Below are 112,981 nucleotides of genomic sequence, written 5' to 3'. Positions count from 1 at the left end.
TTCTGGCGGGCAGCGGCGTTGATGCGCTGGATCCACAGCTGACGGAAGTCGCCCTTGCGCTTCTTGCGGTCGTTGAAGTTGTAGACCAGCGAGTGGGTGACCTGCTCCTTGGCCTTGCGGTACAGGCGCGAACGCTGACCGCGGTAGCCAGAGGCCGCCTCGAGGATCGCCCGGCGCTTCTTGTGGGCGTTTACTGCCCGCTTGACGCGTGCCACTTTTTAACTCCTTGTAGCGGGGCCGTGGGTGTCTTCACACGGCCCGAATTCGATGGGGTCCCGGTCTTGACGCCGTCCGCTCCCGGGAGGGGGAGCGGCGAACGTCACTTGCCGAGAAGCTTCTTGATCTTCGCGGCGTCGCCGGGGGCCATCTCCGCGGTGCCGGTGAGGCGGCGGGTCAGACGGGACGACTTGTGCTCGAGCAGGTGGCGCTTACCGGCACGCTCACGGAGCACCTTGCCGGAGCCGGTGATCTTGAAGCGCTTCTTGGTACCGCTGTGCGTCTTGTTCTTCGGCATAGCGCCGTTATCTCCTCGTCGGTGGCGCCCCCGCCGGTCCGATGGGGGACCGGCGCCCGGGAGCGTCATGTTGTGTCGGTGATCCGAGACAGGCTGCCTCGGAATCAGGCCTCGGCCGGTGCCTCGGGAGAGGCATCCTCGGTGACCTCGGCAGAGGCGACCTCGGTGCCTTCCTCGACGGGGGCTTCCTCGGAAGGAGCCTCGTCGGCGGCGACACCCTGGCGCTCGGCCTTACGGGCGGCCTGCGCCTCGCGGGCTTCGGCCATCGCCTCGGTCTTCTTCTTGTGCGGACCGAGGACCATGATCATGTTGCGGCCGTCCTGCTTCGGGTTCGACTCGATGAACCCGAGGTCCTCGACGTCCGAAGCGAGGCGCTGCAGCAGTCGGTAGCCGAGTTCCGGCCGGGACTGCTCGCGACCACGGAACATGATCGTGATCTTGACCTTGTCGCCCTGCTTGAGGAACCGAACGACGTGACCCTTCTTGGTGTCATAGTCGTGCGGGTCGATCTTCGGCCGGAGCTTCATTTCCTTGATGACCGTGTGCGCCTGGTTCTTGCGCGCCTCACGGGCCTTCATGGCCGACTCGTACTTGAACTTGCCGTAGTCCATGAGCTTGCAGACCGGCGGGCGTGCAGACGCCGCGACCTCGACCAGGTCCAGGTCGTACTCCTGCGCGAGCTCAAGCGCCTTCGCAAGCGGGACGATGCCCACCTGTTCGCCGCTGGGACCGACGAGTCGCACCTCAGGGACACGAATCCGATCGTTGATGCGGGGCTCGGTGCTGATGGATCCTCCTCGGTAGCACCACACGGCTGCCTGGCAGACAGCCGCTGACGTCTAATGTCGTCAGACCAACCGCGGCGGAGAACAAAAAATGCCCCGCCGGGCACAGGCAGGGGCTCCAATACAACCGGAGCACCGCCGCGTGCGATCGCGGGGCGCAGACTCGGGCAGCTTTCCATCGTCCGTACGGAACGATGGATGCCGCCTGACCGGTGACCCGCCGCCCCGGAGGGTGGTCGGGTGGGAGAGCGGAGCCTCCACTTGTGGGCCGGGGACATGTGTCTCCGGCCGGTCGTCAGCTCAATATAGCATTCCGCGCCGGGTCCGCTCACCCGGAGGCCGCCCGCGCGGTGTCCCCCGGGTGTCCGCCCGGGGCCAGGTCGGCGGGCCGCGCGTCCCGGCTTATCGTGTAAGGCATGACTGACGCGACCCCCGCCCCCGCCACCGAGGCCGGCAACACGCCGGACGCTCCCGACTACGACGCCATGACCCGCGACATCGCGGACGTGCCCGCGGTCGAGGTGATCACCACGGTGGCCGTGCACCTGCTGAGCGCCGCGGCGGTCAACCTGGGCCTGGACAAGCCGGACTCCGAGCACAAGGACCTCGACGAGGCCCGCAAGCTGATCACCGCCCTGGCCGGCCTGGTCACGGCGAGCGCCACCGAGATCAGCTCCTTCCACGCGGCTCCGCTGCGCGACGGCCTGAAGTCGCTGCAGCTCGCCTTCCGCGAGGCCTCGATCGTGCCGGACGAGCCGGGCCAGGGTCCGGGCGAGAAGTTCACGGGCCCGGTCTTCGGCTGAGCCGCCCGGATGTGTGGGAAGGGCCGGGGCGATGCCCCGGCCCTTCTCGTATTCGGTCTCTTTTACTGCGGTGCTCAGCGGGTGAAGAGCGGCTCGCCGGGCGGGGCCGGGGCCTCCTGCGGGAGCAGGGCCAGGTCCAGCCCGCGCACCAGGCGGGCCCGCAGGGTCTCGTCGGCGGCCAGGGCCTCGGCGACCCGGCGGGCCGCGGCGTGGGCCTGCGCACCGGGGGCCAGGACGATCGCCAGGGTCCCGTCCGTGTCCGGCCCGCCCGGACCCAGGTGAGCGCGGAGTACCGCCTGCTCGGCGGCGACGGCGGCCCGTACGGCCTCCCGCACCGCGGGGTCGGCCAGCGGGCCGGCGTCGGTGCGGCCCTCGGCCAGCGCGAGCAGCGCGGAACCGGTGAGCTGGTAGGTGACGGGGCCGGCCAGGTCCAGGACCACGGTGTCGGCCTTCTCGTGCGCGGCGGCCGCCAGCGCCTGGTGCAGCGGGACGGCCACCGGCCGGGCCGCCGGGTCCCAGAGCGCCAGCGAGGCGGTCGAGGTGAACGCGGGCAGCGCCCGCCGGTCCCCCGCCCGCAGGGTCGGGACGGCCATGTCGCTGGTCTTCTCGCGCTTGAGCCCGCTCTCCGGGTCGGTCTCCACCTCGCCGAGCACGGCGACGACCGGGACCAGCAGACGGGCGCCCTTGAGGGCGGCCAGCACCTCCGGCTCCTTCGCCCGGTCCGCGGCCCAGGCGGCCAGGGCCGCTCTCAGCCGGGGGTCGGCGGAGCCGTCGTCGTCGGAGAAGCCGGGGTCGGGAATGCTTTTGTTCGCCACAGTTACCCGACCCTATCCCGATCCCGCCGCGGGCCCCGCGGGCGCCGGGCCAGTACGGCGGCCAGGACGAGCAGCGCCAGCCCGGCGGCCGCAGCGGCCCGGGCACCGACGCCGGCACCGCGCTCGGGCGCGCGGGCCGGCCCGGGGCCGGAACCGAAGTACGGCTGCCCGGCCGCGACGGGCGCCGGGACCGGCGGCTCGCCGCGCACGGTGTCGGCGAGCTGGAGGGCGGCGACCGGGTCGGCCAGCCCGTGGCCGCGGGAGTCGTCCCGGCCGCCGGGCGGGGCGTCGGAGGCGGTGTCCTCGAGGAGCTTCTTGATCTGGGCCGGGGACAGGTCCGGGTGCGCGGCCCTGACGAGGGCCACGACGCCGGAGACGAAGGCAGCGGCGGCGCTGGTGCCCCAGCCCTCGTAGTAGGAGCGGTCGGGGTCGGCGATGACGACGTCGACGCCGGGCGCGCTGACGGTGGCGTACCAGTTGCGGGTGGAGAAGGCGGCCTTCTTCCCGCCGCGGTCGACGGCGGTGACGGCGATGACCCCGGGGTACGCGGCCGGGTAGGAGACGTGGTCGCCCTGGCGGCCGGCGTTGCCCGCCGAGGCGACGACGACCACGCCCTTGGCGAGGGCGTACTGGACGGCCTCGTCCTCGGCGGCCTCGTGGTGGGCGGAGTCGCTGTCGTCGCCGAGGGAGAGGTTGATCACGTGCGCGCCGTGGTCGGCGGCCCAGCGGATGCCCTCGGCGAGGGCGCCGCCCTTGTTCTCGCGGGCCTTGGCCCGGCCGGGGTCGCCCTCTTCGAGGATCACGCGGATCGGGAGGATCTTCGCCTGCGGGGCGATGCCGAGGACGCCCTGGCGGCGGTTGGCTCCGTGGCCGTGCCCGGCGATGATCCCGGCCATGGCGGTGCCGTGCCGGGCCCATGCGCGCTCGCCGCGGCCGGCGCCCATGCCGACCAGGTCGGCGCCGTCGAGGACCTGGCCGGCCAGGTCGGGATGGGTGGCGTCGACCCCGGTGTCGAGGACGGCGACGGTGACCCCGTTGCCCCGGGTGGTGCCCCAGGCCTCCTCGGCGCGCAGGGCCGTGAGGCCCCACTGGCGGTCGCGGATGGCATCGGCGGCCGCCGGGGGCGCGGTGGCGCCGACGAGGAGGGCGCCGAGCACGAGGGCGGCGGTGGCCCTCGGCCGGCTCATCGGCCGGTCCCGGGCGGGGCGGGCGGCGCGGCGAGGGTGCGAACGGCCCGCTCCATCCGGTCGGCGACGGCCTTGGCCTCGTGGCCGAGGCCGGCCTGGGCGACGGCTCCGGTGGCGTCCTTGCGCATCGCGTCCTCGGCGGGGCGGGGGGCGTCCAGGGTACGGCCGTCGGTGAACGCGGAGACGGTGTAGACGACGACGGGGGCCTCCGACGGCACGGACGCGGTCCATGCGGCCCGCTGGCTGTCGGCGAAGCCGTAGCCGGGCGGGGCGGGAAGGCGTCCCCGAAGGGCCGCCATGGCCGGGGCGTCGGCGGGGGTGAAGACCATGCCGACGGTGACGAGGGAACTGCGGGTGGCGTCGGTGTAGGTGGCCCGAAGGACCCGGGTGCAGCCGGTGGCGGCGAGGGCCGCCTGCCAGTCGGGGGCGAGCGCGGGCCCGCAGTCGGCGTCGGGTGCGAGCGCCACCCGGGTCCACGTACGGTCGGCTCCGCCGGGGCCGCTCTCCGCTCCGTCGAGGACGGGCGGGAACAGGGTGTCCACGGGGGTTGCGCGCCAGAGCGAGGCGGCGTTGCGGTAGGCGGCGTCGGCGGCCAAGGGCCGGTGGGCGGCGCGCTGTTCGACCCAGCCGCTGATGCCGGCCCCGCCGACGAGCCCCACGCCCACCAGGGCGCACACCACGGCGGCGACGCCCCGCGCGGACCGGCGGCGGCCGGGGCCGGTTTCGGCCGCGGGCTCGGACAGGACCGCGGTCTGCGGTGTGGACGCACTCATCCGACGGCTCCGCCCCCCGTTCCGTACGGCTGCCTCCGCGTACTCTACGCGGCCCCGCCCCTCCGACCCCCGGTCCCCGTCCCGAGGGCGCCCCGCCCCAGCCCCGGGGCCCCAGCCCGGCTGCACCCTCACCGCGCCGACCGATTCCGGCTCCGCCGGCCGGGTACGGCCCCGCCGGCGTTCGGGGTGCGGGTCCGGGCGGCGCCGCTGCGGGGCCGCCCGTTCCCGAACCCGGCGCCCCGAACGCCGGCGCGGTCAGGCAGGGACCGCCGGAGCGAGGGTGGCGGCTTCGATCAGGGCGGACATCACGCGGGTGTCCTTGTCGCGTTCCGGGTGCCACTGGACGCCGAGGACCCAGTGCCCGGGGCCGGGGAGTTCGATGGCCTCCACCGTGCCGTCGACCGCGTGCGCCGAGGCGATCAGGCCGCGGCCCAGGCGGTCGACGGCCTGGTGGTGGTAGGTCGGGACCTCCGCCTCCTCCGGGACCAGCGCCGCGTACCGCGTGTCGGGGACCGGGCGGACCGGGTGCCAGGACATGACGCCCGGAGCCTCCGCATGGCCGTCGATGTGCTGGACCAGCGTGCCGCCCAGGGCCACGTTCAGCGCCTGCATGCCCCGGCAGATGCCCAGCACCGGCAGGCCCGCCGCCAAGGCCGCCTCGATCAGGGCGAGTTCCCACTCGTCCCGCTGCGTCGCGGGCGCCCCCGTACGCGGGTGGCGTTCGGCCCCGTAGCGGACCGGGTCCACATCGGGGCCGCCCGCGACGACCAGGCCGTCCAGCCGGCTCAGCACCTCCGCCGCCGATCCGGGCTCGTCCGGCGGGAGCAGCACGGCCGCGCCGCCCGCCGCCTGGACGAGTTCGTAGTACCCGGTGGGTACGAGGGACGTCGGGACGTCCCACACCCCGTAGCGGGTGGATTCCTCCACGTAGGTCGTGATGCCGATGAGAGGCCTGGGCACTGTTGCTCCCTCCAAGGGACGGTGGACGAAGGTCAGTCTCGGGTGAGTTCGGCCTCGGCCTCCGCCAGCGCCGCGAACTCCTCCTCCGGCGCGGAGGCCACCAGGTGGTGGCGACTGTAGAGGGCGAAGTAGGCGAGGGCGACGGCGTACACACCCAGGGCGATGAACGCCGCGTCCTTGTCCACCAGGAAGGTGGCGACGAGCGCCGACAGGGCGAGGACGAAGGCCACCGAGGAGGTCGCGATGCCGCCCGGCGTGCGGTAGGGGCGCTCAAGGCCCGGCTCCCGCTTGCGGAGCACGATGTGGGAGAGGGCCATCAGCGCGTACGAGATGGTCGCGCCGAACACCGCGATGTTGAGCATGCGCGGGCCGTTCCCGGTGGCCGCGGCGAGCGCGAAGCCGATCGCGCCGGGGATGAGCAGGCCCAGGTACGGGGCCTTGCGCTTCGAGGTGAGGGATAGGAAGCGCGGCAGGTAGCCGGCGCGGGAGAGGGCGAACAGCTGGCGCGAGCCGGCGTAGATGAGGGAGAAGAACGAGGCGACGAGCCCGGCCAGGCCCGCGTAGTTGACGAAGGTCTTCAGCCAGGACAGGCCCGGGTTGCCTTCGAGGGCGACGACCAGGGGGTTCCCGGCGTCCTTGATGGCGTCGGCGCCGCGCGCTCCGGTCGAGGCGAGGAAGGTGACCAGCGCGAGCAGGACGAGGATGCCCATGGAGATCGACAGGGCCCGCGGCATGGAGCGGACCGGGTCCTTGGCCTCCTCGGCGGCCAGCGGTACGCCCTCGACGCCGAGGAAGAACCACATGCCGAAGGGGAACGCGGCCCAGATGCCGAGGACGCCCAGCGGCAGCCACGAGCCGGAGCCGGCGGCGGTGGTGTCCACGGCGATGTTGTCGAGGTTCGAGGGGTCGAACTCGGTGAAGGCGCCCAGCGCGAAGACGATCAGGGCGAGGACGGCGATCGCGGTGACGACGAGGGAGAAGCGCAGCGCCTCGCCGACGCCCCACAGGTGGATGCCGATGAAGATCGCGAAGCAGGCGAGGTAGACCGGCCAGCCCGAGGTGAGGCCGAAGAGGTTGAGGGATTCGACGTAGTCGCCGATGAAGATCGCGATGGCGGCAGGGGCCAGGATGTACTCGATGAGGATCGCGGTGCCGGTGAGGAAGCCGCCCCAGGTGCCGAGCGCCCGGCGGGCGAAGCCGTAGCCGCCGCCGGCCGTCGGCAGGATCGCGGACAGTTCCGCGAGCGAGAAGACGAGGCAGGCGTACATCGCGCCCATCAGGGCGGTGGCGATGGCGAGCCCGCCGAAGCCGCCCTGGGCGAGGCCGACGTTCCAGCCGGAGAAGTCGCCGGAGACGACGTACGCGACGCCGAGGCCGGTCAGCAGCAGCCAGCCGGCACTTCCGCGGCGCAGCGTACGGCGTTCCAGGTAACCGTCGCCGCCCTCGGGGGACGTGGTGGGTTCGGGTACGGCTGCGAGCCGTGCCTCGGTGTCGTCGGCCATGTGCGCTCCTGCCTAGGGCAATGGTTGTGGGGCGTACCTTTGCCGCAGCGGAGTGGAGAGCGCAAGACCCCTGCGTTAAACAAGGGTTACGAAAGCCTCACGAGCCACGCCCGCACCTGACTTCGACGACACCCCCTAGGCCAGAAACCCCCGCAGCAGCGCGGCCGTTCCGCAGCAGTGCTCGCGCATCACCTCGCGCGCCGCGTCCGCGTTGCGCTCCAGCACCGCCTCAACGAGCGCGGAGTGCTGCTGCTGCGAGTGCTCCAGGTTGCGCACCAGCAGCGGGATGCAGTCGAGCAGGTCGTTCACGGTGGCCCGGACGGCGGCGTACTGGGCCGTGAGGGTGGCGGATCCGGCGAGCTCGCAGAGGGTGAGGTGGAAGAGGGTGTCCTGGCGGCGGTAGTCGGGCAGCGGTGCGTCGTGGGTGGCGGTCAGCGCGCCGAGCAGCCGCTCGGCGTCCTCGTCGGCCAGCCCCTGGGAGGCGCACAGCCCGGCCGCGCCCACCTCCAGGACCTCGCGGAACCGCAGGACGTCCTCGATGTCCACGCCCACCACGCGCCGGCGCAGCTCGTCCTCGGTGCCGCCGACGGGGGTGTCGGGGCGCGGGAGCACAAACGTTCCGCCGTACCGCCCGCGCCGGGCCTCCACCAGGCCCTGGTCCTGGAGCACCTTCAGCACCTCGCGCAGGGTGACCCGGCTGATCCCCATGCGCTCGGCCAGCTCCCGCTCGGGGGGAAGCCGTTCCCCGCCAGGCACCAGCCCCAGGCGGACCACCTGGAGGATCTGCTCCAGCGCCTCCTCGAAACCGTTGCCCGCCCGCACCTGCCGCAGCACCGGATTCAGCCGCGCGATCGCGCCGCCTTCGCTCGCCGTGTCGGTCATCTCGGCTCCTCCCCTTCCCAAGCAATGGTTCTGTTCAATACCTTAGGCCTCCTCGGCTCACCGAAGGAGAGATTCCAGTGGTAGACCGCAAGCCGCCGCTCGCGCCCGAGGAGCTCCGCGCCCTCGTGGCGAGCGGCGAGATCGACACCGTGGTCCTGGCCTTCCCCGACATGCAGGGGCGGCTCCAGGGCAAGCGGTTCGCCGCACAGTTCTTCCTCGACGAGGTCCTCGCGCACGGCACCGAGGGGTGCAACTACCTCCTCGCCGTCGACACGGACATGAACACCGTCGACGGATACGAGATGTCCTCCTGGGACCGGGGCTACGGCGACTTCGCCATGCACCCCGACCTCGCGACCCTGCGCCGGATCCCCTGGAACCCGGGCAGCGCCTTCCTCCTCGCCGACCTCGCCTGGAACGACGGCTCGCCCGTGGTCGCCGCGCCCCGGCAGATCCTGCGCCGCCAGCTCGAGCGCCTCGCCGGGCACGGGTACACGGCCATGGTCGGCACCGAGCTGGAGTTCATGGTCTTCCAGGACACCTACGAGCAGGCCTGGAACGCCAATTACCGCGGCCTGACCCCCGCCAACCAGTACAACATCGACTACTCCGTCCTCGGGACCGGCCGTATCGAGCCCCTGCTGCGCCGCATCCGCAACGAGATGCAGGCCGCGGGCCTGACCGTCGAGTCCGCGAAGGGCGAGTGCAACCTCGGCCAGCACGAGATCGCCTTCCGCTACGACGAGGCGCTGACCACCTGCGACCAGCACGCCGTCTACAAGACCGGGGCGAAGGAGATCGCCTCCCAGGAGGGTGTCTCGCTCACCTTCATGGCCAAGTTCGACGAGCGCGAGGGCAACTCCTGCCATATCCACCTCTCGCTGGGCGATGCCGACGGGCACAACGCGATGGCCGGTGACGGCCCGGGCGGAATGTCACCGGTGATGCGGCACTTCCTGGCCGGACAGCTGGCCGCGCTGCGCGACTTCTCCCTTCTCTACGCCCCGAACGTCAATTCGTACAAGCGTTTCCGGCCGGGATCCTTCGCGCCGACCGCCGTCGCCTGGGGCGTGGACAACCGGACCTGCGCGCTCCGGGTCGTCGGCCACGGCCGCTCCATGCGCTTCGAGAACCGCCTCCCCGGCGGGGACGTCAACCCGTACCTCGCCGTCGCCGGCCTGGTCGCGGCCGGGCTCTACGGTGTCGAGAACCGCCTCGAGCTGCCGGAGGCCTGCGCGGGCAACGCGTACACCGCCGACTTCGCGCACGTTCCCACCACCCTGCGCGAGGCCGCGGAACTCTGGGAGAACAGCGAGATCGCCAAGGCCGCCTTCGGCCCCGAGGTGGTCGCCCACTACCGCAACATGGCGCGCGTCGAACTGGACGCGTACGACTCCGCGGTCACCGACTGGGAACTGCGCCGCTCCTTCGAGCGCCTGTAGCCACCGCGCGACGCACGCCACGGCGCGCCTCGCACGCCACCGAACCGAGAATCTGTGAGGCACCACGTGTCCGATGTGCTGGCCCCCGACAGTCTGACAGTGTTGAATCCGGCCACCGAGGAAATCGTCGCCATCGTCCCGGCCGCCACACGGGACGATGTCGACACCGCCGTCGCGCGGGCCGCCGCGGCCCAGCGCGGCTGGGCGGCGGCCGCCCCCGCCGACCGGGCCAGGCTGCTGCGCCGCTTCGCCGCTGTCGTCGACGGGCACATCGAGGAACTGGCCCAGCTGGAGGTCCGGGAGGCCGGGCACACCGTCGGCAACGCCCGCTGGGAAGCCGGCAACGTCCGTGACCTGCTCGAATTCGCCGCCGGCGGAGTGGAACGGCTCTCCGGCCGGCAGATCCCCGTCGCCGGCGGCATCGACGTCACCTTCCTCGAACCCCTCGGCGTCATCGGCGTGATCGCCCCGTGGAACTTCCCCATGCCGATCGCCGCCTGGGGCTTGGCCCCGGCCCTGGCGGCGGGCAACGCCGTCCTCCTCAAGCCCGCCGAGACCACCCCGCTCACCGCGCTGCGCCTCGCCGGACTCGCCCTCGAAGCCGGGATCCCCGAACACCTCTTCCAGGTGCTCCCCGGCCGCGGGACGGTCACCGGAGACGCGCTCGTCGAGCACCCGGGCGTCGCGAAGATCGTCTTCACGGGGTCCACCCCGGTCGGCAAGCAGATCATGGCCAAGTGCGCCGGCCGGGTGAAGCGGGTCACCCTCGAACTCGGCGGCAAGAGCCCGAACATCGTCTTCGCCGACGCGGACCTGGAGGCCGCCGCTGCCGCGGCTCCCATGTCCTTCCTCGACAACACCGGCCAGGACTGCTGCGCCCGCACCCGGATCCTGGTCCAGCGCTCCGCCTACGACCGGTTCCTGGAGCTGCTCGCCCCCGGGATCGAGGGCGTCCGCGTCGGTGACCCAGCCGACGAGAAGACCCAGATGGGGCCGCTGATCTCCCGCGTGCAGCTGGACCGCGTACGGTCGTACGTCACCGACGACCTCACCGCGATCCGCGGCACCGCCCCCGAGGGCCCCGGCTTCTGGTACCCGCCGACCCTGGTCACGGACGTCGCTCCCACCGCGCCCGTGGCGGCCGAGGAGGTCTTCGGCCCGGTCGCCGTCGTCCTCCCCTTCGAGGACGAGGAGGACGCCGTACGGCTGGCCAACGCGACCGAGTACGGGCTCTCCGGCTCCCTCTGGACCCGCGACGTCGGCCGCGCGCTGCGCGTCTCGCGCGCCGTCTCCGCCGGCAACCTGTCCGTCAACTCCCACAGCAGTGTCCGCTACTGGACCCCCTTCGGCGGCTACAAGCAGTCCGGACTCGGCCGCGAGCTCGGACCCGACGCCCTCACCGCATTCACCGAGACCAAGAACGTCTTCATCAGCACGGAGGCCTGAGCACACCATGACCACTTCTGACACCGAGATCGTCTGCCGCCGCCTGGTCGGCCGTACCGCCGTCATCACCGGGGCCGGCAGCGGCATCGGCCTCGCCACCGCCCGCCGTCTGGCCTCCGAGGGCGCGCACGTGGTCTGCGCCGACATCGACGAGACGGCCGGCAAGGCCGCCGCCGAGGAGGTGAACGGCCTGTTCGTGAAGGTCGACGTCACCAGCCCGGAGGAGGTCGAGGCCCTCTTCAAGACCGCCTTCGACACCTACGGCTCCGTCGACATCGCCTTCAACAACGCGGGCATCTCGCCCCCGGACGACGACTCGATCCTCACCACCGGTCTCGAGGCCTGGAAGCGGGTCCAGGACGTCAACCTCACCTCCGTGTACCTGTGCTGCAAGGCCGCCCTGCCCTACATGCAGCGCCAGGGCCGCGGCTCGATCATCAACACCGCGTCCTTCGTGGCCATCATGGGCGCCGCGACCTCGCAGATCTCCTACACCGCCTCCAAGGGCGGCGTGCTCGCCATGTCCCGCGAGCTCGGCGTGCAGTTCGCCCGCGAGGGCATCCGCGTCAACGCCCTGTGTCCGGGGCCGGTCAACACCCCTCTGCTGCAGGAGCTGTTCGCCAAGGACCCGGAGCGGGCGGCCCGCCGTCTCGTGCACATCCCGCTGGGCCGGTTCGCCGAGCCCACCGAGATCGCCGCCGCCGTGGCCTTCCTCGCGAGCGACGACTCCTCGTTCATCAACGCCACCGACTTCCTGGTCGACGGCGGCATCTCGGGCGCGTACGTCACGCCGCTGTAGCCGACCCGAGCCGCACCCCCCGGGCAGCCGGGCGTCGCACGACGCCCGGCTGTTCCACGATCCGACGGCCTTCGTACGCCCGCGAGAAAGAGGGAGTGTTCACCTCAGTGACCCCACGTAGCACCGCACGACGGCTCCAGGCCGTCGGCGCCGCCGTCGCGATCGCCGCCGGCACCCTCGTCGCCACCGCCCCCGCCGCCCAGGCGGCCCGCTGCACCACCCCGCAGCTCGCGGCCGGCTGGTACGGGGACAACCAGGCCCGGCTCCAGCAGCTGATCGACGAGTACGGGAAGTGCAACCCGTACCGGCCGAACCGCAACAAGCCCGTCGCCGTCTTCGACTGGGACAACACCGTCGTCAAGAACGACGTCGGCGACGCCACCATGTACTGGCTGCTGCGGAACGGCAAGATCCGGCTGCCGGCCGCCGGGGACTGGACCGCCACCAGCCGCTACCTCACCCCGGCCGCCGCCCGGGCGCTCGGCGACGCGTGCGGCGCCCTCGCCCGCCCCGGCGCCCCGCTGCCCACCGGCACCCCCGAGGGCGCGGACTGCGCCGACGAACTCGCCGCCGTCTACGGCACCGCCGCGACCCGCTCGGGCGCCGCCGCCTTCGCCGGCTGGGACCACCGCACCCTCGAGCCCGCGTACGCCTGGCTGCCGCAGCTGATGCAGGGCTGGACCGCACGTGAGGTCCGCGGCTTCGCGGCCGCCGCGCAGGCCGAGAACCTGGCCGCGCCGGTCGGTGCCGAGCAGCAGGTCGGCACCGGTACCGCCACCGGCTGGGTCCGCTACTACGACCAGCAGAAGGACCTCATGGCCGGCCTGCAGAAGGCCGGCTTCGACGTCTGGATCAGCTCGGCCTCGCCGCAGCCGGTCGTCGAGGTGTGGGCCAAGGGGGTCGGCGTCGACGCGGGCCACGTCATCGGCATCCGCAACACGACCGCGTCCGGCGGGAAGTTCACCGCGCACCTGCAGGGCTGCGGATCGGTGGAGGACGGCGCCGACACGATGATCACGTACATCGACGGCAAGCGCTGCTGGATCAACAAGGAGATCTTCGGTGTGCGCGGCGCGGCCGCCGAGAAGGTCCAGCCGGCCGCCCGCCGCCAGGTGTTCGCCGCGGGCGACTCCGACACCGACATCTCGTTCCTGCGGGACGCGACCGCGCTGCGGCTGGTCGTGAACCGGAACAAGAACGAGCTGATGTGCCGTGCGTACGACAACAGCGACGGCAAGTGGATCGTGAACCCGATGTTCATCGAGCCGAAGAAGCAGAAGAGCGCACCGTACCCCTGCGCGAGCGCCGGCTACGTCGACCATGACGGCACGGCGGGCCCCGTCCGCCGGGCTGACACGAGCATCATCCCGGACCAGACGGACAGCGTGTACTAGGCGTACAAGGCGTACTGCGTACCAGGCGTACTAGAGGAAGGTGCGCCCCTCACCGCGGTAGGTCGGGACGGTGGCCGTCACCCGGTCACCCTCGACGAGGTGCAGCGACTCGAACCGTTCGCACAGCTCCCCGGCCTTCGCGTGCCGGAACCAGACCCGGTCGCCGATCAGCAGATCGTCGGCCGGGCTGCCGAGCAGCGGGGTCTGCACCTCGCCGGCCCCCTCCTGGGGGTCGTAGCGCAGGCCCTGCGGCAGGTACGGCTCCGGGAGCCGGTCCGCGCCGGCGGCGCCGGAGGCGGGGTAGCCGCCGCCGAGTACGGTGACCACGCCGACGCCGGGCCTGCGCACCACCGGCTGGGCGAAGAGCGCGGCGGGGCGGCCGCGGAAGGACGTGTAGTTGTCGAACAGCCGCGGTACGTAGAGCCCCGAGCCGGCGGCGATCTCCGTGACGGCGTCCTCGGCGGCGGTCTGCTGGACGCTGCCGGTGCCGCCGCCGTTGACGAACTCCAGGTCCGGGACGACGGCGCGGACGGCCCGTACGGCTTCGGCGCGGCGGGCCGCGAGCTCCTTGCGGGCGGTGGCCTGCATGAGCCGGATGGCGCGGGAGCGGAAGGGGCGGCCCGCGAGGGCGTCTCCGACGCCGGCGACGTGGCCCTCGTAGCCCATGATCCCGACGACGCGGAAGCCGGGCCGGGCGCAGACCGTACGGGCGAGGTCCGCGAGCGCGGCGGGGTCGCGGAGCGGTGACCGGCGGGCGCCGACGCGGACCCGGCCGCCGAACAGGTGGAGCGCGGTGTCGAGTTCGAGGCAGACGCGGATCTCGTGCGAGCCGGCGCCGTCCCGGGAGTCGTCGATCAGCTCCAGCTGGGCGGGGTCGTCGACCATGACGGTGACGGCCGCGGCCAGCTTGGGGTCGCCGGCCAGCTCGGCGAATCCGGCGCGGTCGGCGGACGGATAGGCCAGCAGCACGTCCTCGAACCCCGACCGGGCCAGCCAGACCGACTCGGCGAGGGTGTACGACATGATCCCGGCGAACCCGGGCCGGGCGAGGACCCGTTCGAGGAGCGCGCGGCAGCGGACGGACTTGCTGGCGACGCGGACCGGCTTGCCGCCGGCCCGGCGGACGAGATCGTCCGCGTTGGCGTCGAACGCGGCGAGATCGACGATGGCCAGGGGCGCGTCGAGATGCGCGGTGGCCCGGTCGTACCGGGCCCTGTCTCCACCGGCGGGAAGATTCATGGCGGCAGCCTGCCAGATGCTTTTACCGGTGGGTAGGGGTATGCGGCCGAGGCTCCCGGCGCACTTCCGCACCCCCGGCCCCCGGCCCCCGGCCCCCGCCGCACCCTCCGCCGCCTCCTGCCCCTCCAGCCCCGCCGGCGTTTGAGGCACGGGGGGCGGGGCAGCGCCCCCCGGCGCCCGGCGTTGAGTCGCGGGGGCCCGGGTCAGCGCCCCCGGCGACGGTGGCGCACGCCCACGCCTGGGCCGCTGCGCGGGACGTGCCGCCTCAAACGCCGGCGGAGCCGGTGGGCACCGGGGTGGCCCGGGTCAGGGACAGGAGGTCGCGGGCCGGACCCGCCGGCCTGGCTCCCACCGGCCAGACCGCCCGCAGCGCCCGCCCCAGCGCCGCCCCCGACACCGGGACCTCGACCAGCCGCCGCGCGGCCAGCTCGTCCCCCAGCGCCAGTTCCGACAGCACGCACGGCCCCGCCCCGCTCACCGCCGCCGCCTTCACCGCCGTCGTCGACGCCAGCTCCAGCAGCGGCTGGGCCAGCCCCCCGCTCCCGGCCAGCGCAGCGTCCAGCACCTGCCGCGTCCCCGACCCCCACTCCCGCAGGATCAGCGGCGTCGCCGCCAGCTCCGCCGCCTCGACCCCCCGCGTCCGCCGCGCCCACGCATGGCCCGGCGCCACCGCCACCACCAGCCGGTCCTGCGCGATCACCGCCGAGTCCAGCCCCTCCGGCACCGACAGCCCCTCCACGAAGCCCAGGTCCGCCTCGTGCGCGAGCACCCGCTCCGCGACCACCGCCGAGTTCCCGGCGTGCAGCGACACCGCGGTCCCCGGCCGCTGCCCCCGCAGCGCGATCAGCCACCCCGGCAGCAGGTACTCCGCGATGGTCATGCTGGCGGCCACCCGCAGCCGCGAGTCGCGCCGCCCGCGCAGCGCCTGCGCGCCGGCGTCGAACGCCTCCGCCGCCTCCACGACCCGCCGCGCCCAGTCCGTGACGAGCGCCCCCTCCGCCGTCAGGGTCGACCCCCGCGGCGAACGGTCCACCAGCGCCACGCCCAGCCGGGTCTCCATCGCCCGGATCCGGCTGCTCGCGGCGGGCTGGGTGATGCCCATGCGTTTGGCCGCGCCGCTCAGGCTGCCGACCCGCGCCACCGCGAGCAGCAGCTCCAGCGCTCCCAGGTCCGGTACCCGGTGTGCCAGCGGAACCCACTCCTCGTTACCCATAAAGTCAGTTTATGACCTCATAGAGAGATGCCCTCTGCCGTACGCCGGGCCCCGCGACGACGCTGGGGTTCATGGCCACCACCCTCGTGCGACCCCACGAACACACTTCCCGGACCCCCCAGGCCCACAAGGCCTTCCCGGCGCTCCGTCACCTCGGCCCCAACTGGTACGCGTCCGTCATGGGCACGGCGATCGTCGCCAACGCCGGCGCGACCCTCCCGTACCAGGTGCCCGGTCAGCGCGTGGCCTGCCAGATCGTCTGGGCGCTGTCCGCCGCGGCCCTCGCCCTCGTGCTCACCGCCCGCGCCGGCCACTGGCTCCACCACCGCGACCAGGCCCGCGCCCATCTCCTCGACCCCGCGGTGGCCCCGTTCTACGGATGCCTGGCGATGGCCCTGCTGGCCGTCGGCGGCGGCACCCTGATCGTCGGCAAGGACCTCGTCGGAGAGCCCGCCGCCGTCGCCGTCGACGCGGTCCTGTTCACCGCCGGCACCGCGATCGGCCTGCTCATGGCGGTGGTGGTGCCGTACCTGATGGTGGTCCACCACAAGGTCGAGGCCGCGCAGGCCACCCCCGTATGGCTGCTGCCCCTGGTCGCCCCGATGGTCTCCGCCGCCCTGGGCCCCCTGCTGATACCCCACCTGCCCGCCGGCCAGCCCCGCGAGGCGCTCCTGCTGGCCTGCTACGCCCTGTTCGGCATCAGCCTGCTGGCCACGCTGCTGATGCTGCCCCTGGTGTTCGGCCGACTGATCATGAGCGGCCCGCTGCCCCTGCTGCTGACCCCCACGCTGTTCCTGGTGCTGGGCCCCCTCGGCCAGTCCACCACCGCGGTCAACCAGCTCGCCGACATGGCCCCCCAGTCGATCGGCGCCCCGTACTCCGGTGCGCTCGGCGCCTTCGCGGTCGTCTACGGCGTGCCCGTGATGGGGTTCGCCCTGCTGTGGCTGGCCCTCGCCACCGCGATGCTGGTCCGGGCCGCCCGGAACGGCATGGGCTTCGCGATGACCTGGTGGGCGCTGACCTTCCCCGTCGGCACCTGCGTCACCGGCGCCGCCGGCCTGGCCCGCCACACCGGCCTGACCGCCTTCGCCTGGCTCGCGGCAGCCCTGTTCCTGGCCCTGCTGACCGCCTGGCTCCTGGCCGCCGGCCACACCCTCCGCGGCCTGTCCACAGGCACTCTGCTCCCCCGCTGACGCCCCCCCGGGCGCCTCGCAGGCGACCGGGACGGCGAACGATCCGGCCGAGCCCTCGATGGTCGGGGTGTGCTTGCCCCCCGGGGACCGACCCCAGCCGTACCCGCGGCCGCAGCCCTCGCCGGTCAGCGTCCCCGCATCAGCGCCCCGCGCGCAGGGCCGCCGTCAGGAGCGCCGGGGCCTCGGTCAGCGAGGGGCCGTACCAGGTGAGGTGGCGGCCGCTGACCAGGGCGGACGGGTGGTCCGGGAAGGCTTCCGGGCCGTCCTCGCGCGTGAAGCGGTACGGCTCGTCGGGGAGCACCACCAGATCGCAGTCGGCGGCAGCCAGCTCCTCCACCGGCACCCGGGGATACCGCTCGCCGTGGCCGGCGTAGATGTTGCGCACGCCGAGGCGCGCCAGCACATCGCCCGCGAAGGTGTCCCGGCCGAGCACCATCCAGGGCCGCCGCCACACCGGCACGAAGGCCCGGAGCGGGCCGGCCGGCTCCACGCGCGCCCATGCGGCCTCGGCCTCGTCCAGCCAGCGCGGCCTCGCCAGCCCCAGGACCCCCACCAGCACCCGGTCCAGCTCGGTCAGCGCCTGCGGCAGGTCCCGTACCTCGGTGACCAGCACCTCCACCCCGGCCGCGCGCAGCGCCGCCACGTCGGGGGCCCGGTTCTCCTCCTCGTTGGCGATCACCAGGTCCGGGCGCAGCGCCGTGATCCGCTCCACGTCGGGGTTCTTCGTCCCCCCGATGCGCACCGCGCCCCGCTCCGCGAGGTCCGCGGGGTGGGTGCACCAGTCGGTCACCCCGACGAGCAGCCCGGGCGCGCTGACCGCGACGGCCTCGGTGAGCGAGGGCACCAGCGAGACGACCCGCATCCGGCTCAGCGCCCGGGCGAGGGCGGCTCGGACGTCGCGTGGATGTGCTCCCCGACCGCCACGACCAGGAGCCGGGTGTCCTCGGAGACGGCCCGCCAGCGGTGCCGTACGCCGCCGGACAGGAACAGCGCGTCCCCGCTCTCCAGCCGGTACGCCCGCCCCTCGGCCTCCACCTGGCAGGCGCCCGAGACCACGTACATCAGCTCGTCGTTGCGGTGCTGGTACTCGCGGCCGGCGTCCTGGTCCCCGGTGAACTCCAGGGCGTGCAGCTGGTGGTGTCCGCGGACGAGGGGGCGCACGCCCGGGACCGGCGTGAGCCCGGATTCGTCGCCGGCCCGTACGAGGTCGACCGTGCGCGCGGTGTCGGACGCGGCCAGCAGCTCGACGGCCGTGGTCTCCAGCGCGTCCGCGACCCGCTCGAGGGACCGCATGCTGGGCCGGGCCCGCTCGTTCTCTATCTGGCTCAGGAAGGGCACCGACAGGCCGCTGCGCGCCGATACGGCGGCGAGGGTGAGGTGCAGCGCCCGGCGCCGCTTGCGCACGGCCACTCCCACCCGGAGCGGTTCCTTGGCGTCCTTGTCCCGTTCCTTGTCGTCCGAGCCGTCCCTGTCGTCCATGGCGGGGCTGCCCTCCCCTTGTCTGGTCCGTCGGCGTACATCGGCGTCCGTCGCACATCGGTGTGCTGTAAGCACCTTACGCAGCAACCGCCCCCGGTTTCGCGCGCAAGAGCCGACCAGGGTACGCCCCGGGTGAAACTCCCGTGCCATCTCCGATCGCTCTTTCGGCCACTTTCCGTGCCCCCGGCCGTAACCGGCCGCCCCGGGCGCACGTGCGGGTTGCGGCATCATCGTCACCGTGACGACGACTCGACGCCTGATGCTGCTGGACACCGCCTCCCTCTACTTCCGCGCGTACTTCGGCGTGCCGGACTCCGTGAAGGCCCCGGACGGCACCCCGGTCAACGCGGTGCGCGGACTGCTCGACTTCATCGGGCGCCTGGTCCAGGACCACCGCCCGGACGATCTCGTGGCGTGCATGGACGCCGACTGGCGCCCGCACTGGCGGGTGGAGCTGATCCCCTCCTACAAGGCCCACCGGGTCGCGCAGGAGACCGAGTCCGGACCGGACGTGGAGGAGACCCCCGACACCCTGGCCCCGCAGGTACCGATCATCGAGGCCGCGCTGGACGCGTTCGGGATCGCCCGGGTGGGCGTCGCCGGGTACGAGGCCGACGACGTGATCGGCACGCTCACCGCGCGCGCCACCGGCCCGGTGGACATCGTCACCGGCGACCGGGACCTGTACCAGCTGGTGGACGACGCCCGGCAGCGGCGCGTGCTGTACCCGCTCAAGGGCGTCGGCACGCTCCAGGTGACGGACGAGGCGTGGCTGCGCGAGAAGTACGGGGTGGACGGCCCGGGCTACGCGGACCTGGCCCTGCTGCGCGGGGACCCGAGCGACGGCCTGCCGGGGGTTCCGGGGATCGGCGAGAAGACGGCGGCGAAGCTGCTCGACGCCTACGGCACGCTGGCCGGGATCATCGCCGCGGTCGACGACCCGAAGTCGAAGCTGACACCGACCCAGCGCAAGCGGCTGGACGAGGCCCGGCCGTATCTGGCGGTCGCTCCGAAGGTGGTCCAGGTGGCCTCGGACGTCCCCCTTCCTGCGTTCGACCCCGCTCTGCCGACGGTGCCCGCTCAGCCGGAACTCGTCGATGCGCTGGCGCGCCGCTGGGGTCTTGGCGGAGCGGTGTCACGCCTCAGCAGCGCGCTGCACGCTTGAGGTGCTAACTTAGGTAATCCTAAGTTTCAGGGGAGCAAGGGGATACGCCGTGGCAGAAGGACGCGCCCGCAAGATCGGCACTGCAGTCGTCGTGCGCACAGAGCGGCTCACGCCGCACATGGTGCGCGTGGTGCTGGGTGGTGCCGGACTGGTCCGGTTCAGTGCGGGCGAGTTCACCGACCATTACATCAAGCTGCTGTTCGCGCCCGAGGGCGTCACCTACCCCTCGCCGTGGGACCTGGACCGGATCCGCGCCGACTACGCGCGTGAGGCGTGGCCGCGCCAGCGTGCGTACACGATCCGGTCCTGGGACCCGGCCCACCTGGAGCTGACGCTCGACTTCGTCGTCCACGGCGACGAGGGCCTGGCCGGCCCCTGGGCGGCGCGCGTCCAACCGGGCGAACTGGTCCGCTTCCTCGGCCCGGGCGGCGCCTACGCCCCCGACCCGGCGGCCGGCTGGCACCTGCTCGTGGGCGACGAGAGCGCGCTGCCGGCGATCGGAGCCGCGATGGAGCGGATGCCGGCCGGCGCGCGGGTGCACGCGTTCGTGGAGGTCGAGAGCCCGGAGGACGAACAGAAGATCGCCACCCCCGACGGCATCGTCCCGGTCTGGCTCCACCGCGGCACCCGTCCGGTCGGCGAGAGCCTGGTCGAGGCGGTCAGGGCACTGGAGTTCCCCTCCCACGACGTCCACGCCTTCGTCCACGGCGAGGCCGGCTTCGTGAAGGACCTGCGCCGCCACCTCCGCCTGGAACGGGGCGTCCCGAAGGAACGCCTGTCGATCTCCGGCTACTGGCGGCTCGGCGAGACGGACGAGGGCTGGCGCGCGATCAAGGGCGACTGGAACGCCCGGGTCCTGGCCGAACAGGAATCCGCGGCGTAACCGCACCGCGGGCCCGGCCCGGGCACCGCCCCCGTCCCCGGGGCACACCCGGCGGGTACCCGGCCCCGCGACACGGCCGGCGCCCGTCCCCCCGCGGTTCCCGACCCGCCGGGCTGCTCTCCCGCCACTCCGAGCGGCGGGGTCACCCGTTCGGCGTGACAATGTGGGCATGCGTACGCTCCGCATGTTCGGCGCAGCCGGAGCCGCCACCGTCCTCACGGCAACGGCGGTAGCCGGCGCGCACGCCGCGCCCAGCCCGCCGCCCGCGCCCAAGCCGCAGATCACCGACGCGGAAGTGGACAAGGCGCTCGCGCGCCTGCCCGGGTTCGTCACCGATGTCATGCACAGCACCGGGGTCCCCGGGGCCGCCGTCGCCGTCGTCCACGACGGCAAGGTCGTCTACCTCAAGGGCTTCGGCGTCCGCCGCACCGACGCCCCCGGAGCCATCGGCCCCGACACCGTCTTCCAGGTCGCGTCCGTCTCCAAACCGATTTCCTCCACGGTGGTGGCCGGCGCCCTCGAGGACCCCGCCGACTGGAACGGCCGCACCGAACTCCCCGGCTTCGCGCTGAAGGACCCCTGGGTCACCGGCCACGTCACCACCGCCGACCTCTTCTCGCACCGCAGCGGCCTCCCCGACCACGCCGGGGACCTCCTCGAAGACCTCGGCTACGACCAGGCGTACATCCTCGACCACCTCCGCCTGGAGCCTCTCACCCCCTTCCGCGCGAGCTACGACTACACCAACTTCGGCCTCACCGCCGCCGCCGAGGCCGTCGCCCGGCAGAAGGGCACGACCTGGGAGAAGCTCAGCCAGGACACCCTGTTCAAGCCCGCCGGGATGACGCACACCAGCACCGAGTTCTCGGCCTTCATCAACGCCCCCGACCACGCGGCCACCCACGTCAAGAACCCGGACGGGACCTGGTCGCCCCGCTTCGTGCGCGACCCCGACGCCCAGGCACCGGCCGGCGGCGTGAGCTCCACCGCCACCGACATGGCCCGCTGGCTGCGCCTCCAGCTCGCCGGCGGCACCCTCGACGGGAAGCGGATCATTCCCGCCGACACCCTGGCGGCCACGCGCCTGCCGCACATCGTGTCGCAGGCGCCGACCCCGCCCCTGGACCACACCGGCTTCTACGGGCTCGGCTGGAACGTCTCGTACGACGATGCGGGCCGGCTGCGCCTGAGCCACTCCGGCGGCTTCGAACTCGGCGCCAACACCAACGTCACGCTGCTCCCGCTGGAGAAGCTCGGCATCGTCGTCCTCACCAACGGCGCCCCGGTCGGCATGGCCGACGCCATCGCGATGGACTTCTTCGACACCGCCGAGCACGGCGCGCCGACCACCGACTGGCTGCCCCTCTTCGCCGAGCTGTACGCCCAGCAACTCGGCCCCGGCCCCTCCGCCACCGACTACGCGCACCCGCCCGCGGGCGCGAAGCCGGCCCGCGCCGACAGCGCGTACACCGGCACCTACGTCAGCCCGTACTACGGGAAGCTGACCGTGACGGCGAACGAGGGCGGCGGCCTCACCCTGTCGCTGGGGCCCAAGCCGATGCGCTTCCCGCTCACCCACTACGACGGGGACACCTTCAGCTACGTGACCGCCGGGGAGAACGCGGTCGGCCGCACCGGGGTGGTCTTCAAGGACGGCACCGTCCGCATCGAGTACCTGGACGCCACCCACCTGGGCACCTTCACGAAGCAATAGGCACATAGCCTGGACCCGATGAGACGCAGAGCCCAGGCACCCCCCTCGCCCCTCCCCCAGGTCGCCGGCATCGACCCGGTCCGGCTGCGGCTGCCCGCCGACCCCGGCGGCCGGTGGCCGGACCTCGGCGGCTACCTCGCCGAGCGCTACGCCGGCACCCGCGGGGCCGAGTCCATCGCGCACCTGCTGCGCGCCGGGCGGGTGTTCGGCCCCGGCGGGCGGGTGCTGCGTCCGCAGGACCCGTACGAGCCCGGTGCCTACGTCTGGTTCCACCGGGACATGGAACCGGAGCCGCCCGTCCCGTTCCCGGTCCGCGTCGTCCACCGGGACGCGCACCTCCTGGTCGTGGACAAGCCGCACTTCCTGGCGACCACCCCCCGCGGCAGCCACATCACGCAGACCGCCCTGGCCCGGCTCCGAGCGGAGCTCGACCTGCCCGAGCTCAGCCCGGCGCACCGGCTGGACCGGCTGACCGCCGGACTGGTGATGTTCAGCATCCGCCCCGAGGACCGCGGCGCGTACCAGCTGCTGTTCCAGGAGCGGCAGGTCCACAAGGAGTACGAGGCGCTCGCCCGCCACGACCCGGCGGTCGTCCTCCCCCGCACGGTCCGCAGCCACATCGAGAAGATCCGCGGGGTCATGGCCGCGGCCGAGGTCCCGGGCGCCGAGCCGAACGCCGAGAGCCTGGTCGAACTCCTCGACACCCAGGGGGAACTGGGCCGCTACCGGCTGACCCCGCACACCGGCCGCACCCACCAGCTGCGGGTGCACATGAACGGCCTGGGCCTGCCGATCCTCGGCGACCCGGTGTACCCGCAGGTCACCGATCCGGCCCCGGACGACTACCGCAGGCCCCTGCAACTCCTGGCCCGCACCGTGTCGTTCACCGACCCCGTGACGGGCACCCCGCGCCGCTTCGAGAGCGGCCTGTCCCTACGGGCCTGGGACGACCTCGCGGGCTGGGAAACCGGAACCTAGCGGCCGGCCCGTTTCGGCCACCGCCCGTGTGGTGGTGGCCGCGCACCCGGACGGTGAACAGCCCGGCCGCCGCGCACAGGAGTTCCTCGCGCGGCGGTCGGCTGCTCGCCGGCCGCACCCGAAGGGCACGCGGCCGGCCGACCCGTTTCGGCCCTTCGGCCGTTCCCCCGGTCATGGGCTGATCGTCGCACGCGGCACCACCGAAGTGATCATGGCAAGAGATGAGATCCGGCCACGACCACCTTCGGAGGAAGCTCCAAAAACGCCTAGCCGACCGAGCTGTACGCCACCACACCCCGCAGCAGTGCGTCCACGGCCTTGCGGGCATTGCGCGCGACCGTGCTCCCGCCCTGCGAGGAGGGGGGAGCGGACGACGCGGGAGCCGCTGCCGCGATCTGCCCCAGCACGTCGATGACCTGCTTGCACCAGCGCACGAAGTCACCAGCCGGCATCTCCGCCTCGCGCAGCACCTCGTCCAGGCTCTTGTCGGAGGCCCACTGGTAGGCCGCCCAGGCGAAGCCCAGGTCCGGCTCGCGCTGGCCGACGCCCTCCGCCTGGTTGATGCGGTGCTCCTCCTCCAGCGCGTCGAGCCGGCCCCAGATCCGGACCATCTCGCCGAGCGCCGCCTTCGCCGCGCCGCCCGGCACCTTCGGCGCCACCGCATCGTCGGACTGCCGCGCCTCGAACACCAACGCCGAGACACAGGCGGCCAGTTCGGCGGGGGTCAGCCCTTCCCAGACCCCGGCGCGCAGGCATTCGGACGCCAGCAGGTCGAGCTCCCCGTACAGCCGGGCGAGGCGCTTGCCGTGCACGGTGACCTCGTCCTCACGCAGGTAGTCCAGGTCGGTGAGCAGCGCATGGATCCGGTCGAAGGTGCGGGCGATCGTGTTCGTCCGGCCCTCGATACGGCGTTCCAGCTGCTGGGTGTCCCGCTTGAGCCGGTGGTAGCGCTCCGCCCAGCGGGCGTGGTCCTCGCGCTCGTCGCAGCCGTGGCAGGGGTGCGCCCGCAGCTCGGCGCGCAGCCGGGTGATCTCGCGGTCGTCGGCCGCGGCGGCCCGGCCGCGGCCCCGGCGCTCCGGCGTGATGTGCCCGGCCTTGGCCCGCAGTTGGGACGCCAGGTCCCGGCGGGACTGCGGTGAGCGCGCGTTGAACGTCTTCGGGATGCGCATCCGCTCGATCGCCTCGACCGGCACCGGGAAGTCGATCGCGGCGAGCCGCTTGACCTGCCGCTCCGCGGTCAAAACCAGCGGCCGCGGGCCCTCCGCGTACTCGTACCCGCGGTGCCCGTTGACCCGCCCGGCCGGCACGCCCGGGTCCAGGACCAGCGCGAGCCCGGCGAACTTGCCGGTCGGCACGTGGATGACGTCGCCCGGCTTGAGCTTCTCCAGCGAACTCGCCGCCTGCACCCGGCGCTGGGCCGCGCCCTGCTTGGCCAGGTCCGTCTCGCGGTCCTTGAGGTCGCGGCGCAGCTGCGCGTACTCCTCGAAGTTCCCGAGGTGGCAGGTCATGCCCTCCCGGTAGCCGTCCAGGCCTTCCTCGTTGCGCTGCACCTGCCGGGAGATCCCGACGACCGAGCGGTCGGCCTGGAACTGCGCGAAGGAGGTCTCCAGCAGCTCGCGCGAGCGGTGCCGCCCGAACTGGCTGACCAGGTTCACGGCCATGTTGTACGAGGGCTTGAAGCTGGAGCGCAGCGGATACGTACGGGTACCGGCGAGCCCGGCGAGCCCCGCCGGGTCCATGCCGCGCTGCCACAGGACCACGGCGTGGCCCTCGACGTCGATGCCGCGCCGCCCGGCCCGGCCGGTGAGCTGCGTGTACTCGCCGGGGGTGATGTCGGCGTGCTGCTCGCCGTTCCACTTGACCAGCTTCTCCAGGATCACCGTGCGCGCGGGCATGTTGATGCCCAGCGCCAGGGTCTCGGTGGCGAAGACGGCCTTGACCAGGCCGCGGACGAACAGCTCCTCCACGACCTCCTTGAAGGTGGGCAGCATGCCGGCGTGGTGCGCGGCGATGCCCCGCTCCAGGCCTTCGAGCCACTCGTAGTACCCCAGGACGTGCAGGTCCTCGGCGGGGATGGACGCGGTCCGCTCCTCGACGAGCTCGCGCACCTTCAGGCGGGCCGTGTCGTCGTTGAGCCGCAGGCCGGCGAACAGGCACTGCTGGACGGCGGCCTCGCAGCCGGCCCGGCTGAAGATGAAGTTGATGGCGGGCAGCAGCCCGTCGCCGTCGAGGCGGGCGATGACCTCGGGGCGGCTCGGGGTCCAGATCCGGCCGCGGGAGCGCCGCTCTCGCTCGCGGTCGGCCTCGCGGACCATCTTGCCGCGCCGCCGGTCCTTCGGGCTGTACGTGCGGGTGTTCTCCTCGCGCGCCATGCGCAGCAGGTCGGGGTTGACCTCGCGGCGCGCGGAGCCGCGGCCTCCGTGGTCGGACTCCTCCTCGAAGAGGTCGTAGATCCGGCGGCCGGCCATGACGTGCTGCCACAGCGGGACGGGCCGCTCCTCGGAGACGATCACCTCGGTGTCGCCGCGCACGGTGTCGAGCCAGTCGCCGAACTCCTCGGCGTTGGAGACGGTGGCCGACAGGGACACCAGCGTCACCGACTCGGGGAGGTGGATGATCACTTCCTCCCAGACGGCTCCGCGGAACCGGTCGGAGAGGTAGTGCACCTCGTCCATCACGACGTACCCGAGGCCGAGCAGCGACTGCGAGCCCGCGTAGAGCATGTTGCGGAGCACCTCGGTGGTCATCACGACCACGGGCGCCTCGGAGTTGACGCTGTTGTCACCGGTCAGCAGGCCCACCTTGGCGGCGCCGTAGCGCTTGACGAGGTCGGCGTACTTCTGGTTCGACAGGGCCTTGATGGGCGTCGTGTAGAAGCACTTGCGGCCCTGCTGCAGGGCCAGGTGCACGGCGAACTCGCCGACGATCGTCTTGCCCGAGCCGGTGGGGGCGGCGACCAGCACGCCCTTGCCGGCCTCCAGTGCCTTGCAGGCGTCGACCTGGTACGGGTCCAGGTCGAATTCGTACATCTCGCGGAAGGGGGCCAGGGCAGAGGCCTCTTCGGCGGCGCGGATCCGGGCAGCGGCGTACCGCTCGGCGGGTGAAAGTTCTTCGGTCATCTTGTTCTCGAGCCTACCCGTCGCCCCTGACAACAGTCCCGATCATTTATGCGGACCGCGCAGCCGCCGCCAGGCCGGCGCGCTACGCCAGCAGCCGCAGGGCACCCGGGACGCAGTCGGCGCTCACCGGCAGCGGCCCGAGCGGCTCGCCGTCCGCGTACGCGGTGATCCCGGCGGCCTCCAGCGTGACCTTCGCGGCCCGGTGGACGGTCACCTTCGGGTGGCCGAGGTGCGTCCCCTTGTAGACCTGCGGGAACACCTTCAGCAGGGTGGCCCGGCTGCAGTCGCCGACGACCACGACGTCGAAGAGCCCGTCGTCCGGGACGGCGTCGGCGCAGATGCGCATGCCGCCCCCGTACGAGGTCCCGTTGCCGACGGCGACCAGCGTGGCCTCGGTCTCGATCACCGGGCCGTCGTCGAGGGTGATCCGGTACGGGAACGGCCGGAAGGCGGCCAGCTCCGCGAGGATCGCCAGGTCGTACTTGAACCGGCCCGCCGGGAGCCGCATCCGGTTGCCGCGGTCGTTGACCCGCGAATCGAAGCCGGAGCACAGCACGGTCCCGTACCAGGTCCCGCCGTCGGCCCCGGCGCCCGCCCGGGACACCCGCCCGAGGTCGGTCTCGCGGATCCGGCCCTCCTTGAGCGCCTCGGCGGCCAGCCGCCCCGCCTGCGCGGGCTCCCCCACGGGCAGTCCCATGGCCCGCGCGAAATCGTTCCCGGTCCCCACGGCGACCACCCCGAGCGGTACCAGCGTCCCGGCCAGGGCCTGCAGGGCCAGCGAGACCACGCCGTCACCGCCGACGGCGATCACCGCCCCGGTGCCCTCGCGCACGGCGGTGCGCAGCCGGGCCAGCGCGTCCGCGGCATCGGCGCCGAGGACCGTCCGTACGGAGAATCCGGCGGCCCGGAGCGCGGAAGCGGCCGGCTGCGCGGCGTGCGCGCCCCGGCCGCGGCCCGCGGTGGGGTTGACGAGGAGGGTGATCTCAGCGCTCACGCACCGGAATGTACCTGTCAGGTCGCGTCGTCGTAACCGTTGATCTGCCTGCGGCCTCCGTCGGCCTGCTCGGGCAGCGCGGTCGGGGCCTGGACGGCCTCCAGCTCACCGATCGGCGCGGGCGTGAGGTCGAGCTCCGCCGCCTGGTCGTCGTCGAGCAGCGCGTCGGGGTTCCCCCGGCGCCGCCTGCGGTCGTTGACCAGGCAGATCCCGAGGGCGACGAAGTAGAGGGCGATGATCGGCGCGGCCAGCGACAGCATGGTCAGCGGGTCGCCGGTGGGCGTGGCGAACGCGGCGAAGATCGTGATGCCCAGCACCATGGCCCGCCACCAGCTCGCCAGCCGCTTCGCGGTGAGGACCCCGGTGAAGTTCAGCAGGATCAGCAGCAGCGGCAGCTCGAAGGCGAGGCCGAAGACGACGACCATGCGCGTGACCAGGTCGAGGTAGTCGTCGACCGGGAGCAGGTTGCGCGCGTTGTCGGGGGTGAATTCGAGGAGGATCTGCGCGGTCTTCGGCAGCAGCTTGTACGCGAGTACCGCACCGGCGCCGAACAGCGGGGCGCCGACGGCGACGAAGGCCGTCGCGTAGCGCTTCTCGTGCTTGTGCAGACCGGGGGCGACGAAGGCCCAGAGCTGGTAGAGCCACACCGGCGCCGAGAGCACCACACCGGCGGTGAGCGAGACCTTGAGGGCGATGGAGAACGGGGCGATGAGGCCGTTCACGGTCATGTCGGCGCAGGGCCGGCCGTTGCGCTGCGAGACGACCCCGCCGGTACAGCCGACGGAGTCCAGCATCGGCTTCAGCATGAAGTCGATGAGGTTCTTGTAGTAGAACGCCGCCACGGCGGTGATCACGAGGATCGCCAGGACCGACTTCAGCAGGCGGTTTCTCAGCTCACGCAGGTGCTCGACAAGAGGCATCCGCCCTTCGGCGTCCTTCTCCTGCTTGCTTTGCTTCTCCTGCTTGCGGGCAGACTTGAGCAACCCACGTCCCTTGTCTCGTTGCAGATGACCGGCGTGATCGCGACCGCGGACCGGCAGCCCGGCGGCCGGACGGTCAGCCCTGGGTGGTGTGGTTCGGCTCGTTGACGGGACGCGAGCCGGTCACGTCGCCGGGAGCGGCCTTGATGGTGCGCGGGGCGGTCGACTGCTGCGGGGTCTGGTCGGCGACCGTCGCGGCGGTGCCGGCGTCGTCGGCCGCGCCGTCGTTCTTCATGGCCTTGGCCTCGCTCTTGAGGATGCGGGCCGACTTGCCGAGGGAGCGGGCCATCTCGGGGAGCTTCTTCGCACCGAACAGCAGCACGATGACAGCGATGATCAGAAGGATCTCGAGGGGCTTCAGATTGCCGATCATGTGTGTCTTCCTTCTCACCGAAACGGCTGGTTGTGGTGTGGGCGGCCCGGACCGGGATCCGTGGCCGCTCAGGAAAGGATCGTAACCCCCGGGGGTTAACGCCCGGCAATCCCCGGGGGTATCCCGCCTTGCGCGCGGCCGCGACCGACGGTACGGGTCCCGCGGCGCACTTTCCATACGCGTGCGGGCCGCAGACCTGCGGGTCACGGCCGGGCGGTGCCGCCCGCGCGCGCCAGGTCCGTGGCCGCGCGCTCCAGGTCCCCCGAGGCGTCCGCGATCCGCCGGCTGGCCAGCTCGACCTGGCCGGACAGCCGCCGCACCTCGACGAAGACCCGTACGGCGAGGACGGCGAGGACGGCGAGCCCGAGGAAACCCAGGGCGATTGCGAGCATCGGCCACAGCATGGGGTCGAGCCTAGGCCACCGGGCGCCTCAGATGCTGCGCAGGGTGCTCACGCCGCCACCGGTCAGCAGTTCCACGATGCGCTCGCCGGCCGGTTTTCTCACGGAGGCCCCGCACTCGGGACAGGTGAAGGAGTAGAACGTGGTCCGCCGGCTCCCGCCGATCACCAGCCGCAGGGACCCCGCGTCCAGCTCGAAGCGGGCGCGGCAGTCGGAACAGGCCGCCTTGAAGGAGACCGGCCCGACCGCGGCCGACCACCCCGGCGATCCTGCGGCAGCTTGCACACCCCGTGGCCCAGACATTGGCGACATCGCCCGGCGCTCCCCTCAGACCATTCGTTCCAGACGGCACAGCTTGCAGCGGCACGGCTTGCGGACGTCACGGCTCCCGTACGGCACGGCCCCGCACCCGCACGGCCCGCCGCTTGCCCCGGCTCAGCCCTGTTCCCCGTACCCGGCGAGGGCCTCCCGGGCCGCCTGCCGCGCGCTGTCCGCCAGCTCCAGGGGCGCCACGATCCGGCCCTCGCGGCCCAGCCGCAGCGCGAGGCGGCGCAGCGAGGCCGGGTCCGGGCTGCGCAGCGTGATCCGCAGACCGCCGTCGGACAGCTCCTCGGCGCTGTCGTGCGGGTAGTACTCGGCGACCCAGCGGCCGCCCGGTCCGACCTCGACCACGACCTCCGGGTCCTCGGCGGCCGGCTGGACGAGCCCTTCGGACAGGTCACGCGGCTCGATGGCGGGCGGCTCGGCCCGCTCGTCCAGCAGCCGGATCTCGGCGACCCGGTCGAGGCGGAAGGTGCGCCGGGCCTCGGAGAGGTGGCACCAGCCCTCCATGTACGTGTGGCCCACCGCGAAGAGCCGGATCGGGTCGACCTTGCGCTCGGTCAGCTCGTCCCGCGCCGGCGAGTAGTAGCGCAGCCACAGCCGGCGGCGCTCCGCGATGGCCCGGTCGACGTCCGCGAAGACCCCGCCCTCCGCCTCGAAGGTCACCGACAGCCGGGAGCTGGCCCCGGCCGCCTCGCCGGCCGCCGCCTCCAGCTTCGCGGTGGCGCGCAGCAGCGCGTCCCGGTCGCTCTCGCGCAGCCCCGGCAGCGTGGCCACGGCGCGGGCGGCAACCAGCAGCGCGGTCGCCTCGTCGGCGGCGAGGCGCAGCGGCTCGGCGGTGGACTCCCCCGACGCGTCGGGGTTGCGCCACCAGATGCGCTCCCCGTCGGTGTCGATGTCGAGCAGGTCGCCGCCGCGGAAGCTGGTCCCGCACATGGGCAGCACGTCGAGGTCCGAGATCAGCTCGTCCTCGGTGATCCCGAAGGCGCGGGCGACGTCGGCGACGTGCGCCCCGGGGCGCTCGCGCAGGTACGTCACCAGGGACAGCATCCGGCGGGTCTGGTCGATGGCGTTGGCAGCCATGCTGGTACGTCTCCCCCTCAGGGCACGTCTTGCGAACGGTGCGGTGGTGCGGTGATGCGATCTGTGCGGTCCGGGCGTGCCGGGACGGGCTCAGCCCTTGGCCACGGCGCGCAGCCGGTCCACGACGTCAGCCCGCAGGTCGGCGGGGTCCACGACCACCACGTCCGGCCCGAACTCGACCAGCCAGGCGTCCAGCCCGTGCCCGTACGGGATCTCCAGCTCGTCCCAGCCGTCCCCGCACTCGCGCACGGCGGTGGCCTTGGCCCGCAGCGGGTACCCGGCGCCGGCCCGCAGCCGGATCAGCGCGGAGCGGTCCGCGCTCTCCCCGGCCCAGCTGGCCACGGTCTCCCGTACGGTGACCACGTCCGGGACCTCGGCGGTGTACTTGGCCGCCCGGGACTTGACCTTGCCGGTGATCCGGGAGAGCCGGAACACCCGCTCCGCCCCGCGGTCGCGGTCGTAGCCGGCCAGATACCAGTGGCCGCGCCAGCATTCCAGCGCCCACGGCTCGACCTGGCGGGTCTCGGGGCGCGCGGCGGTGGACTTGCGGTAGTCGAAGACCACCGGCCGGCGGTCGCGGCAGGCCAGCATCAGCGGTTCGAAGGCCGCCTCGTGGACGGGGATGCGCGGTTCGATGGCGCTGTGCTGGCCCTCGTACGGGTCCCCGGCCTCCGGCATCCCTCCGGCACGCAGCTTCTGCAGGGCGCCGCTGGCGGCTCCGGCGAGGCGGGCCTGCTGCCAGACCTTGGCCGCGAGCCCGAGGGCGGCGGCCTCCTCGGCGTCCAGCGAGACGGGCGGCAGCCGGTTGCTGTCGCGGCGCGCGAGGTATCCGGTCTCGCCCTCCAGGTTCTCCACCGTCTCGATGACCAGGCCGAGTTCACGCAGATCGTCCTTGTCCCGCTCGAACATGCGGTTGAAGGACTCGTCGTTGCCGGCCTCCATGTACGCCTCGATGGAACCGCGCAGCTCACGCTTGCTCAGCGGCCGACGGGTCCCCAGCAGACACAGCGCCAGATTCATCAGCCGCTCGGCCTTGGCAATCGCCATCGACGCCCTTCCGCCCTTCTCCGCTTACAAGTTGCATTGACCGTTGACCGTACCGCCCCGGCGGGCCCCGGCAAAAGCGAGGGCCCCCGCCTCACGGCGGGGGCCCTTCACCGATCACGGGTTGCCGGATCAGACACCCATCAGGTCGCAGACGAAGATCAGCGTCTCGCCCGGCTTGATGGCCGGGGTCGGGCTCTGGTCGCCGTACGCGAGGTGGGCGGGGATCGTCAGCTTGCGACGGCCGCCGACCTTCATGCCCTGGACACCCTTGTCCCAGCCGGCGATGACCTGGCCGATGCCCAGGATGAACTGCAGCGGGGCGCCGCGGTTCCAGGACGCGTCGAACTCCTCACCGGTGGAGAAGGCCACGCCCACGTAGTGGACGGAGACCTTGTTGCCGGCCGTGGCCTCGGCGCCGTCGCCCTCCCAGATGTCCTCGATGACGAGGTCGGCCGGTACGGGGCCCTCGGGGAAGTCGATCTCGGGCTTCTCGAGCTGGTTGCTCACGGAACTGCTCCTCAAAAACGAATCAGGTCAACTGGGACAGTCTTACATCACGGCGAGGATGTCGAGGCTGAAGACCAGCGTCGAGTTCGCCGGGATGGTGCCCTGCTCCTTGTCGCCGAACCCCTGGTCCGGCGGGATGACCAGCAGGATGCGGCTGTTGACCTTCTTGCCGAGCAGGCCGTCCTTGAGGCCCTTGACCGAGAGCTGGTCCATCGGCCACGTCACCGTCTGGTCGGTGGCGTACGTGCTTTCGAAGGTCTTGTCGTCCTTCCACGTCTTGCCGTTGAACTTGACGATGACGCTGTCGGTGTCCTTGACGGCCGGGCCGTCACCCTCCAGCACGTAGTTCGAGACGAGCTTGGCCGGCGGCGTGGAGTCCTTCGGAACGGTCACGGAGACTTCCTTGCCGTCCGTGTTCGTCCCGATCTTCGGCAGGTCCTTGTTGTCCTGCGCGACCTCCTTGCCCGTGGCCGAGGCCGGGACCGAGGTGCCCTTGACGATGTCCACGACGAAGACCAGCGTGGCGTTCGGCTTGATCTTGTCGCCGGAGCCCTTCTCGCCATAGCCGAGCTCCGGCGGGATCACCAGCTCGACGCGGCTGCCGACCTTCTTGCCCTCGAGGCCCTGGTCCCAGCCCTTGATGACCATCCCTGCACCGATGGTCACCTCGAACGGCTTGCCCTTGCCGAAACTCTGGTCGAACGGCTCCTTGCCGTCCCACACCTGGCCGAGGTAGTTGACCTGGGCGACATCGCCCTTCTTCAGCGCCGGGCCCGTGCCCTCGCTGACGGTCACCACCTTCAGCTCCTTCGGCGGGTCACCCTTGCCCTTGGACAGGGTCGGGGTCTCACCGAACTTGGCACCCTTGGTGATCGCGGGCGCCCCGTTCTTCATCTCGGCGGAGTCGGAGCCGCTGTCGCCACAGGCTGCTGTCGACAGCAGCAGAAGGGGTACGACAAGCAGGCCGGCAAGTCGGCGCACGGGTTCCTCAGATCTCAGACGGCTGGCGGTCGTCGCCACTCTAAGGCGTGCAGAGGGCCCCGTACGAGATCCGTACGGGGCCCCGGCAAAGATCAGCGCGATGTCACATCCCGGCGATCAGCTTCTCCACCCGGTCGTCCACCGACCGGAACGGGTCCTTGCACAGCACGGTCCGCTGCGCCTGGTCGTTCAGCTTGAGGTGCACCCAGTCCACCGTGAAGTCCCGCCGCTGCTCCTGTGCCCGGCGGATGAAATCGCCGCGCAGCCGCGCCCGCGTGGTCTGCGGGGGCACCGACTTGCCCTCGAAGATCTTCAGGTCGTTGCAGATCCGCGCCGCCTGCCCCTTGCGCTCCAGCAGGTAGTACAGCCCGCGCCGGCGGTGGATGTCGTGGTACGCGAGGTCTATCTGAGCCACCCGCGGATTCGACATGGTCATGCCGTGCTTGGCCCGGTACCGCTCGATCAGCTGGTACTTCATGACCCAGTCGATCTCGGTCCCGATCCGGTCCAGATCCTCCGCCTCGATCGCGTCGAGGGTACGGCCCCACAGCTCCAGCACCTGGTCCACCGTGCCGGTACGGATCCCCCGGCGCTCGGCGAAGTCCACGGCCTTGTCGTAGTACTCGCGCTGGATCTCCAGCGCCGAGGCCTCCCGCCCGCTCGCCAGCCGCACCTTGCGCTGGCCCGTGATGTCGTGGCTGACCTCGCGGATCGCCCGGATCGGGTTTTCCAGGGTCAGGTCACGCATCACCGTCCCCGCCTCGATCATGCGCAGCACCAGGTCGGTGGCCCCCACCTTGAGCAGCATGGTCGTCTCGGACATGTTCGAGTCCCCGACGATCACGTGCAGGCGGCGGTACCGCTCCGCATCCGCGTGCGGCTCGTCCCGCGTGTTGATGATCGGCCGGGACCGGGTCGTCGCGGAGCTGACGCCCTCCCAGATGTGCTCGGCCCGCTGGCTCACGCAGTAGACCGCACCCCGCGGGGTCTGCAGCACCTTGCCCGCGCCGCAGATCAGCTGCCGCGTGACAAGGAACGGAATGAGGATGTCCGCCAGGCGGGAGAATTCTCCGTGCCGGGCCACGAGATAGTTCTCGTGACAGCCGTACGAGTTGCCGGCCGAGTCGGTGTTGTTCTTGAAGAGATAGACGTCGCCCGCGATTCCCTCCTCGTGCAGGCGGCGTTCGGCATCGACGAGCAGGCCTTCGAGAATGCGCTCGCCCGCCTTGTCGTGCGTGACCAGTTCGGTCACGTTGTCGCATTCGGGAGTTGCATATTCCGGATGCGAACCCACGTCGAGGTACAGACGGGCGCCGTTCCGCAGGAAGACATTGCTGCTGCGGCCCCATGACACAACACGGCGGAAGAGGTAGCGCGCCACTTCGTCAGGAGACAGTCGGCGCTGTCCCCTGAACGTGCACGTGACGCCGTACTCGTTCTCCAGCCCGAAAATGCGGCGGTCCATGACTGAACATTACGCCTTCTGCACTGTTCTGAAACCGGGTTCGTGAACGCCGTTTCGATCAGTTCCCGACGAGCCGCTCCGCCGGACCGCCCACCCGGCCTTCCACACCGCCCCCGCCAGCACGCTCGCCCGCACCCGCGACCGGGCCCGCATCCGTATCCGCCGCGGACCCCGACGGCGAGCCCGCCACCATACGGGTCCGGCCGGGACCGGCCATGACGCGCTGAGTGAGCGTCAGCACCAGCAGCGCCGCCGCACCCGCGACACTCGCCACGCCGAACCCGCTCGCGGTCCCGCCCAGTTCCACCGCCGGCCCGGCCGCAGCCGTGCCGATCGCCGCACCCACCCCGAAGAACGTCACCAGCCACGAGAAGGCCTCCGTCACCGTCCCCACCGGAGCATGCCGGTCCACCACGATGAACGCACAGGCCAGCGCGGGCGCCAGGAACACACCCGCCAGCGCCGACAGGGCCGTCATCGCCACCGGCCCCGGAACCAGCATCAGCGGCAGGTAACACACCGCCAGCAGCGCCACGATCAGCCGCAGCCGCCGCTCCGGCGCACCCGCCCACTGCCGCGCCCCGTACAGCACCCCGCCGGCCAGCGCGCCCAGACCCAGCGCCGCCATCAGCCAGCCGTACACCGACTGGCCCCCGTGGCCGTCGGCATACGCCACGCCCGCCACCGTGATCGAACCCAGCGCCATGCCCACGAAGAAGAACGCACCCAGCAGCGCCCGCAGCCCCGGCGAGCGCAGCGCCCCCAGCCAGTGCGCCTCGCGCGGCTCGGAGCGCCACGTCCGCGAGGGTTCGCTGACCACGACGGACAGCGCCCCCAGCACGCCGAGCGCATGGATCACCAGCAGCGCCCCGGCCGGATCCCACAGCGAGACACACAGCGTCACGAGCAGCGGGCCGACCGTGTACATGATCTCCTGGGCCACCGCGTCCATCGCGTACGCCGCGTGCACCTGCTCTTCCTTGCCGCCGAGCACGGAGGGCCACAGCGCCCGCAGCCCGCCCTCCAGCGGCGGCGCGAAGAACCCGCCGACGACCACGGCCCCGTACGCGGCCGCCGCCGACCCGGTCCCCGCGAACGCGAGCCACGCCATGCCCAGCGCCGAAAGCACCGCGGCAGGCAGCTGCACCCGCGGCTGCCCGAACAGGTCCACGGCACGGCCGAGCAGCGGCTGACCCACCGCGTTGGCCACCCCGTACACCGCGGCGAGGGCGCCCGCGAGGCTGTAGCTGCCCCCTTCGGCCCGCGTGAACAGCACGATCGCGATCGCCGCGGTCGCGTTCGGCAGGCGGCCGACGAGCGTGCCCGTCAGCAGCCTCGCGGCGTGCCGGGTCCTGAGCAGCTCCGCGTATCCCGCGGCCATGTCCGCCCCCTTCTGCCCGGAACCCAGCCGGGAGTCATCCAAGTAATACGTATAACCTTCGACGTCATACGTACCATGGCCCCACCACGGGGGTCCAGCCGGACGACGCCCCCACCCCGCCGACCTCGCACTACAGGAGCACCGTGTGACGAGACCCACCAGCCGCGACGTCGCCACCGCCGCCGGGGTCTCCCAGGCCACCGTCTCCCTCGTCCTCGGCGACAAATGGCGCGGCCGCGTCTCCGAACGCACCGCCACCCACGTCCGCGAAACCGCCACCGAACTCGGCTACCGACCCAACCTCGCCGCCCGCAACCTCCGCCTCGGCAGCACCCGCACCGCCCTCCTCGTCGTCCCCGCCCTCACCAACGAATTCTTCGCCCGCGTCTACACCGGCGCCGCCCGCATCGCCGCCGAACACGGCTTCGGCGTCGTCCTCTACCCCTCCCCCGACGGCACCGGCCCCGCCCGCGACCCCTTCGCCTCCGCCCGCGCCGCCCTCGACGGCGTCATCGCCTCCTCCATGGCCGCCCACGCCCTCGACGCCATCGGCGACGCCGCCCTCCCCCTCGTCATGCTCGACAGCGACCCCACCGCCGGCCGCGCCGCCGCCCACGTCAACCTCGCCATGGCCGACGGCATGCGCCAGGTCACCGAACACCTCCTCACCCTCGGCCACCGCCGCTTCCTCCACCTCGCCTCCGCCGTCGACTCCTGGACCTTCGACATCCGCGCCGACGCCCTGGCCACCCTGCTGAAACCCCACGCCGAGCTGCGCACCGTACGAGCCCCCCTCACCGTCACCGACGCCCGCACCGCCATGGAAGCCGCCCTGGCCGCCCCCGAGAGCCGGCCCACCGCCGTCGTCTGCGACGACGACATCCTCGCCGCCGGCACCTGCAAAGCCGCCCGCCGCCTCGGCCTGCGCATCCCCGACGACCTCTCCGTCACCGGCATCGACGACCTCGCCCTCGCCACCGCCGTCGAACCCGAACTCACCACCGTCCACCTCCCCGCCGAACGCGTCGGCGAACAAGGCATGGCCGCCCTCCTCGCCGTCCTCGAAGGCACCCCCTGGACCGCCCCCGACATCCCCGTCGACCTCGTCGTCCGCGCCTCCACCGGCCCGGCCCCCGCCTGAAACACGAAAACGCCCCCGGCCACAAGGCCGGGGGCGCCATCCGCGCGCGGATCTACTCCTCGGAATCGTCCTCGGGAGCCTCGTCGTTCGACACGGCATCCGCCTGCGCCGCAGCCGGAACATCCGCCTCCAGCAACCGCGACAGCTGCCGTCCCCGGATCCGCTTGAACTTCCGCTGCTGAGCCCGCGTCCGGTCCAGCACCGCAACCTCCAGCCGCTCCGCCGGAATCGCCTTGTCCGCACCGTTCGCCTGACTGGACAGCGCCTGCACCGCCAGCTTCAGCGCCTCGGACAACGTCATCCCGTCCCGGTGACGCTGATCCAGGTAGGTGCTGATCTGCTCGGCGTTGCCACCGACCGCGACCGAGCCGTGCTCGTCCACGATCGAACCATCGTGCGGCAGCCGGTAGATCTGGTCACCCGCGGCCGTCGCACCGACCTCGGCCACCACCAACTCCACCTCGTACGGCTTCTCACCCGCACTCGAGAAGATCGTGCCCAGCGTCTGCGCATAGACGTTGGCCAGCCCACGGGCCGTCACATCATCACGGTCGTACGTGTATCCACGCAGATCCGCGTAGCGCACACCACCGATCCGCAGGTTCTCGTACTCGTTGTACTTGCCGGCGGCCGCGAAGCCGATCCGGTCATAGATCTCGCTGAACTTGTGCAGCGCACGCGACGGGTTCTCGCCGACGAACACGATGCCGTCGGCGTACTGCAGCACGACGAGGCTGCGACCGCGGGCGATGCCCTTCCGGGCGTATTCCGCCCGGTCGGCCATGGCCTGCTGGGGTGAGACGTAGAACGGAGTCGACACCGGTTATCCGTCCCTTTCTTCTGGGCGACGAGGAGGACTGGTCAGAGCAGGGCCGCGCGCGGCCCGTCGGGCTGCTCCAGCCGACGATTGGTGACGGTACGGGCGAGCTCCTGCGACTCGTCGTCCGTCAGCCTGCGGAAGCCCTCGTCGGTGATGACCGTGACGATGGGATAGATGTGGCGGTACAAGTCCGGACCACCCGTCGCCGAGTCGTCGTCGGCGGCGTCGTACAGCGCCTGCACGACCAGCGTGGTCGCCTGCTCCTCCGTCAGATCCGGCCGGAAGAGCTTCTTCATCGACCCGCGGGCGAAGATCGATCCCGATCCGGTGGCGGCGTAACCGTGCTCCTCGGAGCGACCGCCGGTCACGTCGTAGGAGAAGATCCGGCCCTTCTCCTTGGCCTCGTCGTACCCCGCGAACAGCGGCACGACGGCCAGCCCCTGCATCGCCATGCCCAGATTGCTCCGGATCATGGTGGAGAGCCGGTTCGCCTTGCCCTCCAGGGAGAGGGTCGTCCCCTCCACCTTCTCGAAGTGCTCCAGCTCCAGCTGGAACAGCTTCACCATCTCCACGGCCAGGCCGGCCGTACCGGCGATGCCCACCGCGGAGTACTCGTCGGCCGGGAACACCTTCTCGATGTCCCGCTGCGCGATCATGTTCCCCATGGTCGCCCGCCGGTCACCGGCGAGCACGACCCCGCCGGGGAAGGTGGCGGCCACGATGGTCGTCCCGTGCGGCGCCTCGACGACACCCTCGGGGAGCTTGCGGTTCCCCGGCAGCATCTCGGGCGAGTGCGCGCCCAGGAAGTCCATGAAGGACGACGACCCCGGCGTCAGGAAGGCTGCCGGTAGACGCCCTGTGCTACGAGTGTTGGGTTCCACAGGTTTCCTTCCACGTAAGCGGCTGCACGTCGCATGACGTCCGGCCGATCCTTGAGCTGCCCGATTCCTGCGTTGCAGCCGAAGCAGAGTACGCCTCGGACCTTACCCGTCTGATGATCGTGATCCACATGCTCCGCCGGACTCTCTTGGCACAGGAGGCAGACACCGCCTTGGGCCGCGATCATCGCGTCACGCTCAGCCTCGGTGATGCCGTAAGAGCGCTTCAGGTGCCCCGCCCGGCCTTGGACGGCCCGGCAGGCCTTGCAACGGGTGGACAGCCCGTCAGAAGCCGTGGCGTTCTTGTGCCATTCGCTGTGCGGCTTGACCTCGCCGCACTGCCGGCAGAGCTTGTGTCCCACCGGCACTTCTACGTGGTCCTTGACGACCTTGCCTTTGGCGGCCTGGCGGCGCCTGTAGTGCTGAGCGCTGTACGCAGCCACGCACTCGCGGCACCTGGGCTGGAGCCCGTCGCTGCGATTTCGATCCGAGGCGAATCCGCTCAGTGGTACATCGCGTGCGCACCCGCGACACCACTTGGTTCCATTGGACATGGAGCACACACTGGCGGATTCACCTTAGATTCGAAGGCTATTCGCCGCCTTTTTGTACGAAACTCCGAACGAAATCCTCGGCATTCTCTTCGAGTACATCGTCAATCTCGTCAAGTACCGAGTCGACGTCGTCGGAGAGCTTTTCCTGGCGCTCCTTGAGGTCGGTCGATTCTTCGACCGCCGCCTCCTCGACCTCCTCGGTCGAGCGCTGCGCCTTCTGCTGTCCGCCGCCGGTGTCCTTGGTCGCCATGTCTACCTCACCCCGCTCGGTTCGCACGCTCGTGTCGAGAGACCCCGGGATTCGGGATCTCTCAAGATCAGACCCTACGCCGGACCCTACAAGGAGGGTCCGGCATTCGTCCCCGCACTTTCATTAACGTGCGGGCTTTCTCATGATTCCCGGACCGGAGGCCTTTCAGCCCCGTTCACTGCCCCGAAAGCACCCGCACCAGGTCCTCCGCCGTGCGGCAGCGGTCCAGGAGCTCCTTCACGTGCTTGCGGGTACCCCGCAGGGGTTCGAGCGTCGGGACGCGCTGGAGGGAGTCGCGGCCCGGGAGGTCGAAGATCACCGAGTCCCACGAGGCCGCGGCGACGTCGTCCGCGTACTGCTCCAGGCACCGGCCCCGGAAATAGGCCCGGGTGTCCTCCGGCGGCTTGCCCTGGGCGCGCTCCACCGCAGGCTCCTCCACCAGCCGCTTCATCTTGCCGCGGGCCACCAGGCGGTTGTACAGGCCCTTCTCGGGCCGTACGTCCGCGTACTGGAGGTCCACCAGGTGGAGCCGGGCGGCGTCCCAGCCGAGGCCGTCCCGCCTGCGGTAGCCCTCGAGGATCTCGCGCTTCGCGATCCAGTCGAGCTCTCCCGACAGGCTCATCGGGTCGCTCTCGAGCCGGCCGAGCACGTCCTCCCAGCGGACCAGCACGTCCTTGGTCTGCTCGTCGGCGTCGGAGCCGAAACGCTCGTCCACGTACTTCCTGGCCAGCTCGAAGTACTCCATCTGGAGTTGTACGGCGGTCAGGGTGCGGCCGCTGCGCAGCGTGATCAGGTGTTGCAGGTCGGGGTCGTGGGAGACCTGGTGCAGGGTGCGGACGGGCTGGTCCACGGCCAGGTCGACGTTGATGAAGGAGTCCTCGATCATGGAGAGGACGAGGGCGGTGGTGCCGAGTTTGAGGTACGTCGAGATCTCGGAGAGGTTGGCGTCGCCGATGATCACGTGCAGCCGGCGGTATTTCTCGGCGTCCGAGTGGGGCTCGTCGCGGGTGTTGATGATGGGGCGCTTGAGGGTGGTCTCGAGGCCGACCTCGACTTCGAAGTAGTCCGCGCGCTGGCTGATCTGGAAGCCGTGCTCGCGGCCGTCCTGGCCGATGCCGACGCGTCCTGCGCCGGTGACGACCTGGCGGGAGACGAAGAAGGGGGTGAGGTGGCGCACGATCTCCGAGAAGGGGGTTTCCCGCTTCATCAGGTAGTTCTCGTGCGTGCCGTAGGAGGCGCCCTTGTTGTCGGTGTTGTTCTTGTAGAGGTGGATGGGCTGGGCTCCGGGGAGCTGGGCGGCCCGTACGGCTGCCTCGGCCATGATCCGTTCGCCGGCCTTGTCCCAGAGGACGGCGTCGAGCGGGTTGGTGATCTCCGGGGAGCTGTATTCGGGGTGCGCGTGGTCGACGTAGAGCCGTGCGCCGTTGGTGAGGATGACGTTGGCGAGGCCGATGTCCTCGTCGGTGAGCTGGCTGTTGTCGGCGGCCTCGCGGGCGAGGTCGAAGCCGCGGGCGTCCCGCAGCGGATTCTCCTCCTCGAAGTCCCAGCGGGCGCGTCGCGCCCGGTGCATCGCCGCCGCGTAGGCGTTGACGATCTGGGACGAGGTGAGCATGGCATTGGCGTTCGGGTGGCCCGGGACGGAGATCCCGTACTCCGTCTCGATTCCCATTACTCGCCGTACGGTCATGCGGCCCTCCTTGCCCGGCGGCGCTCCCGTTCGGGAGCGGCGCTCAAGTACCGCTGGTGCTCCGGTGCGTGTGCGGTGCCCGTCCCCGCACTGCGCGACCGGCGGTACGGAAGAGCCTAGAACCACTCCGCGCTGGTGGGGAGATCATTTCAGTCATTGACTTCGCCCCGTCACCGGCTGAAAAGAGCAGTCGGTAAAGCAGTCGGCTGCGGGTGCCCGGTGAGGGCATCCGCAGCCGCCCTGTTCGATCAGAGGTACTGACCGGTGTTTGCCACCGTGTCGATGGAGCGTCCGGTGTCCGCGCCCTGCTTTCCGGTGACGAGGGTGCGGATGAAGACGATCCGCTCGCCCTTCTTTCCGGAGATCCGGGCCCAGTCGTCCGGGTTGGTGGTGTTGGGCAGGTCTTCGTTCTCCTTGAACTCGTCCACGCAAGCCTGGAGGAGGTGGGCGACGCGAAGGCCCTTCTGGTTGTGCTCGAGGAAGGCCTTGATGGCCATCTTCTTCGCACGGTCCACGATGTTCTGGATCATGGCGCCGGAGTTGAAGTCCTTGAAGTAGAGGACTTCCTTGTCGCCGTTGGCGTACGTGACCTCGAGGAAGCGGTTCTCCTCGGTTTCGGCGTACATCTGCTCGACGACGGTCTGGATCATGCTGTGGACGGCGACCTCGGGCGAGCCGGAGTGCTCGGAGAGGTCGTCGCTGTGGAGCGGCAGCGAGGCCTTGAGGTACTTGGCGAAGATGTCCCGGGCCGCTTCGGCGTCGGGGCGCTCGATCTTGATCTTCACGTCGAGCCGGCCGGGGCGCAGGATGGCCGGGTCGATCATGTCCTCGCGGTTGGAGGCGCCGATGACGATGACGTTCTCCAGGCCTTCCACGCCGTCGATCTCGGCGAGCAGCTGGGGGACGATGGTGTTCTCGACGTCCGAGCTGACTCCGGATCCGCGGGTGCGGAAGAGGGATTCCATCTCGTCGAAGAAGACGATGACGGGGGTGCCCTCGCTGGCCTTCTCGCGGGCACGCTGGAAGACGAGGCGGATGTGCCGCTCGGTCTCGCCGACGTACTTGTTGAGGAGTTCGGGGCCCTTGATGTTCAGGAAGTAGGACTTCCCGGCGGGCTGGCCGGTCACCTCGGCGACCTTCTTGGCAAGGGAGTTGGCCACGGCCTTGGCGATGAGCGTCTTGCCGCAGCCGGGGGGGCCGTAGAGCAGGATGCCCTTGGGGGGCCGCAGTTCGTGCTCTTTGAACAGGTCGGGGTAGAGGTACGGGAGCTCGACCGCGTCGCGGATCAGCTCGATCTGGTCGCCCAGGCCGCCGATCTTGCTGTAGTCGATGTCGGGGACCTCTTCGAGGACGAGTTCTTCGACCTCGCTCTTGGGGACGACCTCGTAGACGTAGCCGGAGCGGGGTTCGAGCAGGAGGGCGTCGCCGGGGCGGATGGTGATGTCCAGGAGCGGCTCGGCGAGCCTCACCACCCTTTCCTCGTCGGTGTGCCCGACCACCAGGGCGCGCTCGCCGTCCTCGAGGATCTCCTTGAGGGTGACGATGTCCCCGGCCCGTTCGAACTCCATGGCTTCGACCACGTTGAGGGCTTCGTTGAGCATGACCTCCTGGCCGCGCCGGAGGTCTTCCGGTTCGACGCTGGGGCTGACGTTCACGCGGAGCTTTCGGCCGCCGGTGAAGATGTCGACGGTGCCGTCTTCGTTCGCCTGAAGGAAGACACCGAAGCCGGCCGGCGGCTGCGCGAGCCGGTCGACTTCCTCCTTGAGTGCGACGATCTGGTCGCGGGCCTCACGGAGCGTATTTGCCAGTCGCTCGTTTTGTGCGGAGACGCCGGCCAGGTTTGTCTGGAGCTCGACGATCCGCTCTTCGAGAATCCTCGTGTGCCGCGGAGAGTCGGCGAGCTTACGTCGCAGGACGGCGATTTCCTGCTCGAGATAGGCAACCTGGCCGGCGGGGTCCTCAGACCCTCGCCCCGGCCGGATGCCGCGGTTGTTGTCGTCGTCGTGGGCTGCCACGGTCCTCACCTCCTCCAAGGGGAGCTGGACGCTTCCTGACCCTACCTGGGCTGGTGGTGATTGAAACCCCTAGATCACAAAGACGGTAGGGGTGTGTCCGATCTTCACCCTTGCGTACTCCCTCACGCCAAGGAAATACCCACCCATCAACATCGGAAAGCGGCCGGTTGTAAGGTCGAACTGTTCAACACCCGTCAGGGCTCGCGCGACTTGCCGCGGGCTGGTGGCGGAAACGGATCACTGAGCGCAGGGAACGGCAGGAGATATGACCGTGCAGCAGGAGGCTTCCGCGGGCGGCGGCGGGCAGGCCGGCGAGCCGCTGGAGGTCTGGATCGACCAGGACCTCTGCACCGGTGACGGGATCTGCGTCCAGTACGCGCCGGAGGTGTTCGAGCTGGACATCGATGGTCTGGCGTATGTGAAGAGCCCGGAGGACGAGCTGCTGGTGGAGGCGGGGGCGACCACTCCGGTTCCTTTGACGCTGCTGCAGGACGTGGTGGACTCGGCGAAGGAGTGCCCGGGTGACTGCATCCATGTGAGGCGAGTTTCGGACAGGGTCGAGGTGTACGGCCCGGACGCGGAGTGACGGTTCAAACACTCCTGGCGTCTGAGTTCGTCAGCTCCTGGCGGAATTTTCCGCCGCTCCAGCGCCACTTGGCGAGCTGCTTCACGTCTGGGCTGTAGCGCGGTACCTCGGGTGAGGAGTAGCCGAGGAGACTGGCGGTCACGACCCCGTCGCGGATGGTGAGGTCGGTGGCGGTCTGCCGTTTTCCGGCTTCGAGGAGGGTGGCGACCACCCTGGGTGCGGCGCCGGGGGTGTCGTCCTGGGTGAGTACGTAGACCGCGTGGGGCGGGGTGCCGGAGCCGGCGTCGCAGCGGACTGCGGCGACGGTTTCGGGGCGGCCGTCGCCGTCGAGGTCGCCTTGGGCGGTGGCCGTGACGGCCACGGGGAGGCCCTTGCAGTCGAGGGGGTAGCTGACCCGGGCCGGGTCGGGGGCGGCGGCCTGGGAGGCCTGGGGGCCCTTTGCGGGGGCCGTGGAGTGGCCGGTGGCGGCCGCGTCGGGCTGGACGAGTCCCGCGGCGGCCACGACGGCGGCCATGGCGGTGGCCGTGGCGAGCCAGTGGAGGGGCCCGGCGCCGTTGTGCGCGAGGGTTTCCAGTGTCGGCGTCAGCTCGGAGGGGCGGTGCGGCACGCGGGGTGTCTCCTGTGCGAACGGTGACGGGGAGCCAGCATCGTGCCACACCTCACACGGGGGTGGAACGGGCGGGTCCGCGTCGGCTGGGCCGGTGTGGAGACAACGAAAAGGCGCTGTGGTGCAGTTCCCGGATCGTTCGGGGAACTGCACCACAGCGCCTTGGTGTTGGCTGGGAGGCCGGGCGGCCCCGTTCGCCGGTGTCTAGGCGGAGCGGTCGCTGCCGGGGCCGTCGTAGTCCTCGCCGTACGCGCCCTTGGCGGGGCGGCGGCGGCGCATGGGGGGCTCGACGCCGTCTGCGAGGCGGCGGGCGGTGACGAGGAAGCCGGTGTGTCCGATCATCCGGTGGTCCGGGCGGACGGCGAGGCCTTCGACGTGCCAGTTGCGGATCATCGATTCCCAGGGCTGCGGTTCGGCGAAGCAGCCGATCTCGCGGATGGACTCGACGGTCTTGGACAGCTGGGTGGTGGTGGCCACGTAGCAGCAGAGGATGCCGCCAGGGACGAGGGCCTTGGAGACGGCCTCCAGGCATTCCCAGGGGGCGAGCATGTCGAGGATCACGCGGTCGACGTCGGTGTCGGACAGGTTGTCCTGGAGGTCGCCGACGGTCAGCTGCCACGCGGGGTGGGGGCCGCCGAAGTAGCGCTCGACGTTGGCGGTGGCGATCTCGGCGAAGTCCGCGCGGCGCTCGTAGCTGTGGAGCATGCCCTGGTCGCCGATGGCGCGCAGCAGGAAGCTGCTCAGGGAGCCGGAGCCGACGCCTGCTTCCACGACGCGGGCGCCGGGGAAGATGTCGGCGAAGGCCAGGATCTGGCCTGCGTCCTTGGGGTAGACCACGGCGGCACCGCGGGGCATGGACAGGACATAGTCGGGGAGCAGGGGGCGCAGCGCGAGGTACGCGACGTTCCCCGTGGTACGGACAACACTGCCCTCGGGAGCACCGATCAGCTCGTCGTGGGGGAAGGAACCCTTGTGGGTGTGGAAATTCTTCCCTGCTTCGAGCGTGAACGTGTAGTGGCGGCCCTTGGGGTCGGTGAGCTGAACCTGGTCCCCGACCTCGAAGGGCCCGCGTCGGCGGGCGGCACCGGTCGGTTCGGACATGTGACCAGTGTATTGGCTTCAGGACTGGGGCCGCGCCATGGCCTTCACGAAGGCCTTCTCGACGTCGAGGGTGGACAGGACGCCGTAGATCTCGCCGCCGGGTTCGAGGACGAGGTATTCGGTGGCGGGGGTGGCGCGGAGGTGGTCGAGGAGTTCTTCGCCGGCGAGGTCCGCTGAAACCTTCATTCCGTCGGTGAGCTCTTGCGCGAGGGTGCTGACGTCGACCCAGGGGCGGCGGTGTTCGGGGACGGAGGCGATGGCGGTTTCGCGGACGATGGAGAGGGGGTTGCCGTGGCCGTCGACGATGACTATGGCGCGGGCGCCGTGGGTGTTGGCGCGGCGCAGGGCTTCGGAGAGGGGGGTGGTGTTCTCGACGGGGACGGCGCGGCGGGTGAGGGTGCGGGCGCGGAGTTCGGGGAGGTGTTCGCGCAGGCGGGCCATGCGCAGGCTGTTTCCGGCGCCGGTCCAGATGATGGCGGCGAGGATCGCGGCGAGCAGGGCGTCCATGACGGTGTTCATGCCGCCGATGTCGTCGGTGCCGGAGCCGAGGATGCCGGTGTGGGTGATCATCGGGAGGCCGAGGAGGACGGCGACGGCGAGGGCGCGGCCGACCCAGGCGGCGGCGACGGTGCCGGTCATGGGTTTGCCGGTGATGCCCCAGATGACGGCGCGGAGCATGCGGCCGCCGTCGAGGGGGAGGCCGGGGAGCAGGTTGAACGCGGCGACGAGCAGGTTGGAGATCATCAGGCCGGCGAGCAGGACGCCGGGGACGCTGGCGGGGTCGACGCGTTCCATGCCGAGGTAGAAGGCGCCGGCGAGGAGGAGGGAGAGGAGGGGGCCGACGAAGGCGAGGACGAATTCGCGTCCGGGGGTCTCGGATTCCTTCTCGATCTCGGAGACTCCGCCGAAGAACTGGAGCTGGATGCGTCGCACGGGGAGTTTGAAGCGGAGGGCGGCGACGGTGTGGGCGAGTTCGTGGACGAGGACGGAGGCGTAGAAGGCGACGGCGAAGAAGAGGGAGACGAGGTAGCGGGCGGGGCCGAGGTCGGGCAGGACGCGGTCGAGCTGGTCGCCGAAGACCCAGGTGATGAGGGCGGCGACGAGGAACCAGCTGGGCGAGACGTAGACGGGGACGCCGAAGGGGCGGCCCATGAGGATGCCGCCGCCCGGTCCGGGGCGCTTGGTTGCGCGCTCGCCGGTTTCGTCGGTGTCTGCCACGGGTGTCCTTCGTTCGGTGCTGTCCGGCGGGTTGCGGCCGGCGGTGCTTTCAGTGTGGTTCAGGTGCACGGTCGGTGCGGGGCGGGGGGCGTGGTGGCGCGGTGTGATGCTCCGATCATGCAGTGCGAGGGGGCTCGGCGTCGATGGTATGCGCGCGCTGTCGGTGGCGGGTCGTAGGGTTTTGTCCATGACGACGAGCCCCGGTCCGGTTCCTGGCGCAGCCGATGCCGATGCAGCGCCGAGCGCTGTGGCGCCTTCTTCGCTCTCCCCTTCGCGGGCGAGCGATTTCATGCAGTGCCCGCTGCTGTACCGGTTCCGGGTGATCGACAAGCTGCCGGAGAAGCCGAGTGCTGCGGCGACGCGGGGCACGCTGGTGCATGCGGTGCTGGAGCGGTTGTTCGATCATCCGGCGGTGGAGCGGACGGCGCCGCGGGCGAAGGCGCTGGTTCCGGGGCAGTGGGACCGCCTGCTCGAGTCGAAGCCGGAGCTGGTGGAGCTGTTCCCGGAGGGGGACGAGGGGGCGGGGCTGGCGCGCTGGCTGACGGAGGCCGAGGCGCTGGTGGAGCGGTGGTTCACGCTGGAGGACCCGACGCGGCTGGAGCCGGTGGAGCGGGAGTTCTTCGTGGAGACGGAGCTGGAGTCGGGGCTGCGGTTGCGCGGGATCATCGACCGGGTGGATGTGGCTCCGTCGGGCGAGGTGCGGATCGTCGACTACAAGACGGGCAAGGCTCCGCGGCCGGAGTATGCCGAGGGTGCGCTGTTCCAGATGAAGTTCTATGCGCTGGTGGTGTGGCGGCTGAAGCAGGTGGTGCCGCGGCGGCTGCAGCTGGTGTATCTGGGCAGTGGGGACGTGCTGACGTACGACCCGGTGATGGCGGATCTGGAGCGGGTGGAGCGCAAGCTGCTGGCGCTGTGGGAGGCGATCAAGGAGGCGACGGAGACGGGTGACTGGCGGCCGCGGCCGACGAAGCTGTGCGGCTGGTGTGATCACCGGGCGGTCTGCCCGGAGTTCGGGGGGACTCCCCCGGCCTATCCTCTGATGATCATCCCGAGGCCGGGGAGCGGGGCCGGGGCGGGCCGCCCCGAGGAATCCTGACGGGCCGGTCAGGGCAGAATGGGCGGCGTCCGTCGTTGCCGCCGTACGAATACGAGGTACACCCTGTGGCGATCCGCGTCCTACTGGTCGACGACCAGCCGCTGCTGCGCACCGGCTTCCGGATGATCCTGGAGGCCGAACAGGACCTGGCGGTCGTCGGGGAGGCCGGGGACGGTCTGCAGGCGCTGGACCAGGTGCGGGCGCTGCAGCCCGATGTGGTGCTGATGGACATCCGGATGCCCCGGATGGACGGGGTGGAGGCGACGCGGCAGATCACCGGTCCGGGCCGGGACGGTCCGGCGAAGGTGCTCGTGCTGACCACGTTCGATCTGGACGAGTACGTGGTGGAGGCGCTGCGGGCGGGGGCGAGCGGGTTCCTGCTGAAGGATGCGCCGGCCAATGAGCTGGTGCAGGCGATCCGGGTGGTGGCGGGCGGCGAGGCGATGCTGGCGCCGAGCATCACGCGGCGGCTGCTGGACAAGTACGCGGGCCACCTGCCGTCGGGCGAGGACAGCGTGCCGGACACCTTGGGGACGCTGACCGAGCGGGAGGTCGAGGTGCTGAAGCTGGTGGCGCGGGGCCTGTCGAACGCGGAGATCGCGGCGGATCTGTTCGTGAGCGAGACGACGGTGAAGACGCATGTGGGGCACGTGCTGACGAAGCTGGGCCTGCGCGACCGGGTCCAGGCGGCGGTGTACGCGTACGAGAGCGGTCTGGTGCGCCCCGGCGCCGGACAGTAGCGCGCCGGGCGCGGGCCGGAGCCTGCCGGGAGCAGCCGGAGGGGCCGGCAGCCGCATCGTGCGGCTGCCGGCCCCTTCGCCGTACCGGGTACGGGTCAGCCCTTGCTGATCTCCCAGAAGCGGAAGACGGTGGAGGCGTCGAGCGACCACTGAAGGCCCGTCACGTTCTGGCGGGTGACGGCGTACTGCTTGCCCTGCCAGAGCGGGAGGATCGGGATCTCGTCGGCGACGATGTCCTGGAGGCGGTTGTAGTCGACGGTGGCCGCGGTGCGGTCGGACTTCGTGGAGGTCGACGGGATGATGGTCCCGGTGATCTCCTTGTTGTCGTAGTTGTTGTGCAGCACGTTGTCCGGGCCGAAGAACGGCTGCGTGAAGTTGTCGGCGTCCGGGTAGTCGGGGACCCAGCCCTTGACGTACACGCCGTACTTGCCGTCCTGGATGTCCTTCTCGTACTGCCCGAACTCGACGGACTTGACGTCGGCCTCGAAGAGTCCGCTGTCGTTGAGCTGCTTGGCGATGAGCTGGAATTCCTGGTCCGTGGACGGGCCGTAGCGGGTGGGCGTCGAGTACAGGGTGATCTTCACCTTGTCCTTGATGCCGGCGGCGCGCAGGACGGCTTCGGCCTTCTTGGGCTGCGGGCTGCCGCCGTAGCGGTCGAAGAAGGCGGTGTTGTGAGAGCCGATGCCGGCCGGGACGATCGAGTAGAGCGAGGTCGCGGTGCCGTCGTAGACGTCCTTGACGAGCGCTTCGCGGTCGACGAGGTAGGCGATGGCCTTGCGGATGGGGAGCTTTCCGGCGACCGGGTCGTTCATGTTGAAGACGAGGTGCTCGACTTCGGCGCCGGTGCCCTGGACGACCTCGACCTTGTGGTCCCCGGTCTTGGTGGAGGAGAGGCTGGCGATGTCCTTGGCGGCGAGGCCGCGGAAGGCGAAGTCGACCTCGCCGCTTTCCAGGACCCGCTTGAGGGCGGCCTGGTCCTCGTTGAAGAACTTGAGGGTGACGCCGGTGTTCTTGGCCTTGGCCTTGCCGCTGTAGGAGTCGTTGACGGAGAAGCTGGCGCTCTTCTCGTTCATCGAGTCCAGCTTGTAGACGCCGGAGCCGATGGCCTTGCCGTCAGTGCGGAGCTTGTCGGCCGGGTACTCGCTGTGGTCGACGATGGAGCCCGCGCCCGATGCGATCTTGCTGGGGAAGGTCGCGTCGGACGTCTTGAGGCGGAAGACGACGGTCTTCTCGTCGGGGGTGTCGATGCCGGCGATCGACGACAGCATCACGGAGGGGCCGTTGGCGTCGTTGATCTTCAGCGTGCGCTCGAAGGAGAACTTGACGTCCTTCGAGGTGAGGGCGTGGCCGTTGCTGAACTTGAGGCCGGTGCGCAGGGTGCACTTGTAGAGCTTGCTGTCGCCGCCTTCGAAGTTGCAGGCCTGGGCGGCGTCGGGTTCGGGAGTGGTGCCGCCCTTGGGGAAGCTCAGCAGGGACTGGAAGACGTTGTTGAAGAGCAGCCAGGACCCCGGGTCGTAACCGGATGCGGGGTCGGTGGACTTCACCTTGTCGGATATCCCCATGACCACGCCCTTGCCGCCGCCGGCGGTGGGGCTGTCGGTCGAGCCGCAACCGCTGAGCAGCGCGGCGGCGGTGGCTGCGCCGAGCGGGGCCGCCAACCACTGGTTACGTCGATTCACGCGAACGTCCTTCACAGTCTCACTGTTTCGTTGCGCCGGCCTGCGACACCCGCCGCCGGTTGCTGCCGGTTGCTGCCGGTCTCAGCCGCTGACACCGCGGCCGAGTTCCCACAGCTGGAGGTCGGAGATGGCGTTGACCGACCACTCCACTCCGGTGATCCCGTCGCGTGCGGCGACGTACTGCTTGCCCTGCCACAGCGGCAGGACGGGCACGTCCTCGGCGACGATGTCCTGCATCTCCGTGATCGCGGGGACGGCGACGTCGCGGTCGACGGCGCGCCGGGATTCGGGGATGAGCTTGGTGCGCACCGCGGCGTTGGCGTACGGCGTGCCCAGGAAGTTGTCCTGCTCCAGGAAGGGAGCGAGGAAGTTGTCGGCGTCGGGGTAGTCGGGGAACCAGCCGAGCCCGTAGGCGGCGTAGTCGCCCTTCTTCTGCGCGGGGCGGAAGTCGGACCAGTCGGAGCCCTGGACGGTGACGTCGAACAGCTGGGTGGAGTTCAGCTGGTTCTTGAGGGTCTCGAACTCGGTGGCCGTGCCGTCGCCGTAGTGGTCCTTGGTGTAGTTCAGCGTCAGCTTGACCGGGGTCTTGATCCCGGCGTTCTTCAGCAGGTCGGCGGCCTTCGCGGTGTTGGCCTCGCCGTACTTGTTGAAGAAGGAGTTGACGTGGCCCGTCAGGGTGGTGGGGACCAGCGAGTACAGGGGCTGCGCCGACTTGCCGTACACCTTGTCGATGATCGCGTTGCGGTCGACGGCGGCGGCGAGGGCCTGACGCACGGCCTTGTCCTTGACGGCCGGGGCCTCGGTGTTGAAGCCGATGTAGCGGATCTCCAGGCCGGGCATCGGGACCAGCTTGACGCCCTTGGGCGGCTTGGCGGCGAACTCGGCGATCTGGGCGGGCGACAGGGTGCGGGAGACCATGTGGATGGACCCGCCGGTGAGTGCCTTGCCCATGGCCGCGGAGTCGCTGAAGGTGCGCAGTTCGACCTTGTCGTTCTGCAGCTTGAGGCCGCCCTTGTAGTGCGGGTTCTTGCTGAAGACGGCGCGGACGAGGTGGTTGTCCTTGACCTCGGCCTTCATCGTGTACGGGCCGGAGCCGTCGACGGAGAAGCCCTCGCGGAGCTTCTTGGCGTCGTAGTTCTTCTCGCTCACGATGCCGGCGGCGGGGGTGGAGAGCTTTTGCGGGAAGGTCGCGTCGGGGGTCTTCAGGTGGAAGACGACGGTGTCGGCGGCCTTCACCTCGACGGTGTCGACGGTGGAGAGCAGCGAGGAGGGGCCGTTCTCGTCCTTGATGGCGAGGACGCGCTCGATGGAGAACTTGACGTCCTTCGCGGTGAGCGGCTCGCCGCTCGCGAACTTGAGGTCGGGCCGCAGGGTGCAGCGGTAGCTCTCGTTGCCGGTGTCGGTGAAGCGGCAGTCGGAGGCTGCTTCGGGGACGGGCTGGCCGCCGCCGCGGGGGGTGTGCATCAGCGTCTGGACGGTCTGCCGCAGGACGTTCCAGGCGCCGGCGTCGTAGGCGTAGGCCGGGTCGAACGGTGCGGGAGCGTAGTCGGCTGCCTCGAACCGGTCGGTGGTGCCGACGACGATCGCTCCGGATCCTGCTCCGCCTCCGCTCGTGCTGCCGCATGCGGCGAGCGCGGGGGTGAGCAGTCCGGCCGCAGCCGTCAGCACCAGGGTCTTGCGGTTCATGCTGGAAGTACTCCCTTGACCGGCACTTGCTCAAAGCGGCGTAAAGGGCACTTCGCGGCGGTCGCCCGTTCAGGGCGGAACGATCGGGCCGGTGTTGTGACGATCGGTCCACGCGGTCCCGGCACATGGGTGTGCGACCGGGTCAGCAGAGGTGCGGCGTAGTGCCCGCGTCGACATTAGTGGCCTGGGACGGGATGGCTTGAACTGGCAGGACTTGGGGCGTAATCGCACGGTGATGGGTGCGGACTGCCTGTCTATGTGGGAGTCACCGCAGATTCGGTCAGGAGCTGATCAATCCGGACACAAGGGAAGGTTTCCGGGCCCTGGGACAGGTCCGTAGGGACCTTGGCACGTGACAAAGGTCACCCGGCGCAACCGCCAGGGAAAGGATGGAATTTCAGCCTCCGGGCCATGGAACGGAAGATCCTTCCGCGGAGCCTCGATCCGGCGGCCGTTCCCTTCGGCACTGAGCGTGTGTGATCAGTTCATCGGAGTGATGAGGGAGCGCAGGAACGGAAGGTCGACGTCCTCCAGCGAGCGGACGACGGTGCGGCCCGGGGCGGGCGCGATGACGCCGACCGAGGGGACGGCCACGACCCGGCAGCCGGCGGCCTCGGCGGAGGCGACTCCGGTCGCGGTGTCCTCGATGACCGCGCAGCGCGAGGGGTGCGCGCCGAGGGTGCGGGCGGCCAGCAGGTACGGGTCGGGGTGCGGCTTGGTCCGGGCCACCTCGTCGCCGGCCACGCTCAGCGCGAACCGGTCGGGGCCCAGTGAGCGCAGCACCCGGTCGATGACGCGGCGGTGCGAGGCGGAGACGAGGGCGGTGGGCACGTTGTACCGGGCCAGCTCGGCCAGCAGCCGCTCGGCGCCCGGCATGAGCGGCACCTGGTCGGCGATCCGCGCCTCGAAGCGCTCGTTGAGCAGGACGCTCAGCTCCGAAAGGGTGATGGCGGCGCCGGTGGACTCGATGAGGAAGGCGGCGCTGCGGGTCATGGGCCCGCCGACGACGATGTCGCGCCAGGCGTCGTCGAGCCGGTGGCCGAGCTCGCCGAAGACGTCGACCTCGATCTCCCACCAGAAGCCCTCGGTGTCGACGAGGGTGCCGTCCATGTCGAGCAGCACCGCCTGCAGGGCATGCCCGTCGGCCGTACGGGCGACGGGGGCGGGAACGGTGCTGGTCATCCGGCACACCTCTCTCGGGGGACGAGAAGGCCGGCCGCCTCTTCCCCATGGGGCATCCCCCGGGGGAACAGGCGACCGGCCTGTATGGGACCGACAAGTGTACGTCGGTCCGCGTCAGCGTGCGTTGAAATACTTCGCTTCGGGGTGGTGGATGACGATCGCGTCGGTGGACTGCTCCGGGTGGAGCTGGAACTCCTCGGAGAGGTGGACCCCGATCCGCTCCGGCTGGAGGAGGTCGGCGATCTTGGCGCGGTCCTCCAGGTCGGGGCAGGCTCCGTAGCCCAGCGAGAAGCGGGCGCCGCGGTACTTCAGGTCGAACATGTCCTCCACGGCCGCCGGGTCCTCGCCGCCGAAGCCGAGCTCGGCGCGGACGCGGGCGTGCCAGTACTCGGCCATGGCCTCCGCGAGCTGCACCGACAGGCCGTGCAGCTCGAGGTACTCGCGGTAGGAGTCGGACTCGAACAGCTTGGCCGTGGCCTCGCCGATCTTCGACCCGACCGTGACCACCTGGAGGCCCACGACGTCGGTCTCGCCGGACTCCTCCGGGCGGAAGAAGTCGGCGAGGCACAGGCGGCGGCCGCGGCGCTGGCGCGGGAAGGTGAAGCGGGTCCGCTCGTTCCCGTCGTCGTCGAGGATGATCAGGTCCTCGCCCTTGGAGACGCAGGGGAAGTAGCCGTAGACCACCGCCGCCTCGAGCAGGTTCTCGGTGTGCAGTTTGTCGAGGAGCCCGCGCAGCCGCGGCCGGCCCTCGCTCTCGACGAGCTCCTCGTACGTGGCCCCGCCGGCGCGGGCCTGCTTGAGGCCCCACTGGCCCTTGAACAGGGCGCCCTCGTCCAGCCAGGAGGCGTAGTCCTTGAGCGGGATGCCCTTGACCACGCGCGTGCCCCAGAAGGGCGGGGCCGGGACCGGGTTGTCGATCGCGACGTCGGAACGGCCGCCCGGCTCCTCCGGCTCCTCCACCTGGGTGAGAGGAGTGTCCCGCTTGGCCACCCGGCGCTGCTTCAGCTCGGGCAGGGCGGCGCCCGGCACGCCCCGCTTGACGGCGATCAGGGCGTCCATCAGGCGCAGGCCCTCGAAGGCGTCGCGGGCGTAGCGGACCTCGCCCTCGTAGATCTCGTGGAGGTCCTGTTCGACGTAGGCGCGGGTCAGGGCGGCGCCGCCGAGGATGACCGGGTAGTCGGCCGCCAGCTTGCGCTGGTTGAGCTCCTCCAGGTTCTCCTTCATGATCACGGTCGACTTCACGAGCAGGCCGGACATGCCGATGACGTCGGCCTTGTGCTCCTGTGCGGCCTCGAGGATCGCGGAGACCGGCTGCTTGATGCCGATGTTGACGACGTTGTAGCCGTTGTTGGTGAGGATGATGTCGACGAGGTTCTTGCCGATGTCGTGGACGTCGCCGCGGACGGTGGCGAGGACGATGGTGCCCTTGCCCTCGTCGTCGGTCTTCTCCATGTGCGGCTCGAGGTAGGCGACCGCCGTCTTCATGACCTCGGCGGACTGCAGGACGAACGGCAGCTGCATCTGGCCCGAGCCGAACAGCTCGCCGACGACCTTCATGCCCTCCAGCAGGGTGTCGTTGACGATGTCCAGGGCCGGACGGGTCTCGAGCGCCTCGTCGAGGTCGGCCTCCAGGCCGTTCTTCTCGCCGTCGATGATCCGGCGCTGGAGCCTCTCGTCCAGCGGGAGCGCCATGAGTTCCTCGGCACGGCCGGCCTTCAGCGACTTGGTGTTGACGCCCTCGAAGAGGGCCATCAGCTTCTGCAGCGGGTCGTACCCCTCGGCGCGCCGGTCGTAGATCAGGTCGAGGGCGGTGCCGACCTGCTCGTCGTCGAACCGGGCGATGGGCAGGATCTTGCTCGCGTGGACGATCGCCGAGTCCAGGCCCGCCTTGACGCACTCGTCGAGGAAGACCGAGTTCAGCAGCACACGGGCGGCCGGGTTCAGGCCGAAGGAGATGTTCGACAGGCCGAGCGTGGTCTGGACGTCCGGGTGGCGGCGCTTGAGCTCGCGGATCGCCTCGATCGTGGCGATGCCGTCGCCCCGGGACTCCTCCTGACCGGTGCAGATCGTGAAGGTCAGGGTGTCGATGAGGATGTCCGACTCGTTGATGCCCCAGTTGCCGGTCAGGTCCTCGATCAGCCGTTCCGCGATGGCGACCTTGTGCTCGGCGGTGCGGGCCTGGCCCTCCTCGTCGATGGTCAGCGCGATCAGCGCGGCGCCGTGCTCCTGCGCCAGGCGGGTGACCTTGGCGAAACGCGACTCCGGGCCGTCGCCGTCCTCGTAGTTGACGGAGTTGATGACGGCGCGCCCGCCGAGCTTCTCCAGGCCGGCCTGGATGACGGGAACCTCGGTGGAGTCCAGGACGATCGGCAGCGTCGAGGCCGTCGCGAACCGGCCGGCGAGCTCCTTCATGTCGGCGACGCCGTCGCGGCCCACGTAGTCCACGCACAGGTCGAGCATGTGCGCGCCCTCGCGGATCTGGTCGCGTGCCATCTCGACGCAGTCGTCCCAGCGGGCCTCGAGCATGGCCTCGCGGAACTTCTTCGACCCGTTGGCGTTCGTCCGCTCGCCGATCGCCATGTACGAGGTGTCCTGCCGGAACGGCACCGTCTGGTAGAGCGAGGACGCGCCGGGCTCCGGCCGGGGCTCGCGGACGGCCGGGGTCAGGGCGCGGACCCGCTCGACGACCTGGCGCAGGTGCTCCGGGGTCGTACCGCAGCAGCCGCCGACGAGGGAGAGCCCGTACTCGCGGACGAAGGTCTCCTGGGCGTCGGCGAGCTCGGGGGCGGACAGCGGGTAGTGCGCGCCGTTCTTGCCGAGGACGGGCAGGCCCGCGTTGGGCATGCAGGAGAGCGGGATGCGTGCGTTGCGGGCCAGGTAGCGCAGGTGCTCGCTCATCTCGGCGGGGCCGGTGGCGCAGTTCAGGCCGATCATGTCGATGCCGAGCGGCTCCAGCGCGGTGAGCGCGGCGCCGATCTCGGAGCCGAGGAGCATGGTGCCGGTGGTCTCGACGGTGACCGAGCAGATGAGCGGGACGGAGACGCCGAGCGCCTCCATCGCGCGCCGCGCGCCGATGAGGGAGGACTTGGTCTGGAGGAGGTCCTGGGTGGTCTCGACGAGCAGGGCGTCGGCCCCGCCGGAGAGCAGGCCCTCGGCGTTGACCTGGTAGGCGTCGCGGATCGTCGCGTAGTCGATGTGGCCGAGGGTGGGCAGCTTGGTGCCGGGGCCCATGGAGCCGAGGACCCAGCGCTGCCGTCCGCTCTTCGCGGTGTACTCGTCGGCGACCTCGCGGGCGATCCGGGCGCCGGACTCCGACAGCTCGAAGTTGCGTCCGGGGATGTCGTACTCGGCGAGTGCCGCAAAGTTCGCGCCGAAGGTGTTGGTCTCGACGCAGTCCACGCCCACCGCGAAGTACGCGTCGTGCACCGTGCGCACGATGTCGGGGCGGGTGACGTTCAGGACCTCGTTGCAGCCTTCCAGCTGCTGGAAGTCCTCCATCGAGGGGTCCTGCGCCTGGAGCATCGTTCCCATGGCTCCGTCGGCGACGACCACGCGGGTCGCGAGTGCCTCTCGGAGGGCATCGGCCCTGGTCTGGGTGTCAGCGGGCGGGTTCGGCAACGAGGCCATGGTTGAGCTCCCTGGGATGCGACGGCTGTCGGCTTTGCACCCTCGCTGTGTCAAGGGTGCACGCGGTCAGGGTAACCGCGCGGCATCAACCCCGGTGGGGGCGTCCCACGTGGCGGACTGCATTCTGTGCGCGGGGGTCTGTCAGGGGTGTCCTGGCCGACGGAGGCCTGAACAGTTGCCCAACCGTGCACAAGGTCGACATCGGCCGATACTGTTCAGCATTGTCGAACTACGTCAGCAGGAGGCTGCGCGATGGCACGGAACATCCAGTCGCTCGAACGAGCCGCTGCGATGCTGCGACTCCTGGCGGGCGGCGAGCGCCGGCTGGGCCTTTCGGACGTCGCCAGCTCCCTGGGCCTGGCCAAGGGCACGGCGCACGGGATCCTGCGCACGCTGCAGGCCGAGGGCTTCGTGGAGCAGGACCCCGCGTCGGGCCGGTACCAGCTGGGCGCGGAGCTGCTGCGCCTCGGCAACAGCTATCTGGACGTGCACGAGCTGCGGGCGCGTGCGCTGGTCTGGACGGACGATCTGGCCCGGGCGAGCGGCGAGAGCGTCTATGTGGGCGTACTCCACAAGAGCGGCGTGCTGATCATGCACCACGTGTTCCGTCCGGACGACAGCCGTCAGGTGCTGGAGGTGGGGGCCATGCAGCCGCTGCACTCCACGGCCCTGGGCAAGGTGCTGTCGGCGTACGACCCGGTCGCCCATACGGAGGCACTGGAGGCGGAGCGCGAGGCGTTCACCCCCCGGACGGTCACGGACGGCGCGGGCTTCGAGGAGGTCCTCGACCTGACCCGGGCGCGCGGCTGGGCCGCGGACGTCGAGGAGACCTGGGACGGCATCGCCTCGGTGGCGGCGCCGATCCACGACCGGCGCCGGATGCCGGTGGGTGCGGTGGCGGTCGCGGGGGCCGTGGAGCGGGTCTGCGGGGAGTCCGGGGAGCCCCGGGCGAGCCTCGTGGCGTCCGTGCGGGACTGCGCGCGCGCTGTTTCACGCGACCTCGGCGCGGGCCGGTTCTAGGCCCCTTCCGGCGACTTCCGGCCACTACCTGGCCGCTTTCTGCCCTCTTTTCGCCATATTCCGGCCATCCGATGGCCGGGTTTGGCTGATCGCACCTAGTGGTAACGATCCGACACTTTGGCCTGGCCGACCCTTGACGCGTTCTTCACCTGGGCGGAAAACTGCCGTTCATCGGTCGGCATTGTCGAACACCTACCGGCAATACGCGTTAGGGTGTGGCAAGGCCAAGGACCGGTGAAGCACTCACCGCGTGCGCGGACCACCGGACGGGACCCGGTGTCCGCCCACCCCTGCAAGGCAAAGGAGTCGCGGGTGTCCACCTCCGACATCTTCATCGGCGAGACCATCGGTACCGCCCTGCTCACCCTGCTCGGCGGTGGCGTCTGCGCCGCCGTGACGCTCAAGAGCTCCAAGGCCCGGAACGCAGGCTGGCTCGCGATCACGTTCGGCTGGGGTTTCGCCGTCCTGATCGCCGCCTACGTTTCCGCCCCGCTCTCCGGTGCGCACCTCAACCCGGCGGTCACCGTCGGCCTGGCCATCAAGAACGGCGACTGGAGCGACGTTCCGGTCTACTTCGCCGGACAGCTGCTCGGCGCCATGCTCGGCGCGGTCCTGATGTGGGTCACCTACTACGGACAGTTCCGGGTGCACCTCTCGGACCCGGAGCACATCCGTGACGCCAAGCTCGGCCCCGAGGACCCGCACCCTCACGACCAGGCCGGCCCGGTGCTCGGTGTCTTCTCCACCGGCCCCGAGATCCGCAACGTCGTCCAGAACCTCGTGACCGAAATCATCGGTACGGCCGTCCTGGTCCTGGCGATCCTGACCCAGGGCCTCCAGGACGGCGGCAAGGGCCTCGGCGTCATCGGCGTCCTGATCACCTCCTTCGTCGTCGTCGGCATCGGCCTCTCGCTCGGCGGCCCGACCGGCTACGCCATCAACCCGGTCCGCGACCTCGGTCCGCGCATCGTCCACGCCCTGCTGCCGCTGCCCAACAAGGGCGGCTCCGACTGGGGATACTCCTGGATCCCGGTGGTCGGCCCGCTCGTCGGTGCCGCCCTCGCCGGTGGTCTGTACAACATCGCGTTCGCCTGATCAGCATCGGTACGTATCGCAAGATCCGCACTGCCCACCTGATTCCGCCTACCTAGACCTGCCAGGAGCAGCCACATGACCAGCAGCACCGGCCCCTTCATCGCCGCGATCGACCAGGGCACCACCTCCTCCCGCTGCATCGTCTTCGACCGCGACGGCCGCATCGTCGCCGTCGACCAGAAGGAGCACGAGCAGATCTTCCCGAAGCCGGGCTGGGTCGAGCACGACGCCTCCGAGATCTGGACCAACGTCCAGGAGGTCGTCGCCGGGGCCATCGCCAAGGCCGAGATCACCGCCGCCGACGTCAAGGCGATCGGCATCACCAACCAGCGCGAGACCACCGTCCTGTGGGACAAGAACACCGGCGAGCCGGTGCACAACGCGCTGGTGTGGCAGGACACCCGCACCGATACCCTGTGCAAGGAGCTCGGCCGCAACGTCGGCCAGGACCGCTTCCGCCGCGAGACCGGCCTGCCGCTGGCGAGCTACTTCGCCGGTCCCAAGGCCCGCTGGCTGCTCGACAACGTCGAGGGCCTGCGCGAGCGCGCCGAGGCCGGCGACATCCTCTTCGGCACCATGGACTCCTGGGTCATCTGGAACCTCACCGGTGGCGCCCAGGGCGGTGTGCACGTCACGGACGTCACCAACGCCTCGCGCACCATGCTGATGAACCTCCACACCCTGGAGTGGGACGCCAAGATCGCGGAGTCCATGGAGGTTCCGCTCGACATCCTCCCCGAGATCAAGTCCTCCGCCGAGGTCTACGGCCACGTCAAGGACGGCGTCCTCGCCGGTGTCCCGGTCGCCTCGGCGCTCGGTGACCAGCAGGCCGCCCTCTTCGGCCAGACCTGTTTCGCCGAGGGCGAGGCGAAGTCCACGTACGGCACCGGCACGTTCATGCTGATGAACACCGGCGACAAGGTCATCAACTCCTACAGCGGCCTGCTGACCACGGTCGGCTACAAGATCGGCGACCAGAAGCCGGTCTACGCGCTGGAGGGCTCCATCGCCGTCACCGGCTCGCTCGTCCAGTGGATGCGCGACCAGATGGGCATGATCAAGACCGCGGCCGAGATCGAGACCCTCGCGCTCTCGGTCGAGGACAACGGCGGCGCCTACTTCGTGCCGGCCTTCTCCGGCCTGTTCGCCCCGTACTGGCGCTCCGACGCCCGCGGTGTGATCGCCGGCCTCACCCGGTACGTCACCAGGGCGCACATCGCCCGTGCCGTCCTGGAGGCCACCGCCTGGCAGACCCGCGAGATCACCGACGCCATGACCAAGGACTCGGGCGTCGAGCTCGCGGCCCTCAAGGTCGACGGCGGCATGACCTCCAACAACCTGCTGATGCAGACCCTCTCCGACTTCGTGGACGCCCCCGTGGTCCGTCCCATGGTCGCGGAGACCACCTGCCTCGGCGCCGCCTACGCCGCCGGCCTGGCCGTCGGCTTCTGGCCCGACACCGACGCCCTGCGCGCCAACTGGCGCCGCGCGGCGGAGTGGACCCCGCGGATGCCCGCCGAGCAGCGGGACCGCGAGTACAAGAACTGGCTCAAGGCCGTCGAGCGGTCCATGGGCTGGATCGACGACGAAGACGCCAGCTGACGCACCAGCTGAGTCAATCGACGAGGAGCTAAAGATATGAGCAGCCTGCAGAGCGTTCCCACTCTGGGCACGCACCCGACCGCCGGTTCGAACGCGAGCCGCGCCGAGACCCGTGAGCAGCTGGCCAAGGCCACGTACGACCTGCTGGTCATCGGCGGTGGAATCCTGGGCACCTCGGTGGCCTGGCACGCCGCGCAGTCGGGTCTGCGGGTTGCCATGGTGGACGCCGGCGACTTCGCCGGCGCCACCTCCTCGGCCTCCTCCAAGCTCGTCCACGGGGGCTTGCGCTACCTGCAGACCGGCGCGGTCAAGCTGGTCGCCGAGAACCACCACGAGCGCCGGGTGCTGGCCAAGGACGTGGCCCCGCACCTGGTCAATCCGCTCACCTTCTACCTGCCGGTCTACAAGGGCGGACCGGTCGGTGCGGCCAAGCTGGGCGCGGGCGTCTTCGCCTACTCCGCCCTCTCGGCCTTCGGCGACGGCATGGGCAAGGTCATATCCCCGGCCCGTGCCGCCGCCGACAACCCGGGCCTGAAGACGGACAACCTGAAGGCCGTCGCGGTCTACTACGACCACCAGATGAACGACTCCCGCGTCGCCGTGATGACGGTCCGCGCGGCCGTCGAGTCGGGCGCCGTCGTCCTCAACCACGCCGAGGTCACCGGCCTGCGCATGACGCGCGGCCGGGTCACCGGTGCCGAGCTCAAGGACCGCCTCGACGGCACCGAGTTCGGCGTCGACGCGCGCGTCGTGCTCAACGCCACCGGCCCGTGGGTGGACCACCTGCGGCGCATGGAAGACAAGCACTCGATGCCGTCGATCCGCCTCTCCAAGGGCGCGCACATCGTCATGAAGCGCAAGTCGCCGTGGAAGGCCGCCATGGCCACCCCGATCGACAAGTACCGCATCACCTTCGCCCTCCCGTGGGAGGACCAGCTGCTGCTCGGCACCACCGACGAGGTGTACGAGGGCGACCCGGCGGACGTGCGCGCCACCGAGTCCGACATCCAGCAGATCCTGGACGAGGCCGCGTTCTCGGTGAAGGACGCGGACCTCGACCGCTCGCTGATGACGTACGCCTTCGCCGGCCTGCGGGTGCTGCCCGGCGGCCCCGGCGGCGTCGAGAAGGCCAAGCGCGAGACCGTCGTCTCCGAGGGCGCCGGCGGCATGCTGTCGGTGGCCGGCGGCAAGTGGACGACGTACCGGCACATCGGCCGCGTGGTCATGGACAAGCTGGCCAAGCTGCCCGGCAGCCCGCTCACCGACGACATGGAGCCGGTGAAGTCGCTCGTACGCCGGGTGCCGCTGCCCGGCGTCGCCAACCCCAACGCCGTCGCGCACCGCCTGCTGGTGGACCGCGAGCCCGGCACGCGGATGGACCCGCTCACCGCCCGCCACCTGGCCTCGCACTACGGCTCGCTGGCCTTCGACATCGCGCGCCTCGCGAACGAGGACCCGGCGCTGGCCGAGCGGATCCACCCGGACGGCCCGGAGATCTGGGCGCAGGTCGCCTACGCCCGTGACAACGAGTGGGCCGAGACGGTCGACGACGTGCTGCGCCGGCGCACCACGGTGACGGTCCGCGGCCTGGACGACGACTCCGTGCGCGCGCGGGTCGAGGAGATGCTGAGCCGCAAGGCATAGCTGCCACGCAGGTGGGGAAGAGGGGCGGTTCCGAGGGGAACCGCCCCTCTGTCGTGGGCTGTGGCTGGTGTCGTCTCAAGGCTTAGGCTGACCCACGTACGCAAGGGAACTTCGGAAGGAGACCTGGGTGATCGAGCTTGAGGGCGTGCCCGAGCTGATCGACCCGGTCATGGTGGCCGCGTTCGAGGGCTGGAACGACGCGGGTGACGCGGCCTCCGGTGCGGTCGCGCACCTGGACCGGGAGTGGAAGGGCGAGGTCTTCGCGGCGCTGGACGCCGAGGACTACTACGACTTCCAGGTCAACCGGCCGACGGTGTGGCTGGACAACGGGGTACGGAAGATCACGTGGCCGACGACGAGGCTGTCGGTGGTCCGGATCAGCGGCGCGAAGCCGCGTGACCTCGTCCTCGTACGGGGCATCGAACCGTCCATGCGGTGGCGGTCGTTCTGCAACGAGATCCTGGGCTTCGCGCACGAACTGGGCGTGGAGATGGTGGTGATCCTGGGCGCCCTGCTCGGCGACACCCCGCACACGCGGCCGGTGCCGGTCAGCGGGGTCACCTCGGACCCGGACCTGGCGCGCACGATGGACCTGGAGGAGACGAAGTACGAGGGCCCCACGGGGATCGTGGGCATTCTCCAGGAGGCCTGCACGCATGCCGGAGTGCCGGCGGTGTCCCTGTGGGCGGCGGTCCCGCACTACGTCTCCCAGCCGCCGAACCCGAAGGCGACGCTGGCCCTGCTGAACCGGCTGGAGGACCTGATCGACATCCGGATCCCGCTGGGCGAACTCCCGGAGGACGCGCGGGCGTGGCAGCTCGGCGTGGACCAACTGGCCGCGGAGGACAGCGAGGTGGCGGAGTACGTCCAGACGCTGGAGGAGGCGCGGGACACGGCGGACCTGCCGGAGGCGTCGGGCGACGCCATCGCCCGGGAGTTCGAGCGGTACCTGCGGCGCCGTGACCCGGCGGGGCCCCCGGCCGAGGCGGGCGACGGCTCCTACCTCCGCGACACGAGCAGCGGCCTGACCCGCCCCCCGAAGCGCAAGCAGGACCCGGCGGGCGAGGAGCCGCCGGCCCCGGACGAGGACGACACGCCTCCCGAGGCGTAGCCGGCCGGCCCTGAACGCAGCGATGCCCCCTGCCCGGAAGGACAGGGGGCATCGGCGGCTTCGGCTGCGGCGGGTTACAGGGCCACGCCCAGGAGGGCGTCGACCGTGCGCGAGACCAGGCCCGGCGCGGACTCGTCGTCCCCGTCGGAGGCGTTCTGGGCGTCCACCCAGCGGTCCACCGCCGCCAGCGCGGCCGGCGCGTCCAGGTCGTTCGCCAGCGCCTCGCGGACCTCCTCGACGAGCGCGTCCGCCGGCAGGCCGTCCGGCCGGGACACGGCCGCGCGCCAGCGCTCCAGGCGGGCCACCGCCTGCTCGAGGACCTCGTCCGTCCACTCCCAGTCGGCCCGGTAGTGGTGCGAGAGCAGCGCGAGGCGGATCGCAGCCGGGTCCACCCCGGCGCGCCGCAGCGCGGAGACGAAGACCAGGTTGCCCTTCGACTTCGACATCTTCTCGCCGTGCAGCGCGACCATGCCCGCGTGCACATAGGCCTTGGCCATCGGGAACTCGCCCGTCAGCACCTGCGCGTGCGAGGCGCCCATCTCGTGGTGCGGGAACGTCAGGTCGGAGCCTCCGCCCTGGATGTCGAAGCCCATGCCCAGGTGGTCCAGGGCGATGGCGACGCACTCGATGTGCCAGCCGGGCCGGCCCGGGCCCAGGGAGGCGCCGTCCCAGCTCGGCTCGCCCGGGCGCGCCGCCATCCACAGCATCGGGTCCAGCGGGTTCTTCTTCCCCGGGCGCTCCGGGTCGCCACCGCGCTCCGCGGACAGCAGCCGCATCGCCTCGGCGTCCAGGTTGGAGACCTTGCCGAAGTTCGCGTCGGACCCGACCGAGAAGTAGATGTCGCCGTCCAGCTCGTACGCCGCGCCGGCGTCGCGCAGCCGCTCCACCAGCGGCACGATGCCGGGTATGGCCTCGACGGCGCCGATGTACTGCTGCGGGGGCAGCATCCGCAGGGCCGTCATGTCCTCGCGGAAGAGGGCCGTCTCGCGCTCCGCGAGCTCGGTCCAGTCCAGGTTGTCGCGCAGCGCCCGCTCCAGCAGCGGATCGTCCACGTCCGTGACGTTCTGGACGTAGTGGACCTGCCGCTTGGTGTCGAGCCACACGCGTTGCACGAGGTCGAACGCGTTGTAGGTCGCCGCGTGACCGATGTGGGTCGCGTCGTACGGGGTGATGCCGCAGACGTAGATACGGGCGACGGGACCGGGGGCGAGGGTGATCGTCCCCTGGGTCGCGGTGTCGTGGATCTGGAGGTCGCGGCCCTTGCCGGGCAGGGCGGGGACCTCAGAAGCGGGCCAGGCATGCATGTCTCGAGCCTAACCGGACGCCTGTTCCGAAAACGAACCGGACCTGCACTGTTGGCTTGATCAGCACTCTTGCGGTCTGGCCGGTTCTGTGCGTCTCCGGTCCGTCCGGTTCAGACCGGCGGCCAGGGGATCGCGGGCCACTGCCCCGACGGCTGCGGATGCACCCCGGTGCGCAGCAGATGGGCCACCCGGGCCCGTACGGCGGCCAGCTCGACCGGTGTGATCAGTTCGGCCAGCCGGGCGGCGAGCGGCTCCCCGTCGGCCAGCAGGGCCGACAGCGAGGCCAGCACCTCGCGCGCCTCGTCGGTCAGCGGTTCGCCCGCCCAGCCCCACAGCAGGGTCCGCAGCTTGTCCTCGCGGTGGAAGGTGACCCCGTGGTCGATGCCGTAGAGCCGCCCGTCGGGCGCGGGCAGCAGGTGGCCGCCCTTGCGGTCGCCGTTGTTGATCACGGCGTCGAGGACGGCGAGCCGGCGCAGGCGCGGGTCGTCGGCGTGCACGAGCAGCGCGGTGCGCCCCTCCCCGACGTCGGCGAGGGCGACCGGCTTCCAGCCCTCCCCCGCCTCCTCGCCCTCGACGAGGGCCAGCAGGCCGCTCTCGTCCGACTTCTCGGCGTCTTCCGGCCCGTCCCCGGCGGGCGTGGACGCGATCCACAGCTGGACCATGCCCTCGCCGTACGGCCCGTCGCGCAGCACGGTCGGCGGCACCAGGCCCCAGCCCATGGCCTCGGAGACCAGGTAGGCGGCGACCTCCCGCTGCGCGAGGTTCCCGTCCGGGAAGTCCCACAGCGGGCGCTCCCCCTTGACCGGCTTGTACACGCAGTCGGCGCTGGCGTCCCCGTACGTCACCGTGCACAGCAGCACGGCGTTGGACGCCTCGCGGATCCGGCCGACGACCTTCAGCTCGCCCTTGGCGAGCAGCTCCTCAAGTTCCCCCGTGGTGGTCACACCTGGCGCCGGTAGCCGTTCTGGCGCGGGCACACGTGGCCCTCGGGATCCAGCGGCAGGCTGCACAGCGGGCACGGCGGCCGGCCGGCGTTGACCACGTCAAGGGCCCGCTTGGCGAAGGCCCGGGCCTGGGCGCCGGTGAGGCGGACCCGCAGCATCGGCGGGCCGTTCTCCTCGTCCTGGAGCAGCCGCTCCTCCGCCTCGGCGAGATCCTCCTCCGAGTCGGCCTCGAGTTCCACCAGAGCCTGCGCCTCGACGATCATCCGCTGTTCCTCGCCGTCCCAGGCCAGGGCCATGGTGCCGACGCGGAACTCCTCGTCGACCGGGACGTCCAGCGGCGCGGTGTCGGCGGCCTCGGCGGGGGCGACGGCCGGGACCGGGGCATTGCCGCCGGTGCGCCGTACGACCTCGTCCAGCAGCTCGTCCATCCGCTCGGCCAGCGCAGCGACCTGGGTCTTCTCCAGGGAGACGCTGGTGACGCGGGGGCCGGACGATGCCTGCAGGAAGAACGTACGGCGTCCCGGAAGGCCGACCGTGCCGGCCACGAAGCGGTCCGGCGGATCGTAGAGGAACACCTGACGGGGCACGTCCAGTCTCCAAGTCTCGGTGGTAGGGGAAGGGCTGCACGCGTGTGGCTGCTCTTGCGGCGGTGCTTCTGGCTGGGCTTCCGGCGGGCTCGCGGGCCGTGCTCGCCCCGCCGTGCTCGTTTGATCGGGCCAGTCCACCCTACTGCGCCGTTCGATCACGCCGCGCCCGCGCCGCCCCCCACGACGGCGTTCCCGCCGTCTTCGGTCGCGCTTTCGAAGGTTTCCGTTTCCGCCGCGGCCGCGTCCGGTGCACGGGCCGGGCGCGGGGCGAGCGAGCCGAAGTCCCCGGTGTCGCCGAGCCGGAGCAGGAACGGGCGTGTCGGCGTGTAGCGGACGGCCGTGACCGAGCAGGGGTCCACGTGGATGCGCTGGAAGAGGTCCAGGTGCATGCCCAGGGCGTCCGCGACAAGGGACTTGATGACGTCCCCGTGCGAGCACATGAGGAAGACGGCGTCGCTCCCGTGCTCCTCTTCGATCCGCGCGTTCCACTCCCGTACGGCGTCCACGGCGCGCGCCTGCATGGCGCGCATGGACTCCCCGCCCGGGAAGGCGGCGGCCGAGGGGTGCTGTTGGACGATCTTCATCAGCGGTTCATCGCCCAGCTCCGAGAGTTTGCGGTTCGACCAGTCGCCGTAGTGGCATTCGCCGATCCGGTCGTCGGTGTGCAGCGCCAGCTCCGGGCGCGCGGCGAGCAGCGGGGCGAGGGTCTCCCGGCAGCGCTGCAGCGGGCTGCTGACGGCTGCGGCGAGCGGCACCGCGGCGAGCCGCCCGGGCAGCGCCGCCGCCTGTTCGGCGCCGCGCTCGTCGAGGGCCACTCCCGGCGTCCATCCGGCGAGCAGCCCTGCGGTGTTGGCGGTGGACCGCCCGTGTCGTACGAGGATCAGCGTGGCCATGACGCAAAGCCTAGGTGCTGTCGGCCGCGAGCAGGGGGGCGCGGTGCCCGTCGGGTGCGGGCCGGGCGCGGGCAGGGGAGAATGCCCCTCGTGATTGTCGACTGCGCCATGTACCGGGACGGCCGCCGCTCCCCTGCGCCCGAGGACCTCTCGGACGCCCTCGACGAGGCGCGGGCGAGCGGCGACGCCTTCCTCTGGATCGGCATGTACGAGCCGACGGAGGAGGAATTCGAGCACGTCAGCCACGAGTTCCGGCTGCACAAGCTGGCGGTGGAGGACGCGCTGATGGCGCACCAGCGCCCCAAGCTCGAGGTGTACGACGACTCGCTGTTCGTCGTCCTCAAGCCGGTGATGTACGACGAGGACACCGACACGGTGACCGCGGGCGAGCTGATGCTCTTCATCGGCGACTCCTTCGTGGTCACGGTCCGGCACGGCGAGGGGGCCGCGCTGAGCGCCGTGCGCCAACGGCTGGAGCACGAGCCGGAGGTCCTGCGGCACGGCCCGACAGCGGTCCTGTACGCGGTGTCCGATGCGGTGGTCGACCACTACATCGAGGTCGCGGCCGAGCTCCAGGCCGACCTGGAGGAGGTGGAGGCCGAGGTCTTCGCGCCGAACGCCACGGACACGAAGAACACCGCCGCCCGGATCTACGGCTTCAAGCGGCAGGTGCTGGAGTTCCGCCGGGCGACGAACCCGCTGCTCCAGCCGATGGAACGCCTCGCCTTCGGGAACGTGCCGTTCGTGCACGAGCACGCGCAGCCGTTCTTCCGCGACGTCGCCGACCACCTGACCAGGGCGAGCGAGTACATCGAGGGCCTGGACCGGCTGCTGTCGGACGCGCTGGCGGCGCACCTGGCGCAGATGGGCGTCCGGCAGAACGACGACATGCGCAAGATCTCGGCCTGGGCTGCGATGGCGGCCGTCCCGACGATGGTGGCGGGGATCTACGGGATGAACTTCGACCACATGTGGGAGCTGCGGCAGTCCTGGGGCTATCCGGTGGTGGTGCTGGTGATGGTGGGCGTCTGTCTGGGCCTGCACCGCATGTTCAAGTCCCGCGGCTGGCTGTAGCCGGCCCGGGGGCTAGACGAACTCGGGTGCGCCGACCGGTGCGCCGCCCAGCGCGTTGCGCCGCTCCGGCGGGTTCAGGCTGATCATCCGGTGCCAGCCGGCGAAGCGCTCGTACGCGTACATGCCGCGGACCCCGGCGGCCAGCGCGGCCGCCTTGGGCGCGGGCCAGTGCAGCAGCCGGCCCATGTGGTCCATGACGGCGAGGCTCACGTCCCGGTAGATGGAGATCTCGGCGAGGGCGCTTTCGCGCAGCACCTGCTGGATGGTCCGGCCGTACCCCTCGCGTACGAGGTGGAGCAGCTCCTCGTGGCAGTAGGCCAGATGGTTTTCCTCGTCGTGGCTGATCATGCGGATGGCCTTGCCGACCTCGGGGTGGTCCCCGAACTGCCGGACGAGCATGACCATCTGGTCGGCGGCGCGCTGTTCGGTGACCCGGCTGTGCGAGAGGTAGACGACGATGTCCCGCTCGGTCAGCGGCTCCGCCCGGCGCAGCTTCTCGTGCGCGAGGCCGATGCCGCGCCGCTCCAGCAGCATCGTGTAGTCGGTCTCGGGCGGCACGGGGACGGGCGGCAGGCCGCGCTTGCGGAGCAGGGCCTGGAAGATCCGGCCGTGCTTGTCCTCGTCGGCGCCGTGCCGGGTGATCTTGGGCGCCAGCTCGCGCATGCTGTCGGGCACCAGCGCCGCGATCCGGGCGTTCTCCCAGCCGCCCTGGGACTCCCCGCTGGCGGCGATGGAGCAGAACAGCTGGAACGAGTCGTCGTTGTCGACGATCTCCTGGAACAGGCTGCGGGCAGAGAGCATGCATCGAGTCAACGGCCGATCCGGGGACCGGGCAACCGATGGGTCGTGCTGATCGGCCGAATGAACGATGTGAAGGGGGCGGTGCGCGGGCGTAACCCGAAGGGTGCCGCCCGCGTTGTTGCGTGTGTCGGCCGTGGCGGGGAAGACCCCCGAGCCCCCACCACGGCCGCAGGGCGTTCTCCTGGTTCTGCCGGTCCCCTACGCCAGGCCGGCGCGCTCCATGGCTTCCGTGCCCGCCCGCAGGGCGGTGATCCGCTCGTCCAGCGTGAACCCGGCCGGGGCGAGCGTGAGGGTGGTGACCCCGGCCTCGGCGTAGGCCCGCATCCCGTCCGCGATCCGCTCGACGGAGCCGAGCAGGGTGGTGGAGTCGATCAGCGAGTGCGGGACGGCCGCGGCGGCGCCCGTCTTGTCGCCGGCCAGGTACTTGTCCTGGATCTCGGCGGCTTCTTTCTCGTAGCCCATGCGCCGGGCGAGCTGGTTGTAGAAGTTCTGCTTGCGGCTGCCCATGCCGCCGACGTACAGGGCCGTGTACGGGCGGAACATGTCGGCGAGGGCGGTCACGTCGTCACCGACGGCCAGCGGCACGGTCGGGCAGACGTCGAAGCCGTCCATGGTGAGCCCGGCCTTCTCGCGGCCCGCCCGGATGTGGGTGAGTGCGGTGGCCTCCAGGTGCTCGGCGGCGGGGAAGATGAGCAGGGCGCCGTCGGCGATCTCGCCGGTCTGCTCCAGGTTCTTCGGCCCGATGGCGGCGATGTAGAGCGGGATGTGCTCGCGCTCGGGGTGCACGGTGAGCTTGATCGGCTTGCCGGGGCCGCCGGGCAGCGGGAGGGTCCAGTGCTCGCCCTCGTAACTGAGGCGCTCGCGGGTCATCGCCTTGCGGACGATCTCCACGTACTCCCGGGTGCGGGCCAGCGGCTTGTCGAACTTGACGCCGTACCAGCCCTCGGAGACCTGGGGGCCGGAGACGCCGAGGCCGAGCCGGAAGCGGCCCTTGGTGAGGGAGTCGAGGGTGGCGGCGGTCATGGCGGTCATCGCGGGCTGGCGGGCCGGGATCTGCAGGATCGCGGAGCCGACGTCGATGCGCTCGGTCTGGGCGGCGACCCAGGCGAGCACGGTCGGGGCGTCGGAGCCGTAGGCCTCCGCGGCCCAGCAGACGTCGTAGCCGAGACGGTCCGCCTCCTGGGCCACGGCGAGGTTGTCGGCGTCCATGCCAGCGCCCCAGTAGCCGAGATTGATGCCGAGCCGCATGTGTCGTCCCCTTACGGTGTTGCCGGTTTACCGATCAGTAACGTGGGTCTGCGGGGGACTGTAGCGCGCCAGGGCTCCCCGCGTCAGCGCCCCAGTAGTCTCAGCGGTCATGGAGCAGAGGCATCTCGGCCGCACCGGACTGCGCGTGTCCCGGATCGGCCTCGGCACCCTGACCTGGGGCCGTTCCGCGGAGGGGCCGGACGAGTCGGGCGCTGCCGAGCAGTTGAAGACGTTCTGGGAGGCGGGCGGCACGCTCGTCGACACCGCCGACGTGTACGGGGGCGGTGAGGCGGAGTACCTCCTGGGGCAGCTGGTGGGCGGGCTGGTCCCCCGTCAGGACCTGGTGATCGCCACCAAGTCGGGCTCCGTACGGGACCCGGACCGCCGGTTCAACGGCTCGCGCGGCCATCTCCTGTCGGCGCTGGACGACTCGCTGGCCCGCCTGGGCACGGATTACGTGGACCTCTGGCAGGTCCACGCCTTCGACCCGGGGACCCCGCTGGAGGAGACCCTCCAGGCGCTGGACCTGGCGGTGAGCAGCGGCCGGGTCCGGTATGCGGGGGTGTCGGGCTTCAGCGGCTGGCAGCTGGCCAAGGCGGCGACCTGGCAGCTCGCCGCGCCGGGGGTGCGGACGCGACTGGCGTCCACGCAGATGGAGTACTCGCTGCTCCAGCGGGGCGTGGAGCGCGAGGTCCTCCCGGCGGCGCTGGACCTCGGCGTCGGGCTGCTCCCGTCCTCCCCGCTGGGCCGCGGCGTCCTGACCGGCAAGTACCGGGGCGGCACCCCGGCGGACTCGCGGGGCGCCTCGCCGGCCATGGCGGGCTTCGTGGACCCGTACCTGGACGACGCGGCGAGCCGCATCGTGGACGCGGTGGCGACGGCGGCCCAGGGCCTGGCCGTGACCCCGCTGCAGGTGGCCCTGGCATGGATCCGGGACCGGCCCGGAGTGGTCGCGCCGATCGTCGGCGCGCGGACGTCCGCGCAGCTCAGCGAGGCATTGTCGGTGGAGCCCCTTACCCTTCCCGAGGAGATCTGCCGGGCGCTGGACGATGTGTCGGCGCCGGTGCACCGCTACCCCGACCACGACTGGAGCACCCTGTGAGCACGGACCGCCGAGCCGCATCCGCGGAGGACCCGGCCACCCCCGGCCCCCGTCCCGAGGCGACCGCCCCCACGGAGCCCCCGCAGCCCACCGACGGGGCGGCCGCCTCCGGCGGAGCCGGAAGCGGGGTGGGGGCGCCGGGTCCGGCCGACACGGCGGCCGGATCCGGCGAAGCCGGGAGCAACCCCGGCGGCGCGGAAGCGGCCGCCTCCGGCGGAGCCGGGAGCGGGGTCGGGAGTCCGGGGGCGGAGCCCGCGGTTTCGGGAACGGGCGGGGCGGGGGAAACCCCCGCAGGGCCCACCCCCGGCGAACCGCACACCGACCGGCCCCCCGCCGCCGAGCCCGAGCCCGGCGCGGATCAGTCGGGCCAGGACGATCCGGCCGAGCCGGAGCCCGATGCGGATCAGGTGGCTCAAAGCCACTCGGTGGAGCCGGGGGCCGACGGCGGCGCCGCGGAGGCTGGCTCCACCGCCGGGAAGGGCGAGGCGGCGCCCGCGCTCAGCGAGGCGGAGGCCGAGTTGGCCGCCCAGAGGATCGAGCGGGAGCGCATCGCCCGCCGCAAGGCGGAACGGCAGGGACCGGTCGACGCCGGAGCCAAGCTCAGCGGCAAGGCCGCCGACCTGCTGGCCGCCGTACGGGCCGTGGAGAGCGGGGAGAAGCCCTCCCCGGTGTACTTCGACGAAGCCCCGACCGCGCCCCGCAAGCCCGCCGCCCCCGCCGCACAACCGGCTCCCCGTCCCACGCCGCCCCCCGCCCCCACCGCCGCCGGCATCGAAGGCGTGCGCGCCGTACTCGCCCGCGGCGGCGCCCCCGAGACGCTGGCCGGGCCCGCCGCCACCGCCCTCGGCGAAGACGCCGCGGAGCAGCTCGTGCACGACCCCTGGCGGCTCCTCGCCGTGTCCGGCGTCCGTCCCACCCAGGCCGACGGCTTCGCCCGGGCCCTGCTGGGCTCCGAGGCCGGCCCCGGCGACGAACGGCGTGCCGCCGCCCTCCTGGGCTGGCTGCTGGAGCAGGCCGCGGTCAAGGGGCACACCGCCCTGGAGGCCCCCACCCTGGAGGCCGCCCTCGCCCAGTACGGCGTCCCCGACCCCGCCGCTTCCCTGGAGCAGGCCATCGGCGAGGGCGCCGTCCTCGTCTTTCACGAACCGCTCGGCCCGCCCGTCGCCGAAGGCGAGGAGCAGCCCGTACGCGTCCTCGTCGGCCTCGAGGGGTACGCGCTCGCCGAGGAGAGCCTGGCCGACGGCCTGGCCCGGCTGGCCAACACGTTCGACGACCCGGCGGACTGGGAGAAGGCCGCCGGCGGCCCCGGCGCCGACCTGATCCGCGCCGTCTCCGGCCACGGCCTGGTCACCCACACCGGCGGCGAGGCCGCCCGCGCGGAGCCGCAGGCCCTGCTGGCGGCCGCCCGGGACCTGGGCCTGCGCGTCTGCCTGGCCGCGCACACCCCCGTACCGGGCGCCGTCACCGTGGCCGGGCTGCTCGCCGGGACGGAGGGGCCCGGGCGGGACGCGGACGGGCAGTTCGCGCTGGACCTGCTCGTGGTCCTCGACGCCCCGCAGCTGGACGTGGAGACCGCCGCCGCGCTCGTCGAGTCCGTCCCGGACGGGGCCCGGCTGGTGCTGTCCGGGGACCCCGGGGTGCTCGGATCCGCCGGGCCCGGGCGGGTGTTCGGCGATGTCCTGGCGGCCCGGGCCTGCCCGCAGCTGGTCTCCCGCACCCCCGACCCGGGCCCGATCGGCGAGCTGGTCTCCGGGGTCGGGATCGGGGAGCTGAACCAGGTCGACGCCCCCGGCAAGGAGGTCGTCATCGTCCCGGTGCGCGACGCCGGGGAGGCCGTGCACCGCGCGGTGCAGCTGGTGGCCGAGTCGGTGCCGCGCGCCTTCGGGATCCCGGCGGACGCCGTGCAGGTGATCACCCCGGGCCACGGCGGCTCGGCGGGCACCCGGGCGCTGAACGCGGCCCTCAAGGAGCGGCTGAACCCGGGCCCCGGCCGGTTCGGCGGCTTCGACCCCGGCGACCGCGTCGTCCACGTGCCCTCGCCCGGGCGGGCGGCGGCGGCCCGGGTCGTGTCGGCCGACGCGCAGGGGCTGCACCTGGACGCCGCGGGCGCGCAGATCGTCGTACCGAAGGAGCAGGTGGAGTCGCAGGTGCGGCACGGCTGGGCGGTGACGGCGCACCAGGCGGTCGGTGCGCGCTGGCCGGCCGTGGTCGTCGTCCTGCCCGGTGACGCGGCCCAGGCCCTTTCCCGGGACTGGGTGTACACGGCGTTCGGCCGGGCCGAGCGGCACCTGTCCGTGGTGCACGGCGTCGACCAGGCACTGCCGCGCGCCGTCGCGGAGGTCCTGCCGAAGGCGCGTACGACCCGGCTGACCGGCCTCCTGCGCGCCCTCGCGGCCGCGGCCCAGGACCAGCCGGAGTGACCGGCACGCACCGCGGCCCCCGCCCCGCCGGGGTCGGGGGCCGCGGTGTCCTGGGCGCCGGCCGGGATCAGGCGGGGGTCAGGCCGGGCTGCGCCGCCTGGCCGCCCGCTTCCTCCGCATCGTCCTCGTCGTCGAAATCGTCGGATTCCTCGTCGAACACGGAGCTGACGTCGAACCGGTGCAGGACGTCCTGGGGATCGGTGTGCCCGAAGGGCGAGCCCAGCCACTCCCCCGGATCCGCGGCCTCCTCCGAGGCCGCGATCCAGAGCGTGGAGTCCCCCTCCTCCAGGCCGAACTCCTTGTAGCGGGATGCGATCTCGTCGGGCTCGTACTCCCCGAAGAGCACGCCCAGCGCACCGGCGGTACCGCCGTCGAAGGCCAGCTCGGCCTCCCGGTCGTGCGCGGCGACCCGCTCGGCCTGGGCGATCAGCCTCGGCGGTTCGACGACGGCGTAGTCACGGCGGATGAGCACGCTGAAGGCGGCGGGCTCGGCGGGCCCGGTGTACGGGACACCGTCCTCGGGCGTGGGGATCTCGAAGGGGGTGACCTCGTCGTACCGGTCGTAGAGGAGTTCGTCGTACTCCTCCGCGGCGGCGGCGAGTTCGTTGAAAGCGGCGTAGACGGCAGGGTCCTCGTCCCCGATCCTGCTCTCGACCGCGGCGAGGTGACGGTCGAGCGCGGCCTTGACCGCCTCGGCGGCGGCACGTACCTCGGCAACACTGGGCAGAGCGGCATCAGACATAGTGCAGACGCTATCCGTAGCAGGGCTCTGCCCGCACAATAGATGCGATGCCGGAATACGAATTTGTCGACGTGTACGTGCCCCGCGGTGTGCCCCGCAAGGAGGCGACCCGCCTGATCACCGACCATGCCGAGTACGGGAACTGGGAACTCGACCGGCTGGCCCTGTACCGGGACGGCAGCCGTCGTGTGCGGCTGCGCCGGCGGATCATCCGTCAGGTCCGCGCGACCTGGTGACGCGGGCCCCGGCCGGGGCCCGCGTCAGAGGCGCCTGTGCGGGCGCCGGTCAGGCCGCGTTGCGGGCGCGCCGGTAGAGCACGGCACCGGCCAGCAGCGAGCCGGCGGCGAGCGGGAGGGCCAGGCCGAGGACGTCCCCTGCGCCGGTGGCGGCGAGCCCCGCGTGCTGAGCGGGCGCGATCCCGGTCCCCTGGCCGGGGTGGGTCACGGGCGTGACACTGCCCGTACCGGGCCCGGTGGGACCACCGGGCAAGCCGGGCGTACCCGGAGTGCCGGGCTGGCCATGGTTGCCGGGCGTGCCCGGAGTGCCGGGCGTACCCGGAGTGCCAGGCTGGCCATGGTTGCCGGGCGTGCCCGGAGTGCCGGGCTGGCCGGGGTGGCCAGGAGTTCCGGGATTGCCGGGCTGTCCGGGATTGCCGGGCGTACCCGGGTTGCCGGGCTGTCCGGGGTGACCCGGCGTGCCGGGGTTGCCCGGGTGGTTCGGCTCGTCCTCGTCGCACGGCTCGTCAGGCACCTCGGGCCCGCCCGGCTGGCCGGGACTGCCCGGGTGTCCCGGGTGACCGGGGTGGTGGTCCGGTGTGGCCGAGTGGTTCGAACAGCGGTTGCCGAAGGCCGGGTTCAGCAGCCCCACGACCGAGACGGTATTGCCGCAGGCGTTCACCGGGACATCCACGGGTGCCTGGACGGTGTTCCCGGACAGGATGCCCGGAGAGTTCGCGGCATGGCCGGAAGCGCCGGAGTCCGCGTGTGCGTAACCCCCACCCAGCGCGAGCACACCTCCCGCGGCCGCCATGGTGATCAGTACTTTGCGTCGCATGTGTTGTCATCCCCCTGCTGTGTACGAACGGCCGGGCCCTGAAGCCCGGCAGCCCCGGAGCGCTGGAATGCGCTCCGGGGCCCAAGACTTCAGACGCGTCAGGCGTTGACGCAGGCGTTGCCGAAGGCCGGGTTCAGCAGGCCGACGATGTTGACGGTGTTACCGCAGACGTTCACGGGCACGTGGACCGGGACCTGGACGACGTTGCCGGACAGGACACCGGGGGACCCGATGGCCGCGCCCTGGGCAGTCGCGTCGGCGTGGGCCAGGCCCGCACCCGCGAGAACCAGACCACCGGTGGCAGCCGCAGCGGCGACAACCTTCTTGAACATTGTTCCTCCTAGTTGGCAAATGCGGTCCCAGCCGCGGACCGCACCACCTGTAACGAGGAGGCATCACCAGGGCTACGAGCGTATGAGCGCATTCACTCTTCTCAGTGGAAAACGCACACCTTCCCGATTCTCAGCAGTTGTCAATGAATCGGTCGAGCACCCGCACACCGAACTTGAGCCCGTCGACCGGCACCCGCTCGTCGACCCCGTGGAACATCCCGGCGAAGTCCAGCTCCGGCGGCAGCTGCAGCGGGGCGAAGCCGAAGCAGCGGATGCCGAGGTCGTCGAAGGACTTGGCGTCCGTGCCGCCCGACAGCATGTACGGGACCGCCCGCGCGATCGGGTCCTCGGCCTTGAGGGCGCCCTGCATGGCGTCGACGAGCTTCCCGTCGAAGTCCGTCTCGAGGGCCTTGTCCCCGTGCACGTCCTCGCGCTTGACGCGCGGGCCGAGGATGCGGTCGAGGTCGGCGAAGAACTCGTCCTCGTAGCCGGGCAGGAAGCGGCCGTCGACGTGCGCGGTGGCCTGGCCGGGAATGACGTTCACCTTGTAGCCGGCGCCGAGCATGGTCGGGGCGGCCGAGTTCCGCAGCGTCGCGCCGACCATCTTGGCGATGCCGCCGAGCTTGGCCAGGGTCGCGTCCATGTCGTCCGGGTCGAGCGGGGTGCCGAGCGCGTCGGAGAGCTCGTCCAGGAAGGACCGTACGGTCTTGGTGACCCTGACCGGCCACTGGTGGCGGCCGAGCCGGCCCACGGCCTCGCAGAGCTCCGTGATGGCGTTGTCGTTGTTCGTCATCGAGCCGTGCCCCGCGGTGCCGTCCACCGTGAGCCGCATCCAGTGCATGCCCTTCTGGGCGGTCTCCACCAGGTACAGCCGCAGGTTCTCGTTGACGGTGAACGAGAAGCCGCCGACCTCGCCGATCGCCTCGGTGACCCCCTCGAACAGCCCGGGGTGCTTGTCCACGAGGTGCCGGGCGCCGTACACGCCGCCCGCCTCCTCGTCGGCGAGGAAGGCCAGCACGATGTCCCGCGGGGGCTTGCGGCCGCTGCGCAGCCGGTCGCGTACGACGGCGAGCGTCATCGCGTCCATGTCCTTCATGTCGACGGCGCCGCGGCCCCACACGCAGCCGTCGGCGATCTCGCCGGCGAAGGGGTCGTACGTCCAGTCGGCGGCGTTCGCCGGCACGACGTCGGTGTGCCCGTGGATCAGCAGCGCCGGCCTCGACGGGTCCTCCCCCTCGATGCGCGCGACGGTCGAGGCGCGCCCCTTGTGGGATTCGAAGATCTGCGGCTCCAGCCCGACCTCTGCGAGCTTCTCCGCGACCCACTCGGCCGCCTTGCGCTCGCCGGGGCCGGAGTGGTCTCCGTAGTTGCTGGTGTCGATCCGGATGAGGTCCCGGCAGAGGTCGACGACCTCGTCCTCGCCGGAGACGGTCCTGCCCGCGCTCGACTCGCTCACGCTGCTTCCTCCCACTGATCGGTGCCGACTGCCTCCCCATCCTCGCGCGTGGGACGGCTCTCCCCAAGGGCGATCCCCGGCCGTCGGGGGGCGTGATCGAGGGCCCCGGAATGTTTGGTAATGTTTTCCACGTCGGAACGGCCCGCGAGGGACGCGAGACAGACACCTTGTCCGGGTGGCGGAATGGCAGACGCGCTAGCTTGAGGTGCTAGTGCCCTTTATCGGGCGTGGGGGTTCAAGTCCCCCCTCGGACACACAGAGCGAGAACCCCACTTCGGTGGGGTTCTTCGCGTTGGGGGCGTTCTCCGCGTTCCTCCGGCCCGTTCCGGGGCGGGCTACCCTGAAGGCGTGATCGAGAACCTTCCCCCTTGCCCTAAATGCTCCTGTGAGTACACCTATGAGATGAACGCCCTCGTGGTGTGCCCCGAGTGCGGCCACGAATGGGTTCCCGCCGAGGGCGGTGAGCAGGACGGGGCCTCCGGTTCCGGGGAGCGGATCGTGAAGGACGCCGTCGGCAACGTGCTGAGCGACGGCGACAGCGTGACCGTGGTCAAGGCGCTCAAGGTCAAGGGCAGCCCGTCCGGGATCAAGGCGGGCACGAAGGTGCGCAACATCCGGCTCATCGACGGCGTGGACGGCCACGACATCGACTGCCGGATCGAGGGCTTCGGTGCCATGCAGCTGAAGTCCAGCGTGGTCAAGAAGGCCTGAAACGACGAGAAGGACCCCGCCTCGGGCGGGGTCCTTCTGCGTTCACGACGTGGCCGTCAGCGGTTCGCGGCGATCTCCGCCACGCGGCGGCGGACCAGGAACCAGCCGCCGACGAGCGCGGCTCCGATGGCGGGGACGCACAGGACCGTGGTGCGGCCGACGCCGCCGTCGCACCACATCAGGACCAGCACGGTGAGCAGGAACACCAGCGTGACGATCTGCGTGTACGGGGCCCAGGGCAGGCGGTAGGACGGGCGCTGGAGGCTGCCCTCCTGCGCGCGGCGCCAGAAGAACAGCGAGCAGATCATGACCATCCCCCAGGTGCCGAGGATGCCCAGCGAGGCGAAGTTCAGGACGAGCTCGAAGGCGTCCTTCGGCATCCAGGCGTTCAGGCCGACGCCGGCGAGGCCGAAGGCGGCGGTGAACAGGACACCGCCGTAGGGGACCTTGCCCTTGTTCATGAGGCCGGTGAACTTCGGCGCGGAGCCGGACATGGCCATCGAGCGCAGGATGCGGCCGGTGGAGTAGAGGCCGGAGTTCAGGCTGGAGAGCGCCGCGGTCAGCACGACCAGGTTCATGATGCCGGCGGTGCCGGGGATGCCGAGCTTGTCGAAGACGGTGACGAAGGGGCTCTGGTCGCCGGAGTACGCGGTGTACGGCAGCAGCATCGCGAGCAGGACGACGGAGCCGACGTAGAAGAGGCCGACGCGCCACATGATCGAGTTGATCGCCTTCGGCATGATCTTCTCGGGGTTCTCGGTCTCGCCCGCGGCGACGCCGCACAGTTCGACGGAGGCGTACGCGAAGACGACGCCCTGGACCACCAGGAGCATCGGCAGGACCCCGGACGGGAAAATGCCGCCGTTGTCGGTGATGGTGGACAGGCCCGGGGTGTGGCCGCCGATGTCGTGGCTGGTGGCGACGAGGTAGATCGCGACGACCAGGAAGATCGCCAGGGCGGCGACCTTGACGAGGGAGAACCAGAACTCCATCTCGCCGAAGTACTTCACCGAGATCAGGTTCGCGGTGAGGACCACGGCGAGGGCGATCAGGGCGAGGACCCACTGCGGGACGCTCGTGAACATGGACCAGAAGTGCGCGTAGGTCGCGGCGGCCGTGATGTCGGCCACGGTGGTCGTGGACCAGTTCAGGAAGTACAGCCAGCCGGCCGTGTAGGCGCCCTTCTCCCCCATGAACTCGCGCGCGTACGAGACGAAAGCGCCGGAGGAGGGCCGGTAGAGCACGAGCTCGCCCAGGGCCCGGACGACGAAGAAGGCGAAGATGCCGCACACCGCGTAGGCGATCGCGAGGGAGGGGCCCGCGTTGGCGAGCCGGCCGCCGGCGCCGAGGAACAGGCCGGTGCCTATCGCCCCGCCGATCGCGATCATGTTGATGTGGCGGGACTTGAGGTCCTTGCTGTAGCCCTCGTCACCGGCGTCGACGTGGCGGGAGGACGCCGGGGCCGGGGCCTCGGTCAAGGTGCGGTCACTCATGTAGGACTTCGCCTTCGTGGGTGGGACAGGCAGGTCCGGGCCGCCGCGCAGGGGAGCTGGGTGGTGTCACCTGTGCGCCGTCGGATGGTTTTGTCGACACAGGAGACCATGAGCCCGCGCCCTGGCCAAAACCCGCCCTCCTCGCACAGAAGCCCCCGGCGACCATGGAAACAGGTGCCGGGGGCTTCGTACGAGCTCGAAAGCGAGGCGGTGGGGGTCAGTCGTGGGGAGCGGCCTCCGCGGCCTGGTCGAGGCGGAAGGCCTCGTTCCCGAGGCCGATGCGGGCGTGCACCTCGGGGCGGCTGCGCTGCAGGACGACCCCGTACAGCAGCCCTCCCACGACGGCGGCGCCGATGATCCCGGGCAGGAGCCAGTTGAGCGCGGAGCCCTGCTCTGCACCGACCAGGACGCCGAAGTCCTTCACCGTGTACCCGGCGATGCCGAGCAGGGCGACTCCGGCGGCGCCGGCCGCGACGAGCCGCCAGACCTGGGCGCCGGCGGTGCCGCGGCGGACGAAGAAGGCGATGACGGCGAAGGAGGCGGCGGCCATGAGAAGGGTCACGCCCAGGGCGCCGACGCTGCCCATCCAGGTGAACAGGTGCAGAACGGGCGCGGTGGGGTCGCCGGCGGGCTGGTCGTCGGTGAAGGCGAAGGCGAGGACGACGAGGGTGGCGATGACGGTCTGCAGGAGGGAGCCGGTGGCGGGGGCGCCGGTGCCCGCGCTGGTCCGGCCGAAGGCGGCCGGGAGCAGGCCCTCGCGGCCCATGGCGAAGGCGTAGCGGGCGACCACGTTGTGGAAGCTGAGCATGGCGGCGAACATGCCGGTCACGAAGAGGACGTGCAGGACGTCGGTGAAGGTGCTGCCGAGGCGGCCCTCGGTGAGCTGGAAGAGCAGGCCGGGGCCGGCTTCGGCGGAGGTCTTGACGACCTCGGAGGGGCCGGTGGCGACGGTGAGGGCCCAGGCGCTGAACGCGAAGAAGAGAGCGACGAAGCCGACGGCGAGGAACATCACGCGGGAGACGACGATGTGGGGCTTGCTGGTCTCCTCGGCGTAGACCGGGGACTGCTCGAAGCCGACGAAGGCGGCGATGCAGAAGCACAGGGCCGTGCCGAGTCCGGCGCCGCCGAGGGTCTGGGGGTCGAAGGCGTGCAGCGAGAGGCCTTCGGGGCCGGGGTCGCCGAGGGCGGCGATGTCGAAGACGACGACGAGGGCGCACTCGATGAGGAGGAGGACGCCGAGGACGCGGGCGTTGAGGTCGATCTTGAGCCAGCCGAGCGCGCCGGTCACGGCGACGGCGACGAGGGCAGGTATCCACCAGGCCACGTCGGTCTTCAGGTAGGTGGCGAAGAGGCCGGAGACCTCGAAGCCGAGGATGCCGTAGACGCCGACCTGCATCGCGCTGTACGCGACGAGGGCGACGAACGAGGCGCCGGCGCCCGCCGTGGGGCCGAGGCCGCGGGCGATGTACGCGTAGAAGGCGCCGGCGTTGTGGACGTGCCGGCTCATCTCGGCGTAGCCGATGCTGAAGAGCGCGAGGACGATGCCGAGGATCACGAACAGCAGCGGCTGGCCGACGATGCCCATGACGCCGAAGGTGGTGGGCATCACGCCGGCGACCACCATCAGGGGTGCGCTGGCCGCCAGTACGGAGAGCAGCAGGCCGGCGGTGCCGAGGCGGTCGGCGCGCAGGGCGCGGTCCTGGCCCTTGTAGGTGCGGATCTCGGGCGCGGTGCTGAGCGTGGTGGATCTGCCCGTCGCCATGGCGGGGTGTCCTTTCGGGGAAGGTCGAGCGGAGCGGAGTGCTGAGGAGCGGGGTGCCGTGGAGCAGCGTTCGGTCGAGCAGCGATCGGTCGAGCGGGGGTGCGGTCGAGCGGGGTGCGCGTCAGGCCGTGCCGAGTGCGGCGCTGCGGGCGGCGAGGAAGGCCTTGTGCGGGTCGAGGTCCGGATAGGACCAGGGGGCGGGCGTGGCGTGGCTGCCGATGCGGTGGAAGAGGGCGGCGGCCTCGGCCGGGCGGCCCTCGCAGAGCTTGGCGTGGGCCAGGAAGTTGAGGTCGACCCGGTTGCGGGGGTGGTCCTCTCGTTCCCATTCGAGCCACCAGTCGAAGGCGGAGCGCAGCACCTGGCGGGCGCGGCGGTTCGACCAGTGGGCGGCGGCCCCGTCGGGGGTGCCGCCCTCGGCGGCGGCGAGCACCCGGTAGCGCTCGGCATGGGCGATGACGGGCAGGACGGCGAGCGGGGAGTCGGCCGGGGACTCCTCGGCGGCCCAGGCGGCGAAGTCGTAGACCTCGTGGAGCGGGTCGTGGCCGGCGCCGGGGGTGTGCTCGGCCAGCCTGGCGACCATCAGGTGGTGGGCGTGGTGGTGCTCGCGGTGGCGGGCCCGGACCTGGTCGAAGTGGCGGCTGAACTCCTCCTCGGTGCCGAAGGCCCGGGAGAGCATGAGCAGCCCCAGCCAGGGGGTCGGGTCGGCGGGGAGCAGGGCGGCGGCCCGGCGGCAAGCCTGTTCGGCGTCCTCGGGCGTGCCCTTGCGGCGCAGCGCGGTGAAGACGGCGGCGCAGGCGAGCAGGGTGGCGGCGTCGGCGCTGTCGGGTTCGGCGAGCAGCCATTCGCGGGCCCAGGCGGTGGCCGCCGGGGTCTCGGCGAGGACGACGACGCGGTGGCCGCGGCGGTCCCAGTCGTCGCCGGTGGCGACGAGGAGGGAGCGGGCCCTGGCCCAGCGGCCCTGGGTGAACTGGGTGCGCACGTCGACCAGCTCGGTGTCGCAGAGGGCCGGGTCGAAGAGCTGGGCGTCCCGCTTGCGGGCGCGGCCGAGGGGCGGCGGAGGCGGGGACATCCGCGGGATTCCCTCCAGGACACGGGCGCGGGCGGACGGTTGGCTGAATGATCACGCACAGCAAAGCGGTAGGCACAGCTCCGCGTCAAGGTCCAGTCCACTGCGTGGCGCGTTTCAACTGGTATGTACATGACGCTAGTTGGTGTGCAACAACTTGCTCGCAAGCGCCGCGGGCCCTGCCTAGGGTGGGCCCATGACCACGTACGACGATCTCCCGCCGGCCCTGTTCGCCTTCCCGGGGCCGCTGCGCGACAGCCTGGTGGCAGCGGTGCTGAGCGGCGCGAAGACCACGACGACCGGATTGCTGACCGAGTACGAGGTCACGGGCGACCCCCTGCCGCTGGTGGGCGGGCGGATGGCGGTCATGGACTCCGCTGAACGTCCGGTGGCCGTCCTGGAGGTGACGGACGTACGCGTTCTGCCGCTCGCGGAGGTGGACCTCCGGCACGCCCTGGACGAGGGCGAGGGATACGCGTCCGTCGCCGAATGGCGCGTTTCCCACGAGCGGTTCTGGCACGGGCCGGAGATCCGCGAGCTGCTCGGCGACCCGGAGTTCACGGTGGCCGACGACACGATGGTCGTCGCAGAACGCTTCCGGGTCGTCGAACGCCTGGAGACGCCCTGACGCCGTAGCGCCGTAGCGCCGAGACGCCCTAGCGGGCCGCGCGGCAGGCCCCGTCCGCAACGTCCGCGGAGAGGCCTGCTTCCTGAAGGCTCGCGGCGCAGCTGGTCTGGTTGCCGATCGCGCCCTCGTAACAGGCCTGCCCGGCGGCGTCCGTGACCTGCTTGCCGTGCTTCACGATGTACTGCTCGCAGTCCTGGACGCTGGTGGGGGCGGCCGGGGCGGCGACGGGGGCGCCGGCGGCGAGGACCAGACCGGCCAGGATGCTGGGGATACGTGCCGACGGACGCATGCGGATGCACCTGCTCTCTCGGTCGGTCACGCGATCCGCGCGTGCGCCGGACCGCGGGCGGGGGCGGCGCGGAGCGGGCACTCCGGGGGGCCATCGGCTCACGCAACGGTCACCCCCGCCCTTCCGACGCTAGAGCAAGCCACCGGCACCCGCACGTCCGCCCGCCCCCGGCCGATGGGAGGGCCGCTGTCCGCCTCAGTCCACCGCCTCGGCTGCGGCGCGACCCGCCGCGCGGCCCGAGAAGATGCAGCCGCCGAGGAAGGTGCCCTCCAGGGCGCGGTAGCCGTGGACCCCGCCGCCGCCGAAGCCGGCCGCCTCGCCGGCCGCGTACAAGCCCGGCAGCGGGTCGCCGGTTGCGGTGAGGACGCGGGAGGACAGGTCGGTCTCCAGGCCGCCCAGGGACTTGCGGGTCAGGATGGAGAGCCGTACGGCGATCAGCGGGCCCGCACCGGGGTCGAGGATCCGGTGCGGGGCGGCGGTGCGGATCAGTTTGTCGCCGAGGTACTTGCGGGCGCCGTGGATGGCCGTCACCTGGAGGTCCTTGGTGAACGGGTTGGCGACCTCCCGGTCCCGGGCCACGATCTCCCGGCGGACGGTCGCCTCGTCGAGCAGGTCCTCCTTGGTGACCGCGTTCATGCCGCGCACCAGCGAGCCGAGGTCGCGTTCGACGACGAAGTCCGCGCCGTTGTCCATGAAGGCCCGGACCGGGCCGGGGACGGCCAGCCGCGCGCGGTTGATGACGTCGCGGACCGACCTGCCGGTGAGGTCGGGGTTCTGCTCGGAGCCGGAGAGGGCGAACTCCTTGCCGATGATGCGCTCGTTGAGGACGAACCACGTGTGGTCGTGGCCGGTCTTCATGATGTGGTCGAGGGTGCCGAGGGTGTCGAAGCCGGGGAAGAGCGGTACGGGCAGCCGCTTGCCTGTGGCGTCCAGCCAGAGCGAGGACGGGCCGGGCAGGATGCGGATGCCGTGCCGCGCCCAGATCGGGTTCCAGTTCTCGATGCCCTCGGTGTAGTGCCACATCCGGTCCTTGTTGATGTGGCTGGCGCCGGCCTCCTCGGCGATGCCCAGCATCAGGCCGTCCACGTGCGCGGGGACCCCGGAGAGCATCCGCTGCGGCGGGGTGCCGAGCCGGGCCGGCCACTGCTCGCGTACGAGGTCGTGGTTGCCGCCGATCCCACCGCTGGTCACGATCACCGCCTGGGCCCGGAGGGAGAACGCCCCGGTGCTCTCGCGACCGCTCGCGGTGCCCCGTACGGCGTCGGAGGGCTCCAGGATCTCGCCCGTGACGGTGTCGAGGACGCCGGCCGTCCGGGCGAGCCCGGTGACCCGGTGGCGGAACCGGAGCTGGACCAGGCCGCGGGCCACCCCGGCGCGGACCCGCCGCTCGAAGGGTTCGACCAGGCCGGGCCCGGTGCCCCAGGTGATGTGGAAGCGGGGGACGGAGTTGCCGTGGCCGTTCGCGTCGTAGCCGCCGCGTTCGGCCCAGCCGACCACCGGGAAGAAGCGGACGCCCTGGGCGTGCAGCCAGGGCCGCTTCTCGCCGGCCGCGAAGTCGACGTACGCCTCGGCCCAGCGGCGGGGCCAGGCGTCCTCGTCGCGGTCGAAGCCGGCGGTGCCCTGCCAGTCCTGGAGGGCGAGCTCGCGGCTGTCCTTGATCCGCAGCCGCCGCTGTTCGGGCGAGTCGACGAAGAACAGCCCGCCGAAGGACCAGTGCGCCTGACCGCCGATCGACTGCTCGGGCTCCTGGTCGAGGAGGATGACCTTGCGGCCCGCGTCGACGAGCTCGGCGGTGGCCGCCAGGCCCGCGAGCCCCGCCCCGATCACGATCACGTCTGCGTCGTACGTCATGGCGAACCCGTCCTCCGGTCGGTGGTGGGGCAGATCCTTGGCTACGGAGCGGTAACCAGTCAACAGCGGTGGTTGGATGAGCCGTGTGAGTGCTGCTGACGAAGTACTGGACGTGGTGGACCGTGACGACCGGGTGACGGGGCAGGCGCCGCGGGGCGAGGTGTACGCGGGCGGGCTGCTCCACCGGTGTGTTTTCGTACAGGTCAGGGATGCGCAGGGGCGGGTCTTCGTGCACCGGCGGACGGCCTCGAAGCTGGTGTTCCCCTCGGCCTGCGACATGTTCGTGGGCGGGGTGCTGGGCGCCGGGGAGAGCTACGCGCAGGCGGCCCTGCGGGAGGCCGAGGAGGAGCTGGGCGTGCAGGGGCTGGCGCAGCCGGTGCCGCTGTTCAAGTTCCTGTACGAGGGGCCGGGCGGGGCCTGGTGGTCGTACGTGCACGAGGTGCGCTGCGATCTGCCGGTGCGGCCGCAGGAGTCGGAGGTCGCCTGGCACGCCTGGCTCTCCGAGGAGGAGCTGGCGCAACGGGTCACGGACGGCGCGTGGGAGTGGGTGCCGGACGGGCTGGAGGCCTACCGGCGACTGCGCGCGCACCGGGAGTCCGGCCAGTAGATTGATCAGGTGATCGACTTCGTCAAGGACGTGCGCCTCTGGTTCGCGCCGCAGCGGGTGAGGGACGAGGGCGAGACTCCCGACTACCGGTTCTCGCTGGCCAACGAGCGGACCTTCCTGGCCTGGATCCGGACCGCGCTCGCCCTGGTGGGCGGCGGTTTCGCGGTGGACCAGTTCCTGCCGGACCTGCGCTGGGGGGTGCGGGTCGGGATGTCCCTCGCCCTGCTCGTGGTGGGTGCGGCCTGTGCGCTGCGGGCGGTGAACCACTGGGTGAAGTGCGAGCGCGCGATGCGGCGGGGCGAGGATCTGCCGCTGTCCCGGTTCCCGGTGGTGCTGAGCCTGGGGGTGGGGCTGGTCGCGGTGTCGATGGTGCTGGTGGTGCTGTTGGGCTGGACGAGCGGGCAGTGACGCCCTCCGGTGCGGCGGCGGAGCGCGACGCGGGCCTGCAGCCCGAGCGGACCCGGCTCGCGTGGCGGCGTACGACGCTCGCGTGCTCGGTGACGGCGGTGCTGGCGCTGCGGCAGGCGCTGCGCGGTTCGGGCTCGCCGGTGGAGGTTGTCGGGGCGGCGGTGATCGTGCTGATCTGGCTGGCGTTCCTGGGGCTCGCGCACCGGCGGATGCGGCAGCTGGCGGCGGCCCGGCCGCCGGGGCTCGCACCGCGGTCGGCGCTGGCGGCGGTGGCGTGCACGGTGGCGCTGTCGGTCTTCGCGGTGGCGGTCATCTTCTGAGCGGCTGGTCCGATGATCCGGCTTGTTCGCGCCACTTGGAACATAACAGGCGATAAGGGGTGTCCCGCATTAGCCTCGGCGCCATGACGACCATGCACCAGGAACACCTGACCCACGAGCACACCCACGGCCCCGACTGCGGCCACACCGAGGTGTCCCACGGCGACCACGTCGACTACGCCCACGACGGCCATCTGCACCGCGAGCACTCCGGGCACTGGGACGAATGCGAGCCGTCGGGGCACACCGCCCACGAGGCGCACGACCACGCCCACGGACCGGCCTGCGGGCACGAGGCCGTGCAGCACGGCGACCACGTGGACTACGTGCACGACGGGCACCGGCACGCCGAGCACGACGGCCACTACGACGACCACTGACGGACCGGTGGTGCACCGCTGACCGCCGCCGGAGCCGTACCGACCGGCCCCGCTCTCCCCCGGCGCCGCCACGACTGGCAGGATGCCGAGCGCTTGTCAGAGCGACCCGGGGAGAGCAGATGACCGCCGAAGAGCCGTACCTCGTCCAGCCCGTGAGCGGGGTGTACGCCTACGTCCAGCCGGACGGCGGCTGGTGCCTCAACAACGCCGGCTTCGTGAGCGACGGCGGCCGGACCCTTCTCATCGACACGGCGGCCACCGAGCGGCGGGCACGGGCCCTGCGCGAGGCGGTCGTGTCGGCCGGGGTGCCGTTGCCGCGCACGCTGGTCAACACCCACCACCACGGCGACCACACGTACGGCAACGGCGTCTTCGCCCCCGAGGCCCTGGTCCTCGGGCACGACAACGCGCGCACCGAGCAGCTCGCCGCCGGTCACCAGCTGGAGATGATCTGGCCGGCGACCGACTTCGGTGCGATCGAGATCACTCCGCCCGACCTCACGTACAACGACCGGACGACCCTGCACCTGGGCGATACGGAGGTCCAGGTCATCCACCCGGGCGTCGCACACACCACCGGGGACTCGATCGTGTTCCTGCCCCGGCAGCGGACCGTGTTCACCGGTGACCTGGTCTTCGCCGAGGGCACGCCGTTCCTCGCGATGGGCTCGCTGGCCGGTTCGCTGCGGGCGCTGGAGCTGCTGCGCTCGCTCGGCGCGGAGACCGTCGTACCGGGCCACGGGCCGTTGACGGACCCGTCCGCGTACGAGGCGACCGAGCGCTATCTGCAGTACGTGGCCGAACTCGCCCGGGAGGGCAGGGAGAAGGGGCTGACCCCGCTGGAGGTGGCGCGCGAGGCCGATCTCGGCGAGTTCGGGGCGTGGCGGGAGAGCGAGCGGCTGGTGGCGAACCTGCACCGGGCGTACGCGGAGCTGGCCGGCGAGCCGGAAGGGGCGCCGCTGAACATACTGGCGGTGCTCCAGGACATGACGGTGATGAACGGCGGGACGCCGATCCTCTGTCACGCGTGAGCCACGAGTACGGGCCGGGGGATCGCCTGCGGCCCGTACTCGTGGGCCCTGCGCACTGGACGACATACCGACTGGTCGGCATGATGGCTCTCGTTCGCTCGTCCTCGTCCACTCCGCACGGAGGTGCGCACCATGACCTCAGCGTCAGCGTCCGCTTCAGCCGGCCCCAAGGGCCTCGATCTGGAGCGGCTGCGCGGTCATCTCGACCGGGCGCGGCCGGGGCTCGTGGCCGGGGAGCTGCGCGGCCGGCTGATCGAAGGCGGCCGCTCGAACCTCACGTACGAGGTCACCGACGGCACCGGCCGCTGGGTGGTGCGCCGCCCGCCGCTCGGCCACGTCCTGGCGACGGCGCACGACATGCGGCGCGAGCACCGGGTGATCCGGGCGCTGCACGGTACGGCCGTGCCGGTGCCGGAGCCGGTGCTGCTGTGCGAGGACGAGTCGGTCCTCGGGGCGCCGTTCTACGTCATGGAGTACGTGGACGGGGTGCCGTACCGGACGGCCGGGCAGCTGGCCGCGATCGGCCCCGAGCGCACCCGCCGGGCGGTCCTGGGCCTCGTCGACACGCTGGTCGACCTGCACGCGGTGGACCCGGAGGCGGTGGGCCTGGGCGACTTCGGCCGGCCCGAGGGCTTCCTCGACCGCCAGCTGCGCCGCTGGGGCAAGCAGCTCGCGGCCTCCCGGGGGCGCGAGCTCGCGGGCATCGACGAGCTGCACGGCGCGCTCGGCCGCGCCCTGCCCGACTCCCCCGCCCCGACCGTCGTGCACGGCGACTTCCGGCTGGACAACGTGCTGATCGGCGGCCCGGACGACACGATCCGGGCGGTGCTGGACTGGGAGATGTCCACGCTCGGCGATCCGCTGACCGACCTCGGGCTGCTGGTGATGTACAGCTCGGACCTGGGGCTGACCGATTCCCCGGTCAGCACGACGAGCGGCGCCCCCGGCCATCCGGCGCCGGCCGAGCTGATCGAGAGGTACGCCGCCCGCTCCGGCCGGGACACCGGCGCGATCGCCTGGTACACGGCCTTCGCCTGGTTCAAGCTCGCGGTGATCCTCGAGGGCATCCACTACCGCTACACGCTCGGGCAGACGGTGGGCGCGGGCTTCGACCGGATCGGCGAGCTGGTCCCGGTCTTCATCGAGCACGGTCTGACCACCCTCCAGGAAGGCTGAGACACACCCATGGACTTCGCATTCGACGCCCGGACCGAGGAACTCCGTGCACGGCTCCTCGCGTTCATGGACGAGTACGTGTACCCGGCGGAGCCCGTCGCCGCCGAGCAGCGCGCGCGGCTGGCCTCGCCCTGGGACACCCCGGCCGTCTTCGGTGAGCTGAAGGCCGAGGCGCGCCGTCAGGGCCTGTGGAACCTCTTCTTGCCCGATGCGGAGCACGGCGCCGGGCTGACCAACCTGCAGTACGCCCCGCTCGCCGAGATCACCGGCCGAAGCCCGCACCTGGCGCCGATGGCGACCAACTGCGCGGCACCGGACACCGGGAACATGGAACTGCTCGCGCAGTTCGGCAACGAGGAGCAGAAGAAGCAGTGGCTCGAGCCGCTGCTGGCCGGCGAGATCCGGTCCGCCTTCGCGATGACCGAGCCCGAGGTGGCCTCCTCGGACGCGACGAACATCGAGACCCGGATCGAGCGTTCGGCGAGCGGTGACGCATACGTGGTCACCGGCCGCAAGTGGTTCATCTCCGGGGCCATGAACCCGGACTGCAAGATCTTCATCGTCATGGGCAAGACGGACCCGGAGGGCTCCGACCCGCGCCGCCAGCAGTCGATGATCCTGGTCCCGCGGGACACCCCGGGCGTCGAGGTGCGCCGGGCGATGACGGTGTACGGCTACGAGGACCACGACCACGGCGGCCACGCCGAGGTGGTCTTCGACGGGGCCCGGGTCCCGGCCGCGAACCTGATCGGCGAGGAGGGCACCGGCTTCGCGATCGCCCAGGCCCGGCTCGGCCCGGGCCGGATCCACCACTGCATGCGGCTGATCGGCATGGCGGAGCGGGCCATCGAGCTGATGTGCCGACGCGCGGTGGGGCGTACGGCCTTCGGCAAGGAGCTGGCCGCGCAGGGCGTCGTACAGAACTGGATCGCGGACGCCCGGGTCACGGTGGAGCAGCTGCGGCTGCTGGTCCTGAAGACGGCCTGGCTGATGGACACGGTCGGCAACCGGGGTGCGCACACCGAGATCCAGGCCATCAAGATCGCGACCCCGCGGGCGGTGGTGCGGATCCTGGACGACGCTGTGCAGTTGCACGGCGCGGGCGGGGTGAGCCAGGACTTCCCGCTCGCCGAACTGTGGGCGGCGGCGCGGACGCTGCGGCTGGCGGACGGACCGGACGAGGTGCACCAGCGTTCGCTGGCGCACCGGGAGTTGAAGAAGTACGCGGGTCGCCCCTGAACGTGTAGGAATCGTGCGGGAGTTCGCATGAACCCATGTGCGAAGTGAAGGCGATGCGGGAGGCCTTTTAAGAAACCTTGTTGAACAACCGCGCCACGCCGAGGCGTTCTTGATTTGCGCCTGTCAATCGGATCAGGGTTCTCCAGAAGGTTTGACGCCCCACACGTCAACATGAGGAGAACCCTCCAGATGGCAACTCACAAGCGTTCGCGCGGTTTCCGGTACGCGGCAGTCGGCGCGGGAGCCGCCACAGCGGCCGCCGTGACCCTGCTCGCCTCCCCCTTCGCGGGGGCGGCGACACCGGCCGAGGGCACGGTCTACGGACTGGGCGCGCCCGGCGCGATCAGCGGAAGCTACGTCGTCATACTCGACGCATCCGCGAACAAGGAACAGCTGGCCAAGAAGTACGGAGGCGAGCTGAAGCGCTCCTACAGCTCCGGGGTCAACGGCTTCTCGGCCGCGGGCCTGAGCGAGACCGAGGCCAAGCGGCTCGCCGCGGACCCGGCCGTCGGCAAGGTCGTGCAGAACAAGAAGTTCACCATCAACGCCACTCAGGACAACCCGCCTTCATGGGGTCTGGACCGGATCGACCAGACGGCCAAGGCGGGCGACAAGAAGTACAGCTACCCCGACGGTGCCGGCGAGGGCGTGACGGCGTACGTCATCGACACCGGCATACGCACGACGCACAAGGACTTCGGCGGCCGCGCGACGTCCGGCTTCGACGCGGTGGACAACGACGACAGCGCCGACGACGGCAACGGCCACGGCACGCACGTGGCGGGCACCATCGCGGGGACCGCGCACGGCGTCGCCAAGAAGGCGAAGCTGGTCGCGGTGCGGGTGCTGGACGACAACGGCTCCGGCACCACCGAGCAGGTGGTCGCCGGGATCGACTGGGTCACCCAGCACCATTCGGGGCCCTCGGTGGCCAACATGAGCCTGGGCGGCGGCGCGGACGAGGCACTGGACGAGGCGGTTCGCCGGGCCATCGCCTCGGGCGTCACCTTCGCCGTGGCGGCGGGCAACGAGTCGGCCGACGCCGGAAAGGGCTCCCCCGCACGGGTTCCGGAGGCGATCACCGTCGCGTCGAGCACCATCGGCGACGAGCAGTCCTCGTTCTCCAACTTCGGCTCCGTGGTCGACCTGTACGCGCCGGGTTCGGACATCACGTCCGCCTGGAACGACAGCGACACCGGTACGAAGACCATCTCGGGCACGTCCATGGCCACCCCGCACGTGGTGGGCGCCGCGGCGGTCTACCTGGCCGCCCACCCGTCCTCGACCCCGGCGCAGACGGCCGCGGCGCTGACGGGCGCGGCCACGGCGGGCGCGGTGAGCAACCCGTCCCCGGGCACGGCGAACAAGCTGCTGAAGGTCGCCCCGTAACGGGAGACCGGACGCACTGACCGCTCTCCTACGGTCGCAGCGCGCGCAGCAGCAGGTCGGCGAGGTGATCGGCGACCTGCTGCGGCGTGAGCGGGCCGTCCGTGCGGTACCAGGTGGACAGGTGGTGGACGGAGCCGAAGTGGTAGTCCACCACCAGGTCCGCGGGCGTGGCAGTGGAGAACACTCCGGTGCGCTGGCCTTCCTCGACCAGCGCCCGGAAGCGCTCGTGATAGCGCCGGCGCTCCGCCCGTACCTGCTTGAACTTCTCCGGGCTGAGCTGGTGCATCGACCGGAAGAAGATCGCCGCGTCGTCGAGGTTCTCGATGGTGGTGACCACCACGTCGGCGGCCGCGGCGCGCAGCCGCTCCTCGACCGGGGCATCGGAATCGGCCACGGCGTCCAGGCGCTGCTGCTGGAGGCGCAGCATCCGCGCGTACACCTCGTGGAGCAGGTCGTCCTTGGACCCGAAGTAGTGGTAGAGCGCACCCTTGGTGACCCCGGCCGCCTCGACGATCTCCTGTACGGAGGTGCGGTCGTAGCCGCGCTCGGCGAACAGCCGGGTGGCGACGGCCAGCAGCCGCTGCGGCACCGGGGCTTCGTGCGTGCCTTCGGGCTCCGTGGTCCTGGCAGCCATGGCGCTGACCTTCCCTTCCCTGATCTCTGGTCCGTACGACCGGCAGAGCAACCGGCAGAACGACCTGCTGTACGACCTGCTGTACGACCGTACGGCTGTTTTCAGCCGCGATCGCGCAGTTCCCGTCGCAGGATCTTGCCACTCGTCGTCTTCGGCAGAACAGGCAGGATCTCCACTTGCCGCGGGTATTTGTAGGCGGCGATGCGGGCGGCGCAGTACGCGGACAGTTCCTCCGGCCGCACCGAGGTGCCGGGGCGCAGGCTGACGTACGCCTTCACGCTCTCGCCGCGGTACGGGTCCGGGACGCCGACCACGGCCGCCTCGCGCACGGCGGGGTGGGTGTAGAGCACGTCCTCGACCTCGCGCGGCCAGACCTTGAACCCGGAGGCGTTGATCATGTCCTTCTTGCGGTCGACGACGTAGAGCCAGCCGTCCGCGTCCATGAAACCGACGTCGCCGGTGCGCAGTTCACCGTCCGGGAAGGCCTTGGCGGTGTCCGCCGGCAGCCCCCAGTAGCCGGGGACGACCTGGGGTCCGCGGACGGCTATCTCGCCGGTCTCGCCGAAGGGTGCCTCGCCGCCGTGCTCGTCCAGGATCCGTACGAGCGTGTCGGCGCCGGGCAGGCCCACGGAGAGTGTGCCGGAGGCGGGGTCCACCGGGGCTTCGAGGTGCACGGGCACGGAGGCGCAGGGGGCGGTGCACTCGGTGAGGCCGTAGCCGTTGCGCAGGTAGAAGCCGAAGGCGGCGCGGAGGCGTTCGACCAGGGCGGGCGGGAGCGGGGCGCCGCCGGAGGAGATCACCTGGAACGAGGCGAAGTGGTCCGGGGTGACCTCGGGGTGGGCGGCGAGGGCCATGAAGGCGGTGGCCGGGCCGACGGTGTAGGCGGGGCGGTGCTCGAGGAAGGCGTCGAGGACGACGCCGGCGTCGAAGCGGTGGGCGAGGACGAGCGTGCCGGCGTTGGCGAAGCAGGCGGCGAGCTCGCAGACCATGCCGGTGATGTGGAACAGGGGCGCGAGGGCGAAGTACGCGGCGCCTTCGGGGAGCGGGTGCCCGGTGACCTGCCGGACGGCGTTGTGGGTGAGCGCGCCGTGCGGGTTCATGGCGCCCTTGGGGGTGCCGCTGGTGCCGGAGGTGTAGCTGATGAGCGCGGTGTCGGCGGCGGTGAGGCCGGGGTCCGGCGGGGCGGGGTGGCCCTGGCGGGCCACGGCGGTGAGGTCGGCCGGGGCCGGGACGCCGGCCGGGGCCGGGACGCCGGCGGTGACGGCGTCGGGGCGGGCGGGTCCCGACTCGGCGGATCCGGCCAGTGGGCGTCGCGGCTGCGGGATCAGTCCGGCGGCGCCGGCCGACGCCGGGGCGGAGCCCGGCGCGGAACGGTCCGGCGCGGTCGGGACGGGCGCGGTCGGAGCCGGCGCGGTCGGGACCTGCCCGGTCGGAACCTGCGCGGTCGGAACCTGCGCGATCGGAACCTGCGCGATCGGGACCGGTGCGATCGGGACCGGCGCGGTGGCGGAGCCCGGCTCAGTCGGAGCGAAGACGCGCGGGTCGTTCCGGGTCTGGAAGTCCCGGTCCGAGGCGGTCAGGGCGACGCGTACGGCCGTACCGCGGACGGCGTCGGCCACGTACGCCGTCCACGCGCGGCCGTCGCAGATCAGCGCGGAAGCCCCCGAGTCGCGCAGGATATGGCCGATCTCACCCGATTTGTACATGGGGTTGAGCGGGACGACCACCGCCCCGGCCTTCCAGGCGGCCAGGACGGCGAGCACGAAGTGCGGGGTGTTCTGCAGCATGACGGCGACCCGGTCCCCGCGGCGGATGCCGCGCACCGCGAGGTGGCCGGCGACGGAGTCCGAGAGCGCGTCGGTCTCCGCGTAGCCGATGCGGCCGTCGAAGTAGGCCAGCGCGGTGCGCTCCGGGGCCCGGGCTACGGCGTCGCGGAAGGCGTGCAGCACGCTGGGCGGCGGCGAGACGGGGGCGCGCTGGGCCGGGCTGAGCAGCCCGAGCCACGGCTTGGCGGCATAGCCGGAGGGCCGGGTCACCTGATCTCCCACTTCTGCTGGAGGTGGTTCATGCTGCCGAGCCAGCGGTCCGGTTCGGTGGCGCGCGCGGCGTAGTAGTCCGCGACCTCCGGGTGCGGGAGGATCAAGAACCGGCCCTTCTCCATGCCGTCGAACAGTGCGTCCGCAACCGCTTCCGGCTCGATCGCGGTCGGCGCGAGGACGAGGTCGCCCGCCGAGCCCGCTGCCGTCAGCATGTCGGTGCGCACCCCCTGCGGGCAGATGGCGTGGACCTGCACGCCGCGGTGGCGGTAGGTCAGCGAGAGCCACTCCGCGAAGGCGAGCGCACCGTGCTTGGTGACACTGTACGGCGCCGCTCCGATCATGGTCAGCAGCCCTGCGGCCGAGACGGTGGACACGAAGCGCCCGCTCCCGCGCTCCAGCCAGTCGGGCAGCAGCAGCCGGGCCGCACGGACGTGCGCCATGACGTTGGTGTCCCAGGCCGCCTCCCACACGCCCTCGTCGGCGAACGCGTCGCCGCCCGAGGCGAGTCCGGCGTTCGCGCAGTAGACGTCCACCCGGCCGCCGAGGGCCTCGCGGGCCTGGGCCACGACGGCCGAGGCATCGCCCGGGACCGCGATCGCCCGGGCGCCGATCCCGTCCGCCACGGCGGCGGCCTTGGCCGCGTCGAGGTCGTTGACCGCGACCCTGGCCCCCTCGGCGGCGAAGCGGTGGGCGAGGGCGGCGCCGATGCCGCCGCCCGCGCCGGTGACGACGACTCGCTGGTCCTGGTACGCGCTCACGGGATCACCTTTCATGGCCGGATGCCGGGCAGACTAACCGGTCGGTATGTCGGGGCGGAAGGGGGTCGGCCCCTAGCGTGGCCGGATGACGCTGTCACGACGGGGGCTGCTGGGACTGGCGGGGACGACGGGGGCCTTGGGGACGCTCGGGGCGGCAGGCGCGGCCCCCGTACGGCCGCCGGACCCGGCCGCCGGGGCCGCCGACCGGGTGCGCACGGGCTTCGAGCAGCTCGCAGCGGACGGCTACGCGGTGCTCGCCGGGCAGCGGGTCGGGGTGGTCACCAACCCCACCGGGATCACCGCCGACGCCCGCCACCTGGTCGACGTACTGCACACGGACGCCCGGGTGGACCTGGTGGCGGTGTTCGGGCCGGAACACGGGTTCCGCGGGACGGCGCAGGCGGGCGGCTCGGAGACGGCCGGGCGCGATCCGGCGACCGGGCTGCCGGTGTACGACACGTACGGCAAGAGCGGGCAGAAGCTCGCGGACGTGTTCACGGCCGCCGGGATCGACACCGTCGTCTTCGACATCCAGGACGTCGGGGCGCGCTTCTACACCTACATCTGGACCCTGTACGACTGCATGCGCGCGGCCGCGCTGGCCGGCAAGGCGGTGGTCGTACTGGACCGGCCGAACCCGGTGGGCGGCCGGCGGGCCGCAGGGCCCGTGCTGGAGCGCGCGTACGCGAGCGGCGTGGGCCGGGAGCCGATCGCGCTCGCGCACGGAATGACGGTGGCCGAGCTGGCCCTGCTGTTCAACGGGGAGTTCCTGGCCGCCCAGCCGGTCAGGCTGAGCACGGTACGGATGACCGGGTGGCGGCGGGACTCCTTCTTCGGGGCGACCGGACTGCCCTGGGTGCCGCCGAGCCCGAACGTGCCGACGCCGGACACGGCCCTCGCGTACGCCGGCACCTGCCTGTTCGAGGGCACCAACCTGTCGGAGGGGCGCGGGACGACCACGCCCTTCGAGGTGGCCGGCGCGGAGGGCGTGGGGCGGCGGTGGGCGGAGGCGGCCGAGGCGCTGGGGCTGCCCGGGGTGTGGTTCCGGGAGGCCTATTTCACACCGGCCTTCTCCAAGCACGCCGGGAAGATGTGCGGCGGGGTCCGGCTGATCGTGCACGACCGGGCGGCCTTCGATCCGGTACGGGCCGGGATCGGGCTGCTGGTGACGGCGAAGCGGACGTGGAGCGGTTTCGCGTGGCGCACGGACCACTGGATCGACCGGCTGACCGGCTCGGACCGGGTCCGGAAGATGGTGGACGCAGGGGCCGGGGTGGAGGAGATCGCGGCCGACTGGGCGGCGGGGCTGGAGCGGTTCGCGGCGGTGCGGGGGCGGTACCTGCTGTATCCGTGAAACCGCGGGAATCCGCGTGAATCCGTGCGCGCCGGAGGTCTGGCCGGGTGAGGGCAGCAGCAGGATGCTGGACGGCACCGGAGAGACGGCCCGGAGGGGGACCTCATGTCGGATGCAACGGCGTCGAGCGGCGGGATCGGGGTCGGCCCGTACGCGGAGCTGACCTTCGACTCCGACGGGGACGTGGACCTGAGCTCGCAGGCCGCGGTGGCGGCGCTGGAGGCCACCGATCTGCTGGTCTTCGCGCACGGCTGGAACAGCGACCGGTCGACGTCGACCCGGCTCTTCGACCGCTTCTACGCCCCCTTCCCGGGGCTGGTGGGGCGGGGGGTACGGCTGGGGTACGTGGGTGTCGTATGGCCCTCGATCCGGTTCTCGGACGAGCCGATCCCGGACTTCGATCCGCACGCCGCGCTCGCCGAGCCGGGCCACGGGACGGCGCTGGACCCCGCCACGCTGCGGGCGCTCGGGGAGTTCTGGCCGGGGCGGGTGGCGGAGCTGGACCGGGTCGCCGAACTGCTGGAGGACCGGCCGGAGTCGGCTGCCGCGTTCACCGAATTCGGCGCGCTGATACGGGAGCTGGCCGGTGTGGATGCCGTCGATGCGGCCGATCCGGCGGAGGCGTCCGACGCGGGTGTGGTGGGTGCCGGGGGTGTCACGGCCGTCACAGCCGTCACGGCCGTCGCGGTCCCGGCCGTGCGGGACGTGCCCGCCATCTTCACGCACGACGTGCTGGAGGTGTGCCGGGCCTTCACCGATGGGCTGATCGAGGCGGGCGCGCTGCCCGGGGGCGGGGCCGAGCCCGGCTTCTCCGTCGGCGGCGGCCTGCGCGCGCTGTGGAACGGCGCGAAGGAGCTGCTGCGGCAGGCCACGTACTACCAGATGAAGAAGCGGGCCGGGGTCGTCGGTGAGCGCGGCCTCGGCCCGGTGCTGGCCGAACTGGCGGGCCACCGCCCGGCCCTGCGGATCCATCTGATCGGCCACAGCTTCGGGGCCCGGGTGGTGTCCTTCTCGCTGCGCGCGGTGCCGGACGGGGCCCGGTACGTGAAGTCCGCGACCCTGCTGCAAGGGGCCTTCTCCCACTACGCCTTCGCCGACCGGCTCCCCCACGACAAGGGCAGCGGCGGGGCGCTGCGCGGGCTGCAGCACAGGGTCGACGGCCCGGTGCTCGCCTGCCACTCCGCGTACGATTCGGCCCTCAAGGTCTTCTACCCCCTGGCCTCCCGGACGGCAGGGGATTCGGCCGGTCTGCTCGGTTTCGACGAGCGGTGGGGCGCGATCGGTCACGACGGGGTGCAGGCGGTGCCGGGCGCGCCGCGGCTCAGCCTCGGCGCGGCCTTGCGCGCGGGGGTCCCGGAGGCCGGTTGCGTCAGTGTGGACACCGGGTCCGTGGTGCGGCGCGGCGGTCCGCCCTCGGGGGCGCACAGCGACATCTGCCACGAGGAGCTGGCCCGGCTCGTGGTTGCTGCGGGGCGCATGGGGCGCTGAGTTCCGGCCATGTGCCACCCGCACGCCTCGACCGCCCCCGCATGCGCCCGCAGCTGACCGGGCATGTTGGGCACATCTCACGGTGCGTCGTCGTTCGACGTAGTACGACGCCCCCCGGTGCGGGCGTGGGCGCGACGGAGGTGAAGGTGTGATGGCGGGTTTCCGAAGTCTGGCGTACCAGGTGCGGGATGCACGCAATGACCGTGCCCTGCGGCGCCATTCGCTGCGCCGCTGCCTGGAGCGGTTCGCTCCGTACGGGCACCGGGCGACGTGGTGGCATCTGTGCGACCGGCACGGGATCGCCCCCGAGGACCGGGGGGCCGATCCGCTGCGGCTGGTCGCGGCGTTGGAGGAGCTGGAGGAGGCGCGGGCGGTCTGGCTGGAGTACGAGCGCCAGTTCGCGGAGCGGCGCCGGCGGGAGAAGTACCACGGGCTGCGCCGCCCGGAGTGGGCGTGGGGCGGCAGCGGGGACGCGGTGGTGAGGTGCGCCGATCCTGGGGTGCGGCCCGACGGGACGCTGGGCGAGGTGCTGCGGCGGCTGGTCGCGGCGCTGGAGTCGGAGCCGGGGACGGGGTGCCCGGTCTGCGGGGAGCAGGAGCTGCGCTGGCCCGCGCACGTGCCGGGGCAGAGACGGGGGCCCCGCGCGGGGCATGGCAGCTGGGAGGGGGCGTGGGCCTGGGACGGGCCGGTGTGCGCGGGCTGCGGGATCGTCGTGCCGAGGCCGGCGCTGGCGGGCTCGGCGTCGGCCACGGATCAGGCTTCGGCGGGGGCGGCATGAGCCTGCGCGGGCTGCGGGTGGCTGCGCCGGTCACGGCGCCGGTGTCGGCCACGGCGCCGGTCACGGCTGCGGTGTCGGTATCGGTTTCTGTGTCGCTGAACGGCGGGCGCAGTGCCGCCGACGGCGGCGCCGTGCCCCTGTCCCCGCCGGACGTGGTGCAGTCGGCCCTGGGGGCGGTCGCCGCCGGGGCCGGGGAGGTGCTGGTCCATCCGCGGACCCCGTGCGGCCGGGAGAGCCTCTCGCCCCGGGTCGTCGGGCCGCTGCTGGAGGCGGTGCGGGGCGCGGGGGTCTCCGTACCGCTTTCGGTGCCGGCGGGCATCGGGGCCGAGCCGGATCCGGCGGGGCGACTGGAGCGGGTCCGGTCGTGGGCGGTGCTGCCGGACCGGGCGGTGGTGCATTTCGCGGAGCCGGGGGCCGAGGAGCTGGCGGAGGCCCTGCTGGCGAGGGGCGTGGCGGTGGACGCGGTGGTTCCGCCGGGCGGGAAGGACGCCGGGGCGGGGCCGGAGCCGGGTGCGCTCGCGCGGTTCCTGGCCTGGCCGGTACGGGACCCTGCGCGGATCCGGCTGGCGGTGGAGCTGGCCGTGGCCGATCCGGCGCTGGTGGCGGGGCTGCGGTGGCTGCCGCCGGTGCCGCTGCTGCTGTTCGGGCGGGAGACCGCCGCCTGGCCCGTGCTCCGGCTGGCCGCGCGGTGCGGTGCGGGCGCGCGGACCGGCGTGGGCGACGTACTGCACCTGCCGGACGGACGGCCGGCGCGTTCGAATGCCGAGCTGGTGACGGCGGCCCTCGAGGCCGTCGGTGCGGAGACCGCCGCTACAGCCGGGAGCCGGTGAGCTGTTCGCCGAACCTGTCGTCCGGGTTGGACAGGGCGCAGTTCTTCAGTGAGAGACAGCCGCAGCCGATGCAGTCGGTCAAGTGGTCGCGCAGGCGCATCAGCCGGGTGATCCGCTGGTCGAGCTCGGCGCTCCAAGACTCCGAGAGCCGGGCCCAGTCCTCAGGGTTGGGGGTGCGCTCCTCGGGGAGCTGGGCGAGTGCGTCGCGGATGGCGGCGAGCGGGATGCCGACGCGCTGGGCGGCTCGTACGAAGGCCACGCGGCGCAGAGCGTCGCGGCTGTAGCGGCGCTGGTTGCCGGCGGTGCGACGGCTGCTGATCAGGCCCTTGGTCTCGTAGAAGTGCAGCGCGGAGACGGCCGCGCCGCTGCGGGCGGACAGCTGGCCGACGGTGAGCTCGTGGATTTTCTCGGGAATCTGCGGCACGACGCCGAGGGTAGTCGGCCGGGCCGACATTCGTTGACAGACGTGTCGTTGACAGATACATGCGGCCCCAGCATGCTGAGCAGCGCTGAGCAAGCGCTTATTCGCCAGGGAGAGGGAGAGGCATGGCCGAGCCGAGGATCTTCACGTCCGCCGAGGAGCTGCGCGCAGGGATCGGGGAAACGCTCGGCCCGAGCGGGTGGCTGGAGGTGGACCAGAAGCGGATCGACCTGTTCGCCGATGCCACCGGTGACCACCAGTGGATCCACGTGGACCCGGAGCGGGCCGCGGACGGGCCCTTCGGCTCCACCATCGCCCACGGCTACCTCACCCTGTCGCTGCTGCCGAGCCTCGTGCCGCAGATCATGCGGGTCGAGGGCATGAAGATGGGCATCAACTACGGCACGAACAAGGTACGTTTCCCGGCCCCGGTGCCGGTCGGCTCGCGGCTGCGCGCCACCGCCGTGATCACGGAGGTCACGGGGGCGGGCGGCGGCATCCAGGTCGCGGCGACGGTCACGGTCGAGCGCGAGGACGGCGACAAGCCGGTGTGCGTGGCGGAATCGGTGTCCCGCTACTACTTCTGAGGCAGTGCGGAGGCGGGAGCGTCCGGGGCCGCGCCCACCATGCGCAGGACGAGGTCGGCGTACAGCGCGCCGACCTCGTCGGGCGTGCGGCGGCCGGCGGCGCTGAACCAGCGGGCCACGTCGATGCACAGGGACAGGACGGCGAGCGTGGTGCCGGGGACGTCCGGCACGTCGAACTCCCCCGCCGCGACCCCGTCGGCGAGGATGCGGCGTACGGCGGCATCGCTCTGCCGGCGCAGTGCCACGATCTCGGAGCGGTGCTCCGGAGCGAGGGCATCGAGCTCGTACTGGACCACGCGCGCGGTGGTGTGGTGCGCGGCGTGCCACAGCACGAAGGACCGTACGGCGGCATCGAGCCGCTCGGCGGCCGAGCCCGGGCCGGAAGCGGCGGTCTCCAGGATCTCGAGCGCCTTGTCGTGGCCGATCCGGCTGATCCGGTGGAGCAGCTCTTCCTTGGTCTTGTAGTGGATGTAGAGCGCGGCCGGACTCATGCCGGCCCGCCCTGCGATGTCACGCGTGGTGGTGGCGTGGTACCCGCGCTCCGCGAACGCTTCGACGGCGGCGACGAGCAGCCGCCGTGCGGCGTCGGGGGTGACCTCCGACCACGGCCGGTAGCCGCCGGTCGTCTCCTCCACGCTGTCCATCGCTCGCTCACCCTCTTCGTCCTGTGAAAGGAACACCCTACCGGAGGGTGAGCAAGCGCTTAGCGGACTTGGGCGACATGGCGCCGCCGCTCAGACCTTCGGCTGGAAGGGGTCGTAGTCGGCCATGATCTTCTCCATCCGGGCCTGGTCGACCCGGCTGACGATCTGGGTGAGCTCCTGGCGGTCGCGGATCACCTTGGCGAGGGTGAAGGCCGAGGTCGTGAGGTAGAGGACGGCGATGCCGAGGAAGGCGCGGACCCAGCCGTCCACCTGGAGGTTGTAGATCCCCAGGGCCACGGCGCAGATCGCGATGCCGAAGGACGCCACGGCCTGGCCGTAGTACGCCGTCGAGTTGCGCTGCTTGACCGGTGTCTCGTTCATGGACCCAGCATCGGGCGGCGTGACCGGGGCCACATCCGTGCGCGTACTCAGATGCGTACTCAGAAGGCGGAGACCCCGGTGCGGGCGCGGCCGATGAGCAGCTTCTGGATCTGGCTGGTGCCCTCGTACAGGGTCATCACGCGGGCGTCGCGCAGCAGCTTGCCCGCCGGATACTCGTCGATGTAGCCGTAACCGCCGTGCACCTGGAGGGCGTTGCTCGCGGCGCGCACGGCGGCCTCGGAGGCGAAGAGCTTGGCGGTGGAGGACTCGGTGGCGAAGGGCTTCCCGCGGTCGACGAGGTCGGCGACGCGCCAGGTGAGCAGCCGGGCCGCGTCCACGTCGACCGAGATGTCGGCGATGAGCTCCTGGACCAGCTGGTGGTGGGCGATCGGCTTGCCGAACTGCTCGCGCTGGGCGGCGTACGAGACGGCCGCGTCCAGCGCCGCCTGCGCGATACCGACGCACCCTGCGGCGACCGACATCCGGCCCTTGGCGAGGGCCGACATCGCCACGGAGAAGCCCTTGCCCTCGGGGCCGACCATCGCGGAGGCGGGTACGCGGACGCCGTCAAGGGCGAGTTCGGCGGTGGCCTGGCCGCGCAGGCCGAGCTTGCCGTGTATCTCGCGGCGGGTCAGACCGGGGGCGTCGGTGGGGACGAGGAACGCGGAGACCCCGCGGTGGCCGGGCTCGTCGCCGGTGCGGGCGAAGAGGAGGACCACGTCGGCCCAGGTGCCGTTGGTGATGAACATCTTGCTGCCGCTGATGACGTACGCGTCCCCCTCGCGCACGGCGCGGGTGGTCAGGCTGCCGGCGTCGGAGCCGGTGCCGGGCTCGGTCAGGCCGAAGCAGCCGAGCGCATCCCCGGAGCAGAGACGGGGCAGCCAGGCGCGCTTCTGCTCCTCGGTCCCCCAGGCGGCGAGGGTCTTGGCGACCAGGCCGAGGGAGACGGAGACGATGCCGCGCACGGCCGAGTCGCCGCGGCCGAGCTCCTCGGTGACGAGGACGTAGGCGAGGTGGTCGCCGCCGGAGCCGCCGTACTCTTCGGGGACGGTCAGGCCGAGGAAGCCGAGGTCGCCGAGCTTCTTCACGATGGCCCGGTCCACGCTCTCGGCGCGGTCCCACTCGGCGGTGTACGGGGCGATCTCGCGCTCGGTGAACTCGCGGGCGAGCCGGCGTACGGCCTCCTGCTCCTCGCTCAGCTCCAGGTTCACCGGGCACCTCCGGGTGTGGCGGCGTGGACCGGCGCACTTTAACTAGCACCGGTAGTTTATGGCGGGCAGGCCCTACTATGTGGCGCATGGCCAGACCGCGCAAGCCCCTCCTCAGCCGAGACCGCATCGTGGAGGCGGCGGGCGCGCTGGTGGACGCGGAAGGGCTGGAGGCGGTCTCGACGCGGCGGCTGGCGGCCGCGCTGGGGGTCAGCGGGCCCTCCCTCTACAACCACTTCCGCACGAAGGACGAGATCCTGGACGCGGTCGCCGACGCGGTGAGCGCTCGGGTCGACTTGTCGATGTTCGAGCCGGGGGCGGGCCGGGACTGGCGGGCCGCCCTGCACGACTGGGCGCACTCGTACCGGAGCGCGCTGTCCGACCACCCGAACATCGTGCCGGTGCTGGCGCGCGGGCCGGGCCGGCGCCCGGCCGGACTGCGGCTGGCGGACGCGGTGTTCGGCGCGATGACGGCCGCAGGGTGGCCCCCGGCGCAGGCGACCCGGATCGGCGCGCTGATGCGGTACTTCATCCTGGGCTCGGCGGTGGGCTCCTTCGCCCGGGGTTTCGTGGACGACGAAGCGGCGTACGACCCGTCGGACTACCCCCACCTGGGCCAGGCCCATCTGCTGGCCGAGCGTCAGCGCGAGGTGGACGAGGGCGCGTTCGAGACGGGCCTGGCCGCGTTGCTGGACGGTCTGGCCCTCCAGTACGAGGCGCTGCCCAAGGCCTGAACGGCCAGGGGAACACCGCCGTGGCCGAGGAGGCCTCCGGCGCCGCCGCCCGGGGGTTCCGCGAACTCGGTGACCGCTGAGGCACCGCCCTGACCCTGGACACGCTCGCCGGCCGGGCGGCCGGGCGCGGCGACCGCGTACGGGCCATCGCGCTCACCGACGAGGCCCTCGCGCTCACGGAACGGCTCGGTGCCCTGGAGGACAGCGCGGACCTGCTGGTCAACGGGGCCGACCACCGCATCGGCGAGAACCCGGCGCCGGCCCGCACCGGCCATGCCGAGGCCGCCGCGCTCGCCCGCTGCGCCCGCAGCTCCACCGGCCTGGCGGCGGCGCCGCGCGGACTCGCCGACATGGCCCCGCTGGACGGGGACCCGGCCGGCGCCGAGCGGCTGGACGAGGAGGCTCTGGAGCGGGCCGACCCGCACCGGGTCAAGAGCATGGGCACCCGGGTCCGTACGCTCGCCGGTCTCGGCCGCATCGCCGAGGCGCGCGGCGACCGTGCGGCGGCCCGGACCGCTACCGGGAGGCCGCCGAGGCGGCGGTGGGGACGGGGACCGCCCCCTCGGAGGCGCTCCGCCTGCCGGGCCTGCCCGCGAACGCCGCCGAACGCGTCGTCGCGGCGGAGAGCGCGCGGTGAGCCCGCGGTGAGCCCGCGGTGAGCCCTGCCGTGGAGCTCACCGACAGGGACACCACCGAGACGAAGAACGTCAGCGTACTGATCTCCGGCGCCGCGCGGGGGACCGGCTCCGGCCGCGGAACCCCGCCCTCCCGTAGGCGGGCGGGTGAGCGCTCCGCGGCGAGGGCGCGTGCCAGGCCCCGCCGGCCCGGGGGCACTTCCCGGCGGTAGCTGGGGGAGGGACTCCTTCGTCGAGCCCTACGGCTGGAATACGACCAGTGAGCGGCCGCCCTTGCCGGCGAGCATCGCGTCGAAGGCGGCCGGGATGCCGTCGAGGGTGATGCGGTCGGTGACCAGGGAGCCGAGGTCAAGGCGGCCCGCGCGGACGTGGTCCGCGATCACCGGGAGATCGCGGGCGGGGTCGCTGTTCCCGTAGACGCAGCCGGTGAGGGTGCGGGCGAAGTGGAAGATCTCCAGGGCGTGGAAGGAGACCTGCTGCTCCTTGCCTCCGATGCCGACGACCGTGGTGCGGCCGCCGCGGCGGGTGGAGTCCCAGGCTCCGCGGATGGACTCCGCCCGGCCGACGCACTCGACGGCGACATCGGCACCCTGGCCGCCGGTGAGGGCCCGGATCTGCTTGGCGGTGGTGTCGGAGGCGAGCACGAAGTCGGTGGCCCCGGCCGCGCGGGCCAGCTCCTCCTTGGCCGGGGAGACGTCGACGGCCACGATCGGGCCCGCTTCGGCGATCCGCGCGGCCTGGAGGGCGGCCAGGCCGACGCCGCCGACACCGAAGACGGCGACGGATTCGCCGGGGCGGACCCGGGCGGTGTTGCGGACGGCGCCGTAGCCGGTGAGCACCGCGCAGCCGAGCAGGGCGGCCTCGGCGAGCGGGATCCCGGCGGGCGCGGGCAGCACGCAGTTGGCCGCGACGACCGTTTCCTCGGCGAACGCCGCCACGTTCAGCCCGGGGTGCAGCGGCGTGCCGTCGGCGTCGTGGGCGTAGACCGCCCCGACCCCGGTGAGCGCGTTGGCGCAGAGCCAGACCTCGCCGATCGAGCAGTGGTGGCACTCCCCGCAGGACGGGGACCAGTTGAGCACCACGCCGTCGCCGGGGGCGACGTGCGTGACGCCCTCGCCGACGGCGAGGACCGTGCCCGAGCCCTCGTGGCCGAGGACGGCGGGGACGGGCACCCTCATGGTGCCGTCGGTGAGGGAGAGATCGGAGTGGCAGACACCGGCTGCGGCGAGCCGCAGCCGGACCTGACCGGGGCCGGGATCGGGCAGGACTATCTCCCGTATCTCCAGCGGGGCTCCGACGGCGGGCAGGATGGCGGCGCGGACCATGGTCGATTCCGTCTCTCGGGGCTCAGAACTGCGGGGCGGCTTGGATCTGCAGGGCTGCTGAGGACTGCAAGGCGGTTCAGAACTGCAAAGACTTGGTCTGGAGGTACTCGGCCAGACCATGCGGGCCGAGCTCGCGGCCGACGCCCGACTGCTTGTAGCCGCCGAAGGGCGCGAGGGGGTTGAAGCGGCCGCCGTTGATGTCCACCTGGCCGGTGTCCATGCGCCGGGCGAAGGCGACGGCGGTCTCCTCGTCCGCGGCCCAGACCGCGCCGCCCAGCCCGTACACGGTGCCGTTGGCGATGCGCAGGGCCTCGTCCTGGTCCTCGTACGGGAGGATCGACAGCACCGGGCCGAAGATCTCCTCCTGCGCGATGGTCATCTCGGGCGTGACGTCGGCGAACACGGTCGGGGCGATGAAGTACCCGTGCTCGTGCGGGGCGTCGGGGCCGCCGGCGACGAGGCGCGCGCCCTCCTCGACACCCTTGGCGATGTATCCGCGCACGCGGTCGCGCTGCTTGGCGTTGATGACCGGGCCGAGGCGGGTGCCCGGGTCGCGGGGGTCGCCGGAGGGGTACGAGGCGACGGCGGCGGCCGCGAGCGAGACGGCCTCCTCGTACTGGTCGCGGTGGACGAGCATCCGCGTGAGCGCGTTGCAGCTCTGGCCGGAGTTGTTCATGACGTGGCCCACGCCCGTCGCGACGGCCTTGGCGAGGTCGGCCCCGGGGAGGATGACATTGGCCGATTTTCCGCCGAGCTCGAGGGCGACGCGCTTGACGGCGGCGCCGGCCGTGGCGCCGATCTGCTTGCCGACCGCGGTGGAGCCGGTGAAGGAGACGAGGTCGACCCCTTCGTGCGCGGCCAGCGCCTGGCCGGCGACCGGGCCGGTCCCGGTCACCAGGTTGAACACTCCGGCCGGGATGCCCGCCTCGTGCACGGCTTCGGCGAAGAGCTGTGCGGTCAGCGGGGTGTCCTCGGCCGGCTTGAGAACGAGGGTGCAGCCGGCGGCGAGCGCGGGCGCCACCTTGGCAACGATCTGGTGCAGCGGGTAGTTCCAGGGGGTGATGGCGCCGACGACACCGACCGGCTCCAGCAGAACGGTGGAGTTGCCGATCCGCTCCTCGAAGGCGTACGAGGCCCCCAGCTCGGCGAACGAGGAGGACACCGCGATCGGCGCCCCCACGTGGACCATCTCCGAGAAGCCCCGTGGGGAGCCGAGTTCGGCGGTGATGACCTCGGCGAACTCGCTCTTGCGGGCGATCAGCACGTCGCGCAGCGCCGCGATCAGGGCGGCCCGCTCGGCCGGAGCCGTGGCCGCCCAGGCGGGGAACGCGGCACGTGCCGCGCGTACGGCCGCGTCCACGTCGTCGGCGTTGCCGGCCGGCACCCCGGCGATGATCTGCTCGTCGGCCGGGTTGACGACCTCGATCCGGTCGCGTCCGGCGGCGGGCCGCCATGCGCCGCCGATGTACATCCCGTCGTGGGCCTTCATGGCTTTCCTCCCGAGCACGCACGAGCGCGTAGAGACCGGACCTCGTTCGACCACCCTACAAACTAGCGTCGGTAGTTTTCGGCGCGCCAGGGGTGTCCGGGGTCAGATGATGCCGAAAAGCATCCCTGCCCCGAGGACGACGAGGGAGGTGAGTACCGCCCACTTCACGGTGAACCGGGTGTGGTCGCCGAACTCGACCTTGGCCATGCCGACGAGGACGTAGACGGCGGGAACCAGCGGGCTCGACATGTGCAGGGCCTGGCCGACCAGGGAGGCGCGGGCGATCTCGAGCGGGGAGACCCCGTGCGCCGCGCCGGCCTCGGCCAGGACCGGCAGGACGCCGAAGTAGAAGCCGTCGTTGGACATGAAGTAGGTGAGCGGCAGGCTGAGCAGACCGGTGACCAGGGCCATGTGCGGACCCATGCCCTCGGGGATGGCGCCGACGAGCCAGTCGGCCATCTGCTTGACCATGCCGGTGCCGCTGAGGACACCGGTGAAGACGGCGGCGGCGAAGACCATTCCGGCGACGTTGAGGACGTTGTCTGCGTGGGCGGCGACCCGGGCCTTCTGGTCGGGCATGTGCGGGAAGTTGACGGTGAGGGCGAGGGCGGCGCCGAGGAGGAAGAGCACCGGGATGGGCAGCAGCTCCATGATCATCGCGGTGAGGAGGGCCACGGTGAGGCCGGCGTTGAACCAGTAGAGGCGCGGGCGGAGGGTCGCGCGGCGGGGGTCCAGGCCCTGGAAGCCGTCCTCCGGCGCGGCGGAGCCGGGCACCGGGCCGGAGTCGGAACCGGACCCGGCGCCCGCACCACCGGAGGTGGCGGTGGAGGTGGCGGACGGCTCGGCCGGGCCGGCGGTCCCGCCGTCGGCCGACCCGGTGGCGGCGGACCCGGTGGCGGCGGACCCGGTGGCGGCGACGAGCAGCCGCTCCTCGGCCGGCTCCGCGTCGCCGGGGAGGACGAGCGTGCCGATCCGGCGGCGTTCCTTGAGCCCGAGGACGTACGCGAGGACGAACACGCACAGCAGGCCGACCGCGAGGGCCGGGATCATCGGGACGAAGACGTCGGAGGCGTCGAGCTTGAGGGCGGTGGCGGCACGGGCCGTGGGGCCGCCCCAGGGCAGGGTGTTCATGACGCCGTTGGCGGTGGCGGCGACGCCCGTCATGACGACCAGGCTGAGGCCGAGCCGCTTGTAGAGCGGGTACATGGCCGAGACGGTGATCATGAAGGTGGTCGAGCCGTCGCCGTCGAGGGAGACGATCGCGGCGAGGACCGCGGTACCGACCACGACCCGCACCGGGTCCGCCTTGCAGAAGCGCAGGATGCCGCGCACGATCGGGTCGAACAGGCCGACGTCGATCATCACGCCGAAGTAGACGATGGCGAACATCAGCATGGCGGCGGTCGGCGCGAGTTTGCCGACTCCGTCGATGACGTAGTCGCCGAGGTGGGCGCCTTTTCCTGCGAACACGCAGAACAGCGCGGGAATGAGGACGAGCGCCGCGATGGGCGACATTTTCTTCATCATGATCAGGACCAGGAAGGTGGCGATCATGGCGAAGCCGAGGAAGGTCAGCATGCAGGGAACGTAGGTGCCTCCTCCTTATGCCAACAAGACGTCGACGCGTGAGCAATACGAGCAAAACCCCAGCTCAGGGCAGGGGTGTCAGCTCGACGGGGAAACCGTTGAGCACCGCCGTGCCGGACAGCGGGTCGAGCCGGGAGCCGTCGAGGAGCTGGTTGACGTTGGCGCCGGGCGCGGCGGAGGCGACGGAGAGCCGGGTCCCGTCGCGGTCGTGGCCCCAGCCGTGCGGCAGGCTCACCACGCCGGTGCGGACGGCGTCGGTGACCTCGACGGGAACCTCCAGGCTGCCGCCGTCGGCGGTGATCCGGGCCAGGCCGCCCGTGGTGAGGCCGAGCCGGCCCGCGTCCTGCGGATGCACCTGGAGGGTGCAGCGGTTGGAACCTCCGGTGAGGGCCGGGACGTTGTGCAACCAGCTGTTGTTGGACCGCAGATGGCGGCGGCCCACGAGCACCAGGGCGGCGGGGCGGTCGGCGAGCGCCGCGCGCAGCCTGGGGAGCTCGGCCGTGATCGGGTCCGGGAGCAGCTCGATCCTGCCGCTGCGCGTCCTCAGCACGCGCGGGAGCCGGGGCCGCAGCGGGCCCAGGTCGATGCCGTGCGGGTGCGCGAGCAGCCGCTCCAGGCTGAGCCCCTCGCCCGTGCCTGCGCTGGCTCCCGCGTCGGGGGCGGAGCCGGCGCCGAACCGGTCTCCGTACGGCCCGAGGCGGAGCATCAGGTCGAGCCGCCGCTCGGGACCGCTCTCACCGGTGAGCAGGCCGGCCAGGCGCGCCGGGTCCTGCCCGTGCAGCGGGGAGCGCGGATCGGCGGTCTCCTTGGCGAGGGCGCCCTGGATGACCATGTCGTCCACGGCCCTCGGGGCGGCGGAGCCGTACATGCCGGAGACGGCGAGGACGAGGCGGGCATGGATCTCGCACTCGTCGAGCCGGCCTGCTTCGAGCGGGACGGCAGGGCGGGTGTAGCGGGCCTGGTTGCGGATGGCGAACCCGTTGAAGGCGAAGTCGTGGTGCGCGCTCTGCGAGGGCGGCGGCGGAGGCAGCACGACGTGGGCGTGGCGGGAGGTCTCGTTGAGGTAGGGATCGATGCTCACCATGAAGTCGAGCCCGGCCAGGGCCGCGTCGAGGCGCCGCCCGTCGGGGGCGGACAGCACCGGGTTGGCGGCGATGGCGATCAGGGCACGGATCCGCCCCTCCCCCGGCGTCTCGATCTCCTCGGCCAGGGCGGCGATGGGCAGTTCGGCCTTGGCCTCGGGGTGGCCGCTGACCCGGCTGCGCCAGCGGCCGAGGGTGAAGCCCTTGCCCGGCCCGGCGGGGCGCGGCCGCGGGCCGGCGGCCGGGAGCGGGAAGAGGACTCCCCCGGGCCGGTCGAGGTTGCCGGTGAGGATGTTCAGCACGTCGACCAACCAGCTGGCGAGGGTGCCGTACTCGACGGTGCAGCTGCCGATCCGCCCGTAGACGGCGGCGGTGGGCGCGGCCGCGAGCTCGCGGGCGAGGTCGCGGATCTCGGCGGCCGTGAGGTCGCAGGCGGGGGCCACGGCCTCGGGAGTGAAACTACCGAGCGCCTCGGCGAGTTCCCCGAGGCCGTCGGTCTGTTCCTCCAGCGTGCCTGGGGCGGCGAGTTTCTCCGCGAGGAGGGTGTGCGCGAGGGCGGCGAGCAGCAGGGCGTCGCTGCCGGGGCGCGGCGCGAGGTGCCGGTCGGCGAGCTTGGCGGTGCGGGTGCGGCGCGGGTCGACCACGACCAGGGTGCCGCCGCGGGCGCGCAGCGCCTTGAGCCGGCCCGGGAAGTCGGGGGCGGTGCACAGGGAGCCGTTGGACTCGACGGGGTTGGCGCCGAGGAGCAGCAGGAAGTCGGTGCGGTCGAGGTCTGGGACCGGGATGGCGAAGGGGTCGCCGAAGAGCAGCCCGCTGGAGACGTGCTTGGGCATCTGGTCGAGGGTGCTGGCGGTGAAGAGGTTGCGGGTGCCGAGCGCCTTCAGCAGGAGCGGGGGGTAGAGGGCGCCCGCCATGGTGTGCACGTTCGGGTTGCCGAGGACCACGCCGACGGACTGGGCGCCGTACTCCTGCACGAGGGCCGGGACCGCGGCGGCGATGGCCTCGTACGCCTCCTCCCAGGTGGCCTCCTGGAGCCGTCCGTCGCGGCGGACGAGGGGGGTGCGCAGACGGTCGGGGTCGGCGTCGAGCGCACCGAACGCCGCACCCTTGGGGCAGATGAAGCCGCGGCTGAAGACGTCGTCGCGGTCCCCGCGGGCGCCGGTGACGGCGGTGCCCTCGATGGTGAGGGTGAGGCCGCAGGTGGCTTCGCAGAGGGGGCAGATGCGCAGGGCGGTGCGGGGCATGGGCCCTCCAGGGACGGCAGGCTGCGGCACGAACACGCGAACACCCCGAGCATACCGACCGGTAGGCATGGTGGGGAGGGGTGCGTCGCGGGGCGGTCGGGGCGGGCTTCCGCGCGGGCACCGGAGAGGTCGTGGGCCCCGGCACCGGAAGGGCGGGTACCGGACGGCTCGGGCGCGGTCAGTCCAGCGCGTGGGCGAGGTACGCGTGCATCATCGTCCGGATCTCGGCCACGATGCCGGGATCGCCGGCCGGATCGGCCCGGAAGGCCAGCTTCGTCAGCGCGTCCGTGGCCTCGACGGCGACCAGGACCGCCCGTTCCAGGGTGGCGTCCGGGGTCAGGCCGAGGTGCGCGCCGAGGAGTTCGGTGAGGCGTGCGGCCACCAGCCGGTTGGGGTCGGCGGCCGGGCCTTCCGCGGGCGGGGCGGGCACCCCGAAGTCGACGAGCGCGAAACCGGGGACGGTGCGCTTCATGGCCAGGTACTCGTCGAGGACGGCGTCCACGACGGGCCGCCAGTCGCCGGCCGGGAGGGCGGCGAGGCGTTCCGCGATGCCTTCGGTGTACCGGTCCAGGTTCCGGTGCGCGAGGGCGATGGCCATGGCGCGCTTGTTCCCGAAGAAGCGGTAGACCGAACCGATGGGCACGCCGGCGCGCAGGGCGACGGCCCGAGTGCTGAGGTTCTCGTATCCGGTCTCGTCCAGGAGTTCGGCGCAGGCGTCGAGGATCCGGGCGAGCCGGTCGGCGCTGCGCTGCTGGATCGGCGTACGGCGCAAGGGATGGGCGGGGGACACGGGGTCCATCATGCCGCTCCTGGCTTTTCGGTACAGCGGCGGTCTCAGTTCAGCAGGAGGCCGATCCCCCCGAGCGTGTAGGTGATCATGAGCGCGAGCAGCGGCAGCTGGCCGGCGACGGCCATGGCGGGCGGGAAGAGGCGGACGGAGCGGTCGTGGGCCGCGATCACGCCGAGCACGTGGCCGGTGACGACGGCGACGACCTGGAGGGCGGCGAGGGCGCCGGGGCCCAGTGGCGGCAAGGGTTCTGGGGCGTTGTCGGTGCCGAGTGCCATGCTTACTGTGCGTGGTCCTTCGGTCACCAGGAGGGAGAAATAGTGGGCGACGAGATAGCCGAGTGCGATCGGCACGAGTGAGTGCGCGAAGGCGGTCAGCGGGCCCGGGTGCGGGCCGCAGACGAGGCGGGTGGCCGCTGCGCAGAGGCAGTACAGGGTGGCGACGAGGGCGATGGCGGCGAGCAGTCCGAGCGTGGCCGTGGGGGTGCGGCCGAGGGGGGAGGTCTGGAGGGCGTTGATCCAGGAGGGGCTGTCGCAGTAGCCGTCGTAGGCGGTGGAGCCGAGCAGGACGCAGATGGTGGCGACGAGTCCGGGCCGCTCGGGTGTCGCGTCGAGTCCGTGGAAGGGGTTACGGAGTACCAGGCGGCCGTCGCTGCGGCGGCCGAGGGGAGAGAGCCGGGCCAGGAGGGCGGAGTAGGCCTCGAACGGGTCCGCGCCGGCGAACCAGCGCTCTCCGAAGCGGGCGGCGAGCGCGAGGTGAGCGGCGGTGTAGACGGCGAGGGCGGTCAGGAGGGTGGTGGTGGATGCGGGATCCGGAGCGGCGAGTTCGAGCCAGGTGAAGCCGAACAGCCCGGCGGCGGCGGGCCATTGGCCGAGCCGGGCGGGGAGGGGGACATGTGCCTGCCGCCGGGCGCGGGGCAACAGGCGGTACAGGGTGCGGAGTGGGTTGAGCAGGCGCCAGACGGGGCCGAGGAGGAGGGAGGCGGGGACGAGTCCGACCCAGAGCAGGACGTAGACGGCGCCGGGGGCGGGGTTGTGCGCGGGGTCGTCGGGACCGAGGAGGAGGCAGAGGAGGACGGCGAGCGCGGCGGCGAGGCCGAGGCCGCGCAGGGCGGTACGGGTGGCCGGCGCGTCGGCGATCCGCTCGAGGGCGGCGGGCAGCGCGAGGCCTGAGCGGTCGCCGCGGAAACGGGAGGAGGACCAGAGCAGACCGAGCGCGAGGAAGGAGACGAACAGCGCGGCGAAGGCACCGGCGAAGGCGTAGAAGGGAGAGATCGGCAGATCGTGCTGGGACCCGATCCCGTGCGCGAGCACGGTGAGCGGATCGGCCGGGTGAAGGACCACGCCCTGGCTCCCGCCACCGCTGCCCGCTGCAGGTACGGGACCCGGCCCGGCCGGGGTCACCGCGGGCCGCCCGCGCAGCCTTGTTCCCCGCCGCGGAAGGGGAACGGGGCCGGGCGGGTCCCGCTCGGGGTCGGCGCGGGCCGGGTGGGCGGGGTCGGCGCGGGCCGGGT

The 112,981-nt window shown here is 71.8% G+C and carries 107 protein-coding genes and 1 tRNA gene (1 of these 108 cut by a window edge); 40 read left to right on the top strand and 68 right to left on the bottom strand.

Annotated features, from left to right (window positions below; all coding sequences use genetic code 11):
• From rplT to infC, 3 genes are all read right to left on the bottom strand, one after another.
• Window positions 1-215 carry the 5' portion of a 50S ribosomal protein L20 gene (gene rplT / locus IF09_RS0110945; protein ID WP_008741875.1) on the bottom strand. The gene continues 178 nt to the left of window position 1, outside the view, so the window shows 215 of its 393 coding nt (coding positions 1-215); the start codon lies at window positions 213-215; the stop codon falls past the left edge of the window.
• Window positions 216-319: 104 nt separating this feature from the next.
• Window positions 320-514 carry a 50S ribosomal protein L35 gene (gene rpmI, locus IF09_RS0110940; RefSeq protein ID WP_030294400.1) on the bottom strand — a complete coding sequence of 65 codons (195 nt, stop codon included), beginning with the start codon at window positions 512-514 and terminating at the stop codon, window positions 320-322.
• A gap of 104 nt (window positions 515-618) precedes the next feature.
• On the bottom strand, window positions 619-1,326 hold the full coding sequence (gene infC / locus IF09_RS0110935) for a translation initiation factor IF-3 (RefSeq protein WP_078613184.1): 708 nt from the start codon (window positions 1,324-1,326) through the stop codon (window positions 619-621).
• A 389-nt stretch (window positions 1,327-1,715) separates the two neighbouring features.
• Between infC and IF09_RS0110930 the strand changes: the two genes are divergently transcribed.
• Window positions 1,716-2,102 (top strand): DUF1844 domain-containing protein, encoded by a 387-nt coding sequence (locus IF09_RS0110930; protein WP_030294398.1) that lies wholly within the window; start codon window positions 1,716-1,718, stop codon window positions 2,100-2,102.
• A gap of 74 nt (window positions 2,103-2,176) precedes the next feature.
• Here IF09_RS0110930 and IF09_RS0110925 read toward each other — a convergent pair whose 3' ends face one another.
• From IF09_RS0110925 to IF09_RS0110900, 6 genes are all read right to left on the bottom strand, one after another.
• A complete protein-coding gene (locus IF09_RS0110925) occupies window positions 2,177-2,917 on the bottom strand; it encodes an SseB family protein (protein ID WP_030294397.1) in 741 nt (246 codons plus the stop codon).
• 2 nt (window positions 2,918-2,919) lie between these two features.
• A complete protein-coding gene (gene mycP / locus IF09_RS0110920) occupies window positions 2,920-4,104 on the bottom strand; it encodes a type VII secretion-associated serine protease mycosin (RefSeq protein ID WP_030294395.1) in 1,185 nt (394 codons plus the stop codon).
• Window positions 4,101-4,877, bottom strand: coding sequence for a hypothetical protein (locus tag IF09_RS0110915; protein WP_030294394.1), 777 nt, complete (start codon window positions 4,875-4,877; stop codon window positions 4,101-4,103). Before IF09_RS0110915 ends, mycP begins: the two co-directional genes overlap by 4 nt.
• Before the next feature lie 255 nt (window positions 4,878-5,132).
• Complete coding sequence (locus tag IF09_RS0110910) at window positions 5,133-5,837, bottom strand: gamma-glutamyl-gamma-aminobutyrate hydrolase family protein (protein ID WP_030294392.1); 705 nt, start codon at window positions 5,835-5,837, stop codon at window positions 5,133-5,135.
• 32 nt (window positions 5,838-5,869) lie between these two features.
• The gene (gene eat, locus IF09_RS0110905; protein ID WP_030294390.1) at window positions 5,870-7,339 is read right to left on the bottom strand and encodes an ethanolamine permease; all 1,470 of its coding nucleotides are present in this window, start codon (window positions 7,337-7,339) and stop codon (window positions 5,870-5,872) included.
• 135 nt (window positions 7,340-7,474) lie between these two features.
• Window positions 7,475-8,221 (bottom strand): FadR/GntR family transcriptional regulator, encoded by a 747-nt coding sequence (locus IF09_RS0110900; RefSeq protein WP_030294388.1) that lies wholly within the window; start codon window positions 8,219-8,221, stop codon window positions 7,475-7,477.
• Window positions 8,222-8,298: 77 nt separating this feature from the next.
• On the opposite strand from IF09_RS0110900, the gene IF09_RS0110895 reads away from it, so the two are divergent.
• The 4 genes from IF09_RS0110895 to IF09_RS0110880 all read left to right on the top strand — a co-directional run bounded on the left by IF09_RS0110895 (window position 8,299) and on the right by IF09_RS0110880 (window position 13,302).
• Window positions 8,299-9,663 (top strand): glutamine synthetase family protein, encoded by a 1,365-nt coding sequence (locus IF09_RS0110895; RefSeq protein WP_030294382.1) that lies wholly within the window; start codon window positions 8,299-8,301, stop codon window positions 9,661-9,663.
• Window positions 9,664-9,762: 99 nt separating this feature from the next.
• Window positions 9,763-11,109 carry an aldehyde dehydrogenase family protein gene (locus IF09_RS0110890; RefSeq protein ID WP_418953034.1) on the top strand — a complete coding sequence of 449 codons (1,347 nt, stop codon included), beginning with the start codon at window positions 9,763-9,765 and terminating at the stop codon, window positions 11,107-11,109.
• A 7-nt stretch (window positions 11,110-11,116) separates the two neighbouring features.
• On the top strand, window positions 11,117-11,908 hold the full coding sequence (locus tag IF09_RS0110885; RefSeq protein WP_030294379.1) for a 3-oxoacyl-ACP reductase: 792 nt from the start codon (window positions 11,117-11,119) through the stop codon (window positions 11,906-11,908).
• Window positions 11,909-12,015: 107 nt separating this feature from the next.
• Complete coding sequence (locus IF09_RS0110880) at window positions 12,016-13,302, top strand: haloacid dehalogenase-like hydrolase (RefSeq protein WP_051832332.1); 1,287 nt, start codon at window positions 12,016-12,018, stop codon at window positions 13,300-13,302.
• Window positions 13,303-13,332: 30 nt separating this feature from the next.
• Here IF09_RS0110880 and IF09_RS0110875 read toward each other — a convergent pair whose 3' ends face one another.
• Window positions 13,333-14,541: an amino acid deaminase/aldolase gene (locus tag IF09_RS0110875; protein WP_030294374.1), complete on the bottom strand. Its 1,209-nt coding sequence runs from the start codon at window positions 14,539-14,541 to the stop codon at window positions 13,333-13,335.
• 265 nt (window positions 14,542-14,806) lie between these two features.
• Window positions 14,807-15,754 (bottom strand): LysR family transcriptional regulator, encoded by a 948-nt coding sequence (locus tag IF09_RS0110870; RefSeq protein WP_030294372.1) that lies wholly within the window; start codon window positions 15,752-15,754, stop codon window positions 14,807-14,809.
• 71 nt (window positions 15,755-15,825) lie between these two features.
• Here IF09_RS0110870 and IF09_RS0110865 point away from each other — a divergent pair, with 71 nt between their 5' ends.
• Complete coding sequence (locus tag IF09_RS0110865) at window positions 15,826-16,947, top strand: TDT family transporter (protein WP_078613183.1); 1,122 nt, start codon at window positions 15,826-15,828, stop codon at window positions 16,945-16,947.
• A 139-nt stretch (window positions 16,948-17,086) separates the two neighbouring features.
• Here the strand turns inward: IF09_RS0110865 and IF09_RS0110860 are convergent, their stop codons facing one another.
• Complete coding sequence (locus IF09_RS0110860) at window positions 17,087-17,809, bottom strand: helical backbone metal receptor (RefSeq protein WP_030294370.1); 723 nt, start codon at window positions 17,807-17,809, stop codon at window positions 17,087-17,089.
• A 5-nt stretch (window positions 17,810-17,814) separates the two neighbouring features.
• Window positions 17,815-18,426, bottom strand: coding sequence for a helix-turn-helix domain-containing protein (locus IF09_RS0110855; protein ID WP_051832331.1), 612 nt, complete (start codon window positions 18,424-18,426; stop codon window positions 17,815-17,817).
• Between the two features lie 259 nt (window positions 18,427-18,685).
• Between IF09_RS0110855 and IF09_RS0110850 the strand changes: the two genes are divergently transcribed.
• From IF09_RS0110850 to IF09_RS0110835, 4 genes are all read left to right on the top strand, one after another.
• Window positions 18,686-19,591, top strand: coding sequence for a 5'-3' exonuclease (locus tag IF09_RS0110850; protein WP_030294366.1), 906 nt, complete (start codon window positions 18,686-18,688; stop codon window positions 19,589-19,591).
• Window positions 19,592-19,640: 49 nt separating this feature from the next.
• Window positions 19,641-20,474 (top strand): siderophore-interacting protein, encoded by an 834-nt coding sequence (locus tag IF09_RS0110845; protein ID WP_030294364.1) that lies wholly within the window; start codon window positions 19,641-19,643, stop codon window positions 20,472-20,474.
• Window positions 20,475-20,643: 169 nt separating this feature from the next.
• Complete coding sequence (locus tag IF09_RS0110840) at window positions 20,644-22,188, top strand: serine hydrolase (protein WP_030294363.1); 1,545 nt, start codon at window positions 20,644-20,646, stop codon at window positions 22,186-22,188.
• Between the two features lie 18 nt (window positions 22,189-22,206).
• A complete protein-coding gene (locus tag IF09_RS0110835; RefSeq protein WP_030294361.1) occupies window positions 22,207-23,166 on the top strand; it encodes a pseudouridine synthase in 960 nt (319 codons plus the stop codon).
• Window positions 23,167-23,432: 266 nt separating this feature from the next.
• On the opposite strand, the gene IF09_RS0110830 is transcribed toward IF09_RS0110835, so the two are convergent.
• From IF09_RS0110830 to IF09_RS0110775, 12 genes are all read right to left on the bottom strand, one after another.
• Complete coding sequence (locus tag IF09_RS0110830) at window positions 23,433-26,285, bottom strand: DEAD/DEAH box helicase (protein WP_030294360.1); 2,853 nt, start codon at window positions 26,283-26,285, stop codon at window positions 23,433-23,435.
• Window positions 26,286-26,367: 82 nt separating this feature from the next.
• Window positions 26,368-27,279: a diacylglycerol kinase gene (locus IF09_RS0110825; protein WP_030294356.1), complete on the bottom strand. Its 912-nt coding sequence runs from the start codon at window positions 27,277-27,279 to the stop codon at window positions 26,368-26,370.
• Between the two features lie 17 nt (window positions 27,280-27,296).
• On the bottom strand, window positions 27,297-28,262 hold the full coding sequence (gene tatC, locus IF09_RS0110820) for a twin-arginine translocase subunit TatC (RefSeq protein ID WP_030294354.1): 966 nt from the start codon (window positions 28,260-28,262) through the stop codon (window positions 27,297-27,299).
• A 73-nt stretch (window positions 28,263-28,335) separates the two neighbouring features.
• Window positions 28,336-28,632, bottom strand: a complete 297-nt coding sequence (gene tatA / locus IF09_RS0110815; RefSeq protein WP_030294352.1) for a Sec-independent protein translocase subunit TatA — start codon at window positions 28,630-28,632, stop codon at window positions 28,336-28,338.
• A gap of 203 nt (window positions 28,633-28,835) precedes the next feature.
• Complete coding sequence (locus IF09_RS0110810; RefSeq protein WP_030294350.1) at window positions 28,836-29,036, bottom strand: hypothetical protein; 201 nt, start codon at window positions 29,034-29,036, stop codon at window positions 28,836-28,838.
• A 27-nt stretch (window positions 29,037-29,063) separates the two neighbouring features.
• Window positions 29,064-29,336 carry a hypothetical protein gene (locus IF09_RS0110805; RefSeq protein ID WP_051832330.1) on the bottom strand — a complete coding sequence of 91 codons (273 nt, stop codon included), beginning with the start codon at window positions 29,334-29,336 and terminating at the stop codon, window positions 29,064-29,066.
• Between the two features lie 132 nt (window positions 29,337-29,468).
• Window positions 29,469-30,437 carry a helix-turn-helix transcriptional regulator gene (locus tag IF09_RS0110800; RefSeq protein ID WP_030294347.1) on the bottom strand — a complete coding sequence of 323 codons (969 nt, stop codon included), beginning with the start codon at window positions 30,435-30,437 and terminating at the stop codon, window positions 29,469-29,471.
• Between the two features lie 90 nt (window positions 30,438-30,527).
• Window positions 30,528-31,484, bottom strand: a complete 957-nt coding sequence (locus IF09_RS0110795; RefSeq protein ID WP_030294345.1) for a helix-turn-helix transcriptional regulator — start codon at window positions 31,482-31,484, stop codon at window positions 30,528-30,530.
• A gap of 129 nt (window positions 31,485-31,613) precedes the next feature.
• Window positions 31,614-31,991 carry an FKBP-type peptidyl-prolyl cis-trans isomerase gene (locus IF09_RS0110790; RefSeq protein ID WP_030294343.1) on the bottom strand — a complete coding sequence of 126 codons (378 nt, stop codon included), beginning with the start codon at window positions 31,989-31,991 and terminating at the stop codon, window positions 31,614-31,616.
• 42 nt (window positions 31,992-32,033) lie between these two features.
• Entirely contained in the window at window positions 32,034-32,972 is a 939-nt protein-coding gene (locus IF09_RS0110785) for an FKBP-type peptidyl-prolyl cis-trans isomerase (protein ID WP_030294341.1), read from the bottom strand.
• A gap of 103 nt (window positions 32,973-33,075) precedes the next feature.
• Window positions 33,076-34,437 carry a Pup--protein ligase gene (pafA, locus tag IF09_RS0110780; RefSeq protein WP_030294339.1) on the bottom strand — a complete coding sequence of 454 codons (1,362 nt, stop codon included), beginning with the start codon at window positions 34,435-34,437 and terminating at the stop codon, window positions 33,076-33,078.
• A gap of 58 nt (window positions 34,438-34,495) precedes the next feature.
• Complete coding sequence (locus IF09_RS0110775) at window positions 34,496-35,818, bottom strand: MFS transporter (protein WP_078613181.1); 1,323 nt, start codon at window positions 35,816-35,818, stop codon at window positions 34,496-34,498.
• A 145-nt stretch (window positions 35,819-35,963) separates the two neighbouring features.
• Between IF09_RS0110775 and IF09_RS0110770 the strand changes: the two genes are divergently transcribed.
• Window positions 35,964-36,959 carry a LacI family DNA-binding transcriptional regulator gene (locus IF09_RS0110770; RefSeq protein WP_030294335.1) on the top strand — a complete coding sequence of 332 codons (996 nt, stop codon included), beginning with the start codon at window positions 35,964-35,966 and terminating at the stop codon, window positions 36,957-36,959.
• A gap of 52 nt (window positions 36,960-37,011) precedes the next feature.
• Here the strand turns inward: IF09_RS0110770 and prcA are convergent, their stop codons facing one another.
• The 6 genes from prcA to arc form a co-directional block, all read right to left on the bottom strand.
• Window positions 37,012-37,779, bottom strand: coding sequence for a proteasome subunit alpha (prcA, locus tag IF09_RS0110765; RefSeq protein ID WP_030294334.1), 768 nt, complete (start codon window positions 37,777-37,779; stop codon window positions 37,012-37,014).
• Window positions 37,780-37,820: 41 nt separating this feature from the next.
• The gene (prcB, locus tag IF09_RS0110760) at window positions 37,821-38,660 is read right to left on the bottom strand and encodes a proteasome subunit beta (RefSeq protein WP_030233611.1); all 840 of its coding nucleotides are present in this window, start codon (window positions 38,658-38,660) and stop codon (window positions 37,821-37,823) included.
• Window positions 38,612-39,100: an endonuclease VII domain-containing protein gene (locus tag IF09_RS42800; RefSeq protein ID WP_324606841.1), complete on the bottom strand. Its 489-nt coding sequence runs from the start codon at window positions 39,098-39,100 to the stop codon at window positions 38,612-38,614. Before IF09_RS42800 ends, prcB begins: the two co-directional genes overlap by 49 nt.
• A 148-nt stretch (window positions 39,101-39,248) precedes the next feature.
• Window positions 39,249-39,461 carry a ubiquitin-like protein Pup gene (locus IF09_RS0110750; RefSeq protein WP_030294332.1) on the bottom strand — a complete coding sequence of 71 codons (213 nt, stop codon included), beginning with the start codon at window positions 39,459-39,461 and terminating at the stop codon, window positions 39,249-39,251.
• A gap of 175 nt (window positions 39,462-39,636) precedes the next feature.
• Window positions 39,637-41,148: a depupylase/deamidase Dop gene (gene dop / locus IF09_RS0110745; RefSeq protein WP_030294331.1), complete on the bottom strand. Its 1,512-nt coding sequence runs from the start codon at window positions 41,146-41,148 to the stop codon at window positions 39,637-39,639.
• Window positions 41,149-41,396: 248 nt separating this feature from the next.
• On the bottom strand, window positions 41,397-43,163 hold the full coding sequence (gene arc / locus IF09_RS0110740) for a proteasome ATPase (protein WP_030294330.1): 1,767 nt from the start codon (window positions 43,161-43,163) through the stop codon (window positions 41,397-41,399).
• Between the two features lie 265 nt (window positions 43,164-43,428).
• Here arc and IF09_RS0110735 point away from each other — a divergent pair, with 265 nt between their 5' ends.
• Window positions 43,429-43,749, top strand: coding sequence for a ferredoxin (locus tag IF09_RS0110735; protein ID WP_030294328.1), 321 nt, complete (start codon window positions 43,429-43,431; stop codon window positions 43,747-43,749).
• 4 nt (window positions 43,750-43,753) lie between these two features.
• Here IF09_RS0110735 and IF09_RS0110730 read toward each other — a convergent pair whose 3' ends face one another.
• The 3 genes from IF09_RS0110730 to IF09_RS0110720 form a co-directional block, all read right to left on the bottom strand.
• Window positions 43,754-44,356, bottom strand: a complete 603-nt coding sequence (locus IF09_RS0110730; RefSeq protein ID WP_418953033.1) for a hypothetical protein — start codon at window positions 44,354-44,356, stop codon at window positions 43,754-43,756.
• Window positions 44,357-44,560: 204 nt separating this feature from the next.
• A complete protein-coding gene (locus IF09_RS0110725; protein WP_030016358.1) occupies window positions 44,561-45,457 on the bottom strand; it encodes a tRNA (adenine-N1)-methyltransferase in 897 nt (298 codons plus the stop codon).
• 18 nt (window positions 45,458-45,475) lie between these two features.
• Window positions 45,476-46,966 (bottom strand): site-2 protease family protein, encoded by a 1,491-nt coding sequence (locus IF09_RS0110720; RefSeq protein WP_199920425.1) that lies wholly within the window; start codon window positions 46,964-46,966, stop codon window positions 45,476-45,478.
• Here IF09_RS0110720 and IF09_RS0110715 point away from each other — a divergent pair.
• Together IF09_RS0110715 and IF09_RS0110710 are read left to right on the top strand one after the other, a co-directional pair.
• A complete protein-coding gene (locus IF09_RS0110715; RefSeq protein ID WP_037634583.1) occupies window positions 46,863-47,771 on the top strand; it encodes a RecB family exonuclease in 909 nt (302 codons plus the stop codon). The two genes, IF09_RS0110720 and IF09_RS0110715, sit on opposite strands and share 104 nt — an antisense overlap.
• Before the next feature lie 65 nt (window positions 47,772-47,836).
• Window positions 47,837-48,511: a response regulator gene (locus IF09_RS0110710; protein ID WP_030294322.1), complete on the top strand. Its 675-nt coding sequence runs from the start codon at window positions 47,837-47,839 to the stop codon at window positions 48,509-48,511.
• A gap of 95 nt (window positions 48,512-48,606) precedes the next feature.
• On the opposite strand, the gene IF09_RS0110705 is transcribed toward IF09_RS0110710, so the two are convergent.
• From IF09_RS0110705 to metH, 4 genes are all read right to left on the bottom strand, one after another.
• On the bottom strand, window positions 48,607-50,190 hold the full coding sequence (locus tag IF09_RS0110705) for an ABC transporter substrate-binding protein (protein WP_030294321.1): 1,584 nt from the start codon (window positions 50,188-50,190) through the stop codon (window positions 48,607-48,609).
• An 81-nt stretch (window positions 50,191-50,271) separates the two neighbouring features.
• Window positions 50,272-51,876, bottom strand: coding sequence for an ABC transporter substrate-binding protein (locus IF09_RS0110700; protein ID WP_030294320.1), 1,605 nt, complete (start codon window positions 51,874-51,876; stop codon window positions 50,272-50,274).
• Between the two features lie 480 nt (window positions 51,877-52,356).
• A complete protein-coding gene (locus IF09_RS0110695) occupies window positions 52,357-53,058 on the bottom strand; it encodes an HAD family hydrolase (protein WP_030294319.1) in 702 nt (233 codons plus the stop codon).
• A 114-nt stretch (window positions 53,059-53,172) separates the two neighbouring features.
• A complete protein-coding gene (metH, locus tag IF09_RS0110690; RefSeq protein WP_030294318.1) occupies window positions 53,173-56,685 on the bottom strand; it encodes a methionine synthase in 3,513 nt (1,170 codons plus the stop codon).
• Between the two features lie 252 nt (window positions 56,686-56,937).
• Here metH and IF09_RS0110685 point away from each other — a divergent pair, with 252 nt between their 5' ends.
• The 5 genes from IF09_RS0110685 to IF09_RS0110665 all read left to right on the top strand — a co-directional run bounded on the left by IF09_RS0110685 (window position 56,938) and on the right by IF09_RS0110665 (window position 63,157).
• Window positions 56,938-57,705 carry an IclR family transcriptional regulator gene (locus IF09_RS0110685; RefSeq protein ID WP_030294317.1) on the top strand — a complete coding sequence of 256 codons (768 nt, stop codon included), beginning with the start codon at window positions 56,938-56,940 and terminating at the stop codon, window positions 57,703-57,705.
• Between the two features lie 312 nt (window positions 57,706-58,017).
• Window positions 58,018-58,800, top strand: coding sequence for an MIP/aquaporin family protein (locus tag IF09_RS0110680; protein ID WP_030294316.1), 783 nt, complete (start codon window positions 58,018-58,020; stop codon window positions 58,798-58,800).
• A gap of 75 nt (window positions 58,801-58,875) precedes the next feature.
• Window positions 58,876-60,402: a glycerol kinase GlpK gene (glpK, locus tag IF09_RS0110675; RefSeq protein WP_030294315.1), complete on the top strand. Its 1,527-nt coding sequence runs from the start codon at window positions 58,876-58,878 to the stop codon at window positions 60,400-60,402.
• 36 nt (window positions 60,403-60,438) lie between these two features.
• Window positions 60,439-62,046 carry a glycerol-3-phosphate dehydrogenase/oxidase gene (locus IF09_RS0110670; RefSeq protein ID WP_030294314.1) on the top strand — a complete coding sequence of 536 codons (1,608 nt, stop codon included), beginning with the start codon at window positions 60,439-60,441 and terminating at the stop codon, window positions 62,044-62,046.
• 127 nt (window positions 62,047-62,173) lie between these two features.
• The gene (locus IF09_RS0110665; protein WP_030294313.1) at window positions 62,174-63,157 is read left to right on the top strand and encodes a PAC2 family protein; all 984 of its coding nucleotides are present in this window, start codon (window positions 62,174-62,176) and stop codon (window positions 63,155-63,157) included.
• A gap of 74 nt (window positions 63,158-63,231) precedes the next feature.
• On the opposite strand, the gene mshC is transcribed toward IF09_RS0110665, so the two are convergent.
• The 4 genes from mshC to IF09_RS0110645 all read right to left on the bottom strand — a co-directional run bounded on the left by mshC (window position 63,232) and on the right by IF09_RS0110645 (window position 66,885).
• Window positions 63,232-64,461 (bottom strand): cysteine--1-D-myo-inosityl 2-amino-2-deoxy-alpha-D-glucopyranoside ligase, encoded by a 1,230-nt coding sequence (gene mshC, locus IF09_RS0110660; RefSeq protein WP_030294312.1) that lies wholly within the window; start codon window positions 64,459-64,461, stop codon window positions 63,232-63,234.
• A 110-nt stretch (window positions 64,462-64,571) separates the two neighbouring features.
• Window positions 64,572-65,438 (bottom strand): SCO1664 family protein, encoded by an 867-nt coding sequence (locus IF09_RS0110655; protein WP_078613180.1) that lies wholly within the window; start codon window positions 65,436-65,438, stop codon window positions 64,572-64,574.
• Window positions 65,402-65,992 carry a DUF3090 domain-containing protein gene (locus IF09_RS0110650; RefSeq protein WP_030294308.1) on the bottom strand — a complete coding sequence of 197 codons (591 nt, stop codon included), beginning with the start codon at window positions 65,990-65,992 and terminating at the stop codon, window positions 65,402-65,404. The genes IF09_RS0110655 and IF09_RS0110650 overlap by 37 nt, the downstream gene beginning before the upstream one ends.
• A gap of 155 nt (window positions 65,993-66,147) precedes the next feature.
• Entirely contained in the window at window positions 66,148-66,885 is a 738-nt protein-coding gene (locus IF09_RS0110645; RefSeq protein ID WP_030294306.1) for a histidine phosphatase family protein, read from the bottom strand.
• A gap of 81 nt (window positions 66,886-66,966) precedes the next feature.
• On the opposite strand from IF09_RS0110645, the gene IF09_RS0110640 reads away from it, so the two are divergent.
• Entirely contained in the window at window positions 66,967-67,959 is a 993-nt protein-coding gene (locus IF09_RS0110640) for a magnesium and cobalt transport protein CorA (RefSeq protein ID WP_030294305.1), read from the top strand.
• A gap of 12 nt (window positions 67,960-67,971) precedes the next feature.
• On the opposite strand, the gene IF09_RS0110635 is transcribed toward IF09_RS0110640, so the two are convergent.
• Complete coding sequence (locus IF09_RS0110635) at window positions 67,972-68,760, bottom strand: ferritin-like domain-containing protein (RefSeq protein ID WP_030294303.1); 789 nt, start codon at window positions 68,758-68,760, stop codon at window positions 67,972-67,974.
• A gap of 198 nt (window positions 68,761-68,958) precedes the next feature.
• Window positions 68,959-70,008 carry an LLM class F420-dependent oxidoreductase gene (locus IF09_RS0110630; protein WP_030294302.1) on the bottom strand — a complete coding sequence of 350 codons (1,050 nt, stop codon included), beginning with the start codon at window positions 70,006-70,008 and terminating at the stop codon, window positions 68,959-68,961.
• 109 nt (window positions 70,009-70,117) lie between these two features.
• Between IF09_RS0110630 and IF09_RS0110625 the strand changes: the two genes are divergently transcribed.
• Together IF09_RS0110625 and IF09_RS0110620 are read left to right on the top strand one after the other, a co-directional pair.
• On the top strand, window positions 70,118-71,110 hold the full coding sequence (locus IF09_RS0110625; RefSeq protein ID WP_030294301.1) for an aldo/keto reductase: 993 nt from the start codon (window positions 70,118-70,120) through the stop codon (window positions 71,108-71,110).
• Complete coding sequence (locus IF09_RS0110620) at window positions 71,107-73,530, top strand: ATP-dependent DNA helicase (RefSeq protein WP_051832329.1); 2,424 nt, start codon at window positions 71,107-71,109, stop codon at window positions 73,528-73,530. The genes IF09_RS0110625 and IF09_RS0110620 overlap by 4 nt, the downstream gene beginning before the upstream one ends.
• A 67-nt stretch (window positions 73,531-73,597) precedes the next feature.
• Here the strand turns inward: IF09_RS0110620 and IF09_RS0110615 are convergent, their stop codons facing one another.
• Entirely contained in the window at window positions 73,598-74,272 is a 675-nt protein-coding gene (locus tag IF09_RS0110615; protein ID WP_051832328.1) for a hypothetical protein, read from the bottom strand.
• A 47-nt stretch (window positions 74,273-74,319) separates the two neighbouring features.
• Here IF09_RS0110615 and IF09_RS0110610 point away from each other — a divergent pair, with 47 nt between their 5' ends.
• Window positions 74,320-74,508, top strand: coding sequence for a DUF5703 family protein (locus IF09_RS0110610; protein ID WP_030294295.1), 189 nt, complete (start codon window positions 74,320-74,322; stop codon window positions 74,506-74,508).
• Between the two features lie 49 nt (window positions 74,509-74,557).
• Here the strand turns inward: IF09_RS0110610 and IF09_RS46320 are convergent, their stop codons facing one another.
• From IF09_RS46320 to IF09_RS0110595, 3 genes are all read right to left on the bottom strand, one after another.
• Window positions 74,558-75,325: a chaplin family protein gene (locus tag IF09_RS46320; protein ID WP_234320953.1), complete on the bottom strand. Its 768-nt coding sequence runs from the start codon at window positions 75,323-75,325 to the stop codon at window positions 74,558-74,560.
• 98 nt (window positions 75,326-75,423) lie between these two features.
• Window positions 75,424-75,657 (bottom strand): chaplin, encoded by a 234-nt coding sequence (locus IF09_RS0110600; RefSeq protein WP_030294291.1) that lies wholly within the window; start codon window positions 75,655-75,657, stop codon window positions 75,424-75,426.
• Window positions 75,658-75,787: 130 nt separating this feature from the next.
• Window positions 75,788-77,113, bottom strand: a complete 1,326-nt coding sequence (locus tag IF09_RS0110595; RefSeq protein ID WP_030294289.1) for a M20/M25/M40 family metallo-hydrolase — start codon at window positions 77,111-77,113, stop codon at window positions 75,788-75,790.
• A gap of 169 nt (window positions 77,114-77,282) precedes the next feature.
• Between IF09_RS0110595 and IF09_RS0110590 the strand changes: the two genes are divergently transcribed.
• Window positions 77,283-77,367 (top strand) — tRNA-Leu (locus tag IF09_RS0110590).
• Window positions 77,368-77,461: 94 nt separating this feature from the next.
• Entirely contained in the window at window positions 77,462-77,824 is a 363-nt protein-coding gene (locus IF09_RS0110585; RefSeq protein ID WP_030294288.1) for a zinc ribbon domain-containing protein YjdM, read from the top strand.
• A gap of 56 nt (window positions 77,825-77,880) precedes the next feature.
• On the opposite strand, the gene IF09_RS0110580 is transcribed toward IF09_RS0110585, so the two are convergent.
• From IF09_RS0110580 to IF09_RS0110570, 3 genes are all read right to left on the bottom strand, one after another.
• Entirely contained in the window at window positions 77,881-79,317 is a 1,437-nt protein-coding gene (locus IF09_RS0110580) for an amino acid permease (protein WP_030294286.1), read from the bottom strand.
• Window positions 79,318-79,534: 217 nt separating this feature from the next.
• A complete protein-coding gene (locus tag IF09_RS0110575) occupies window positions 79,535-81,079 on the bottom strand; it encodes an APC family permease (protein ID WP_030294284.1) in 1,545 nt (514 codons plus the stop codon).
• A 121-nt stretch (window positions 81,080-81,200) separates the two neighbouring features.
• Complete coding sequence (locus tag IF09_RS0110570) at window positions 81,201-82,148, bottom strand: hypothetical protein (RefSeq protein WP_030294282.1); 948 nt, start codon at window positions 82,146-82,148, stop codon at window positions 81,201-81,203.
• 193 nt (window positions 82,149-82,341) lie between these two features.
• Here IF09_RS0110570 and IF09_RS0110565 point away from each other — a divergent pair, with 193 nt between their 5' ends.
• Window positions 82,342-82,773, top strand: coding sequence for an ASCH domain-containing protein (locus IF09_RS0110565; protein WP_030294280.1), 432 nt, complete (start codon window positions 82,342-82,344; stop codon window positions 82,771-82,773).
• 28 nt (window positions 82,774-82,801) lie between these two features.
• Here IF09_RS0110565 and IF09_RS0110560 read toward each other — a convergent pair whose 3' ends face one another.
• The gene (locus IF09_RS0110560; RefSeq protein ID WP_030294279.1) at window positions 82,802-83,062 is read right to left on the bottom strand and encodes a hypothetical protein; all 261 of its coding nucleotides are present in this window, start codon (window positions 83,060-83,062) and stop codon (window positions 82,802-82,804) included.
• 195 nt (window positions 83,063-83,257) lie between these two features.
• Window positions 83,258-84,913: an FAD-binding dehydrogenase gene (locus IF09_RS0110555; protein WP_030294277.1), complete on the bottom strand. Its 1,656-nt coding sequence runs from the start codon at window positions 84,911-84,913 to the stop codon at window positions 83,258-83,260.
• 85 nt (window positions 84,914-84,998) lie between these two features.
• Between IF09_RS0110555 and IF09_RS0110550 the strand changes: the two genes are divergently transcribed.
• The 8 genes from IF09_RS0110550 to IF09_RS0110515 all read left to right on the top strand — a co-directional run bounded on the left by IF09_RS0110550 (window position 84,999) and on the right by IF09_RS0110515 (window position 91,463).
• On the top strand, window positions 84,999-85,520 hold the full coding sequence (locus IF09_RS0110550; protein WP_030294275.1) for an NUDIX hydrolase: 522 nt from the start codon (window positions 84,999-85,001) through the stop codon (window positions 85,518-85,520).
• A gap of 9 nt (window positions 85,521-85,529) precedes the next feature.
• Window positions 85,530-85,928 (top strand): YidH family protein, encoded by a 399-nt coding sequence (locus tag IF09_RS0110545; protein ID WP_030294274.1) that lies wholly within the window; start codon window positions 85,530-85,532, stop codon window positions 85,926-85,928.
• Entirely contained in the window at window positions 85,925-86,248 is a 324-nt protein-coding gene (locus tag IF09_RS0110540; RefSeq protein ID WP_030294272.1) for a DUF202 domain-containing protein, read from the top strand. The genes IF09_RS0110545 and IF09_RS0110540 overlap by 4 nt, the downstream gene beginning before the upstream one ends.
• Before the next feature lie 83 nt (window positions 86,249-86,331).
• Window positions 86,332-86,628 carry a hypothetical protein gene (locus IF09_RS0110535; protein WP_030294271.1) on the top strand — a complete coding sequence of 99 codons (297 nt, stop codon included), beginning with the start codon at window positions 86,332-86,334 and terminating at the stop codon, window positions 86,626-86,628.
• 119 nt (window positions 86,629-86,747) lie between these two features.
• A complete protein-coding gene (locus tag IF09_RS0110530) occupies window positions 86,748-87,659 on the top strand; it encodes an MBL fold metallo-hydrolase (protein WP_030294269.1) in 912 nt (303 codons plus the stop codon).
• A 132-nt stretch (window positions 87,660-87,791) separates the two neighbouring features.
• Window positions 87,792-88,835, top strand: a complete 1,044-nt coding sequence (locus tag IF09_RS0110525; protein WP_030294267.1) for a phosphotransferase family protein — start codon at window positions 87,792-87,794, stop codon at window positions 88,833-88,835.
• 9 nt (window positions 88,836-88,844) lie between these two features.
• Window positions 88,845-90,074 (top strand): acyl-CoA dehydrogenase family protein, encoded by a 1,230-nt coding sequence (locus IF09_RS0110520; RefSeq protein WP_030294265.1) that lies wholly within the window; start codon window positions 88,845-88,847, stop codon window positions 90,072-90,074.
• Window positions 90,075-90,263: 189 nt separating this feature from the next.
• Complete coding sequence (locus IF09_RS0110515) at window positions 90,264-91,463, top strand: S8 family peptidase (RefSeq protein WP_030294264.1); 1,200 nt, start codon at window positions 90,264-90,266, stop codon at window positions 91,461-91,463.
• A 28-nt stretch (window positions 91,464-91,491) separates the two neighbouring features.
• Here the strand turns inward: IF09_RS0110515 and IF09_RS0110510 are convergent, their stop codons facing one another.
• From IF09_RS0110510 to IF09_RS0110500, 3 genes are all read right to left on the bottom strand, one after another.
• Window positions 91,492-92,097, bottom strand: coding sequence for a TetR/AcrR family transcriptional regulator (locus IF09_RS0110510; RefSeq protein WP_030294262.1), 606 nt, complete (start codon window positions 92,095-92,097; stop codon window positions 91,492-91,494).
• A gap of 101 nt (window positions 92,098-92,198) precedes the next feature.
• On the bottom strand, window positions 92,199-94,145 hold the full coding sequence (locus IF09_RS42790) for an AMP-binding protein (RefSeq protein WP_418953032.1): 1,947 nt from the start codon (window positions 94,143-94,145) through the stop codon (window positions 92,199-92,201).
• Window positions 94,130-94,909 carry an SDR family oxidoreductase gene (locus IF09_RS0110500; RefSeq protein WP_051832327.1) on the bottom strand — a complete coding sequence of 260 codons (780 nt, stop codon included), beginning with the start codon at window positions 94,907-94,909 and terminating at the stop codon, window positions 94,130-94,132. Before IF09_RS0110500 ends, IF09_RS42790 begins: the two co-directional genes overlap by 16 nt.
• 70 nt (window positions 94,910-94,979) lie before the next feature.
• Here IF09_RS0110500 and IF09_RS0110495 point away from each other — a divergent pair, with 70 nt between their 5' ends.
• From IF09_RS0110495 to IF09_RS0110480, 4 genes are all read left to right on the top strand, one after another.
• Window positions 94,980-96,248 carry an exo-beta-N-acetylmuramidase NamZ domain-containing protein gene (locus tag IF09_RS0110495; protein ID WP_030294256.1) on the top strand — a complete coding sequence of 423 codons (1,269 nt, stop codon included), beginning with the start codon at window positions 94,980-94,982 and terminating at the stop codon, window positions 96,246-96,248.
• A gap of 105 nt (window positions 96,249-96,353) precedes the next feature.
• Window positions 96,354-97,736 carry a hypothetical protein gene (locus IF09_RS0110490; protein ID WP_030294255.1) on the top strand — a complete coding sequence of 461 codons (1,383 nt, stop codon included), beginning with the start codon at window positions 96,354-96,356 and terminating at the stop codon, window positions 97,734-97,736.
• Between the two features lie 151 nt (window positions 97,737-97,887).
• Window positions 97,888-98,514 carry a hypothetical protein gene (locus IF09_RS0110485; RefSeq protein WP_030294253.1) on the top strand — a complete coding sequence of 209 codons (627 nt, stop codon included), beginning with the start codon at window positions 97,888-97,890 and terminating at the stop codon, window positions 98,512-98,514.
• Entirely contained in the window at window positions 98,511-99,344 is an 834-nt protein-coding gene (locus IF09_RS0110480; protein WP_078613178.1) for a 3-keto-5-aminohexanoate cleavage protein, read from the top strand. The genes IF09_RS0110485 and IF09_RS0110480 overlap by 4 nt, the downstream gene beginning before the upstream one ends.
• Here the strand turns inward: IF09_RS0110480 and soxR are convergent.
• Entirely contained in the window at window positions 99,325-99,768 is a 444-nt protein-coding gene (gene soxR, locus IF09_RS0110475) for a redox-sensitive transcriptional activator SoxR (RefSeq protein ID WP_030294249.1), read from the bottom strand. The genes IF09_RS0110480 and soxR overlap by 20 nt on opposite strands.
• A gap of 122 nt (window positions 99,769-99,890) precedes the next feature.
• On the opposite strand from soxR, the gene IF09_RS0110470 reads away from it, so the two are divergent.
• Complete coding sequence (locus tag IF09_RS0110470) at window positions 99,891-100,352, top strand: MaoC family dehydratase (protein ID WP_030294247.1); 462 nt, start codon at window positions 99,891-99,893, stop codon at window positions 100,350-100,352.
• Here the strand turns inward: IF09_RS0110470 and IF09_RS0110465 are convergent.
• From IF09_RS0110465 to IF09_RS0110455, 3 genes are all read right to left on the bottom strand, one after another.
• Window positions 100,343-100,996 (bottom strand): TetR/AcrR family transcriptional regulator, encoded by a 654-nt coding sequence (locus IF09_RS0110465; RefSeq protein WP_030294245.1) that lies wholly within the window; start codon window positions 100,994-100,996, stop codon window positions 100,343-100,345. The genes IF09_RS0110470 and IF09_RS0110465 overlap by 10 nt on opposite strands.
• 90 nt (window positions 100,997-101,086) lie before the next feature.
• Window positions 101,087-101,377 carry a YiaA/YiaB family inner membrane protein gene (locus tag IF09_RS0110460; protein ID WP_030294243.1) on the bottom strand — a complete coding sequence of 97 codons (291 nt, stop codon included), beginning with the start codon at window positions 101,375-101,377 and terminating at the stop codon, window positions 101,087-101,089.
• Between the two features lie 59 nt (window positions 101,378-101,436).
• Complete coding sequence (locus IF09_RS0110455) at window positions 101,437-102,588, bottom strand: acyl-CoA dehydrogenase family protein (protein WP_030294241.1); 1,152 nt, start codon at window positions 102,586-102,588, stop codon at window positions 101,437-101,439.
• Window positions 102,589-102,674: 86 nt separating this feature from the next.
• Between IF09_RS0110455 and IF09_RS0110450 the strand changes: the two genes are divergently transcribed.
• Entirely contained in the window at window positions 102,675-103,319 is a 645-nt protein-coding gene (locus IF09_RS0110450) for a TetR/AcrR family transcriptional regulator (RefSeq protein WP_030294238.1), read from the top strand.
• Here IF09_RS0110450 and IF09_RS45550 read toward each other — a convergent pair.
• The 8 genes from IF09_RS45550 to IF09_RS0110410 form a co-directional block, all read right to left on the bottom strand.
• Window positions 103,226-103,744 carry a hypothetical protein gene (locus IF09_RS45550; protein ID WP_030294235.1) on the bottom strand — a complete coding sequence of 173 codons (519 nt, stop codon included), beginning with the start codon at window positions 103,742-103,744 and terminating at the stop codon, window positions 103,226-103,228. The two genes, IF09_RS0110450 and IF09_RS45550, sit on opposite strands and share 94 nt — an antisense overlap.
• A gap of 91 nt (window positions 103,745-103,835) precedes the next feature.
• Complete coding sequence (locus IF09_RS45545; protein WP_030294234.1) at window positions 103,836-104,153, bottom strand: hypothetical protein; 318 nt, start codon at window positions 104,151-104,153, stop codon at window positions 103,836-103,838.
• Window positions 104,154-104,193: 40 nt separating this feature from the next.
• Window positions 104,194-105,279 carry a Zn-dependent alcohol dehydrogenase gene (locus IF09_RS0110435; RefSeq protein ID WP_030294232.1) on the bottom strand — a complete coding sequence of 362 codons (1,086 nt, stop codon included), beginning with the start codon at window positions 105,277-105,279 and terminating at the stop codon, window positions 104,194-104,196.
• A gap of 76 nt (window positions 105,280-105,355) precedes the next feature.
• Window positions 105,356-106,768, bottom strand: coding sequence for an aldehyde dehydrogenase family protein (locus IF09_RS0110430; RefSeq protein WP_030294230.1), 1,413 nt, complete (start codon window positions 106,766-106,768; stop codon window positions 105,356-105,358).
• Window positions 106,769-106,870: 102 nt separating this feature from the next.
• Entirely contained in the window at window positions 106,871-108,346 is a 1,476-nt protein-coding gene (locus IF09_RS0110425) for a CitMHS family transporter (protein ID WP_030294228.1), read from the bottom strand.
• A 73-nt stretch (window positions 108,347-108,419) separates the two neighbouring features.
• Complete coding sequence (locus tag IF09_RS0110420; RefSeq protein WP_030294226.1) at window positions 108,420-110,681, bottom strand: molybdopterin-dependent oxidoreductase; 2,262 nt, start codon at window positions 110,679-110,681, stop codon at window positions 108,420-108,422.
• Window positions 110,682-110,859: 178 nt separating this feature from the next.
• Complete coding sequence (locus IF09_RS0110415; RefSeq protein ID WP_030294223.1) at window positions 110,860-111,480, bottom strand: TetR/AcrR family transcriptional regulator; 621 nt, start codon at window positions 111,478-111,480, stop codon at window positions 110,860-110,862.
• Between the two features lie 35 nt (window positions 111,481-111,515).
• Complete coding sequence (locus IF09_RS0110410; RefSeq protein WP_030294221.1) at window positions 111,516-112,811, bottom strand: hypothetical protein; 1,296 nt, start codon at window positions 112,809-112,811, stop codon at window positions 111,516-111,518.
• Between the last annotated feature and the right edge of the window lie 170 nt (window positions 112,812-112,981).

The organism is Streptomyces katrae, assembly GCF_000717655.1.
In the GTDB taxonomy this organism is placed as follows: Bacteria; Actinomycetota; Actinomycetes; order Streptomycetales; family Streptomycetaceae; genus Streptomyces; species Streptomyces katrae_B.
This window is presented reverse-complemented; position numbering and strand designations above follow the sequence as displayed.

Coding starts and splice junctions, on each gene's coding strand:
- rpmI (WP_030294400.1), bottom strand. CDS start 514: ATGCCGAAGAACAAGACGCACAGCGGTACCAAGAAGCGCTTCAAGATC.
- IF09_RS0110930 (WP_030294398.1), top strand. CDS start 1,716: ATGACTGACGCGACCCCCGCCCCCGCCACCGAGGCCGGCAACACGCCG.
- mycP (WP_030294395.1), bottom strand. CDS start 4,104: ATGAGCCGGCCGAGGGCCACCGCCGCCCTCGTGCTCGGCGCCCTCCTC.
- IF09_RS0110915 (WP_030294394.1), bottom strand. CDS start 4,877: ATGAGTGCGTCCACACCGCAGACCGCGGTCCTGTCCGAGCCCGCGGCC.
- eat (WP_030294390.1), bottom strand. CDS start 7,339: ATGGCCGACGACACCGAGGCACGGCTCGCAGCCGTACCCGAACCCACC.
- IF09_RS0110900 (WP_030294388.1), bottom strand. CDS start 8,221: ATGACCGACACGGCGAGCGAAGGCGGCGCGATCGCGCGGCTGAATCCG.
- IF09_RS0110885 (WP_030294379.1), top strand. CDS start 11,117: ATGACCACTTCTGACACCGAGATCGTCTGCCGCCGCCTGGTCGGCCGT.
- IF09_RS0110875 (WP_030294374.1), bottom strand. CDS start 14,541: ATGAATCTTCCCGCCGGTGGAGACAGGGCCCGGTACGACCGGGCCACC.
- IF09_RS0110870 (WP_030294372.1), bottom strand. CDS start 15,754: ATGGGTAACGAGGAGTGGGTTCCGCTGGCACACCGGGTACCGGACCTG.
- IF09_RS0110865 (WP_078613183.1), top strand. CDS start 15,826: ATGGCCACCACCCTCGTGCGACCCCACGAACACACTTCCCGGACCCCC.
- IF09_RS0110860 (WP_030294370.1), bottom strand. CDS start 17,809: ATGCGGGTCGTCTCGCTGGTGCCCTCGCTCACCGAGGCCGTCGCGGTC.
- IF09_RS0110855 (WP_051832331.1), bottom strand. CDS start 18,426: ATGGACGACAGGGACGGCTCGGACGACAAGGAACGGGACAAGGACGCC.
- IF09_RS0110850 (WP_030294366.1), top strand. CDS start 18,686: ATGCTGCTGGACACCGCCTCCCTCTACTTCCGCGCGTACTTCGGCGTG.
- IF09_RS0110840 (WP_030294363.1), top strand. CDS start 20,644: ATGCGTACGCTCCGCATGTTCGGCGCAGCCGGAGCCGCCACCGTCCTC.
- IF09_RS0110835 (WP_030294361.1), top strand. CDS start 22,207: ATGAGACGCAGAGCCCAGGCACCCCCCTCGCCCCTCCCCCAGGTCGCC.
- IF09_RS0110830 (WP_030294360.1), bottom strand. CDS start 26,285: ATGACCGAAGAACTTTCACCCGCCGAGCGGTACGCCGCTGCCCGGATC.
- tatA (WP_030294352.1), bottom strand. CDS start 28,632: ATGATCGGCAATCTGAAGCCCCTCGAGATCCTTCTGATCATCGCTGTC.
- IF09_RS0110810 (WP_030294350.1), bottom strand. CDS start 29,036: ATGCTGTGGCCGATGCTCGCAATCGCCCTGGGTTTCCTCGGGCTCGCC.
- IF09_RS0110805 (WP_051832330.1), bottom strand. CDS start 29,336: ATGTCTGGGCCACGGGGTGTGCAAGCTGCCGCAGGATCGCCGGGGTGG.
- IF09_RS0110800 (WP_030294347.1), bottom strand. CDS start 30,437: ATGGCTGCCAACGCCATCGACCAGACCCGCCGGATGCTGTCCCTGGTG.
- IF09_RS0110795 (WP_030294345.1), bottom strand. CDS start 31,484: ATGGCGATTGCCAAGGCCGAGCGGCTGATGAATCTGGCGCTGTGTCTG.
- pafA (WP_030294339.1), bottom strand. CDS start 34,437: ATGGACCGCCGCATTTTCGGGCTGGAGAACGAGTACGGCGTCACGTGC.
- IF09_RS0110775 (WP_078613181.1), bottom strand. CDS start 35,818: ATGGCCGCGGGATACGCGGAGCTGCTCAGGACCCGGCACGCCGCGAGG.
- IF09_RS0110750 (WP_030294332.1), bottom strand. CDS start 39,461: ATGGCGACCAAGGACACCGGCGGCGGACAGCAGAAGGCGCAGCGCTCG.
- dop (WP_030294331.1), bottom strand. CDS start 41,148: ATGACCGTACGGCGAGTAATGGGAATCGAGACGGAGTACGGGATCTCC.
- IF09_RS0110735 (WP_030294328.1), top strand. CDS start 43,429: ATGACCGTGCAGCAGGAGGCTTCCGCGGGCGGCGGCGGGCAGGCCGGC.
- IF09_RS0110725 (WP_030016358.1), bottom strand. CDS start 45,457: ATGTCCGAACCGACCGGTGCCGCCCGCCGACGCGGGCCCTTCGAGGTC.
- IF09_RS0110715 (WP_037634583.1), top strand. CDS start 46,863: ATGACGACGAGCCCCGGTCCGGTTCCTGGCGCAGCCGATGCCGATGCA.
- IF09_RS0110720 (WP_199920425.1), bottom strand. CDS start 46,966: ATGAAATCGCTCGCCCGCGAAGGGGAGAGCGAAGAAGGCGCCACAGCG.
- IF09_RS0110700 (WP_030294320.1), bottom strand. CDS start 51,876: ATGAACCGCAAGACCCTGGTGCTGACGGCTGCGGCCGGACTGCTCACC.
- IF09_RS0110695 (WP_030294319.1), bottom strand. CDS start 53,058: ATGACCAGCACCGTTCCCGCCCCCGTCGCCCGTACGGCCGACGGGCAT.
- metH (WP_030294318.1), bottom strand. CDS start 56,685: ATGGCCTCGTTGCCGAACCCGCCCGCTGACACCCAGACCAGGGCCGAT.
- IF09_RS0110685 (WP_030294317.1), top strand. CDS start 56,938: ATGGCACGGAACATCCAGTCGCTCGAACGAGCCGCTGCGATGCTGCGA.
- glpK (WP_030294315.1), top strand. CDS start 58,876: ATGACCAGCAGCACCGGCCCCTTCATCGCCGCGATCGACCAGGGCACC.
- IF09_RS0110670 (WP_030294314.1), top strand. CDS start 60,439: ATGAGCAGCCTGCAGAGCGTTCCCACTCTGGGCACGCACCCGACCGCC.
- mshC (WP_030294312.1), bottom strand. CDS start 64,461: ATGCATGCCTGGCCCGCTTCTGAGGTCCCCGCCCTGCCCGGCAAGGGC.
- IF09_RS0110645 (WP_030294306.1), bottom strand. CDS start 66,885: ATGGCCACGCTGATCCTCGTACGACACGGGCGGTCCACCGCCAACACC.
- IF09_RS0110640 (WP_030294305.1), top strand. CDS start 66,967: ATGCCCCTCGTGATTGTCGACTGCGCCATGTACCGGGACGGCCGCCGC.
- IF09_RS0110635 (WP_030294303.1), bottom strand. CDS start 68,760: ATGCTCTCTGCCCGCAGCCTGTTCCAGGAGATCGTCGACAACGACGAC.
- IF09_RS0110630 (WP_030294302.1), bottom strand. CDS start 70,008: ATGCGGCTCGGCATCAATCTCGGCTACTGGGGCGCTGGCATGGACGCC.
- IF09_RS0110625 (WP_030294301.1), top strand. CDS start 70,118: ATGGAGCAGAGGCATCTCGGCCGCACCGGACTGCGCGTGTCCCGGATC.
- IF09_RS0110615 (WP_051832328.1), bottom strand. CDS start 74,272: ATGTCTGATGCCGCTCTGCCCAGTGTTGCCGAGGTACGTGCCGCCGCC.
- IF09_RS0110610 (WP_030294295.1), top strand. CDS start 74,320: ATGCCGGAATACGAATTTGTCGACGTGTACGTGCCCCGCGGTGTGCCC.
- IF09_RS46320 (WP_234320953.1), bottom strand. CDS start 75,325: ATGCGACGCAAAGTACTGATCACCATGGCGGCCGCGGGAGGTGTGCTC.
- IF09_RS0110600 (WP_030294291.1), bottom strand. CDS start 75,657: ATGTTCAAGAAGGTTGTCGCCGCTGCGGCTGCCACCGGTGGTCTGGTT.
- IF09_RS0110580 (WP_030294286.1), bottom strand. CDS start 79,317: ATGAGTGACCGCACCTTGACCGAGGCCCCGGCCCCGGCGTCCTCCCGC.
- IF09_RS0110575 (WP_030294284.1), bottom strand. CDS start 81,079: ATGGCGACGGGCAGATCCACCACGCTCAGCACCGCGCCCGAGATCCGC.
- IF09_RS0110570 (WP_030294282.1), bottom strand. CDS start 82,148: ATGTCCCCGCCTCCGCCGCCCCTCGGCCGCGCCCGCAAGCGGGACGCC.
- IF09_RS0110565 (WP_030294280.1), top strand. CDS start 82,342: ATGACCACGTACGACGATCTCCCGCCGGCCCTGTTCGCCTTCCCGGGG.
- IF09_RS0110560 (WP_030294279.1), bottom strand. CDS start 83,062: ATGCGTCCGTCGGCACGTATCCCCAGCATCCTGGCCGGTCTGGTCCTC.
- IF09_RS0110555 (WP_030294277.1), bottom strand. CDS start 84,913: ATGACGTACGACGCAGACGTGATCGTGATCGGGGCGGGGCTCGCGGGC.
- IF09_RS0110535 (WP_030294271.1), top strand. CDS start 86,332: ATGACGACCATGCACCAGGAACACCTGACCCACGAGCACACCCACGGC.
- IF09_RS0110530 (WP_030294269.1), top strand. CDS start 86,748: ATGACCGCCGAAGAGCCGTACCTCGTCCAGCCCGTGAGCGGGGTGTAC.
- IF09_RS0110525 (WP_030294267.1), top strand. CDS start 87,792: ATGACCTCAGCGTCAGCGTCCGCTTCAGCCGGCCCCAAGGGCCTCGAT.
- IF09_RS0110520 (WP_030294265.1), top strand. CDS start 88,845: ATGGACTTCGCATTCGACGCCCGGACCGAGGAACTCCGTGCACGGCTC.
- IF09_RS0110515 (WP_030294264.1), top strand. CDS start 90,264: ATGGCAACTCACAAGCGTTCGCGCGGTTTCCGGTACGCGGCAGTCGGC.
- IF09_RS0110510 (WP_030294262.1), bottom strand. CDS start 92,097: ATGGCTGCCAGGACCACGGAGCCCGAAGGCACGCACGAAGCCCCGGTG.
- IF09_RS0110500 (WP_051832327.1), bottom strand. CDS start 94,909: ATGAAAGGTGATCCCGTGAGCGCGTACCAGGACCAGCGAGTCGTCGTC.
- IF09_RS0110495 (WP_030294256.1), top strand. CDS start 94,980: ATGACGCTGTCACGACGGGGGCTGCTGGGACTGGCGGGGACGACGGGG.
- IF09_RS0110490 (WP_030294255.1), top strand. CDS start 96,354: ATGTCGGATGCAACGGCGTCGAGCGGCGGGATCGGGGTCGGCCCGTAC.
- IF09_RS0110485 (WP_030294253.1), top strand. CDS start 97,888: ATGGCGGGTTTCCGAAGTCTGGCGTACCAGGTGCGGGATGCACGCAAT.
- IF09_RS0110480 (WP_078613178.1), top strand. CDS start 98,511: ATGAGCCTGCGCGGGCTGCGGGTGGCTGCGCCGGTCACGGCGCCGGTG.
- IF09_RS0110470 (WP_030294247.1), top strand. CDS start 99,891: ATGGCCGAGCCGAGGATCTTCACGTCCGCCGAGGAGCTGCGCGCAGGG.
- IF09_RS0110465 (WP_030294245.1), bottom strand. CDS start 100,996: ATGGACAGCGTGGAGGAGACGACCGGCGGCTACCGGCCGTGGTCGGAG.
- IF09_RS0110460 (WP_030294243.1), bottom strand. CDS start 101,377: ATGAACGAGACACCGGTCAAGCAGCGCAACTCGACGGCGTACTACGGC.
- IF09_RS0110450 (WP_030294238.1), top strand. CDS start 102,675: ATGGCCAGACCGCGCAAGCCCCTCCTCAGCCGAGACCGCATCGTGGAG.
- IF09_RS0110435 (WP_030294232.1), bottom strand. CDS start 105,279: ATGGTCCGCGCCGCCATCCTGCCCGCCGTCGGAGCCCCGCTGGAGATA.
- IF09_RS0110430 (WP_030294230.1), bottom strand. CDS start 106,768: ATGAAGGCCCACGACGGGATGTACATCGGCGGCGCATGGCGGCCCGCC.
- IF09_RS0110425 (WP_030294228.1), bottom strand. CDS start 108,346: ATGCTGACCTTCCTCGGCTTCGCCATGATCGCCACCTTCCTGGTCCTG.
- IF09_RS0110420 (WP_030294226.1), bottom strand. CDS start 110,681: ATGCCCCGCACCGCCCTGCGCATCTGCCCCCTCTGCGAAGCCACCTGC.
- IF09_RS0110415 (WP_030294223.1), bottom strand. CDS start 111,480: ATGGACCCCGTGTCCCCCGCCCATCCCTTGCGCCGTACGCCGATCCAG.